This is a genomic window from Kitasatospora sp. NPDC001095, assembly GCF_053598615.1.
In genome coordinates this window covers 1-107,264 of record NZ_JBSFKQ010000016.1, presented here as the reverse complement: position 1 = coordinate 107,264, position 107,264 = coordinate 1, and the positions used below count along the sequence as shown (strand labels likewise).

General features: G+C 73.1%; 113 protein-coding genes and 3 pseudogenes (1 of these 116 running past the window's edge). 53 read left to right on the top strand and 63 right to left on the bottom strand.

What is annotated here, in order from left to right; all coding sequences use genetic code 11:
* On the top strand, window positions 1-1,189 hold the 3' portion of the coding sequence (locus ACWDBB_RS16965) for an FG-GAP-like repeat-containing protein (RefSeq protein WP_449790327.1). Its footprint begins 422 nt before the window's first position; 1,189 of the gene's 1,611 nt are visible here — the last part of the coding sequence; its start codon lies off the left edge, out of view; the stop codon is at window positions 1,187-1,189.
* A 265-nt stretch (window positions 1,190-1,454) separates the two neighbouring features.
* Here the strand turns inward: ACWDBB_RS16965 and ACWDBB_RS16960 are convergent, their stop codons facing one another.
* On the bottom strand, window positions 1,455-2,198 hold the full coding sequence (locus ACWDBB_RS16960; RefSeq protein WP_449790326.1) for an aspartate/glutamate racemase family protein: 744 nt from the start codon (window positions 2,196-2,198) through the stop codon (window positions 1,455-1,457).
* A 218-nt stretch (window positions 2,199-2,416) separates the two neighbouring features.
* A complete protein-coding gene (locus ACWDBB_RS16955) occupies window positions 2,417-3,229 on the bottom strand; it encodes a maleylpyruvate isomerase family mycothiol-dependent enzyme (protein ID WP_449790325.1) in 813 nt (270 codons plus the stop codon).
* A 267-nt stretch (window positions 3,230-3,496) separates the two neighbouring features.
* On the opposite strand from ACWDBB_RS16955, the gene ACWDBB_RS16950 reads away from it, so the two are divergent.
* Both ACWDBB_RS16950 and ACWDBB_RS16945 read left to right on the top strand, forming a co-directional pair.
* Window positions 3,497-4,021 (top strand): SigE family RNA polymerase sigma factor, encoded by a 525-nt coding sequence (locus ACWDBB_RS16950; RefSeq protein ID WP_449790324.1) that lies wholly within the window; start codon window positions 3,497-3,499, stop codon window positions 4,019-4,021.
* A complete protein-coding gene (locus ACWDBB_RS16945; RefSeq protein ID WP_449790323.1) occupies window positions 4,008-4,853 on the top strand; it encodes a hypothetical protein in 846 nt (281 codons plus the stop codon). Before ACWDBB_RS16950 ends, ACWDBB_RS16945 begins: the two co-directional genes overlap by 14 nt.
* 206 nt (window positions 4,854-5,059) lie before the next feature.
* On the opposite strand, the gene ACWDBB_RS16940 is transcribed toward ACWDBB_RS16945, so the two are convergent.
* Window positions 5,060-7,078 (bottom strand): M4 family metallopeptidase, encoded by a 2,019-nt coding sequence (locus ACWDBB_RS16940; protein ID WP_449790344.1) that lies wholly within the window; start codon window positions 7,076-7,078, stop codon window positions 5,060-5,062.
* A gap of 570 nt (window positions 7,079-7,648) precedes the next feature.
* On the opposite strand from ACWDBB_RS16940, the gene ACWDBB_RS16935 reads away from it, so the two are divergent.
* The gene (locus ACWDBB_RS16935; protein WP_449790322.1) at window positions 7,649-8,062 is read left to right on the top strand and encodes a helix-turn-helix domain-containing protein; all 414 of its coding nucleotides are present in this window, start codon (window positions 7,649-7,651) and stop codon (window positions 8,060-8,062) included.
* Window positions 8,063-8,095: 33 nt separating this feature from the next.
* Here ACWDBB_RS16935 and ACWDBB_RS16930 read toward each other — a convergent pair whose 3' ends face one another.
* The 3 genes from ACWDBB_RS16930 to ACWDBB_RS16920 all read right to left on the bottom strand — a co-directional run bounded on the left by ACWDBB_RS16930 (window position 8,096) and on the right by ACWDBB_RS16920 (window position 10,273).
* Window positions 8,096-8,698 carry a ClpP family protease gene (locus ACWDBB_RS16930; RefSeq protein ID WP_449790321.1) on the bottom strand — a complete coding sequence of 201 codons (603 nt, stop codon included), beginning with the start codon at window positions 8,696-8,698 and terminating at the stop codon, window positions 8,096-8,098.
* Between the two features lie 2 nt (window positions 8,699-8,700).
* Window positions 8,701-9,339 (bottom strand): ATP-dependent Clp protease proteolytic subunit, encoded by a 639-nt coding sequence (locus tag ACWDBB_RS16925; RefSeq protein ID WP_449790320.1) that lies wholly within the window; start codon window positions 9,337-9,339, stop codon window positions 8,701-8,703.
* A gap of 121 nt (window positions 9,340-9,460) precedes the next feature.
* Window positions 9,461-10,273 (bottom strand): arylamine N-acetyltransferase family protein, encoded by an 813-nt coding sequence (locus ACWDBB_RS16920; RefSeq protein WP_449790319.1) that lies wholly within the window; start codon window positions 10,271-10,273, stop codon window positions 9,461-9,463.
* Window positions 10,274-10,528: 255 nt separating this feature from the next.
* On the opposite strand from ACWDBB_RS16920, the gene ACWDBB_RS16915 reads away from it, so the two are divergent.
* Both ACWDBB_RS16915 and ACWDBB_RS16910 read left to right on the top strand, forming a co-directional pair.
* Window positions 10,529-11,500 (top strand): hypothetical protein, encoded by a 972-nt coding sequence (locus ACWDBB_RS16915; protein ID WP_449790318.1) that lies wholly within the window; start codon window positions 10,529-10,531, stop codon window positions 11,498-11,500.
* Window positions 11,501-11,556: 56 nt separating this feature from the next.
* Window positions 11,557-14,334, top strand: a complete 2,778-nt coding sequence (locus tag ACWDBB_RS16910; protein ID WP_449790317.1) for a WD40 repeat domain-containing protein — start codon at window positions 11,557-11,559, stop codon at window positions 14,332-14,334.
* Between the two features lie 63 nt (window positions 14,335-14,397).
* On the opposite strand, the gene ligA is transcribed toward ACWDBB_RS16910, so the two are convergent.
* Window positions 14,398-16,434 carry an NAD-dependent DNA ligase LigA gene (ligA, locus tag ACWDBB_RS16905; protein ID WP_449790316.1) on the bottom strand — a complete coding sequence of 679 codons (2,037 nt, stop codon included), beginning with the start codon at window positions 16,432-16,434 and terminating at the stop codon, window positions 14,398-14,400.
* A 9-nt stretch (window positions 16,435-16,443) separates the two neighbouring features.
* Here ligA and ACWDBB_RS16900 point away from each other — a divergent pair, with 9 nt between their 5' ends.
* The gene (locus tag ACWDBB_RS16900) at window positions 16,444-16,710 is read left to right on the top strand and encodes a hypothetical protein (RefSeq protein WP_449790315.1); all 267 of its coding nucleotides are present in this window, start codon (window positions 16,444-16,446) and stop codon (window positions 16,708-16,710) included.
* 5 nt (window positions 16,711-16,715) lie between these two features.
* On the opposite strand, the gene ACWDBB_RS16895 is transcribed toward ACWDBB_RS16900, so the two are convergent.
* The 3 genes from ACWDBB_RS16895 to ACWDBB_RS16885 form a co-directional block, all read right to left on the bottom strand.
* Window positions 16,716-17,573, bottom strand: a complete 858-nt coding sequence (locus tag ACWDBB_RS16895; protein WP_449790343.1) for a hypothetical protein — start codon at window positions 17,571-17,573, stop codon at window positions 16,716-16,718.
* A 154-nt stretch (window positions 17,574-17,727) separates the two neighbouring features.
* Entirely contained in the window at window positions 17,728-18,291 is a 564-nt protein-coding gene (gene cyaB, locus ACWDBB_RS16890) for a class IV adenylate cyclase (protein ID WP_449790314.1), read from the bottom strand.
* 19 nt (window positions 18,292-18,310) lie between these two features.
* Window positions 18,311-18,976 carry an XRE family transcriptional regulator gene (locus tag ACWDBB_RS16885; RefSeq protein ID WP_449790342.1) on the bottom strand — a complete coding sequence of 222 codons (666 nt, stop codon included), beginning with the start codon at window positions 18,974-18,976 and terminating at the stop codon, window positions 18,311-18,313.
* A 1,330-nt stretch (window positions 18,977-20,306) separates the two neighbouring features.
* Here ACWDBB_RS16885 and ACWDBB_RS16880 point away from each other — a divergent pair.
* The 3 genes and pseudogenes from ACWDBB_RS16880 to ACWDBB_RS16870 all read left to right on the top strand — a co-directional run.
* Complete coding sequence (locus tag ACWDBB_RS16880; protein WP_449790313.1) at window positions 20,307-20,720, top strand: ATP-binding protein; 414 nt, start codon at window positions 20,307-20,309, stop codon at window positions 20,718-20,720.
* Between the two features lie 12 nt (window positions 20,721-20,732).
* Window positions 20,733-21,284: a hypothetical protein gene (locus ACWDBB_RS16875; RefSeq protein WP_449790312.1), complete on the top strand. Its 552-nt coding sequence runs from the start codon at window positions 20,733-20,735 to the stop codon at window positions 21,282-21,284.
* A gap of 485 nt (window positions 21,285-21,769) precedes the next feature.
* Window positions 21,770-22,105 (top strand): annotated as a pseudogene (locus tag ACWDBB_RS16870) (transposase); the annotation flags it as partial.
* A 48-nt stretch (window positions 22,106-22,153) separates the two neighbouring features.
* Here ACWDBB_RS16870 and ACWDBB_RS16865 read toward each other — a convergent pair.
* The 3 genes from ACWDBB_RS16865 to ACWDBB_RS16855 form a co-directional block, all read right to left on the bottom strand.
* Window positions 22,154-22,624, bottom strand: a complete 471-nt coding sequence (locus ACWDBB_RS16865; RefSeq protein ID WP_449790311.1) for a hypothetical protein — start codon at window positions 22,622-22,624, stop codon at window positions 22,154-22,156.
* Window positions 22,625-22,745: 121 nt separating this feature from the next.
* Window positions 22,746-23,213, bottom strand: a complete 468-nt coding sequence (locus ACWDBB_RS16860) for an NUDIX hydrolase (protein ID WP_449790310.1) — start codon at window positions 23,211-23,213, stop codon at window positions 22,746-22,748.
* Window positions 23,200-23,931, bottom strand: a complete 732-nt coding sequence (locus ACWDBB_RS16855) for an XRE family transcriptional regulator (RefSeq protein WP_449790309.1) — start codon at window positions 23,929-23,931, stop codon at window positions 23,200-23,202. The genes ACWDBB_RS16860 and ACWDBB_RS16855 overlap by 14 nt, the downstream gene beginning before the upstream one ends.
* 152 nt (window positions 23,932-24,083) lie before the next feature.
* Here ACWDBB_RS16855 and ACWDBB_RS16850 point away from each other — a divergent pair, with 152 nt between their 5' ends.
* From ACWDBB_RS16850 to ACWDBB_RS16840, 3 genes are all read left to right on the top strand, one after another.
* Window positions 24,084-24,680, top strand: a complete 597-nt coding sequence (locus ACWDBB_RS16850; RefSeq protein WP_449790308.1) for an ATP-binding protein — start codon at window positions 24,084-24,086, stop codon at window positions 24,678-24,680.
* Between the two features lie 15 nt (window positions 24,681-24,695).
* The gene (locus ACWDBB_RS16845) at window positions 24,696-25,247 is read left to right on the top strand and encodes a hypothetical protein (RefSeq protein WP_449790307.1); all 552 of its coding nucleotides are present in this window, start codon (window positions 24,696-24,698) and stop codon (window positions 25,245-25,247) included.
* Between the two features lie 149 nt (window positions 25,248-25,396).
* Entirely contained in the window at window positions 25,397-25,675 is a 279-nt protein-coding gene (locus tag ACWDBB_RS16840; protein ID WP_449790306.1) for a hypothetical protein, read from the top strand.
* Here the strand turns inward: ACWDBB_RS16840 and ACWDBB_RS16835 are convergent.
* From ACWDBB_RS16835 to ACWDBB_RS16820, 4 genes and pseudogenes are all read right to left on the bottom strand, one after another.
* Window positions 25,672-26,213: pseudogene (locus ACWDBB_RS16835) on the bottom strand (IS5 family transposase); the annotation flags it as partial. The gene ACWDBB_RS16840 and the pseudogene ACWDBB_RS16835 overlap by 4 nt on opposite strands.
* Before the next feature lie 70 nt (window positions 26,214-26,283).
* Window positions 26,284-27,330 (bottom strand): hypothetical protein, encoded by a 1,047-nt coding sequence (locus ACWDBB_RS16830; protein WP_449790305.1) that lies wholly within the window; start codon window positions 27,328-27,330, stop codon window positions 26,284-26,286.
* Window positions 27,331-28,818, bottom strand: a complete 1,488-nt coding sequence (locus ACWDBB_RS16825) for a phenylacetate--CoA ligase family protein (protein WP_449790304.1) — start codon at window positions 28,816-28,818, stop codon at window positions 27,331-27,333.
* Between the two features lie 120 nt (window positions 28,819-28,938).
* The gene (locus tag ACWDBB_RS16820) at window positions 28,939-29,112 is read right to left on the bottom strand and encodes a hypothetical protein (RefSeq protein ID WP_402403917.1); all 174 of its coding nucleotides are present in this window, start codon (window positions 29,110-29,112) and stop codon (window positions 28,939-28,941) included.
* 340 nt (window positions 29,113-29,452) lie between these two features.
* Here ACWDBB_RS16820 and ACWDBB_RS16815 point away from each other — a divergent pair, with 340 nt between their 5' ends.
* Window positions 29,453-29,896: an SRPBCC family protein gene (locus ACWDBB_RS16815; protein WP_449790303.1), complete on the top strand. Its 444-nt coding sequence runs from the start codon at window positions 29,453-29,455 to the stop codon at window positions 29,894-29,896.
* Window positions 29,897-29,974: 78 nt separating this feature from the next.
* On the opposite strand, the gene ACWDBB_RS16810 is transcribed toward ACWDBB_RS16815, so the two are convergent.
* A complete protein-coding gene (locus ACWDBB_RS16810; RefSeq protein WP_449790302.1) occupies window positions 29,975-30,394 on the bottom strand; it encodes an SRPBCC family protein in 420 nt (139 codons plus the stop codon).
* A gap of 50 nt (window positions 30,395-30,444) precedes the next feature.
* Window positions 30,445-31,455: an aldo/keto reductase gene (locus ACWDBB_RS16805; RefSeq protein ID WP_449790301.1), complete on the bottom strand. Its 1,011-nt coding sequence runs from the start codon at window positions 31,453-31,455 to the stop codon at window positions 30,445-30,447.
* Between the two features lie 227 nt (window positions 31,456-31,682).
* On the opposite strand from ACWDBB_RS16805, the gene ACWDBB_RS16800 reads away from it, so the two are divergent.
* The 5 genes from ACWDBB_RS16800 (at window position 31,683) to ACWDBB_RS16780 (ending at window position 35,577) form a co-directional block, all read left to right on the top strand.
* A complete protein-coding gene (locus ACWDBB_RS16800; protein ID WP_449790300.1) occupies window positions 31,683-32,048 on the top strand; it encodes a GntR family transcriptional regulator in 366 nt (121 codons plus the stop codon).
* Window positions 32,049-32,169: 121 nt separating this feature from the next.
* On the top strand, window positions 32,170-33,189 hold the full coding sequence (locus tag ACWDBB_RS16795) for an AraC-like ligand-binding domain-containing protein (protein WP_449790299.1): 1,020 nt from the start codon (window positions 32,170-32,172) through the stop codon (window positions 33,187-33,189).
* Window positions 33,190-33,353: 164 nt separating this feature from the next.
* On the top strand, window positions 33,354-34,109 hold the full coding sequence (locus tag ACWDBB_RS16790) for an alpha/beta fold hydrolase (protein WP_449790298.1): 756 nt from the start codon (window positions 33,354-33,356) through the stop codon (window positions 34,107-34,109).
* Window positions 34,102-34,560, top strand: a complete 459-nt coding sequence (locus ACWDBB_RS16785; RefSeq protein WP_449790297.1) for a MarR family winged helix-turn-helix transcriptional regulator — start codon at window positions 34,102-34,104, stop codon at window positions 34,558-34,560. The genes ACWDBB_RS16790 and ACWDBB_RS16785 overlap by 8 nt, the downstream gene beginning before the upstream one ends.
* Before the next feature lie 351 nt (window positions 34,561-34,911).
* Window positions 34,912-35,577: a hypothetical protein gene (locus ACWDBB_RS16780; RefSeq protein ID WP_449790296.1), complete on the top strand. Its 666-nt coding sequence runs from the start codon at window positions 34,912-34,914 to the stop codon at window positions 35,575-35,577.
* Between the two features lie 49 nt (window positions 35,578-35,626).
* On the opposite strand, the gene ACWDBB_RS16775 is transcribed toward ACWDBB_RS16780, so the two are convergent.
* A complete protein-coding gene (locus ACWDBB_RS16775) occupies window positions 35,627-36,631 on the bottom strand; it encodes a DUF4232 domain-containing protein (RefSeq protein WP_449790295.1) in 1,005 nt (334 codons plus the stop codon).
* A 110-nt stretch (window positions 36,632-36,741) separates the two neighbouring features.
* Complete coding sequence (locus ACWDBB_RS16770; RefSeq protein ID WP_449790294.1) at window positions 36,742-37,623, bottom strand: helix-turn-helix domain-containing protein; 882 nt, start codon at window positions 37,621-37,623, stop codon at window positions 36,742-36,744.
* 192 nt (window positions 37,624-37,815) lie between these two features.
* Here ACWDBB_RS16770 and ACWDBB_RS16765 point away from each other — a divergent pair, with 192 nt between their 5' ends.
* Window positions 37,816-38,775 carry an alpha/beta hydrolase gene (locus ACWDBB_RS16765; RefSeq protein WP_449790293.1) on the top strand — a complete coding sequence of 320 codons (960 nt, stop codon included), beginning with the start codon at window positions 37,816-37,818 and terminating at the stop codon, window positions 38,773-38,775.
* Window positions 38,776-38,864: 89 nt separating this feature from the next.
* Window positions 38,865-39,071 carry a hypothetical protein gene (locus ACWDBB_RS16760; protein WP_449790292.1) on the top strand — a complete coding sequence of 69 codons (207 nt, stop codon included), beginning with the start codon at window positions 38,865-38,867 and terminating at the stop codon, window positions 39,069-39,071.
* Window positions 39,072-39,222: 151 nt separating this feature from the next.
* On the opposite strand, the gene tgmC (ACWDBB_RS16755) is transcribed toward ACWDBB_RS16760, so the two are convergent.
* The 8 genes and pseudogenes from tgmC (ACWDBB_RS16755) to ACWDBB_RS16720 all read right to left on the bottom strand — a co-directional run bounded on the left by tgmC (ACWDBB_RS16755) (window position 39,223) and on the right by ACWDBB_RS16720 (window position 44,267).
* Window positions 39,223-40,374, bottom strand: a complete 1,152-nt coding sequence (gene tgmC / locus ACWDBB_RS16755) for an ATP-grasp peptide maturase system methyltransferase (protein WP_449790291.1) — start codon at window positions 40,372-40,374, stop codon at window positions 39,223-39,225.
* Window positions 40,358-41,338, bottom strand: coding sequence for an ATP-grasp ribosomal peptide maturase (tgmB, locus tag ACWDBB_RS16750; protein ID WP_449790290.1), 981 nt, complete (start codon window positions 41,336-41,338; stop codon window positions 40,358-40,360). Before tgmB (ACWDBB_RS16750) ends, tgmC (ACWDBB_RS16755) begins: the two co-directional genes overlap by 17 nt.
* Window positions 41,338-41,598, bottom strand: a complete 261-nt coding sequence (tgmA, locus tag ACWDBB_RS16745) for a putative ATP-grasp-modified RiPP (protein ID WP_449790289.1) — start codon at window positions 41,596-41,598, stop codon at window positions 41,338-41,340. Before tgmA (ACWDBB_RS16745) ends, tgmB (ACWDBB_RS16750) begins: the two co-directional genes overlap by 1 nt.
* A 173-nt stretch (window positions 41,599-41,771) precedes the next feature.
* Window positions 41,772-42,620, bottom strand: coding sequence for a helix-turn-helix domain-containing protein (locus ACWDBB_RS16740; protein WP_449790288.1), 849 nt, complete (start codon window positions 42,618-42,620; stop codon window positions 41,772-41,774).
* A gap of 13 nt (window positions 42,621-42,633) precedes the next feature.
* The gene (locus ACWDBB_RS16735) at window positions 42,634-43,152 is read right to left on the bottom strand and encodes a DUF6879 family protein (protein ID WP_449790287.1); all 519 of its coding nucleotides are present in this window, start codon (window positions 43,150-43,152) and stop codon (window positions 42,634-42,636) included.
* Window positions 43,133-43,401 (bottom strand): annotated as a pseudogene (locus ACWDBB_RS16730) (hypothetical protein). Before ACWDBB_RS16730 ends, ACWDBB_RS16735 begins: the two are co-directional and overlap by 20 nt.
* A 240-nt stretch (window positions 43,402-43,641) precedes the next feature.
* Complete coding sequence (locus ACWDBB_RS16725; RefSeq protein ID WP_392925319.1) at window positions 43,642-43,902, bottom strand: alpha-amylase family protein; 261 nt, start codon at window positions 43,900-43,902, stop codon at window positions 43,642-43,644.
* Window positions 43,902-44,267, bottom strand: coding sequence for an ATP-binding protein (locus ACWDBB_RS16720; RefSeq protein WP_449790286.1), 366 nt, complete (start codon window positions 44,265-44,267; stop codon window positions 43,902-43,904). Before ACWDBB_RS16720 ends, ACWDBB_RS16725 begins: the two co-directional genes overlap by 1 nt.
* Window positions 44,268-44,504: 237 nt before the next feature.
* Here ACWDBB_RS16720 and ACWDBB_RS16715 point away from each other — a divergent pair, with 237 nt between their 5' ends.
* Both ACWDBB_RS16715 and ACWDBB_RS16710 read left to right on the top strand, forming a co-directional pair.
* Entirely contained in the window at window positions 44,505-45,368 is an 864-nt protein-coding gene (locus tag ACWDBB_RS16715; RefSeq protein WP_449790285.1) for a helix-turn-helix domain-containing protein, read from the top strand.
* Window positions 45,361-45,552, top strand: coding sequence for a DUF397 domain-containing protein (locus tag ACWDBB_RS16710; RefSeq protein WP_449790284.1), 192 nt, complete (start codon window positions 45,361-45,363; stop codon window positions 45,550-45,552). Before ACWDBB_RS16715 ends, ACWDBB_RS16710 begins: the two co-directional genes overlap by 8 nt.
* 135 nt (window positions 45,553-45,687) lie before the next feature.
* Here the strand turns inward: ACWDBB_RS16710 and ACWDBB_RS16705 are convergent, their stop codons facing one another.
* Window positions 45,688-46,269 (bottom strand): HD domain-containing protein, encoded by a 582-nt coding sequence (locus ACWDBB_RS16705; RefSeq protein ID WP_449790283.1) that lies wholly within the window; start codon window positions 46,267-46,269, stop codon window positions 45,688-45,690.
* Window positions 46,270-46,282: 13 nt separating this feature from the next.
* Window positions 46,283-47,392 (bottom strand): helix-turn-helix domain-containing protein, encoded by a 1,110-nt coding sequence (locus ACWDBB_RS16700; protein ID WP_449790282.1) that lies wholly within the window; start codon window positions 47,390-47,392, stop codon window positions 46,283-46,285.
* A 234-nt stretch (window positions 47,393-47,626) separates the two neighbouring features.
* Here ACWDBB_RS16700 and tgmA (ACWDBB_RS16695) point away from each other — a divergent pair, with 234 nt between their 5' ends.
* Genes tgmA (ACWDBB_RS16695) through ACWDBB_RS16680 form a run of 4 tightly spaced genes read left to right on the top strand, consistent with a single transcriptional unit; the run spans window position 47,627 to window position 50,328 of the window.
* Window positions 47,627-47,881: a putative ATP-grasp-modified RiPP gene (gene tgmA, locus ACWDBB_RS16695; protein WP_449790281.1), complete on the top strand. Its 255-nt coding sequence runs from the start codon at window positions 47,627-47,629 to the stop codon at window positions 47,879-47,881.
* Complete coding sequence (gene tgmB, locus ACWDBB_RS16690) at window positions 47,878-48,852, top strand: ATP-grasp ribosomal peptide maturase (RefSeq protein ID WP_449790280.1); 975 nt, start codon at window positions 47,878-47,880, stop codon at window positions 48,850-48,852. The genes tgmA (ACWDBB_RS16695) and tgmB (ACWDBB_RS16690) overlap by 4 nt, the downstream gene beginning before the upstream one ends.
* Window positions 48,849-49,994 (top strand): ATP-grasp peptide maturase system methyltransferase, encoded by a 1,146-nt coding sequence (gene tgmC / locus ACWDBB_RS16685; protein ID WP_449790279.1) that lies wholly within the window; start codon window positions 48,849-48,851, stop codon window positions 49,992-49,994. Before tgmB (ACWDBB_RS16690) ends, tgmC (ACWDBB_RS16685) begins: the two co-directional genes overlap by 4 nt.
* Window positions 49,995-50,034: 40 nt before the next feature.
* Complete coding sequence (locus ACWDBB_RS16680) at window positions 50,035-50,328, top strand: DUF6087 family protein (RefSeq protein ID WP_449790278.1); 294 nt, start codon at window positions 50,035-50,037, stop codon at window positions 50,326-50,328.
* A gap of 296 nt (window positions 50,329-50,624) precedes the next feature.
* Here the strand turns inward: ACWDBB_RS16680 and ACWDBB_RS16675 are convergent, their stop codons facing one another.
* Entirely contained in the window at window positions 50,625-51,167 is a 543-nt protein-coding gene (locus ACWDBB_RS16675) for an NUDIX hydrolase (RefSeq protein WP_449790277.1), read from the bottom strand.
* Between the two features lie 163 nt (window positions 51,168-51,330).
* Here ACWDBB_RS16675 and ACWDBB_RS16670 point away from each other — a divergent pair, with 163 nt between their 5' ends.
* Window positions 51,331-51,582 (top strand): hypothetical protein, encoded by a 252-nt coding sequence (locus ACWDBB_RS16670; RefSeq protein WP_449790276.1) that lies wholly within the window; start codon window positions 51,331-51,333, stop codon window positions 51,580-51,582.
* A 390-nt stretch (window positions 51,583-51,972) separates the two neighbouring features.
* On the opposite strand, the gene ACWDBB_RS16665 is transcribed toward ACWDBB_RS16670, so the two are convergent.
* From ACWDBB_RS16665 to ACWDBB_RS16655, 3 genes are all read right to left on the bottom strand, one after another.
* Entirely contained in the window at window positions 51,973-52,350 is a 378-nt protein-coding gene (locus ACWDBB_RS16665) for an SH3 domain-containing protein (protein WP_449790275.1), read from the bottom strand.
* 130 nt (window positions 52,351-52,480) lie between these two features.
* Window positions 52,481-53,470: a helix-turn-helix domain-containing protein gene (locus tag ACWDBB_RS16660; RefSeq protein WP_449790274.1), complete on the bottom strand. Its 990-nt coding sequence runs from the start codon at window positions 53,468-53,470 to the stop codon at window positions 52,481-52,483.
* Window positions 53,471-53,700: 230 nt separating this feature from the next.
* Window positions 53,701-54,243: an NUDIX hydrolase gene (locus ACWDBB_RS16655; protein ID WP_449790273.1), complete on the bottom strand. Its 543-nt coding sequence runs from the start codon at window positions 54,241-54,243 to the stop codon at window positions 53,701-53,703.
* 644 nt (window positions 54,244-54,887) lie between these two features.
* Between ACWDBB_RS16655 and ACWDBB_RS16650 the strand changes: the two genes are divergently transcribed.
* The gene (locus ACWDBB_RS16650; protein WP_449790272.1) at window positions 54,888-55,397 is read left to right on the top strand and encodes a hypothetical protein; all 510 of its coding nucleotides are present in this window, start codon (window positions 54,888-54,890) and stop codon (window positions 55,395-55,397) included.
* An 84-nt stretch (window positions 55,398-55,481) separates the two neighbouring features.
* On the opposite strand, the gene ACWDBB_RS16645 is transcribed toward ACWDBB_RS16650, so the two are convergent.
* The 3 genes from ACWDBB_RS16645 to ACWDBB_RS16635 all read right to left on the bottom strand — a co-directional run bounded on the left by ACWDBB_RS16645 (window position 55,482) and on the right by ACWDBB_RS16635 (window position 57,622).
* A complete protein-coding gene (locus tag ACWDBB_RS16645; RefSeq protein ID WP_449790271.1) occupies window positions 55,482-55,835 on the bottom strand; it encodes a winged helix-turn-helix domain-containing protein in 354 nt (117 codons plus the stop codon).
* Complete coding sequence (locus tag ACWDBB_RS16640; RefSeq protein WP_449790270.1) at window positions 55,832-56,494, bottom strand: hypothetical protein; 663 nt, start codon at window positions 56,492-56,494, stop codon at window positions 55,832-55,834. The genes ACWDBB_RS16645 and ACWDBB_RS16640 overlap by 4 nt, the downstream gene beginning before the upstream one ends.
* A 147-nt stretch (window positions 56,495-56,641) precedes the next feature.
* Window positions 56,642-57,622 carry an ArsR/SmtB family transcription factor gene (locus ACWDBB_RS16635; RefSeq protein ID WP_449790269.1) on the bottom strand — a complete coding sequence of 327 codons (981 nt, stop codon included), beginning with the start codon at window positions 57,620-57,622 and terminating at the stop codon, window positions 56,642-56,644.
* A gap of 115 nt (window positions 57,623-57,737) precedes the next feature.
* On the opposite strand from ACWDBB_RS16635, the gene ACWDBB_RS16630 reads away from it, so the two are divergent.
* The 4 genes from ACWDBB_RS16630 (at window position 57,738) to ACWDBB_RS16615 (ending at window position 63,019) form a co-directional block, all read left to right on the top strand.
* On the top strand, window positions 57,738-58,352 hold the full coding sequence (locus ACWDBB_RS16630; protein ID WP_449790268.1) for a ricin-type beta-trefoil lectin domain protein: 615 nt from the start codon (window positions 57,738-57,740) through the stop codon (window positions 58,350-58,352).
* An 84-nt stretch (window positions 58,353-58,436) separates the two neighbouring features.
* Complete coding sequence (locus ACWDBB_RS16625) at window positions 58,437-59,030, top strand: RICIN domain-containing protein (protein ID WP_449790267.1); 594 nt, start codon at window positions 58,437-58,439, stop codon at window positions 59,028-59,030.
* Between the two features lie 496 nt (window positions 59,031-59,526).
* Entirely contained in the window at window positions 59,527-59,922 is a 396-nt protein-coding gene (locus tag ACWDBB_RS16620; RefSeq protein WP_449790266.1) for a recombinase family protein, read from the top strand.
* Window positions 59,923-60,130: 208 nt separating this feature from the next.
* Complete coding sequence (locus ACWDBB_RS16615) at window positions 60,131-63,019, top strand: ATP-binding protein (protein ID WP_449790265.1); 2,889 nt, start codon at window positions 60,131-60,133, stop codon at window positions 63,017-63,019.
* A 79-nt stretch (window positions 63,020-63,098) separates the two neighbouring features.
* On the opposite strand, the gene ACWDBB_RS16610 is transcribed toward ACWDBB_RS16615, so the two are convergent.
* The 3 genes from ACWDBB_RS16610 to ACWDBB_RS16600 form a co-directional block, all read right to left on the bottom strand.
* Entirely contained in the window at window positions 63,099-63,269 is a 171-nt protein-coding gene (locus ACWDBB_RS16610) for a hypothetical protein (RefSeq protein ID WP_392883381.1), read from the bottom strand.
* Window positions 63,270-63,601: 332 nt separating this feature from the next.
* Complete coding sequence (locus ACWDBB_RS16605; RefSeq protein WP_449790264.1) at window positions 63,602-64,699, bottom strand: baeRF3 domain-containing protein; 1,098 nt, start codon at window positions 64,697-64,699, stop codon at window positions 63,602-63,604.
* A 223-nt stretch (window positions 64,700-64,922) separates the two neighbouring features.
* Window positions 64,923-65,513 (bottom strand): lytic polysaccharide monooxygenase auxiliary activity family 9 protein, encoded by a 591-nt coding sequence (locus ACWDBB_RS16600; RefSeq protein ID WP_449790263.1) that lies wholly within the window; start codon window positions 65,511-65,513, stop codon window positions 64,923-64,925.
* 358 nt (window positions 65,514-65,871) lie between these two features.
* Here ACWDBB_RS16600 and ACWDBB_RS16595 point away from each other — a divergent pair, with 358 nt between their 5' ends.
* The gene (locus ACWDBB_RS16595) at window positions 65,872-66,339 is read left to right on the top strand and encodes a MarR family winged helix-turn-helix transcriptional regulator (protein WP_449790262.1); all 468 of its coding nucleotides are present in this window, start codon (window positions 65,872-65,874) and stop codon (window positions 66,337-66,339) included.
* Here the strand turns inward: ACWDBB_RS16595 and ACWDBB_RS16590 are convergent.
* Window positions 66,336-67,289, bottom strand: coding sequence for an IS481 family transposase (locus ACWDBB_RS16590; RefSeq protein ID WP_449790261.1), 954 nt, complete (start codon window positions 67,287-67,289; stop codon window positions 66,336-66,338). The genes ACWDBB_RS16595 and ACWDBB_RS16590 overlap by 4 nt on opposite strands.
* Before the next feature lie 302 nt (window positions 67,290-67,591).
* On the opposite strand from ACWDBB_RS16590, the gene ACWDBB_RS16585 reads away from it, so the two are divergent.
* Genes ACWDBB_RS16585 through ACWDBB_RS16570 form a run of 4 tightly spaced genes read left to right on the top strand, consistent with a single transcriptional unit; the run spans window position 67,592 to window position 70,234 of the window.
* Window positions 67,592-68,794 (top strand): MFS transporter, encoded by a 1,203-nt coding sequence (locus ACWDBB_RS16585; RefSeq protein ID WP_449790260.1) that lies wholly within the window; start codon window positions 67,592-67,594, stop codon window positions 68,792-68,794.
* Window positions 68,795-68,841: 47 nt separating this feature from the next.
* A complete protein-coding gene (locus ACWDBB_RS16580) occupies window positions 68,842-69,267 on the top strand; it encodes a GlcG/HbpS family heme-binding protein (protein WP_449790259.1) in 426 nt (141 codons plus the stop codon).
* Complete coding sequence (locus ACWDBB_RS16575) at window positions 69,264-69,404, top strand: hypothetical protein (protein ID WP_449790258.1); 141 nt, start codon at window positions 69,264-69,266, stop codon at window positions 69,402-69,404. Before ACWDBB_RS16580 ends, ACWDBB_RS16575 begins: the two co-directional genes overlap by 4 nt.
* Complete coding sequence (locus ACWDBB_RS16570; protein WP_449790257.1) at window positions 69,401-70,234, top strand: aldo/keto reductase; 834 nt, start codon at window positions 69,401-69,403, stop codon at window positions 70,232-70,234. The genes ACWDBB_RS16575 and ACWDBB_RS16570 overlap by 4 nt, the downstream gene beginning before the upstream one ends.
* Before the next feature lie 203 nt (window positions 70,235-70,437).
* On the opposite strand, the gene ACWDBB_RS16565 is transcribed toward ACWDBB_RS16570, so the two are convergent.
* Window positions 70,438-70,869, bottom strand: a complete 432-nt coding sequence (locus ACWDBB_RS16565) for an ASCH domain-containing protein (RefSeq protein ID WP_449790256.1) — start codon at window positions 70,867-70,869, stop codon at window positions 70,438-70,440.
* 78 nt (window positions 70,870-70,947) lie between these two features.
* A complete protein-coding gene (locus ACWDBB_RS16560) occupies window positions 70,948-72,276 on the bottom strand; it encodes a M14 family zinc carboxypeptidase (protein ID WP_449790255.1) in 1,329 nt (442 codons plus the stop codon).
* A gap of 353 nt (window positions 72,277-72,629) precedes the next feature.
* On the opposite strand from ACWDBB_RS16560, the gene ACWDBB_RS16555 reads away from it, so the two are divergent.
* The gene (locus tag ACWDBB_RS16555) at window positions 72,630-73,736 is read left to right on the top strand and encodes a carboxylate-amine ligase (protein ID WP_449790254.1); all 1,107 of its coding nucleotides are present in this window, start codon (window positions 72,630-72,632) and stop codon (window positions 73,734-73,736) included.
* Window positions 73,737-73,946: 210 nt separating this feature from the next.
* A complete protein-coding gene (locus tag ACWDBB_RS16550) occupies window positions 73,947-74,996 on the top strand; it encodes a YihY/virulence factor BrkB family protein (protein ID WP_449790253.1) in 1,050 nt (349 codons plus the stop codon).
* Window positions 74,997-75,084: 88 nt separating this feature from the next.
* On the opposite strand, the gene ACWDBB_RS16545 is transcribed toward ACWDBB_RS16550, so the two are convergent.
* Entirely contained in the window at window positions 75,085-76,197 is a 1,113-nt protein-coding gene (locus ACWDBB_RS16545; RefSeq protein ID WP_449790252.1) for a mechanosensitive ion channel family protein, read from the bottom strand.
* A 208-nt stretch (window positions 76,198-76,405) separates the two neighbouring features.
* On the opposite strand from ACWDBB_RS16545, the gene ACWDBB_RS16540 reads away from it, so the two are divergent.
* Window positions 76,406-76,774, top strand: coding sequence for a PRC-barrel domain containing protein (locus ACWDBB_RS16540; RefSeq protein WP_449790251.1), 369 nt, complete (start codon window positions 76,406-76,408; stop codon window positions 76,772-76,774).
* A gap of 105 nt (window positions 76,775-76,879) precedes the next feature.
* Here the strand turns inward: ACWDBB_RS16540 and ACWDBB_RS16535 are convergent, their stop codons facing one another.
* The 6 genes from ACWDBB_RS16535 to ACWDBB_RS16510 form a co-directional block, all read right to left on the bottom strand.
* The gene (locus ACWDBB_RS16535) at window positions 76,880-77,359 is read right to left on the bottom strand and encodes an ATP-binding protein (RefSeq protein WP_449790250.1); all 480 of its coding nucleotides are present in this window, start codon (window positions 77,357-77,359) and stop codon (window positions 76,880-76,882) included.
* Window positions 77,360-77,501: 142 nt separating this feature from the next.
* The gene (locus ACWDBB_RS16530; protein WP_449790249.1) at window positions 77,502-77,897 is read right to left on the bottom strand and encodes an STAS domain-containing protein; all 396 of its coding nucleotides are present in this window, start codon (window positions 77,895-77,897) and stop codon (window positions 77,502-77,504) included.
* An 84-nt stretch (window positions 77,898-77,981) separates the two neighbouring features.
* Window positions 77,982-78,884: a SigB/SigF/SigG family RNA polymerase sigma factor gene (locus tag ACWDBB_RS16525; RefSeq protein WP_449790248.1), complete on the bottom strand. Its 903-nt coding sequence runs from the start codon at window positions 78,882-78,884 to the stop codon at window positions 77,982-77,984.
* A gap of 193 nt (window positions 78,885-79,077) precedes the next feature.
* Window positions 79,078-79,380, bottom strand: coding sequence for a DUF7701 domain-containing protein (locus ACWDBB_RS16520; protein ID WP_449790247.1), 303 nt, complete (start codon window positions 79,378-79,380; stop codon window positions 79,078-79,080).
* Complete coding sequence (locus ACWDBB_RS16515) at window positions 79,377-79,862, bottom strand: RipA family octameric membrane protein (protein ID WP_449790246.1); 486 nt, start codon at window positions 79,860-79,862, stop codon at window positions 79,377-79,379. Before ACWDBB_RS16515 ends, ACWDBB_RS16520 begins: the two co-directional genes overlap by 4 nt.
* Before the next feature lie 91 nt (window positions 79,863-79,953).
* Complete coding sequence (locus ACWDBB_RS16510) at window positions 79,954-82,740, bottom strand: BTAD domain-containing putative transcriptional regulator (protein WP_449790245.1); 2,787 nt, start codon at window positions 82,738-82,740, stop codon at window positions 79,954-79,956.
* Between the two features lie 636 nt (window positions 82,741-83,376).
* Here ACWDBB_RS16510 and ACWDBB_RS16505 point away from each other — a divergent pair.
* Together ACWDBB_RS16505 and ACWDBB_RS16500 are read left to right on the top strand one after the other, a co-directional pair.
* Window positions 83,377-84,765 carry a uracil-xanthine permease family protein gene (locus tag ACWDBB_RS16505; protein ID WP_449790244.1) on the top strand — a complete coding sequence of 463 codons (1,389 nt, stop codon included), beginning with the start codon at window positions 83,377-83,379 and terminating at the stop codon, window positions 84,763-84,765.
* Between the two features lie 143 nt (window positions 84,766-84,908).
* Window positions 84,909-85,631, top strand: coding sequence for a heparin lyase I family protein (locus ACWDBB_RS16500; protein WP_449790243.1), 723 nt, complete (start codon window positions 84,909-84,911; stop codon window positions 85,629-85,631).
* A 222-nt stretch (window positions 85,632-85,853) separates the two neighbouring features.
* Here the strand turns inward: ACWDBB_RS16500 and ACWDBB_RS16495 are convergent, their stop codons facing one another.
* The 4 genes from ACWDBB_RS16495 to ACWDBB_RS16480 all read right to left on the bottom strand — a co-directional run bounded on the left by ACWDBB_RS16495 (window position 85,854) and on the right by ACWDBB_RS16480 (window position 87,817).
* On the bottom strand, window positions 85,854-86,285 hold the full coding sequence (locus ACWDBB_RS16495) for a peptidase inhibitor family I36 protein (protein ID WP_449790242.1): 432 nt from the start codon (window positions 86,283-86,285) through the stop codon (window positions 85,854-85,856).
* Window positions 86,286-86,324: 39 nt separating this feature from the next.
* Window positions 86,325-86,762 carry a peptidase inhibitor family I36 protein gene (locus ACWDBB_RS16490; RefSeq protein ID WP_449790241.1) on the bottom strand — a complete coding sequence of 146 codons (438 nt, stop codon included), beginning with the start codon at window positions 86,760-86,762 and terminating at the stop codon, window positions 86,325-86,327.
* A gap of 44 nt (window positions 86,763-86,806) precedes the next feature.
* Complete coding sequence (locus tag ACWDBB_RS16485; protein ID WP_449790240.1) at window positions 86,807-87,250, bottom strand: peptidase inhibitor family I36 protein; 444 nt, start codon at window positions 87,248-87,250, stop codon at window positions 86,807-86,809.
* Between the two features lie 195 nt (window positions 87,251-87,445).
* The gene (locus ACWDBB_RS16480; RefSeq protein ID WP_449790239.1) at window positions 87,446-87,817 is read right to left on the bottom strand and encodes a winged helix-turn-helix transcriptional regulator; all 372 of its coding nucleotides are present in this window, start codon (window positions 87,815-87,817) and stop codon (window positions 87,446-87,448) included.
* Window positions 87,818-87,895: 78 nt separating this feature from the next.
* Between ACWDBB_RS16480 and ACWDBB_RS16475 the strand changes: the two genes are divergently transcribed.
* Window positions 87,896-88,543 (top strand): NADPH-dependent F420 reductase, encoded by a 648-nt coding sequence (locus ACWDBB_RS16475; protein WP_449790238.1) that lies wholly within the window; start codon window positions 87,896-87,898, stop codon window positions 88,541-88,543.
* A 175-nt stretch (window positions 88,544-88,718) separates the two neighbouring features.
* Here the strand turns inward: ACWDBB_RS16475 and ACWDBB_RS16470 are convergent, their stop codons facing one another.
* The gene (locus ACWDBB_RS16470) at window positions 88,719-88,931 is read right to left on the bottom strand and encodes a DUF397 domain-containing protein (RefSeq protein ID WP_449790237.1); all 213 of its coding nucleotides are present in this window, start codon (window positions 88,929-88,931) and stop codon (window positions 88,719-88,721) included.
* Window positions 88,928-89,758, bottom strand: a complete 831-nt coding sequence (locus ACWDBB_RS16465) for a helix-turn-helix domain-containing protein (RefSeq protein WP_449790236.1) — start codon at window positions 89,756-89,758, stop codon at window positions 88,928-88,930. Before ACWDBB_RS16465 ends, ACWDBB_RS16470 begins: the two co-directional genes overlap by 4 nt.
* A 158-nt stretch (window positions 89,759-89,916) precedes the next feature.
* On the opposite strand from ACWDBB_RS16465, the gene ACWDBB_RS16460 reads away from it, so the two are divergent.
* Both ACWDBB_RS16460 and ACWDBB_RS16455 read left to right on the top strand, forming a co-directional pair.
* Window positions 89,917-90,336: an ATP-binding protein gene (locus ACWDBB_RS16460; protein ID WP_449790235.1), complete on the top strand. Its 420-nt coding sequence runs from the start codon at window positions 89,917-89,919 to the stop codon at window positions 90,334-90,336.
* Window positions 90,337-90,351: 15 nt separating this feature from the next.
* Window positions 90,352-90,903 (top strand): hypothetical protein, encoded by a 552-nt coding sequence (locus ACWDBB_RS16455; RefSeq protein WP_449790234.1) that lies wholly within the window; start codon window positions 90,352-90,354, stop codon window positions 90,901-90,903.
* Window positions 90,904-91,019: 116 nt separating this feature from the next.
* Here the strand turns inward: ACWDBB_RS16455 and ACWDBB_RS16450 are convergent, their stop codons facing one another.
* The 3 genes from ACWDBB_RS16450 to ACWDBB_RS16440 all read right to left on the bottom strand — a co-directional run bounded on the left by ACWDBB_RS16450 (window position 91,020) and on the right by ACWDBB_RS16440 (window position 93,571).
* A complete protein-coding gene (locus tag ACWDBB_RS16450) occupies window positions 91,020-91,508 on the bottom strand; it encodes an RICIN domain-containing protein (RefSeq protein ID WP_449790233.1) in 489 nt (162 codons plus the stop codon).
* A gap of 313 nt (window positions 91,509-91,821) precedes the next feature.
* On the bottom strand, window positions 91,822-92,832 hold the full coding sequence (locus ACWDBB_RS16445; protein WP_449790232.1) for a hypothetical protein: 1,011 nt from the start codon (window positions 92,830-92,832) through the stop codon (window positions 91,822-91,824).
* 433 nt (window positions 92,833-93,265) lie between these two features.
* Window positions 93,266-93,571, bottom strand: a complete 306-nt coding sequence (locus ACWDBB_RS16440) for a hypothetical protein (RefSeq protein ID WP_449790231.1) — start codon at window positions 93,569-93,571, stop codon at window positions 93,266-93,268.
* A 157-nt stretch (window positions 93,572-93,728) separates the two neighbouring features.
* Between ACWDBB_RS16440 and ACWDBB_RS16435 the strand changes: the two genes are divergently transcribed.
* Window positions 93,729-94,589 carry an alpha/beta fold hydrolase gene (locus ACWDBB_RS16435; RefSeq protein WP_449790230.1) on the top strand — a complete coding sequence of 287 codons (861 nt, stop codon included), beginning with the start codon at window positions 93,729-93,731 and terminating at the stop codon, window positions 94,587-94,589.
* A gap of 111 nt (window positions 94,590-94,700) precedes the next feature.
* On the opposite strand, the gene ACWDBB_RS16430 is transcribed toward ACWDBB_RS16435, so the two are convergent.
* Entirely contained in the window at window positions 94,701-95,204 is a 504-nt protein-coding gene (locus ACWDBB_RS16430; RefSeq protein ID WP_449790229.1) for a hypothetical protein, read from the bottom strand.
* Between the two features lie 201 nt (window positions 95,205-95,405).
* Between ACWDBB_RS16430 and ACWDBB_RS16425 the strand changes: the two genes are divergently transcribed.
* Entirely contained in the window at window positions 95,406-98,393 is a 2,988-nt protein-coding gene (locus ACWDBB_RS16425) for an AfsR/SARP family transcriptional regulator (RefSeq protein ID WP_449790228.1), read from the top strand.
* Between the two features lie 50 nt (window positions 98,394-98,443).
* On the opposite strand, the gene ACWDBB_RS16420 is transcribed toward ACWDBB_RS16425, so the two are convergent.
* Window positions 98,444-100,309, bottom strand: a complete 1,866-nt coding sequence (locus tag ACWDBB_RS16420; protein ID WP_449790227.1) for a protein kinase domain-containing protein — start codon at window positions 100,307-100,309, stop codon at window positions 98,444-98,446.
* Between the two features lie 423 nt (window positions 100,310-100,732).
* Here ACWDBB_RS16420 and ACWDBB_RS16415 point away from each other — a divergent pair, with 423 nt between their 5' ends.
* From ACWDBB_RS16415 to ACWDBB_RS16400, 4 genes are all read left to right on the top strand, one after another.
* A complete protein-coding gene (locus ACWDBB_RS16415; protein ID WP_449790226.1) occupies window positions 100,733-101,581 on the top strand; it encodes a MerR family transcriptional regulator in 849 nt (282 codons plus the stop codon).
* A gap of 106 nt (window positions 101,582-101,687) precedes the next feature.
* Complete coding sequence (locus ACWDBB_RS16410) at window positions 101,688-102,650, top strand: quinone oxidoreductase family protein (RefSeq protein ID WP_449790225.1); 963 nt, start codon at window positions 101,688-101,690, stop codon at window positions 102,648-102,650.
* Window positions 102,647-103,270, top strand: coding sequence for a TetR/AcrR family transcriptional regulator (locus ACWDBB_RS16405; RefSeq protein WP_449790224.1), 624 nt, complete (start codon window positions 102,647-102,649; stop codon window positions 103,268-103,270). Before ACWDBB_RS16410 ends, ACWDBB_RS16405 begins: the two co-directional genes overlap by 4 nt.
* Window positions 103,271-103,698: 428 nt before the next feature.
* On the top strand, window positions 103,699-105,111 hold the full coding sequence (locus tag ACWDBB_RS16400; RefSeq protein WP_449790223.1) for an MFS transporter: 1,413 nt from the start codon (window positions 103,699-103,701) through the stop codon (window positions 105,109-105,111).
* Between the two features lie 174 nt (window positions 105,112-105,285).
* On the opposite strand, the gene ACWDBB_RS16395 is transcribed toward ACWDBB_RS16400, so the two are convergent.
* Window positions 105,286-105,720: an NUDIX hydrolase gene (locus ACWDBB_RS16395; RefSeq protein WP_449790222.1), complete on the bottom strand. Its 435-nt coding sequence runs from the start codon at window positions 105,718-105,720 to the stop codon at window positions 105,286-105,288.
* 149 nt (window positions 105,721-105,869) lie between these two features.
* Between ACWDBB_RS16395 and ACWDBB_RS16390 the strand changes: the two genes are divergently transcribed.
* Entirely contained in the window at window positions 105,870-106,973 is a 1,104-nt protein-coding gene (locus tag ACWDBB_RS16390) for an NADH:flavin oxidoreductase/NADH oxidase (RefSeq protein WP_449790221.1), read from the top strand.
* Window positions 106,974-107,264 lie beyond the last annotated feature (291 nt).

The following is a 107,264-nucleotide window of genomic DNA, read 5'->3' as shown; positions in this document are numbered from 1 at the left end:
CGCGAACGCCGACCCGGTGCAGGCCGCCCAGCGGCTGTCCGACCTGGTCGACCGCATCTTCGCCGACAAGCCGGGCGTGACCGTCGTCGTGCAGGGCCTGCTGACCGCCACCCCCGGTCTGGAGCAGAAGACCGCCGTGTTCAACCGCGAGTTCGCCGCGCTCCAGGACCGGGGCCAGAGCCCGGCCGGCGGGGCCGCCGGCCGGCACTTCCGGTACGTGGACCCGGCGGACCTCGACGCCGCGACCGACCTCCCGGACCGGCTGCACCCCAACGACGGCGGCTACCGCAAGATGGCCGAGGTCTTCCACCGGGCGCTGGACCGGGCCGTCGCCGACGGCTGGGCGTCCCGCCCCGCGGCCCCCCGGGCCGGCAACGAGGTGGGCGGCAGCGGGCGCGTGCGGTGGGCGGACTTCGACGGCGACGGCAAGCCCGACTACGTGACGGTCGAGGACAGCGGCGCCGTCAAGGTCTGGCTGAACCGCGGCGGCGACCCGGCCGGCGCGGGCGGCTGGCAGGGCATCGGCCAGGTCGCCACCGGCGTCACCACCGACCGCAGCCGGGTGCGGCTCGCCGACTTCAACGGCGACGGCAAGGCCGACTACATCGTCGTCAACCCCGACGGCTCCGTGAACGTCTGGCTCAACCACGGCGGCGACCAGGTCGCCCCCTGGGAACCCCTCGGACGGGTCGCCACCGGTGTCACCAACCGCCAGGACCAGGTCCGCTTCGCCGACTTCGACGGCGACGGCCGCACCGACTACCTGGTCATCGAGGACAGCGGCGCCGTCAAGGCCTGGCTGAACCGCGGCGGCGACCCGGCCGGCGCGGGCGGCTGGTACGGCATCGGCCAGGTCGCCACCGGCGTCACCACCGACCGCTCCCGGGTGCGGCTCGCCGACCTCGACGGCGACGGCAAGGCCGACTACCTCCTGATCAACCCCGACGGCTCCGTGAACGTCTGGCTCAACCACGGCGGCGACCGCCACGGCGGCTGGCTGCCCACCGGCCGGATCGCCACCGGCGTCACCGACCGCCAGGAGCAGGTCGCCCTCGTCGACTTCGACGGCGACACCCACGCCGACTACCTCCTGACGGACGCCGGCGGCGCCGTCACCGCCTACGCCTACCGCGGGGGCGACGGCGCCGGCGGCTGGGCCGACCTCGGCCGGATCGCCGGCGGCGCGTAGCGGCGCTCCGCCACGCCGTTCGCCGCCCGGGGCCCGGGTCCGGGCCCCGGGCGGCGCGAAGGGCGGGCGGCGGCGCCCGGTGCGGTGTCAACCGACGAGTCGGCGCCAGGTGTCCGGGCCGATGACGCCGTCGGGCTTGAGGCTCACGACGGCGCTCAGGCCGAGGTCAGCGGGACCGGGAAGCCGTACGTCACCCGGCTCCGCTCGGGCCGGAACGCGGAGCCGTTCGACTTCACCTACCGCGACTACGGGAAGGCGCTCGCCTTCACCCCTCCCCGGCCGACGCGGTCGTCGACGTCGCGACCGCGCTGCCGGCCTCCGCCGAGCGGACCGCCGGCTGACCCGGCCGGCGGCGTGACGCGGCGGCAGCGGCAGCGGCGCGCAGGCCCGGGGCCGGGCTCGACAGGACCGGTGTGGCGGTCGTGGTCCGCTGCGCGGCCGCCGCCATGGACGCCTGGGCGAGGACGATGACGTCCGCCCCGTCGACGGCGTCGACGGCGGCGGCGATCGCGGACAGGTAGCCGGCGTGGTCACCGCTCTCGAACCGGTCCCAGGCGCCCTCGACCACCGTGGCCGTCACCGTGACCGGCCGGCCGGACCGGGCGGCCTCCTCCTCGACGAGGGCCACCGTCGGGCCCACGGTGCCGGCCAGGGCGGCGATCACCGCGACGCGCGTCGTGGTCCTGCCCCCGCCGGGCGCGGCGGCGACGGCCACCGCCGCCATCGGACGGTCGACGCGCAGCACGGGAACCCCCAGCGCCTCGGCCCGGGCCTCCGCGACCCCGCCGATCGTCGAGCAGGTGCACAACACCGCCGCCGCCCCCTCGGCGACCGCCGAGGCGAGCACCCGGTCGATGTCCCCCGCCACGGACTCGGGCCCGCCGGCCCGGGCCCCGGCCAGCAGCTCCTCGGACACGACGTGCCGCAGAGACAACCCGGGGTGGTCGCGGTCGCGCAGCGCGTCGAAGACCGGGACGTGGACGGACGAGGTGTGGAGCAGCGCCAGCATGCGCGCGATGCTAACGGCCACGGTCGAACGCCCGACCGGCCGGGTGAGGTGGTGTGCGGGTGCGGGCTGCGCACCCGCGGCACGGCCCTCGCCCCACCGCTCCCCCGCTTCCGGCCGGCCCCACTGGAGCACCTGCGGGCGGTGCCGCGAGGACGGCCCGGGGACGTACGGGAAGAGCGGGGGCAGGGAGCAGCCCGGGACGCCGTGGGGGCGGCGGCTCAGGGGGCGGTGAAGAGGCCGGGGAAGGACGGGGCCAGCCAGGGCCGGCGGCCCCAGGCGAGCACCTTGCCGCGGGCGATGGCGCCGGTGGTGGAGCAGCGGCCCAGGGCGAGCAGGAAGAACGCCACCGGTTCGATGAGGATCGTGCAGTCCGGGCGGCGCGGCGGTTCCTGGCCCACCACGACGGTGCCGTCGGTGAAGGTCACCGTGAACCCGCCCTGGCCGCGCAGCCGCAGCCGGTAGCAGGCGCTGTGGCCGGCGGCGGTGCGGGCGTCCGTCACCAGGGGCATGGCCGTGCGCAGGAACGGCATCGTCAGGGCGACGCGCCGCCGGTCGATCGGGTGTGGCCGGCCGAGGGCGACGGCGATGTCGTAGAGGTGGGCCAGCATGTGGGTCAGCAGGTAGGCGCCGAGGGTGTCCAGGTCCATCGGGCCGAGTGGGGTGAGCATCGGTTCGGTGCCGGTGCGCGGGCCGGCCGCCGCGGCGAACTCCCCTGCCTGCCGGGCGATCTGCTCCGCGAGTACGGCGGGGTCGCGTTCGGTTCGCTCGGCCAGTGAGGCGGCGTTCGCCGCGGCCAGCGCGCCCGGGGTGCCGTCGCCGTACGGCCGTTCCTCGCCGGCGGCCAGGGCGGCCATCAGTTCGTTGGCCATCGCCAGGTGGGCGGCCGCCTCGGCGACCGTCCACTGGGCGCCGGGGATCCGGGTGTCGCCGCGGCAGCCGGCGAGCAGGGGGACGGCCTCGTCGCCGACCGCGGTGACCGCCTCGAGCAGCGTGGTGCGCACGGCACCGGGAGAGTGCTGGGGGAACGTCATGGTGGTGAAGACTGGTCGAGTTGCGCACCGGTGTCCAGTGAAGTTGACAGGGCCTGGAGGACATGCGTTCCGGCGGCTCCTGCCCGGGCGGGGAGCGGGCGGTTGCGGGGCGGAGGGCCGGGCCGGTTCGCGAGTCCGCGTCCGCAGGCAACCCGAACGGCCTCCCATCGCGTCGAGCTGCCGTGAGAGGAAGAACGACACTGCGGCCGGACCGGCCGCCACGGCAGACGGGGACGGCACGGGCACCATGGCGGGGACGACGGCAGGATGACGAACGCGATACCTCCGGACTTCGAGGAGTTCGTCGCCGCCTGCGGGCCGAAGCTGCTGCGGACGGCCTGGTTGCTGACCGGCGACCCGCACCAGGCCGAGGACCTGCTGCAGACGGCGCTCGCCAAGGTGTGGCCCAAGTGGGCGCGCATCGCGCCCGACCGGCCCGAGGCGTATCTGCGGAAGGTCCTGGTGAACTGTCACGTCTCCTGGTGGCGGCGTCGCTGGACCGGGGAGCTGCCGCACGGGGAGATGCCCGAGCCGCAGCCGGAGGAGGACCCGTTCGAGGGGGTGGTGCTCGGCCAGGTGGTGGCCGAGGCGGTACGGTCGCTGCCGCCGCGCCAGCGGGCCGTGGTGGTGCTCCGTTTCTTCGAGGACCTGAGCGTCGAGGAGACCGCCGAGGTGCTGCGCTGCAGCACGGGCACCGTCAAGAGCCAGACGCACCGGGCGCTCGCCGCCCTGCGCGGACGGCTGCCGGCCCGGGAGCTCCTGCTGGACGGGGGACCTCGTGACCGGAACTGAGCTGCTCGACCCGTTCGGGCCGGGCGACGACGGGCACGACGAGGAGGAGCTGCGGGTCATGCTCCACCGGGCCGTCCCGGCCCTGGCCTCTCCGCAGGACCGGGTGGAGCGTGTCCTCGCCCGGGTCGAGCGGTCCAGGCGCCGCCGGCGGGCGGCCGGGCTCGCTGCCGGGCTCACCGTCGGCCTGGCCGCGGCCGTCCTGGCCGCGGCGCCCGCGCTCGCGCCGGGCCCGGTGCGGGGGGTGGGGCTGGGGCCCGCGGGCTCCGTGTCCGCCCCGGCGCCCGCGGTGCCGCCCGTCCAGGCGCCGACGGGGACTCCGTCCGTCCTTCCCGAGCCGACGTTCTACTTCCCGCGGTTGCCGGAGATGGTCGTCGCCCTGCCGGTGAACTGGCACGTCCTGGCCCTGACGGCCGCCGCGCCGCAGGACAAGTTCGGCTACCTCGGCACCCAGCCGCTGGGGCCGTCGTGCACCCCGGGCGCCGTCTACTGTCCGATCTCCGGGCTGCTGCCCGTGGATGGCGCGGTCGTCGGGTTCCGGCTGAGGGAGGACGGTCGGGGGCTGGCCGAGAAGCTCGGCCCGAGCCCGTCCGGGTTCAACGAGTCGGGCTACCTCGAGCAGGAGTGCGCCGCGCTCGGCGGCAACCGCGAGCTGGGCGGCCTGCGCGCCGTCGACCGCGCCGGCTCCCCGGTCGTGGTCGAGGTGACGGCCTGTCTGCGGCAGCCGTCCGAGTCGACGCTGCGGCAGGTGCGGCAGGTGTTCGACACCATCCGGTCCGCTCCGGCCGGCCGGCCCCCGACCACCACCGCCGTGAGCCCGGCGCCGACACCGTAGGGGACGGACCCGGGGAAGGGCGGCCCGGCCCCTCGCGCACCGGACGCGGGGCGCCGGGCCGGCCCGACAACCGCCGGTGGGGGCCGGTGCGGGCGCGCTGTGCCCGTCCCGGGCCCCGGTGGGCACAGCGGGCATGGCTGCGCCGCGGCCCGTCCCCCTCGACGGGCCGCGGCGCAGCGGCTTCACCGGGTGTCAGCGGGTGCCGGTCACACGGCCTGCCACAGGGCCGGGACGTTCGGTGGCTCCCAGCCGACCTGGGCGGTGTGGCCCTGGAGGCAGCGGTAGCCGACGCCGTTGTAGGTCACGACGTCGCCGGCCTGGTAGGTGGTGCCGGCGGCCCAGGTCCCGCCGGGGTCGGGGGTGCCCCCGCCGCCGACGGTGAGGGTGTACTGGGCGGTGTGGGTGGTGGTGCCGGCGGTGCCGGTGACGGTGATCTGGTAGGTCCCGCTCGCCGCGGTCGCGGAGGCGGAGAGGGTCAGCGTCGAGGACGAACCGGCTTGCACGGACGAGGGGTTGAAGCTCGCGGTGACGCCGGCGGGCAGGCCGGAGGCGGTCAGGGTGACGCTCTGGGCGGTGCCGGAGGTGACGGCGGTGGCGACGGTCGAGGTGGTGGTGGCGCCGGGCTGGACGGAGCCGGAGGCCGGGCCGAGGGTGAGCGAGAAGTCGTTGCCGCCGTTGCTGCTGCACGTCGGGTCGCCGGCCTGGGCGGGGACGCTGACGGCGTCCCAGGCGGCCTTGGTCCGGTTGAAGAAGGTACAGGTGGGGTCGAGGTTCTTGGCGGCGGTCAGGGTGGTGGTGCGGTAGCGCTTGTAGGTCATGCCGCTGGTCTTGAGCAGCATGCCGCCGTAGAAGACCTGGCCGGCCTGCTTGACGCCGATGCCGGTGACGGTGGAGTTGTTGCAGGTGGGGCTGGTGGGCTTGCCGCCGCCGGGGTTGGAGCCGTTGGACAGCAGGTAGAACCAGTGGTTGAGCGGGCCGGCCGCGGCGTGCACCTCGGTGCCGGGGATGGCGGAGGAGTAGCAGTTCGGGTCGTTGTTGACCAGGGACGGCTGGTAGAGGTTGCGGATCGGGCCCTGGCCGACCAGGTTGATCATGCGGCCGACCTGGTAGTCGGGGTAGTCGTAGGGCGCGGGCTCGTTGTTGTACTCCTTGGTGAGCGCGCCGAAGATGTCGCCGGTGCCCTCGCCGAGGCCGTTCTCGTTGTTGGCGCCGCCGGGGGTGTACTGGTCGATGCCGTGGCCGAACTCGTGGCCGACGACGTCCTGGGCGGCGATCCACTCGCCGCTCTGGCTGTGGCCGATGGAGACGGAGCTGCCGTCCCAGTAGGCGTTGACGTCGTTGAGGCCGACCTTGATCGGCCAGCTGCCGCCGTTGCCGTCGTGGCCGTTGCGGCCGAGCCAGTCGCGGAGCATGTCCCATTCCTTCTGGGCCGCCCACATGGCGTCGCCGCAGCCGGTCTCCTTGGTGGAGGGGCTGCCGTTGCCCCAGGAGTCGCTGGACTTGGAGAAGACCTGGCCGGTGCTGTAGTCGGAGCAGCTGAGGCCGGGTCGGTTGGGGTCGCGCAGCGAGTAGGAGCCGCCGGAGTTGGTGGTGCTGATGGTCAGCGGGCCGGGGCCGTTCCACTTGCTGTTGACGGTGCCGGCGCGGGCGTCGTCGTAGCTGTCGACGACTTCGCCGGTGATGGCGTCGACGAAGACGTGCAGTGTGCTGGGCGCGGATTCGGTGCGGCCCTTGAGGACGGTCTCCCAGGCGAGGCGGCTGCTGCCGTCCTTGACCCGGACGACCAGGCGGCGGGTGTCGACCGTGTCCACGGCGGCGAGCTTGGTGCGGGCGGTCTTCTCGGCGTGTTCGGCGCTGACCTGCGGGGTGGTCGGGGCGCCGAGGGGGCCGGTGGTGGCGGACTGCTGGGCGCGGACCTTGCCCTGGGCGTCGGCGAGGACGACCGCGTCGCCGCCGACCACGGGCAGGCCGTGGTAGGTGCGTTCGTAGGACACGGAGTAGAGGCCGCCGAGCCAGGGGGTGACGGTCTTGCGCTGGTAGGTCTCGTCGGGGCCCTTGGCCAGGGCGTCGAGGCCGGCGCTCGCGGCCGCGTCGGCGGCGTTGACGGCGTTGACGGCGGCGGCCGGAGCGCTCGGTGCCGGGGTGGGGGCGGGTGCGGCGGTGGCCGGCCCCGCGGTGGCGGCGATCATGCCGGCCAGCACGGTCAGGGTGGTCGCGGTGGTCAGCAACCGGCCTGCGGTGACTCTGTGTTGCATCGAGGCTCCTCGCGTGTGGGGGTCCTCGACCGCGGACTGCACAGGGGCTGGTGGCGCGCCGCGGGGCCGTGTGCGGGGACGGCCGTGCGGGCCGTCCGCGCTCGGGTGCCCGAACACTCACACGACGTCATGCCCGGGTCAATGCCTGGTGCGGGTGGGGCGCGGGGCTGGCGAATTCCGTCAAGCCGGCGGGTCCGGTTTTGCGCCAAGCTGCGGTTTTCCTCCAGTGGTTGATACCACATCAGGTGTCGGGCGGCGGCGCGGCGGGGCGGAGGGCGCCGCCCGCCGCCCGAAGGCCCGGCGGTGACAGGCTGCGACGACTGGGAGTGCGGTCCCCCGGCTCGTCCACGAAAAGGCGGGCACCAGGGTGCTCGATTCTTCTTCGAGGTCGAGGACGTCCACGCCCACCTGCGCTGCTACGCGAAGCGGGTGCGGGCCGACCCGCGGTGACGTGCCGTCAGCCTTCCCGCCGCCGCGGGATTCACCCAGGGCAGAACGCCGTGCTCTTCCCCCGGGGCCCGGGGTGCCTAGGCTGGAGGGGTGAGCACTCATGCGTCGAACGAAGCCCGCGTCATCCCCCTGCGTCCGCAGGCCTCGCCGCCCGCGTCCGGCGAGCGGCCCCGCGCCCGGCGGGATCCGCTGTGGCGCGACGTCGTCGGCGACGTGCTGCGGCGTGAGCGGCTCGCCCAGGAGCGCACGCTGAAGGATGTCGCCGAGGCGGCCCGGATCTCGATGCCGTACCTGTCGGAGCTGGAGCGCGGGCGCAAGGAGGCCTCCTCCGAGGTCCTCGCGGCCGCGGCCCGGGCGCTGGGGCTGGGCCTCGGGGACCTGCTCTCGCTCGCCCAGGACGAACTGACCCGGTACGCCCCGGGCCCGGCGGGCCGGGTGGGCCAGGCGGGGCGGGGCCGCACCTCGCCCCCCGGGCGCTACGACGGCCTCGCCCTGGCCGCCTGACCGGCCCCGGCCGGACCGGCGGCCACCCGAGGGTCAGGCGGGTGCGTGCCGCCGGTTCAGCACCTGGTCGGCGATGCCGTACGCGACGGCCTCCTCGGCGGTGAGCACCTTGTCCCGGTCCATGTCCGCGCGCAGCGTCGCCGCGTCGTGGCGGGTGTGCCGGGCGAGGACGTCCTCCACCTGCGCGCGGATGCGGACCATCTCCTTGGCCGCGAGGCTGAGGTCGGAGACCGTGCCCTGCCGGCCGCCGCTGGCGGGCTGGCCGAGCAGGACCCGGGCGTGCCGGAGCACGAAGCGCCGCCCCGGGTCCCCGCCGGCCAGCAGGACCGCCGCCGTGGAGGCCGCCTGGCCGACGCAGAAGGTGGAGATCGGCGCCTGCACGAAGGTCATGGTGTCGTAGATCGCCATCAGCGAAGTGAACGATCCGCCGGGCGAGTTGAGGTAGATCGAGATCTCGCGTTCCGGGTTCTCCGACTCCAGGTGCAGGAGTTGGGCGATGACCACGTTGGCGACGCCGTCGTCGATCTCGGTGCCGAGGAAGATGATCCGTTCGTTCAGCAGCCGGCTGAAGACGTCGTAGGTGCGCTCGCCCTGCGCGGTGCGCTCGATGACGTAGGGAACCGTGTACGAGCCCATGTCTACAGTCCGATCCGTCGGCGGGCGGCGGCCGGGCGGATGTCGGCGACCGACTCCACCACCTTGTCCACGAGCCCGTACTCCCTGGCCTGTTCGGCGGTGAACCAGCGGTCCCGGTCGCCGTCGCGCGCGATGGTCTGCTCGCTCTGCCCGGTGTGCTCGGCGGTGATCCGCTCGATGACCCGCTTGGTGTACTGGAGGTTCTCCGCCTGGATCTCGATGTCCGCGGTGGTGCCGCCGATGCCCGCCGAGGGCTGGTGCATCATGATCCGGGCGTTCGGCAGCGCGAACCGCTTGCCGGGCGCACCCGCGGTGAGCAGGAACTGGCCCATGCTGGCGGCGAAGCCCATCGCCAGCGTCGAGACGTCGTTCGGGACGAGCCGCATGGTGTCGTAGACGGCCAGCCCCGCGCTGACCGACCCGCCTGGGCTGTTGATGTACAGGCAGATGTCGGTGCGCGGGTCCTCGGCCGACAGCAGCAGCAGCTGCGCGCACACCCGGTTCGCCGACACGTCGTCGACCTGGGTGCCGAGCAGCACGATCCGCTGGGCGAGCAGCTGCGCCGCGAGGTGGTCGTCGAAGGCGCTGGGCGGGGTGTCGCCGTCCGCCGCGCGGGGCGGGGGCGTGGTGGGTGGAGTCATCTGACCTCTCCTCGTCGGAACGGGGTTGCCGTCGACTCCACTGTCGGCCCGGGAGGGCGCCCGGGGGCGGTTCCTCTGCCCGCAGCGGATTCGCCACGGGCAGACGGCGGCCGGTGGGCGCTCAGGCCGGGAGGGCCGGGAGGCGGTCCAGTGTGATCCCGAAGCGGGTGCGGTAGGCGCTGAGGGCCTCGTCGTCGGTGAGGGCCCGCTCGGTGCGCCCGCCGGCCGGGGTGGTGGTGATCAGGCGGCTGCCGCTGATGGTCACCCGGCCGCCGTCCGCGGTGGGCAGCGAGCAGGTCGTCGAGCGGGTGAAGTGGGAGTGCGGCGAGGTGGTCTGCCACCAGCAGGTCGGGGCGAAGTCGGCGAGCTCGTACGGGCGCGGGCCCAGGCGGTACTGCGGTGCGCCGTCCCGCAGGACGTCCAGGTCGCCGTGCCCGCCGGTCGGGAGGAGGGTGAACGCGCCCTCGGGATCGGCCTGTTCGCCGCGTTCGTCCAGGCGCAGCGGGTGGCGGCTGAAGCGGCCGAAGCCGACGTCGACCAGCCACGGCTCGTCGAGGTCGACCCGCAGGGCGAGGTGGTCGAAGGGCGGGCCGAGCCGTTCGCCGTCGAAGACGCGGGCGGCCAGCAGGCTCACCCGGTAGCCGAGTGAGGTGAGCAACCGGGCGAAGGCTCCGTTGAGTTCGTAGCAGAAGCCGCCCCGGCGGCGGGCGACGACCTTCTCCTGCAGGGCGGCGGGGTCGAGGTCGACGCGTTCGCCGAGGTGGATGCTCAGGTTCTCGAACGGGACGGTGCGCAGGTGCGCGAGCTGGAGCCGGGCGAGGGCCTGCGGGGAGGGTGTTCCGGGGTCGGGCAGGGCGATGCGGTCGAGGTAGGCGGAGCGCTGGGTGGCGGTGAGGCCGGTCGGCGGCTGCTCGGGGTGCGGTGCGTGGTTCATCCGGCCATTCCACCCGGGGTGCGGGGCGGGTGGCCATCGGCTGTTGGTCCTACGCCCCGCCGGGCGGGGGGCCATCGGCTGTTGGTCCTACGCCCCGCCGGGCGGGGGGCCATCGGCTGTTGGTCCTACGCCCCTCGGGGCGGGCCGCCGGTGGGGCGCCGACCGGTGCCCGGGGCCTGCCCTTTCGGCCCTCGCGGGGGCCGTGCCGGGGGCGTAGGGTCGGCGTGCCGGGCGGTGACGGAGGAGGCCGGGAGCGTGCGAGAGACCGTGAGGGGCTCGGCGGCGCCGACGCCCGGGGCCGCGCCGAGGAGGCGTGCGGCCCGGGGCCAGGACCCGGCGCCCGCCGCGCCCGGGCGGGCCCCGCACCCCGCCGAACTCGCCGCCCTCCAGCGGACGGTGGGCAACGCGGCCGTGACGCGCCGGCTGCAGCGCCTGGAGGATCCCGGGGTCAGGGAGCAGGCGCGGCGCGACGCCGCCGACCCCGTCTCGCACGGCGAGTGGGGCACGTTCCGCGAGGACATGGCCCGGGCGGGCTTCTCCCGGGACGTCACGGAGATCGCCTGGCAGCTCGTCCTCGGCGGCATCGCCGAACAGGGGCAGCTCAACGACGAGGCCATGGCGCGGTTCAGCGAGCGCCAGGCCCAGCGCGACCACCGCGCGTCGAACAGCTGGTACCAGGAGCTGGTGAAGGTCGTCGGCGACTACCTGGAGATCGACACGCCGACGCTGGCCCTGTGGTCGGGCGGCCGGGAACTCAGCGACTACGCCCGCGGCAAGGGCCACACCCCGCTGGAGGCCACCGCCTTCGGCGCGGTGGTCGACAGGCTGACCCTGACCCCGGACTGGATGCTCAAGACGCCGATGTGGAACGTCCTGTCCAAGGCCTTCGTGAGCCGCGCCCGCGGCCCCGTCCACATCTTCCTGCGGGCGTACGACCCGGAGAGCGTCCTGATCGCGCAGGAGGTGCCGCAGCTGCGCGTGGTCATGGCGCTCGACCCCGCGGTGCGGCTCGTCTGGCATCCGGTGTACGCCACGGACGACGGGAGCCTGATGGAGATCACCGGGCGCCTCGGCCTGGCCCCCGACGCGCCCTGCGCCGGCCGGGACGAGTGCGTGCGGATCCTCTACGACTACCTGCGCCTCGTCCACGACCCGGCCAACGACCACTCCCGGCGCGCCCACGCGGAGATGAGCGCCCGCCTCGCCGCCAACGGCACTCCGCAGTAAGGCCCGTGGGCAGGTCGGTAGGGTAGGTCGGATTCGGTACGGGAGTGGGGAGAGTGATGACCGACTCGAGGGAACATCGCGGCTGGATAGGCCGGTTGCTCGGCGGCCGCCGTGCGCGCGCGGGGCAGGACGCGCCGCCCGTGCGGCCCGTCGACGAGGACCCCAGGGCGTGGGCGCGCCCCGGGGAGCTGGTGGACCTGTCCTCCCTGCCCCCGCGGGTGGCCGAGGCCCTGGTCGAGGTCGCGGCGGCGATCGACGCGGCCGACCGGGCGCGCTTCGACGGCGACCGGGCCGAGGCCCACCGGCTGCTGCGCGGCGCCGTCACCACGGAGATCGAGCCCTACCGCCAACTCGCCGAGGAACGGCTCGGGGTGATGGTGAGCGAGGACGGCGACGTCGGGGAGGCCGTGGAGCTGTGGCTGCGCGCCGCCCGGGGCCCGGATCCCGAGCTGCGCCGTTCCGTCGCGGTCTACCTGGGCTCCATCCCGTTCGCCGACGGCGCGTTCCTGGTGAACGCCGATCCCGCGACCGTGCTGGCCCTGCTCCCCGAGGCGTGGGGCTTCGGGCGGGTGGGCGCCGCGGTGTACGAGGCCTCCTCCCACCGCCACCGGGAGGCCGGCCCCGCGGTGCGCCGCCAGCTGCTGGCACTCGATGCCCTCCGGTACGGGGACGGCAAGCTGGCCGCGCGGATCGAGGCCGTCCCGGTGGCGGACGAGCGCTTCCCTCGCCGGCGCGCCGAGTGGGCCAGCGGCGCCCAACTGGGCGGCTGCCGCTGGAGCGTGGTCGGCCACCGGGACGGGGTGTCGGCGCTCGCCGCGGTCCCGGTGCCGGTGGACGGCCGCGAGGTCGTGGTCACCGGCGGGGACGACGGCACCGTGCGTCTGTGGGACCTGGCCACCGGCGAGGCGGTCGGCGAGCCGATGGCCGACCACACCGGGCAGGTGCGCGCCGTGGCCGCGGCCGAGCTGGACGGCCGGGCGGTGGCGGTGTCGGTCGGGACCGACGAGGTCGTACGGGTCTGGGACCTGACGACGCGCCGGCTGCTGTACTTTCCGCTGGCCGGGCACTTCGACTGGGTGACCGCCGTGGACACGGCGGTGGTGCGTGGCCGTCCCGTGGCCGTCACCTGCGGCGACGACCTGAGCGTGCGGGTCTGGGACCTGGCCACCGGCCAGCCGGTCGGCAAGCCGATGCGCGACCCTTCCGGCCCCGCCGACCGCCGGACGGGCCGGCCGACGGCGCTGGTGACGACGGTGGTGCTGCGCCGGCCGGTGGCGGTGACCGGCGACTTCCAGGGGGTCGTCCGGGTGTGGGACCTCGCGAAGGGGCGTCAGTTCCTGCCGCCGGTGAAGACCGGGGGCGGCGCGGTGCAGGCGCTGGCCGTGGTGGACGTCAACGGCCGCCCGACCGTGGCCGTCGGCGCCTGGGACGGCACGACCAGCCTGTGGGACCTGGCGACGGCGCGCCCGGTGGGCGAGCGCCTCGTCGCCGCGCACGAGTGGCCGCAGGAGGTCGCGGCGGTGGCCACCGGGGCCGGGGCGGCGGTCGCCGTCAGCGACGACTCCGGCATGGTGCGGCTGTGGGACCCGGTCGGCGGGCGGCAGTTCGCCCAGGCCTTCGCCGGTCCCCGCGGCCGGACCCGGGCGCTGGCCTCGACCGTGACGCCGGACGGGCGGCCGGTGGTGCTCGTCGGTACCGACGACGGCCGGGTGCACCGCTGGGACCCGGCCGTCGACAGCGGCTCCGTGGGCAACCCGCGGCCCGGGCACGGCGACGAGGTGACCGCCGCGGCGACGGTCGAAGTCGACGGCAGGGCGCTGGTGGTCAGCACCGCCCAGGACGGCTCGGTGCGCCTGTGGGACCTGGCCACCGGCGCCGAGGCGGACACGCCCTTCGCCGAGTCCGGAGAGCCGGTGGAGGCGGTGGCGACGGCGGTGGTCGGGGGCCGGCCCGTGGTGCTCACCGTCGAGCCGTACGACAAGGCGGTCCGGCGGTGGGATCCGGCCACCGGAGAGTCGGCGGGCTCGCCGCTGGCCCACGACGACACCGTGGGCGCCGTGGCGACGGCGGTGCTGGACGGCCGGCCGCTCGCCGTCACCGGGAGCGCCGACGGCCTCGTCCGGGTCTGGGACCTCACCGCCGGGGAGGTCCTCCACGGGCCGCTGGCCGGGCACGAGTCCGAGGTGACCGCGGTGGCCACGGCGGTGCTGGACGGCCGGCCGGTCGCCGTCACCGCGGACGAGGTGACGCTGCGGGTGTGGGAGCTCGCCACCGGCACCGCGCTCGGCGAGCCGATCGACCTCCCGGGCGCCTCGCCGCGCGGCGGGGACGAGGCGGATGACGAGGACGACGAGGAGGACTGGGACGAGGCGTCGGCCCCGGACGAGGCGGATGAGGCGGACGGCGAGGAGGACTGGGACGACGACGAGGACGAGGACGAGGGCGACGGATCGGTCGTCGAGGCGCTGGCCACGGCGGTGGTCGACGGCCGCCCGGTCGTGGCGGCGGCCTGCGACGACGGCCTGGTGCACGTCTGGGACCTGGCCACCCGCGCCCTGCTCGGCCCGCCCCTGCGCGCCTCCGAGGACGACACCCCCGCGCTGACCACCGCCCGGGTCGCGGACCGCCCGGTCCTCGTCACCGGCGGCGACGACGGCACCGTCCGGACCTGGGACCTGGCCACCCTCGCCCCGGTCGGCCCCGACCTGGTGCTGCCGCTGCCGGTCGGCGCGCTGGCCACGGCCGCGGCGGACCGGCTGGTGGTCGGGTTCGGCTGGGAGGTCGGGGTGTTCCGCCTCGTGGAGTCCGCCGAGTCGGCCGAGTCCGCGGAGTGAGCCCGGGGGTCCGGCCCCGCGGGGCCGGACCCCCGGGTGGGGCGGGAAGCGCCGGCCGGGGCGTCAGGCGGGGAGGTGGGAGGCCACCAGGGCGGCGAACTCCTCGGGGGTGAGAATGCGGATGCCGAGTTCCTCGGCCTTGGCGCGCTTGGAGCCGGCCTTCTCGCCGGCGACCAGGAGGGTGGTGCGCTTGGAGACGGAGGAGGAGGCCTTGCCGCCAGCGCGTTCGATCAGTTCGTTCATCTGGTTGCGGGAGAGGTCGGCGAGGGCGCCGGTCATGCTGCCGGTGACGACGACGGCCTCGCCGGCCAGCGGGCCCGCCTCGGTGGTGCCGCTCTCCCCCGCCGCCGCGGGGGCCGTCGGGGTGGTGACGGCGGTGCCCACGCCGAGGGCGGCGAGGCGGTCCAGCAGCGGGGCGAGGTCGGCGAGTTCGGCGGCGACGACGCGGGCCTTCTCGGTGCCGATGCCGTCGACGCCGGCCAGGGTCTCGGCGTCGGCGGCCCGGATCGCCGTCATGCTGCCGAAGTGCGCGGCGATCCGGCGGGACATGGTCCGTCCGGTGCCGCGGATGCCGAGGGCGCAGAAGACCCGGTTGAGCGGCTGGGTGCGGGCGGTGGCGATCGCGGCGAGCAGGTTGTCGGCGCTGGTCTCCCCCATCCGGTCCAGGGTGAGCAGCTGCTCGCGGGTGAGGGTGAACAGGTCGGCGAGGTCGGCGACGAGTCCTGCTTCGACGAGTTGGACGGCGCGGGTGCCGCCGAGGCCCTCGATGTCGAGCTGGTCGCGGCCGGCCGCGTAGAGGACGGAGGCGACGGCCTGGCAGTTGCGGCCGCGTATGCAGCGCCAGCGCTGTTCGGTGGTGTCGATGGCGTCGCCGCAGCGCGGGCACGCCTCGGGGAAGGCGATGGGCTGCTCGTCGCCGGTGCGGGCGTCGAGGACGGGGGCCTCGACCCGGGGGATGACGTCGCCGGCGCGGTAGACGAAGACCTGGTCGCCGATCATCAGCCCGCGTCGTTCGATGTCGGCGGGGTTGTGCAGGGTGGCGAAGGTGACGGTGACGCCGTCGATGACGACCGGTTCGAGGACGGCGCGCGGGGCGATGATGCCGGTGCGGCCGACGTTCCACTCGACCTCGAGCAGCCGGGTGACCTTGTGCTGGGCGGCCAGTTTGCGGGCCACCGCCCAGCGTGGCGCGCGCGAGCCGGAGCCGGCCTCGGCGCGGTCGGCGGCCAGGTCGGCCTTGACGACGACGCCGTCGATCCCGAAGGGCAGTTCGGCGCGCAGGGCGGCGATCTCGTCGATCCGCCGCTGGACGTCGGCGATGTCCGCGCAGTGCCGCGGCGCGGCCGCGGTGGCGGCGGCGGTGTGGGCGCCGAGGGCGGCGAGGTGCTCCAGCAGGGCACTGTGGGCGAGGTCGCCGGGGCCGACGGCGTCGTAGGCGAAGAAGGTCAGCTCGATCCGGTAGGGGCGGTCCTTGGCGCGCAGGGTGCCGGCGGCGCCGCTGCGGGGGTGGGCGAAGGGGGTGGCGCCGTGGTCGGCGCGCACCCGGTTGGCGTGCTCGAACTGGCTCTGGGTGAGCAGGACTTCGCCGCGCAGTTCGATGTCGGCGGGCTCGGTCAGTTCGGCGGGCAGGCCGAGGATGGCGTCGGCGGCGTGGGTGACGTCCTCGCCGGCCAGGCCGTCGCCGCGGGTGATCACCTGCTGCAGACGCCCGGCGCGGTAGCGGGCGGCGACGGCGAGGCCGTCGAGCTTGGGCTCCACGCACCAGGCGGCGACGGGCCGGCCCAGGCGCCGCTCCAGGCCGGCGGCCCAGGACTCCAACTCCTCGGCGGAGAACACGTTGTCCAGGGAGAGCATCGGCACGCTGTGCGGGACGTCGCCGGTGGCGGCGCCGCCGGCCACCTTGCCGGTCGGCGACTCGGGCAGCACCTCGCCGGGGTGGGCGCTCTCGTACGCGGCGATGTCGCGCAGCAGGGCGTCGTACTCGTCGTCCCCGAGCGGGGTGGAGCCGTCGGCGTAGTACGCGGCGGCGGCCTGCACGGCGGCGGTGACGGCGTCGGCGTACGCGGACGGCGAGGTGAGCGGGGCGGCGGTCTCGGTCATGGGGGAATCATGGCGGCCGGCACTGACAGTCCGGCGGCGGGTGGGCGGGGTCAGGCCTGCCGGGCGGTGGTGGGGGTGTCGGCGCCGTGGCGGCGGGCGTCGCGGTCGCGCGGACGGGTCCGGGTTCAGTGGATCTTCGACCGCGCCGACTACACCTTCCTCGGCGAGCACACCGTCGCCCTCACCGACGGCACGACCGCCAAGAAGGGCGACGTCACCGGCCAGACGGCCGTCCTCCGCCGAGCCCTCGTCAACGCACTTGGCACCCGCCCGTAACGGCCTCAGGCCGGCTGAAGCCGCCCACGCAGCGCAGCGCGGGCCCGGGCGACGCCCCCGGGGGTGGCCCGCGCCCCGCTGCCGACCGCGATGCCCCTCGTGCCGAGGCCCGCACAGGCGCGGCAGATGCCGGGCCGGGGCACCGGATCGTGGCAGCGGCCGCACTCGGCGTAGGAGGCGGGCGGGGCTTCGGGGCGTTCCGGCGGCAGCTTGCGCCGCAGCCGGTCGCGGAGGACCGCCGCCGGGGAGTGCATCGGCTGCGGCAGCCCGGGGATCAGGGCCTGGGCCAACTCGGCCTCGCCGCAGCCTCGTTCCAGCCACGGCGCGACGAGCGGCGCCAGTGTCTGCGCCTCGGCCTCGCCGAGGCGCAGGCGCGGTTCGGGCCTGATCACCCGGAACAGGGTCGCCACAGCCGCCCGCGTCCGTTCATCCGGGAGGGTGGGTTCTTGTCCCGGGTCCTTTACGGGAGGGGTGACAGTGCCGCCGGTCCCTCGCCCACCGGAAGCCGGGCGGGGGACAGTCGGTTCGGGGTGCGGGGTGTCGAAGACGTGGGCCTCGGACCGGACCGTTCCGTCGGCCAGCCGGACCGTGTCGACCCGGTAGTACCCGGCGTCCTTCAGTTCCTTGAGCGCCCGCCGGACGGCGCCCCGCCCCTGCGGACTGCTGTCCGCCATCTGCCGCCCGTCCTCCCGCCACCCGTCGGGGCGGGAAAGGAGGTCGGCGAGCAGGCCACGAGCGGTGTAACTGAGCCGACGATCCTGCAACAGGCCGTTCGGAAGAACGGTGAACGCGCGCGCGTGCGCGCTACGATGAATCTGCATCTGGAGTTCCAGCTCCTGGTGCCCGACCCCGGGGTGTTCCATCACCGCCGGGGTCTCCTATGTTCTGTTGATGATGCGGAAAGTAGCATACCGGCTACACGGAGTGCGAACGTTGGGTATGGCGGCCCCAGCCGGTAGGGCGGCGTACGACAGCCCGCAGGCGTGACACGCACTGGCCGCCCGCGCTCCCCCGGGATCAGGTACGAGCGGCGGCCACCGCGTCCGTGTAAAGCTCCGTTGTCAGGTCGTCCTCGCTGATCCCGAGGTCCGCCAGCACGGCCCGCACGGCGTCCAGCGCTGCTTCGAGGCCGTCCTGGGCTGACGTAGCGGTCTCGACCTCGATGAATGTCGCGTCGAGTTCCGGCACGCGGACGAGCGTGGCGAGGAAGTGCCGATCGCTGCGTTCGAAGTCGTAGTTGCGGCACCGCTTCTCGAACCGGATGCGTGGGGTGAAGCCGAGGCCCCGGATGATCTCGTCGGCCGCCTCGGCGTCCTCCACCCGGGTCTCGGCCTCCCATTTCGACCCGGACGCCTCGTCCACCCGCGCGCCCTTGTACGTGAGCACGGTGCGAGTGTCGTCGGGCCCGTGAACGGAGCGGATCCGCAGCTCGCGGTCGGCTCCCATCAGGCTGCCGTCCAGGGCGTCGTAGTACGTGTCGCGGTACACCTCGGCGCGCCCGGCGCCGTACGACTTCTCCAATCGTGCGAGGACGAGTTCGGGGTCGCGTACGACGGCCTTGAGCTCCGCCTCGATCGCCATGCCGGTTCCTCCTGGGGTGCTACGCCTCCGGCGGCACGCTGTAGCGGCCCAGGACGTCGTCAGCCGTGGACCTGTCCAGCAGGCGCAGCTCCCAGGGCCCGGAGTTGACGTCGAACTCCTTGCCGAAGCCGACCCACTTGCCGGCCATTCGGCGCCCGGTCGGATCGACCAGCAGCTGAATGGCGCCGTGGTACCTGGCCCCCTGGTAGTAGCCGTCCTGCGCGGTCTGTTCCACCCACGAGCCCGTCACGACGTTCCGGTCGACAGTGAGGTCGAACGACAGCGGTGAATCGGGATTGGACGACGCGCCGGGGAGGGACCGGCCGGTGATCCGGTTCCCGCGCTGGGACAGGACGACGTGGTGCAGGCCGGTGAACGTGTTCTCCCGGCTGCTGCTGAAGAACTCGTAGTGGCTGATCCAGACCCCCGAGTAGTCCTCACCCGTGGGAGCAGGTGCGGCCTGCACGGGCGCGCTCGGTTCATCGCTGGTCATGCCATGGCCTCCCGTACCGTTCGCGTTGACCCTTGGCGGCCCGCCATGGGGCGGGCGCGCTCGAGGAGCCCGCGTACATGGGGGTTGCGGCGGTGCGGCCTGGTCGCGGAGAGCATCGAGCGGAAGCGGTCGTCGGCTCGGCCGGACTGGACGTGTGGGTAGTCGTCGAGGGCCCGGTGCCAGTCCGCGCAGGCTTCTTCGAGCCGGCCGGCCTGCAACTTCCACTCTGCGAGCATGCCGGTCATCCGCACCCGGTTGCGCACGTACACGGAGTACCGCAAGCGGTCGGATGCCTCCATCGCGGTGATCGCACCGGCTTTGTCCCCGAGCTCCCAGCGGACCTTGGCCTCGTGGTACGCGAGGGAGGACGGATCGTAGGAGCCGAATGCCTTTGCCTTGGACTCGGCCTGCTCCATCGCGACTTCCGCTATCCGCAGGTGGTACAGGGCTCCGGCCTTGTCCCCGGTCTGGGCGGTGGCATGCGCCTGCTGGCCGGCGAGGAAGGCCCTCATGCGGGGGCCGGCCTGTGGCGAAGCGGCCGAGGCGGCGTCCGCGAACCGCAGGGCGGTACTGCCGTGGCCGAGATCGACGGCCTGGACGCTCATGCCCCGCAGGGTGGTGCAGTACGTGAGGTGGTCGCCCGCGTGCCCGGCCAGCTCCAGAGCCTTCAGGTAGTAGCGCTGGGCCAGGGAGTCGTGGCGTTCATCCATGGCCATGTAGCCGGTCAGGTAGCAGTGGTCGGCGGCAGCCGACAGCATCGCCCTGCGGACGTCCTCGCTTGCGTCCGCCCGCAGGTACGGGACGATCGTGTTCACCAGGAACGAGGCGGCCATCGGGCGGGCCAATCGGCCGCCGAACTGGTCGTCCAGGTCGCTGATGCGCTCGGTCATCGCCGTGACGGTCTGGACCTCCGCCATGCCGATCCGTAGGTGCGGGTCGGTCCGCAGCCTCTCGAAGCGGCCCACCAGGTCGGGCCAGTCCGGAATGGTCAGGGCCGCCGAGTAGAGGCTGGCCGTGAGTACTCCGCGCCGGGATGGGTCCATGTCGAGGCTCCCCAGGTCAATCAGTCCTGACACCGTATCCGGCGACTGGTCAACAGGCGTAGGCATCTCGCGGAATCCGGCCTCGAAGGCGGTGATCGGCCGCCGGAGCCTCCGCGCCAGCGTCTCCAGCACCACCGGCAGGGCCTTCACCGAAGGCGAGGTGCCGCCGAGCCAGTGGGAGACGGCCGAAGCGTCGTACTTCAGCCGCTGCCCGGTCTCGGTGCCGGTCCGGTTGACGGCCCGTGCCAACTCGCCGTTTCCCCATGCTGCTTCGGTCATCAACGAGGCGAGCTTGTGGTTCGGCGCACGGTGGGTTCGCACGAAAGTTCCCCTTGCAGGCGGATTTCAAGGGTTTCAACGCCCTGGCTCGGCTCGACCATAGCCGATCACAGGGCAGGTCGGTTGACTGTTCGTCATCGCTCAATCACCAGCAGTGGTGCGACTGCTTCCCTCTCCCGCCCCCTTCGAGGTGTTCCCTCATGCTCACGTCTCGCCGTCCCCGCATGTTCGTCGCGCGCCTCGACTCGCGGACCGAATCCACGCCCCTGGCACGCTACTTGCTCCGGGCCTATCTCTCCGGGCTGCCCTCCGGGGATCGCTATCGCGACACCGCCGAACTCCTCCTCGGCGAACTCTTCACCAACGCGGTTCAGCACTCCGACGCGCCCGACGACCGGCGCATCGAAATCCGCTTCGCCCTCGTCAGCTCCCGCCTGCGGCTCGAAGTCCACGATGCCGGCACCAACCACCCCACTCTCCGTGCCGCCGCCCCCGACGACGAGCACGGGCTCGGGCTGTTCCTCGTCAGCGAACTGGCCGAACGCTGGGGCTGCGCTTCCCGCCCCTGTGGCATCGGCAAGTTCGTCTGGGCCCTCATCGCCCCCGCCGTCTGAAGGACCATCGCCGTGAACCTCGCCACCCTCGCCCGTCACACCCTCTCCCGTGGCGCCACCCCCGCCGCCACCTACGCCCTCCTCGCCCGCCTCGGCCACCGGCCCCTGCCCGTCGCCCGAGCCGTCTGCCTCGCCCTCGACATCCCCCACGCCGAGACCACCCGCCGCCTGGCCGACTGCTACGACGCCCTCCTCGCCGAGCACCACCCGGACTCCGCGAGCGACACCGGCGAACTCCTCGAAGCCCTCGGCGTCTTCGACGTCCCCAAATCCCTCACCGACACCGAACTCGCCGTCGTCGAACACTTCCTGGTCGCCATGGACGCCATGGGCGGCATCCGCCCCGGCCACCACCACGGCCTCCAACGCTGGTTCACCACCGGCAACCTCACCACCGCCTACCTCTCCCTCACCGCCACCCACCCCCTCCCCCGCACCGGCAACCCCGCCCTCTACTGGACCACCCTCGTCACCGCCGGCGAACTCCTCGCCACCACCCTCCCCTCCGACCGCCGCATCACCTACGCCCTCACCCACTGCCGCGCCCGCGCAACCCGCCCATGAGCGCAGGAAGTCGGCCCCGCCGACTTCCTGCACAGCAGACGGTTGGGTCTGTGCTCGGCGGCCCCGGCCATGAGTGGCCGGGGCCGCCGAAGCTCTCTTTCGGGCGGGCTCGTGTGCTCGCACACGAGCCCGCCCGCCCTATGGACCGGCCTCCGAACCTGTTGCCGCCATTCCGACTCGCTGTTCTTGCGGGCGGCCCGGCCGGGAACTGCGGGCCGCCCGCGCCTTGTTGTCTTTGCCGGAGGGATGGGTGGGAGGGCACTCGGTGTTTGGGGCGGGCCCGCGTGCTCGCCCTGGAAGATTTCACTTCCGGTGATTCCTCATATTCGCAAAGCCTGCCGCCTCGATCTCAGGTGGTCGTTTGGGGCGGGGCCGCCTTTTCAGCTCGGCCCCGCCCTGGCCTGGGCGTAGCTCGTCCGCTGTCTGCACAGGAAGTCGGCCTGGCCGACTCGCCGAGGGCAGCGGCGGGTTCGGCGGGGTGGCGGCCGGGAGCGGGAGCCGGTGGCCCTCGCGCCACTCGGCGGTGGTCCGCTCTCGATGACAAGGGATACAGCTCCAAGGCGATCCGCGCATGGCTGCGCGAACGCCGCATCATGGCCGTCATCCCGGAGAAGCGAGACCAGGCTGCCAACCGGAGGAAGAAGGGAAGCAGGGGCGGGCGGCCCGTTAGCCACGACGCCGGCCTCTACAAGCACCGCAACGTCGTCGAACGGTGCTTCAATCGTCTGAAGCAGTGGCGGGGTATTGCCACCAGATACGACAAGACCGCGAAGTCCTACGGGGCGGCTGTCACCCTTGCCGCGCTCCTCATGTGGACGTGACCCTTGACCACATCGCCTTGGGGGAGACGGGGCAGCCGATGTCCGCGATCAACGCGTGCCGAAGCCCAGGCGCCTCGGGACATTGCCCATCGTGCACATCTCAGCGACCTGCTCAGCCAAGTGGTCCAGGGCATCTTTGAGGGAGCTCTGATTGCTCCGCTCAAGGTGAAGAGTGTGGAGCCCGGCAGCGAACTCACCCCGGGGTTGATCAAGGTCAACGTCCACCCGGGCTTCGACGACCCAGCCAGCCGATGTGACCGTCGCGCCTGCAGAGAAACGCAACTCACTGACGTCGGGATCGCCCTCCGCATAGAAGGTGAAGCAGTGGTGAAGCAGCAACTCTGGCCCTGCGGGGTGCTGCTCAATCCGGATGGATGGCACCAGCCCAGACTCATCCCCAAAGGCGAAGGCGATGTAGAGCTGGGTGGTGAAGTCGTTCAGATTCTTGTGCAGGCGATCCATCGTCGTCAGCAAGAGGGCCACACCCTGTACATCACTCACGTCTGCGGTGTTCAACATGGCTAGATCGTCGCGCAGGAGCAATAGCGCCCGAACCCAGGTACAGCAGCACGCGGCTGCCGTACCTCGCGCCACACTCCTTGGACCTCAGCGGTTCCTCGAACCGGTATGAAGACAAGCCCTAGCGCACCACGGGAATCGCCCCGGAGCGCCAGTCAGCCAGCCGCTTGCGGATGCTCGATACCATCGGCAGCCCGTCCGTTTCGGCCGGGGTGAACCATGCCACCTCGTGGGACTCGTCGGACACTCGTAGCTCTCCTCCGAGCGGGCGTGCAAGGAGGCAGATGGAGAACTCCTGGCGGACCTCGCCGTCGTCGTAGGCGAAGACGTGCCGCGGGTCGGTGTAGGTGCCGACGATCCCGGTGATCTCGACCTCGATGCCGGTCTCCTCGCGCGTCTCGCGGACACCGCACCTGGCGAGCGACTCGCCGATCTCCATCTTGCCGCCGGGGAGCGCCCACATCCCGTTGTCGGTACGCCGCTGGAGCAGGACGCGGCCCGCGTCATCGACGACGACCACGGACGCGGCCGGGACCAACGAGTTCGCCGCGGGAGCGTTCGGGTCGTCCACGTAGTCACGCCTGGGCATGATCCATCACCTCCGCTGCCGGGGCCGTCCACACGTCACGCCCGTTCACCCACAAGTCCTCGACGTGACCGGCGAATCGATCGAACACGCCGTCGTCCTGGGCTCGCCTGAAGTGCATCATCGGGGCGTCGTGGCCGATCCTACCGGGCAGCAGTGGCGTGACGATCATGTCGTCGTCGAAGCGGAAGACGCTGAGTGAGACGTGTGCGGTCTCATATCGCGCCTCGATCGACGTGTCCCGCAGCTTTGCCAGTTCGGACAGGGTGACCTCGATCCGGGTCGAGAGACTCAGCGGGACGTCCTCCTCCAGCTCGCGTTGACGGGTGGCCGGGTGTCCGGGCTCACCCAGGATGAAGCGGATCCGAACGCCGGCCGCCGCTTTCTGCCGGAGCAGACTGCCGAAGTTCGCGTGCTCCAGCCACAGGAAGTAGTTGGTGTACCCGGCGAACGTCAGTTCCCGGGTTGCCCCCTTTACCAGCTGACGCCACAACGCGGCCGGCGCCGCCGACCGGTATGGGTACATCTGCACCAGCTCCCGGTCCGGGCCCGACTTCACGAGCTGTTGTACGGATGGCCAGAGCGCGGCTTCCTCCTCGCCTAGGGCCCGGCTGGCCGCTGAGCGGTGTCGGGCATGGGGCTCGCGAGAGGGATTCGCGAGCCATCGGTCGACGGTCTTGGGATCGACACCGCACACACGCGCGAGCTTGGACGAGGTCATGTTGGCACGGGCCATTGCGTCACGGAGTGGGCTGTTCACCGCTGGCCTTTCACGTTAGGGACGTTTCAAGGTCTACCAGTCGGACGTCCCAAACGTCCTGATAACGCGGTATGACGTCCCGTCGGACTGCCCGACGATTTCGAGCGTGACAGATGCCGCGCCGCTCATCCGCAGCCAGCGTCAAGACATTGGCGGGGGCCTCGTTCGATCCGGCGATCTCAATACGGGTGATCAAGCTTCAATTTCAATCACCGGATGGCGCCGCAACAGACGCGCGCAGCGTGATGCCGCGTCTTCGTAGCTTCCTGCCCTCCCCCTTCGAGGACCCCATGCTCACTGTCCGTCGGCCCCGCACGTTCGTTGGGCGCCTCGACTCCCGTATCGAATCCACTCCTTTGGCGCGGTACTTGCTACGGGCGTACCTCTCCGGGCTTCCCTCCGGGGACCGCTACCGCGACACCGCCGAGCTGCTGCTGTGCGAACTCTTCGCCAACGCCGTCCAGCACTCGGACGCGCCCGACGACCGGCACATCGAGATCCGCTTCACCCTCGTCAACTCCCGCCTCCGGCTGGAAGTCCACGACGCCAGCTCCGGGCAGCCGTCCCTCCGCACCGCTTCCCCCGACGACGAGCACGGGCGCGGACTCTTCCTCGTCAACGAGCTCGCCGAACGCTGGGGCAGCGCCACCCGCCCCTGCGGCATCGGCAAGTTCGTCTGGGTCCTGATCGCACCCGCCACCACTGCCTGAAAGCCCGAACCCTCCATGAACCTCTCAACCCTCGCCCGTCACACCCTCTCCCGCGGCGCCACCCCCGCCGCCACCTACGCCCTCCTCGCCCGCCTCGGCCACCGCCCCCTGCCCGTCGCCCGAGCCGTCTGCCTCGCCCTCGACATCCCCCACACCGAAACCACCCGCCGCCTCGCCGACTGCCACGACGCCCTCCTCACCGACCACCACCCCAACTCCGAGAACGACACCGGCGAACTCCTCGAAGCCCTCGGCGTCTTCGACGTCCCCAAGTCCCTCACCGACACCGAACTCGCGGTCGTCGAACACTTCCTGGTCGCCATGGACGCCATGGGCGGCATCCGCCCCGGCCACCGCCACGGCCTCCAGCGCTGGTTCACCACCGGCAACCTCACCACCGCCTACCTCTCCCTCGCAGCCGCCCACCCCCTCCCCCGCACCGGAAACCCCGCCCTCTACTGGGCCACCCTCACCACCGCCGGCGAACTCCTCACCACCACCCTCCCCTCCGACCGCCGCATCACCTACGCCCTCACCCACTGCCGCACCCGCGCAACCCGCCCGTAAGACGTCATCTCATTTGGTGAGTCGGCGATAGCAGATGAGGGCTGCGGCGATGCCGGCGAAGGCAGCGAAGTGCTCGGCCTTCCGCCGGCGCAGGCAGGAGCGGATGAACTCGGCAGGGTCGCCTCTCCCTGCAACGTATAGTGCGTCCCATGTCCAGCGAGCGGAGAGAGCCGGAAGCTCTCAAGAGCACGAAGCCAGCGACCTACGAGAACGTGTGTGCCGCGATCCTGGTCTCGCTCGACTACGCCAACCTGGACATGGACTTCCCCCGCATCGTGCACTGGCTGAGGCAGCTGCCCGCGGGAGACCGCGATCGCCTCCTGGGCGAACTGGAAGCAATCGCCACGACTGATGCGGTCCGCCGGGACGACGCGAGGTACCTGCTGGAGGGCCTCGGGCTGCGCCGCATCCACTGGGAGCAGCCCTAGAAGTCACCTCCCTTGGCGATCTGGCGGTAGCAGATGAGGGCTGCGGCGATGCTGGCGTAGGCGGCGAAGTGCTCGGCCTTGCGTTCGTAGCGGCGGTGGAGCCGGCGGAAGCCGCCCAACCAGGCCATCGTCCTCTCGATCACCCAGCGGTGCCGGCCAAGGCGCGTGGAGGACTCGATGCCGCGCCGGGCGGTGCGGGCGATGATCTGACGTCGCCGCAGGTAGGACCGGATGAAGCGATGGTCGTAGGCCTTGTCACCGTGCGGTTTGCCGGGCCTGCGTCGTCTGGGGCCGCGTCGCGAGCGGATCGGCGGGATGACTTCGGTGAGCGGGATCAGGGCCTGGCTGTCGTGGACGTTAGCGCCTGAGATCGTGATCGAAAGGGGCAGGCCGGTACGTTCGGTGAGCAAGTGGATCTTCGAATCGTACTTGCCCCGATCGACAGGATTCGGACCCGTCAGCTCCCCCTTTTCAGGACGCGCATGTTGACCTAGTCGACCGCGCAACGGGACCAGTCCAGCTCGCCGCGGCTGCCGAGGGGTGGGTGGGAGGGCACTCGGTGTTGGGCGGGCCCGTGTGCTCGCACGCGGACCCGCCCTGGAAGGTTTTCACTTCCGGTGATTCCGCGTATTCGAAAAGCCTGCCGCCTCGATCTCAGGTGGTCGTTTGGGGCGGGGCCGCGTTTTCAGCTCGGCCCCGCCCTGGGGCCTGGATGTAGCTCCTCCACTGTCTGCACAGGAAGTCGGCCTGGCCGACTCGGCGAGCACCGCAGCGGGTTCGGCGTGGGTGGCGGCCGGGAGCAGGAGCGGGTGGCCGTCGCGCCACTGGGCGGTGGTGCGCTCGCCGCCGAAGCGGCGCCGCCAGTACAGGTGCTGGGCGACGATCAGCGGGCCCAGCGCAGTGAGCAGCGGGAAGCCGGTGGTGAGCCAGCCGGCGGCGAAGCAGGCGCTGACGGCGCTGGTGGTGAGCAGGCCGGTGAGGGCGGCGGCCAGGGCGGCGGTGCGGCCGTGGGCCTTGGCGGCGACCAGCGGGTACAGGACGAGCAGCAGGAGGTCGCCGAGGCCGACGGCGACGGGGGCCGGGCCGCCGGTGAGGGCGAGCATCGGGGCGAAGGGGCGGTCCTGGACCTGTGCGAAGAAGCGGGTGGTGGTGTCGGTGAGGGTGGTGGCGGCCAGGTCGTAGCCGGTGAGGACGGCGGCGAGGGCGGCGGTGTGGGTGGAGCGCATGCCGCTCTGGGTCCAGAGGTTGGCGACGCCGATGACGGCGGTGGCGATGATCAGGTCGCTGCCGGCCCGGGCGGCGCCGGGGTGGCCGGTGAGGGCGGCGAGTGCGGTGGCGGCGGTGGCGGCCAGGGCGGCGGCCCAGGACCAGGGGGTGGCGCGCAGCCGGGTGGTGGCGAGCAGCGGGGCGAGGGTGAACTGGACGGCCAGGCAGCCGACGAGGCCGAAGAGGGCGGAGACGGCGGTGCCGGGCAGGGCGGTGTAGAGCAGTGGGGCGAGGACGACGCCGGCGCACAGGACGGCGACGTCGGCGCCGGTGAAGACGCCGACCGGGGGGCGGGGCATCCGGATGCGGGCGAGGTAGCGGGCGGCCAGGGTGATCTCGGCGGCGACGGCGGCGCTGAGGGCGGCCAGGGCGGTGGGGCTGACGTCCATTCAGTGCCTCCCCCGGCTGGGGTCGTCGAGGGTGTGGTGGCTGTCGGGGGTGTCGAAGGTGTGCTCGCGCAGGTCGGCGCGGACGGGCGCGGTGGGCGGCATGGCGGTGCGGTCGTCGTGGAGCACGATGTCGCACAGGCGCAGTCCGGCGGCGCGGGCGCGGTCTTCCAGGCGGCCGTGCAGGGCGGTGGCGGGCAGGCGGTCGACGAGCAGGTGCAGGCGGGCGGGTCCGTCGGGTCCGTCGGGGCCTTCGGTGAGGGCGTGGCGGGCGGGCAGCGGGACCTCGGGTTCGGCCTCGACGAGGTCGAGGACGTCGCGGGTGGTGACGGTGCGGCTGAGCGGGCCGTTCCAGCGGCCGAGGATCTCGGAGGTGGCGGGCAGGTGGGCGAGTTCGCAGGTGGGCGGCTCGGCAGGCAGGCGCACGAGGTCGCCGGTGGCGTAGCGCAGCAGGAGGGTGCAGTCGCGGTAGGGCACGTAGGGGGTGTGGACGACGGTGCCGGTGGCGCCGGGGGCGGTGGGTTCCCAGGTGAGCGGGTCGAGGACTTCGAGGTGTCCGAACTCGGTGGTGTGGTGGAGGTGGCCCTGGGTGCAGGGGGTGGCACCGGAGGGGAGGATCTCGGTCATCAGGTAGGCGGAGGTGAGGGTGGCGCCGAAGGCCGCCTCGGCGCGGCGGCGCAGTGGTGTGGAGAGCACCTCGCCGCCGACGCTGATCGACCGCAGGCCGAAGTCGCTGCTCCGCCACTTGTGGTGTTCGGCTTCCTGGACCAGGGCTGCCAGGTAGGAGGCGGAGGTGGTCAGGTGGGTGATCCGGGGGTCCTTGCCGGGCAGGCCGAGCGGGGCGGCGAGGCGGTCGAGGGCGACGGCAGGGCTGACGGTGCCGAACTGGACGAAGCCGGCGCCGGCGCGGGTGGCCGACTCCTCGGCGTTGACCAGTGGCATGGTGGCGCGGGAGCAGCCGGCGTAGGCGACGGTGTGGCGGGGACGCAGGCCGAGGCCGAGGACGGCGGAGATGGTGCTGAAGGCGACGGCGCACTCGAGTTCGGCGCGGGAGAACCAGACGGCGGTGGGGGTGCCGCTGGTGCCGGTGGTGAGTGCCATCAGGACGGGGGTGGCGGCGTCGGAGACGAAGGCGGCGGGCAGGGCGCGTAGCGCCTGCTTGGGGGTGACGGGGACGCGTGACCAGTCCTCGGGCTCCAACGTGGCCGGGTCGAGGTCGAGTTCGGCGAACAGTCGGCGGTAGTGGGCGGTGTGGCGGGCGGCGGTGCGGGCGGTGGCGCGCAGGCTGCGCCGGGCCACCTCGTGCCGCACCTTCGGGTCGACGGGTCCGGTCCGGCCGGGCAGCAGGGCGGAGTCCTCGCCGGGTTCGCCGAACTCGGCGATGGTGGCGACGAGGTCGCGGGCGAGGCGTTCCAGGTCCTTCGGCCGTATCCGGCGGTTCGTCAGGATGGCTGCGCCGTAGCGCAGTTGGCTCAGCGCGGTCGCGAACATGCGGGCTCCCCGGGCCAGGGTCGGACGGTGTGGCCACCCGGCCCCGGCCGGGGTCGACCGGGCCGGACCCGCGATCGGATCAGGCCATCGGTCGGGTCGTCGGTCGGATCCTCGGTCGGGTCAGACCATGTGGAGGAACATCGCGGCGGTGAGGGTGCTGAAGGCGTACTTGAGGTAGTGCTTGACCATGATCGGTTCTCCCTCGTACGGGCCGGCCGGGCGGCCCGGCCGGGCGCGGCAGCGGATGCCCGTGGCCGGTTCCGGTCGTCGGGCAACGGCAGTATAGGGACGCACCGGCCGCCCGCAACAGCCTGTGTGCAAGGCCAACCTTCTGATTGTTCACGTCAGTTCATGAAGGCCGCCTGGCGCCCTGGGGGTCGTCGTCGGCCGTCCGCTGCTCCCCCGGTCCGGTCCGGCGCCCCGTCAGGCCATACAGCGCCGCAGAGCCCTGACCAGCACCGACACCGGCGCCCTCGCCGCGGGGCGGAAGCGGCGGGTTCCCGTCGTGCGCGGGCGGCGTGTTCGGCCGTTCGGTGCATACCGGTCCGCGCAGGGGGAAGCCGCGCCCCGGAGGACGTTCCGTGGGCCACCGCCGCCCGCCGGGACGGATGGTGACGAGAAGTCAGGAGGAGCGATGCATCGGATCGAGGAGTCCGTCGAGGTTGCGGCGCCGCTCGGCACGGTCTACGGCAGCTGGGTGCGGTGCGAGGAGTTCCCGCGGTTCATGCGGGGGGTGGTCAGCGTCGACCGGTCGGACGGCGGATCCAGCTGGGTGGTGCGGACCGCCGCCGGGCCGAGGGAGTTCGAGGCCGTGACCACCGAGCTGGTGGAGCGGGAGCGGGTGGCGTGGACCAGCGGCCCCGGGCCGGTTCGGCACCGGGGCGTGGTCACCTTCCACCCCGTGGACGAGCGGACCACCCGGGTGATGCTCCAGCTGGAGATCGAGCCGCACGGGCTCTGGGAGCACCTCGCCGAGGCGCTGGGCTTCGTCGACCGCCGGGTGATCGACGACCTGGAGGACTTCAGGCAGCACGTCGAGCGGGACGGCGGGACGGCCGCCCGCACCGCGGGTGCGTAGCGGACGCGGCGGTCCGGACAGCCGATCCCCCGGGTGTCCGGACCGCCGCGGCGCCGGCAGGGTGGGGCCCTGCGGGGTTCAGCCCGCGAGGGTCTTGTTCAGGGCGTCGAGTCCGTCGGCGTAGATGCCGTGGAAGAGGTCGACGACCTCCTGCTCGGTGGCGCCCTTGGGGTTGAAGCGTCCGGACCACTGGACCTCGGCGACGTCGTCGCGGCCGGGGACGGCGTGGACGCGGAGGGTGGAGACGTACCCGTCGACCGGGAAGGGGGCCTGGAGGATGGCGTAGCTGTAGTGCCGCTCGGTCTCGTTGAAGTCGACGAGGCGCTCGACGATGACCTCGCCCTCGGGGTTCTTCAGGCTGCGGACGCGGCCGCCCTCGGAGGCGACGCTCTCGGGGATGTAGGGCAGCCAGTCGGGCAGGGCGTCGAAGCCGCCGATGAGGGCCCAGACCTTCTCGGGGGTGGCGGGGACGATGCGGCTGACGGAGGTGGAGGCCATGGTCGTTTCTCCTGTGCTGCGACGAGGGGAGCGTGGGGGTGTGGGGGTGCTCAGGCGTTGTTGGGCAGCGGGGCGGCGGGGCTGACGAGGCCGGCGGCGCGCAGGTCGGTCCAGAACGCGGTGGGGACGGTCTCGTTGAGGGCGGCGAGGTCCTCGGCGATGCGGCTGGGCTTGGTGGCGCCGGGGATGACGGCCTCGGTGACGGGGTGGGCGAGGGAGAACTGGAGGGCGGCGGCCTTGATGGACACGCCGTGCTTCGCGGTGAGGTCCTTGAGGCGGGCGACCTTCTCGATGATCGCCGGCGGGGCGGCCTGGTACTCGAAGTGGGTGCCGCCGGCGAGGATGCCGGAGCTGTAGGGGCCGCCGACGACCATGTCGACGCCCTGCTCCTGGGCCCTGGGCAGCAGGCGCTGGAGGGCGTGGTCGTGGTCGAGGAGGGTGTAGCGGCCGGCGAGGAGGAAGCCGTCGGGGCGCGGCTCGTCGAGGGCGAGGGTGAGCTCGATGGGCTCGGTCTTGTTGACGCCCAGGCCCCAGGCCTTGATGACGCCCTCGTCGCGCAGGCGGGACAGGACGCGGAAGGCGCCGGTGCGGGCCTCCTCGAACTTGGCCAGCCACTGGTCGCCGTGGAAGTCCTGGGCGATGTCGTGGACCCAGACGATGTCCAGGCGGTCGGTGCCCAGGCGCTTGAGGCTGTCCTCGATGGAGCGCTCGGTGGCCTCGGCGGTCCACACGTGGAGCATCTTGTTCGGGTTGCCGTGTTCGAACAGGCCGCCCTTCTCGCCGAGGTCGCGGTCGCCCTCCTCCAGCTCGTCGAGGATGACGCGGCCGACCTTGGTCGACAGCACGTACTCGTCGCGCGGCTTGGTGGAGAGCACCTCGCCCAGGCGCTGCTCGGACAGGCCGGCGCCGTAGAACGGGGCGGTGTCGTAGTAGCGGACGCCCTGCTCCCAGGCCGCCTCGACGGTGGCCAGGGCCTCGACGTCGGGGATCGCGCGGAACATGTTGCCGAGCGGAGCGGTGCCGAAGCCGAGCTTGCCGGGAAGGATCTTCTTCAGGGACATGCCATTTCCTCGTGGAGCGGGCGGGCGCTCGCGGGGAGGGGGTGCCCGCCAGGTGTCGCGCCCATGCCGAGCAATCAGTGCAGACGCGCCTTACATGCAGAAACAATAGTTGCATACGCGGGCCAATGCAAGGGATGCCCGGACGGGGGCGGGGAAGGCGCACGGGCGGCGGGATGGCAGCGGGCGGGGAAGGGGCCCGGCCGCCCCTCCCCCGCCCGTGCGGCCGGATGCCCAAGAACTACCTGGTCAAGGCCCGCCTGGAGGAGCTGATCGCCGAGCTGGGCCCGGGCGGGCGGCTGCCCACCGAGGCCGATCTGGCGCAGCGTCACGGCGTCGCCCGGGCCACCGTGCGCCAGGCGCTGCGCGAGCTGCTGCTGGAGGGGCGGCTGCGCCGGCAGGGCCGGGGCACGGTGGTGGCCGGGCCGAAGATCGAGCTACCGCGGCGACCGGTTCGGCTTCACCCTCGCCCTCGGCGCGCCGGAGGCCGACTGACCGGGGCGCGGCCGTACCCGGACCGACCAGGCGTGGACAGACCCGGACCGACCGGAGCGCCGCGGGACCCGGGGGCGCGGCCGTACCCGGACCCGGACTGACCTCCTCCGGCCCGACCTTGTAGGTTTCGGTGTCACCTGCTGCGAGGTGCCGGTGACACCGGGTGGGGAGGGAGGGCCCCGGCCGGGCAGGGGGACGGGCCCCGGAAGGGAAGGGCGGACGGTGGCCACGAACACGGAGAGCGTGTTCCGCAGCGAGGGCGTACCCGTGAAGGACCGGTTCGACTGCTGGCGGGAGCTGGTCAGCCGCACCCGGGACAGCGAGGTGACCAGCGACCACTGCGACGACTTCCGGGCGGAGATGCGGCGCCTGGAGCTGGGCCCGGTGACCCTGCTGCGCACTTCCTTCCCGCCGACCCGCTTCCACCGCACCGCGCGCCGGGTGCGGCACTCGGACCCGGGGGCCTTCCACATCACCCTGCTGCTCGACGGCGGCTTCGCCCTGACCCGCGACACCGGGCGCACCGAGACCTTCGGGCCGGGCAACCTGCACATGCTCGACAGCTCCCACCCCTTCGACCTGCGGTCCTTCGGCACCCGCGCCGCCAAGGCCCCCGGGGCCCCGCGCATCGAGGCCGTCGGCGTCGACTTCCCCCTCGCCCTGCTGCCACTGGCGCCGCACCGGCTGGAGGACCTGCTGGGCTGCGGCTTCTCCTCCCGGGAGGGATCCGGCGCGCTGGTCTCGGACTTCCTCCTGAGCCTCGACCGGCAGGCCGCCGCCCTGGGCCCGGCCGAGAGCCCCCGCCTGGGCGGCATCGTGGTCGACCTGGTGACCGCCTGGCTCGCCCGGGAGCTGGACGCCGAGGCCGCCGTACCGGACGACACCCGGCAGCGGGCCCTGGTCGAGAGCGTCCGGGCCTTCGTCGGACGCAACCTGCACGACCCCGGGCTGACGCCCACCGCGATCGCGGCCGCCCACCACATCTCCGTCAGCTACCTGCACCGCCTGTTCACCCGGCACTCCGGCGGCGAGACCGTCGCCGCCTTCATCCGCCGCCGCCGGCTCGAGCGGGCCCGCCGCGACCTGGCCGACCCCGCGCTGCGCGACCTGCCCGTCCACGCCGTCGCCGCCCGCTGCGGCCTGCCCCGCGCCGCCGAGTTCAGCCGCGCCTTCAAGGCCGCGTACGGCCTCTCCCCCCGCGATCACCGCCTTCACGCCCTGACCGGGACCGCCGGCAGGTAGCCGCACGGGCGGCGCGGGGCGGCCCCGCGCCCAGCCCCCGGCCCCGGGCCCGGGCCAGCCCCGCCCCCGGTTTCCCAGCCCCCGACCCGGACCCCGATCCCGACCCCGAACCCGATCCCGGGCCAACATATGTCACGACACATATGTCGTGTAACCTGTCCGATATGAGTACTACGGAGAAGATTCCGACCCTCGTCTTCGTCCCCTGCTTCTCCGGCGCCCCGTGGAGCGCCGAGCAGCTCGCCCCCTACGGCGACGCGCCCAAGCGGACGCTGCGCCTGCCCGAGGGCGTCGACGACATCGAGCGCTACGCCGACCACGTCGAGGAGGCGGTCGCGGACCTGGACGACTACGTGCTGGTCGGCGACTCGTTCGGCGCGAACATCGCGCTGGCGCTCGCCACCCGCCGCCCCGAGGGCCTGCGCGCCCTGGTCCTGTCCGGCGGATTCGCGGCCAACCCGGTCGACTCCAAGCCGTGGAAGGCCCTGATGCGGGTGATCGGCAGGGCCCGCGGCCCGTTCTACACCCAGCTGACGCTGCGGGCCCACGCCCACCGCCTCGCCTCCCCGTTCGACGGCGAGGGACAGGTGCCCTGGAGCGAGGCGCGCAGCCGGGAGCTGTTCCTTGCCAACACCCCGGCCGCGTCCTTCGGCGCGCGCGTGCGGGCCGGTCTCACCGCCGACTACGTCGACGCGCTGGGCCGGATCGAGGTCCCGACCCTGCTCCTGACCCCCTCGCACGACGTGCTGATCGGCGAGGACGCCTCCAAGATCATGCTCGCGGGCATCCCCGACGCCCGGGAGGTCGTGCTGCCGCGCACCGGCCACATGTTCCGCTTCTCCCACCCGGTAACCTACGCCGCCGCGGTCGAGGACTTCCTCGCCTCCCAGCCGACCCCCCGGAAGGACATCGATGCGTAAGGCCGAGCACCTGCGGTTCGCGATCCTGGCAGCCCAGCGCGAGGGCAACCGGCTGCTGATCCAGGCCCTCAAGCCCCACGGCATCACCCCGTCCCAGGCCGAGGTGCTGCGCCTGCTCCAGCAGCACGGCACCCTGAGCCTGAGCGGGCTCGGACAGCTCCTGGTGTGCGAGAGCGGCACCAACCCCAGCCGGCTGGTCGAACGCGTCGTCGCGGCCGGGCTGGTCGAGCGCCGCACCGACGACGCGGACCGCCGCTACCTCCAGCTCAGCCTCACGCCCGAGGGCGAGCGCCTGGCCACCGAGGTCGCCGGGATCGAGGAGTTCCTCTACGGCGCGATGGACGCCGCCTGCGAGGGCCTGGACACCGACGCGATGCTCGCGTTCCTGCACCGGTTCATCGACCCCCTCCCCTCGGGCGAGGCCCTCAACAAGCGCCTCTCCCTCGACTGACGCCACGGCCGGCACCACGACCGCGAACGCGAAAACCCCGCACCATGAGCACCCGATGCGCACGAGCGGACGGGAATCGCGGATCAGTGCACGCAATGCCAAGAACAGTCCACTCGGTGCCAACACGGCGGAGGTACCTGCCTGGCATGCTCATCCAGGAACACCGCGCAGCGGAATCTCAGGTTCCGTTTCCATGCCGACGGCCCGGCACGCCACGGGGGAGCGTGCCGGGCCGCCGGATTCCGGCGCGGCCCGTGCCGGAATCCGGCGCGGCCTGTCATGGGGCGCACTCGTACGCGCCTATCGCGGCCGCGTGGGCAGCGGCCCGCAGCAACGGAGTCTGGAGCCCTCGTGGAACCGATCGAAGCCGGCCTGGAGACCGATCCGGAGACGGCGCACATCCGGGACCTGGTGACCGAATCCGTCACCGGGTACGAACCCGTCGGATTCGCCGACCACTGCTGGGTCCTCCACGCACTCCGGGAGCTCGACGACGCGGGCCGCGAGATCCGCCGCACGCGCTGGGCGCAACCGTTGGCGGGCGCGGGGCGGCACCTGGGGAGCTGGGGCTCCACCCTCTCCACCCGGGTCTTCGGCGGCATCCCGCTGCAGGGGCTCGCCGTGCCCGACTCGGGAGCGCCGGACCGCGGCAGTCTGCGCGCCCTGGTGGAGGTGCTCGCCCGGTTCAGCCCCGACGGGCCGGACACCGAGTGCTACTGGGCGCAGCCCCCGCTGGAGAACATCGGCGAACCGGTGAAGCTGCGGCGCGGCCGGCTCCGCGAGGCGCTCGCGCTGTGGGACGGGCTCGGCTCCCCCGGCTTCCCGAACGCGTTCCCGGTCAACTGGTGGCCGGTCGACCGGTCGTGGTTCGTGTACTCGGACAACGACCTGTCCGCCACCGAGGTCTTCGGGTCGGCGGAGCTGGTCGCGGCGGTGCTCGCCACCGCGTCGCTCGACGCGGTCCGGCACCCGCTGGTCGCTGAGGTCCTCGACTCGCGTCCGGGCTGGCTCGTCTGAGCCGCGCGGCGGGCCGTCGCGCGGTCGTCCCGGGGTCATCCCGCGGTCCTCACGGGGTCGGGGCGGGCTTGTCGTTGGCGTCCTCCCTCGCCCAGGCGCCGGCGCCGAGGCGTCCGGTGGTGCCGAGGTCGAGTTCCGGGGTGACCATGACGGGGGCCGCGTCGGGGGTGGCGCGCACCCGGACGTAGGGGGCGTTGAGCGGTTCGCCGGCGCCGGCCTCGGTGGTGTTGCGCCACACCAGGGTGGTGCGGGCGCCCTCCCCCGGGCGCAGGTCGATCCGCCGGGGCGGGTCGTCGGCGCCGGTGCCGGTGGCGATCTCGGCGCCGCCGCGCAGGACGCGCACCCCGTCGAGGGCCCTGTGGTCGAGGTCGAGCGGCTGCACCTGCGGGTAGCCGTCGAGGGTGACGGTGGCGGTGCCGCAGTTGCGCAGGTGCAGGCCGACCACGCGCAGGCCCATCGCGGCGTCGCCCTCGTCGGCGTACAGCCGCAGGCCGGAGGGTGGGCAGGGACCGCCGGCGTTGGGCGCCTCGGCGGTGGGCACGCTGCGGACCTTGAGGAGTTCGGGCTTCGGCGCACGGGCCTCGGGCGGTGTCAGGGTGGGCGGCGGGCCTGTCCGCGGTGCCCGGCCGGGCGTGGTCAGGTCGATCCGCCCCTTCTCGGTGGCGCCCGGGGCGAGCCCGGCGACGGTCCGGGTCAGGTTCCCCACCCTTCCCCCGGGGCCGCCGAACACCGCCGCCCCCTGGCCCGGGTCGGGGCCGTTGAACACCACGGTGAAGTCGTACGGTTCGCTGTTCGGGTTGGTCACCTCGTACTCGAAGCAGGTGGGCCCGGCGGCGGTGATCCGCGCCCCGCCCTGGGCGACCTTGGTGGGCTGCGGCACGCCGGGCGCGCTCGGCGGCGGGGTGCCGCACGGCGCGGAGCTGCCGGAGGCCTCCGGGCCGCCGCCGGAGCCGGCGGTCGTCGCGGTGCCGCAGCCGGCGAGCAGCAGCGCGGCTGCGACCGAACTGAGTTGACGTATCGTCAGCTGGCGGCGGGGCGTGGAGGACTGGTGCATCGAGCGAGTCGATCACGCCGCGCGCCGGACGGCTGTGAGCTGCACCACTCGGTGTGCAACAGCCCTGCCACGATCAGCGCCGTCGGCGCGGTGGCGCGGTGGCGCGGTTCTCATCGCGTGGGGTCCTGTGCCCGGTCGGCGTCCGGCTGCCGGCCGGTGGTCCACGAGGCGAGGATGCGCAGGGCGTCGTGGGAGGGGCTGCCCGGTTCGGCGGTCAGGACCATGAGGCGCTGTCCGGAGCCGTCGGGGCTGGTCCAGGTGTCGCAGTCGAGGGTGAGGTCCCCCACCAGGTGGTGGCGGTAGTGCTTGGTGCCGTAACCGGCGCTGTTGACGCGGTGTTCGGCCCACCAGGTGCGGAAGTCGGCGTCCTGGAGGGACAGTTCGCCGACGAGTCGGGCGAGGTCGGGGTCGTCGGAGTCGGCCGCGGCTTCCATGCGCAGCGCGGCGACGGCTTCCCGGGCGTCGTGGGACCAGTTCCGGTGCAGGTGCCGGACGACCGGGTCGGTGAACAGCAGCCGCAGGTAGTTGCGGTGGTGGGGCGCGACGGTCGCGAAGTCGGTGTAGAGGGCGGTGGCGGCGGGGTTCCAGGCCAGAACGTCCAGGCGTTTGCCGAGGACGAGCGCGGGGGTGTCGGTGAGCTGGTCGAGCAGCCGCCCCATGGCGGGGCGCAGGCGTCGGTCGGGGCGGCGGGGGCGGGGGCGGGCGTCGGTCCGGCCGGCGAGTCCGTAGAGGTACGTCTGCTGGTCGTCGTCGAGGCGCAGGGCGCGGGCCAAGGTGGTGAGCACGGGTTCGGACGCCCGGACCCGGCCCTGTTCCAGCCGGGTGTAGTAGTCCACGCTGATGGCGGCGAGCCGGGCGACCTCCTCGCGGCGCAGCCCGGCGACCCTGCGGGCGGTGTCCGTCTCGGGGAGGCCGCACTCCTGCGGGGACAGCTGGGCCCGGCGGGCCTTGAGGAAGGCGCCCAGCGCCCGGGAGTCGGAGTCTGCGGTCATGCCTCCAGTGTCGGTGTGCCGGGGCGGGTGGGGCACGTGTTCCGGGGGGGGCAGGTTCTTTCCCGGGCACAGGCCTGACTCTCCCGCGCGGGCGGCGGGTGACGGAACGTGGAGGCGTGCCCGGCAGGGCGGGGCCCCGCGTCCCGGTGTCGGCGCGTCACGTCCCGTCACCGTCCCAGTGGAGATCGCCTCATGGCCCCCATGGCCCGCACCGCCGCCCGTACCGCCCATGACGTCCGTACCGTGCGTTTCGACAGCGCCGGCATCACGCTCGTCGGCCACCTCCACACCCCGCAGGCGCCGGCGCCCGGTCCGCGGCCGGCCCTCGTGGTCGGCCACCCGGGCACCGGCGTGAAGGAGCAGGCCTCCGGCACCTACGCGCGGCTGATGGCCGAACGCGGCTTCGTCACGCTCGCCTTCGACGCCGCCCACCAGGGCGAGTCGGGCGGTCTGCCGCGGGGCCTGGAGGACCCCGCCCAGCGGGTGGAGGACTTCAAGGCCGCGGTGTCCTACCTCTCGGCCCTCAGCGAGGTCGACGCCGGGCGGATCGGCCTGCTGGGCATCTGCGCCTCGGGCAGCTACGCGCTGGCCGCGACCGGCACGGACCGCCGGGTCAGGGCGGTGGCCGCCGTGTCCACCGCCGAACCCGCCCGCCAGTTCCGCCTCGGCGCCGACGGCACCCAGGACCCGGCTGTCTTCGAGGCCCTGCTGGACGCGGCCGCGGCGGCCCGCGGCGCCGCCGCGCGCGGCGAGGACCCGGGGGCGCTGCCCGTGTTCCCGGAGACCGCCGAGCAGGCCCACGCGCTGGGCGGCCGGCACGGCGCCGAGGGCTTCGCGTACTACTGCACCGCGCGCGGCGGGCACGAGCGCTCCGCGAAGACCCTCGCCTGGGAGAGCGTCGACCGGATGGCGCTTCACGACGCCTTCCTGGCGGTCCCGCTGATCGGCCCCCGCCCCGTCCTCCAGATCATCGGCGAACACGCCGTCACCGCCTGGATGGCCGTCGAGGCCCACCAGCGCGCCACGGGCCCCAAGGAGATCCACTGGATCGAGGGCGCCGGCCACGTCGACCTGTACGACAGGGAGGAGTACGTCGCCCGGGCCGTCGACAAGCTCACCGAGTTCTACACCGCCCACCTCGCCGCCCGCTGACGGCCGGAGTCGGACGCTCCTACCGAGATCCGTATGACAGGATCGAGAGGCCTGACGCCGTCCACGCGAATAGCCGGAGGACCCAAGACATGTCGACATCACCGGAGTTCCGCGGCTTCGACCTGGTGCGGCGCGGCTACGATCGCCCCGAAGTCGACGACTACCTCAGGGCCCTGTCCGGAGCCGGTGCGCCGCCGCCCGTGCCGGCGTTCCGGATCATGTGGCGGGGCTACGACCGCGAGCAGGTCGACGCGCGCATCGCGGAGCTCCTGCGCCGCAGGGGTGGCGGCGCGTAACCCCCGCGTAGGACGCGGCCGGTGCCGTGAAGGCGCGCCTCATGGCCGCCGGTGGCCCGGAGAAGCAGCATGTCGGCCGAGCGGGCCGGGACCACCGCGATCAACCGGTCAGTGCGAGTCGTTGCCGGGGCGGCAGGGGCGGCCCGGCTCATCAGATGGGCAGGTTCCAGCCCGGTCCGTCCTCGGTGCCGAGCCAGACGCGCTGTCCGGCCGCCGACACGGTGATCCCGAAGGCGTCCTGGTGCGGCGCACCGGCCGCCCGCCAGCTCCGCACCGCGTGCTCGACCCGGTCCCACAGGCGGACGGGCCCGCGCTGCGTCACGGTCCATCCGCCGCCGGGGCCGGGTGCCGTCCGGGCCTGCGATCCGGTGGACAGGTCCCAGAGGATCTGCTGGGCCCCGAATCCCGTGCGGATGGCTGCGGGCGCGGCGAGTTGGGCCACCCAGCTGCCCGTCCAGTCATCGAGTGTGGCCGGGTCGATGCGGGTCGGTGACTCGTCGCCGGGCAGCAGGTCCAGCGTCGGGCGGGGCGGCCGGTCGTGCGGGCGGGCGATCATGAAGCTGGTCTGGTCGGCCAGGAACCGTCCGGTGGCCTCGCCGGGGCCGGTCACGTCGAGCAGGGCGAGGGCGTTCGCGTAGCCCCACCCGGAGAGGGTGACCAGGATCCGGCCGCCGGGCTTGACCTGGTGAAGCCACGGGAGCGGGACGTACCGGACCGAGCAGGTGGCGATGAGCCGGTCGTACCGGCCGCCGTCCGGATCGCCGCGCAGCCCGTCACCGACGATCAACCGAGGGGCGAACCCGGCCGCCTTGAGCGCCGCAGCGGCCGCCGCGCCGACGGCGGGGTCGTACTCGACGCTGGTGAGGTCGGCGTCCCCGAGGCGGTGGGCGCCGAGGGCGGTCGAGTACCCGGTCCCGGTGCCGATCTCCAGCACGCGGTGTCCGGCCCTGGTGTCGAGCTGCTGCCACATGCGCAGCACCACGGACGGGAGGGTGGAGGACGAGGACGGGATGCCCGTCACGGTTTCCCCGGCCGTGTCCTCGGGCCCGACGTGGCCGGTGCGGCCGTCGAGTTGGGTGACCAGCGTCCGGTCGTCGTAGATCCCCTCCAGCCATCCGGGCTCGCCCTCGCGGACGGTCCGGTAGCCGGTCGGAACGCTGCCGGGGACCGGGGCGAAGTAGCTTCCGACGAAGAGCTCCCGCGGAACGGCCCTCACGGCGCTCTCCCACCCGTGTTCGGTCAGCACGCCGTTGTCGGTGAGCCTGTCGGCCAGAGCGGTGCGGAGTTCAGCCGGTGTGCTCATGTGCGATGGAACCTTTCTGAAGCTGGTCGGCGAGGGCGCGGGCAATGGCGTCGGTGGTCTCGGACGGCTGCCATGCCCACTGGCCGTTCGGGTTGCATTCAAGGAAGTACCAGGCGCCCGAGGCGGTCACCGCGAAGTCGAAGGCGCCGTAGACCAGACGAAGCTGTCCGAGGTAGGCGGCGACCGCACGAGCGACCGGCTCGGGTACGTCGATCGGCGTGCACGCCATCCGGTCCTGGCGGCGCCGCCAGTCGAGGTCGGGGCTGTCGATCCGGACGCCGAACAGGCGGTCACCGACGGCCGTCACCCGTACGTCGAACACCTTCGGCACCTTCGCCTGGAAGAGGTGTGGGCAGGCGGACACGGCATCGGTGATGTCGGCTGGATCGACTTCGCACACCCACACGGCGTGAGGCTGCCCGTCGACCGTGTATGGGGTGTTCCACAGCGGCTTGTACACCGCGCCGTCGGCTTGGGCCGCCACGAACGACCGGGCCTGCTCTGCGCTGTTCGTGATCACCGTGTCGGGAACCATGAAACCGAAGCGCTGCGCTGCCGCCAGCTGTGCCGGCTTGTGCTCGGCGGCGCGGTTGGCCCAGGGGTGGTTCACGTAGTGCGCGGCGGGAAGCGACGCGAGGATGCCTCCCGCACCCCACAGGGCTTGCGACGCGGCGAACCGACGGTCCTGTCCGTCCAGTTCGGACGGGCCCTCGTAGGGCGAGGCCCGGCGCACCCAGACGGACCGGACCGCGGAGAGCTCGACGTTCCGGCCGGCCGTGCGCAGGGTGCCCCGCTGATCGCCCGTGCGGTACGTGGCGGTCAGGGAGGCACCCGTGTGCAGGTCGGTGCCGGGGTCGAGACGGACCACCGGTACCCGGCGCTCGGCGAGCACCCGCAGTACCGCATCCGCGGTCACGTCAAGGGGATTGGTCAGTACCAGCACCGACCCGCTTCGGCCGTCCATCAGCCGTTGCTCTGGTCCTGGTCGTAGGACTCGGTGGTGTCGGCGTCGGTCGGGCTGCCCGGGTTCCCGGCGGGCGTGGTCTGCGTGGGCGTCAAGCCACTGGTGCTGGTGCCGTGACCGCCCATCTCGACCGTTCGGCCGTGCTCGTCCACGAACACCGCGACCTGCGTCTCCGGGTCGATGACGGGCGTGTACTGCGGGACCGGGACGGTAGCCGTGAACGGCTGCATGCGGCTGGTACCCCAGGGTGCGGTTGTCATCTGTCCTGCGCCTCCATTTCGTGGCGGTGCTGGTGGGATCAACAGCTCGGCTGGATGGCCGGGTTGTGCGATCCCGTTCCGCGCTCCGGCGTCGATACTCTTGGCAGGAAGGTACGAAGTGGGCGGCGAACGCCGCCATGAAGTTCTACACGATTCCACACCGACTGCTGGGATCACCCGAGCAGCGCAGCGGCAGACGTGATCAGTTCACGAGCGGCCGACCCGTAGACGGCCAACTGGGCCAGCTCACCGAACGTTTCGGCGTACATCGTGATCTCGCTCGGTTGGGTGATGGTCAGATATCCAGAGATCAGTTCCACGTTCACCTGCGCGCTGTCGAAGATCCAGAAGCCTTCAACCGGCCAGCGCGTCCGATCAGGCCGCATCGGAACAACTCCCAAGCTCACGTTGGGAAGCGATCCGACTGTCGTCAGGTGGCGCAGCTGGTCGCGCATGACGCCGACGCCACCGATCCCGCAGCGCAGCACGGACTCCTCAATCAGGAAGGCGAACCGCCGGTCGCCCGCATACAGCACCCGTTGGCGCTGCATACGGGCGGCTACCGCAGCCGGAACGTCGTCAACGAGCCCTCGGCGCTGCTGGATGGCCTGGAGAGCGGCAGTCGTGTACCCAGGCGTCTGAATCAGGCCGGGCACCAACCATGATGAATAGGAACGGAATCGATGTGTCCGCTCGTACAGTGGAAGTCGGGCTTCCTGAGCCGCCTTGAGGCCGGCGCGCTCCATGCGTCGCCACTCGATGAACATGCCTTCGACGGCTCGCAGAGAGGCGATCATGTCCGGCGCGCGGTCCTCGGCCCCGCAGGCCCGACACCACTTCCGGATGTCGTCCTCGGACGGCGGTGTGTGGGCGTTCAGCAGACGCGAGACCTTGGAGGGGTACCAGCCGCATGCCGCGGCCAGGTCACGTCCTGACAGCCCGGCATCCCGCTGGATCTCGCCGAGCCGGTCGGCGAGATTCTGGCGGGCGCGCTGGACACTTGAAGATGCCGGGACAGCCATGGACGGTTATCGATCAGGCGAGACGGTACTCCGCGTGCGGTGTCGCCCGCTTCCATGCGACCTCGTAGGCCGCCAGGTACCGCTTGGCGAACTCCGGATCGTTCCGGACCTCCATGCCGGCCTCGGCCCACTGCCCGTCCCCGGTGAAGTGGTGCAGGATCACCACCTCGTCGTCCATCACCCAGCCGTCCAGGCCGGGCAGGAACAGATCACCGGCGCGGGAGCGCGGCAACCACCGCACGTCCTCTCCCGCCGCAATGTTCGGAAACGTCACGTCGTACTCGTACCGGATGTAGTCGGTCACCGGCTCGGAGACAACCCGTAGACGGCGCATGGCGACTCCACGGCCGGTCGCCTCGGCCACCGCGTCCAGCCACGACCGCCACCACGACTCGCGGTCCATCGGATCAAGCCGCTTGCCCTGCTGCCAGGCGATGAACTCGGGGTCGTCCAGCATGTAGCTGTCCCGCATCTCCAAATGCACCGCCGAGCGCTGCGCCTTGGCCAGCTGCTCACGAACCGCTGTTGCCACCGTCGTTGACCTCACTGTCCGGCCGGGGGATGAACTGGATCATGTTGGCGGGCAGCCGGAACACGCCCTCGTGATCCGGGATGTCCGTGGAGTGGCCCGGGATGGAACCGACCTCCTGGGCTTCCCTGATGGTGGCCTCGTCGGCCTTCCAGGACTGGATCACCAGGTCACCGGTCGCCTCGTCCAGCCAGATGGTCGGCGAGCCGTCATCGGGGTGTTCGGGTAGATCCCCAGAAACTTTAGCGTCATGACTACCTCCCGTACCGAGTGGATTCCATACAGTTCCACGACCTTGGCCCCACCGGCGAAAGGCCGTCAAGGGCGCGAGTGGAGCAGTGCCGCAGCCCCCGACGCGCGGGCGGGGGCGGCGGGCGGCGGCGGGGAGTCAGGCGTCCTCGTCGGGCGTCGGGGCCGCGCGGAGGGCGGTGACGACGCCCAGGGCGACGGTCGCGAAGGCCAGGGCGAGGAGGACGGCGAAGGCCGTCCCGATCAGGTATCGCACGAGGTCCTGCGTTCGGCGTCGAGGAGCAGGGTGAGGAGGTTCAACAGCGTCGAGGCCGGCGCGGTGTTGAAGCGGACGAGGACGCGGCCGTCCATGGTCCTGTCGGTGTCGATCGAGGGGAAGATGAGGCCGAACTCACGCCCCCGCTCCCGGACTTCGTCCAGCAGGGCGCGGATGTGGTCCTCGGTGTAGTACCGGATCCGGGGGTCGGTCGGCAGCATCGGGTGACGGCCGGGGCGGTAGACCATCAGGCGGCGTCCTTCAGCAGCTCGAACCAGACGGACTTGGCACGCTCGTGGGGGTCGACGCCCCAGCGGTGGGTGAGGGCCTCGACGAGCTGGAGGCCCCGGCCGGACTCGGCGAGCAGGGACAGCGGCGGGGCCGAGGGCAGGACCGGGCTCTCGTCCGTGACGGAGACGCGGAGGGAGTCGCCGACGGAGATGATCTCGACCAGCGGCGCGGGGGTGTCGGTGTGGCGCCAGGCGTTGACGAGGAGCTCGCAGAGGGCGAGCTGCGCGTCGGAGATGAGGGAGGGGGACCAGCCGACGCGGGTCATGGTGTTGTGGAGGGTGTGGCGGGCGATGGCGATGGTGGGCGTGTTGATGTGACGCATGGGAGTTCTCCCGAGGCGTGAGTGAGGGGGAACCGGCGGAACAGGTGTCGCCGTGAGCCAGGCCAGCGGAGATGGGCGCGGCTGCTCTGCGGTGCTTGCTAGCAGGCGTTACTGACGATCCGTCGGATCAATGTGAGATCGACCATAGCGCAGTCGGGCTCAATTTTGAGCCGATGATGGGGAGGTTCCCCCGAACGTGGCACCTCCACCGCCTCGACCTGCGGCAGACTGGTCATCATGGCGCTACGACCGAACCCAACCCTTCGCCAGCGGCGGATCGGGACCGAACTGCGGAGGATGCGGGAGCAGGCCGGCCTCGGCGGCAGTCAGCTGGCACGCGAACTCGGCATCCAACCCGCACAGATCACACAAATGGAGAGCGGGAAGGGCGGGATCAGCGCGGAGCGGCTGCGGACCATCGCGTCCGTCTGCATGTGTGACAACCAACCCTTGGTCGACGCGTTGGCTGCCATGACCTCGGAGCGGGTGAAAGGCTGGTGGGAGGAGTATCGAGGGATCCTGTCCACTGACTTTCTTGAGATTGCCGAGCTTGAGGCGAACGCGCAGAGCATCTCGACCTGGGCCACGACATACCTCCCCGGACTACAACAGACCGAGGCCTATGCGGCAGCGGTGTTCTCCCGCTTCGCTCCCTTCATTCCCAGCCACGACCTCGACGCCAGGACCGCCTTCCGCATGCAGCGAAAGGACACTGTCCGCCAGAACGGGGTTCCCTACTTCTCATTCATCCATGAAGCGGCGCTGCGAATGCAGTTCGGCGGCCCTCGGGTCCTCGCCGATCAGCTCGACCACCTCATCGATGACTCGCTGACCAGGCGAGTCTCAGTACGCGTAGTACCGTTCGACCTCGACACGTTCCCGGGCTGCGGCGAGAACATCATGTTCATCGAAGGACCGGTACCCGAGCTCGCCACACTCCAGATGGATACTGTGGCCGGATGCATGTTCTTCGACGCCCAGGCAGGCCTGGGTCGCCACCGGAGCGTCTTCGAGCATCTGAACTCCGTTGCCCTCTCCGAGGCCGAATCGCGCGAGTTCATTCGATCCATCGGGGATGAAATGCGAGGCAAGTATGCGTGACTCCAAGTGGCAGAAGTCCAGTTACAGCGGGGCTTCGAGCGAGTGCGTGGAGGTCCGCACGGTCAGCGGCGTGGTCGAACTCCGCGAGTCCGACGAAGGCCACACCATCCTCCGCACCACCCCCACCACCCTCGCCGCCCTCCTCCACGGCATCAAGGCCGGCGAGTTCGACCACCACGCCTGAACCCTTGCAGCCCCCTTGCGCAGGAAGTCGGCCTGCCCGACTTCCTGCGCAACCGCCTCGTCTCCACCGCCCCTCGCGCATGCTTGCGTGAGGGGCCGACAGCTCCCCCAAGGCGCTCGACCGGCGTCCGGCAGCTCAGCTCGGCTGCTCGCCGAGGGCAGTGCGGAGCCAGTCAAGCGAGTCGGTCGCCAGAATGGTGTCCGCGAGCGCGTTGGCGGTCTTCGTGGTCAGCCGCCCACGGCTGTTGTCGATCCACCGCTGGGCGTTCGCGTAGCCCTGAGCCCGGTACTCGAGGCCCTGGATCAGGCACTCCAGCTTGTCGGCGTCCCGCGCGCAGATCGCTTCCGGCGACTCCTTCGCCTCGTACTCGGCGATGAGCTCCTGTACGGCCGACGCCAGAACCTCGGGCATGCCGGCGACCTGGTCGGCCGTCACCGCCTCTGGGTCGGCGCTGCTCGCGTACTTCTTTCCCAGGTAGTTGACGTCTCCCGTACGCGTCTCCGCGATGTCGTGCCAGGTGGCGAGGAACGCCGCCTGCGCGGGGTCGGCGCCTTCGAGCTTGGCGATGAGCGAGGCGAGGAGCGAGGTCCGCCAGGAGTGTTCGGCCACCGACTCGGGGTCGCGGACGCCGGCCATCCACCAGCCCGTGCGCTTGGTCTGCTTGAGCGTCCCGGCTTCGAACAGGAAGCGCGCCACCGAGGACAGGTCGTCGGGCACCGTCGGACTCCCCTCACGCCTCAGCGAGGCGGATTGCGTAACGGATGTTCTCAAGTTCGCGCCGCCCGCGCGACGAGAGCTCAGCGCTATCCAACATCATGGGAAGCCGTTCTCGTAGAGCGCTTGCCGCCGTTCCGGAGCGCAGCAGGTTCGGCCGGATCTGGAGCAGCGACCACACGCTGTGGATGTTCAGGTCGAGGTAGCCATGACGGGGGTCGATGCCATCGGCGAGGTGAGCGAACAGCTTGTGTCCGGGCCAGGAGCCCGATGCCCGGGATGCGATGAAGTCGTCGGAGAGTTCGAGTGGGATCTCGCCGATCCAGTACGCCCAGTAGTTGAGGTTCGCGGCTGCGCCGACGTCGTCGGCAAGGGCGGTTTCGATGAAGTGGGACATGCGGTCCGGGTCGCCGTGCCGAGCCGAGACCATCGCGACGGAGCGGAGGTTGAGCCAATCGCTCAGCCAGTCGCTCGGCCGCGCGGTTCGCTGTTGGTGGGCGAGCCACGCCCGCGTGTCGTCCTGGTCGTCAAGTCCGGCGAGGTAGAGCGCCTGGCGCCGGAGGAGGAACTGGTCGCTCCCCCGGGCCTCCTCCGCTGTGCGCCGCATGTTGGCGAAGAACCGGTCGCGGTCGCCCGTGGTGAGCTCCGGGCCGGTCGGTACAGGCCCCCGCCGGGAGCGGGCTGGTGTCGGCAGCTCACGGAAACGCCGGGGCGTCCCGCCGCCGAGCGGCCATGCCAGGATCTCGATGAGGTCGCGCTGTATCACCATCGACCCGAGAGGGCCGACGCCGGACAGTGCGCTCTCTCCGAGGACGCCGGCGAGGAGCACATCGGCCTCAAGGGCATGCTCAAGGGCTTGGAGGAGGGTGGGCGGGGAACCCATCCGCATCAGCCGGTGTCGGTACGCGAGTACCTGTCCGACGGGCACCGCGGTGAGTGAGCGTCGGCCGCTCTCCCACCCCGCGATCGTGTCCGCCGAGACCGCGAGACGTTCGGCGAACTCCTCCTGGGTGTGGTCCTGTTGCTCTCGGATCACCCGCAGGACGTACCCGGAGATGATGCCCGAGCGAGGGCGAGCGGCCCGGCCCTGACTGGCGGTCGGGGTTTGGCGTGAGCTTGATCGCAATGAAGTCCCCGTTTTCGGGAGTCCGCTCCGATTTACCCGTACTGGTGGTCACTGCATGGTCCGATCGGAGACTCCTACTGTGGTTGCCGTCCCCGGTCGAGGCTAACCGGAAGCCCTCCTGGCAAGCCTCCCCCTCCCCCGAACCGGTGACAGGAACCATCGAAACCATGGAGGTTACCGATGTTCGCTTACACGGATCGGATCCCGACCGGGAGCCCGCTTCCGCAGGGGCACGTGACCCCGACCCCGTTCGTCGTCGGGAAGATCGCCCCGTACCCGCCGTTCGATGCCGGCACCACCGCTCGCCGGATCGAGCTGGACCCGGCGAGCCAGACCGCGAAGTACTTCGACCCGGACGGATTCCCGATGATGATGCCTGGCCACGGCACGTCGTCCGGTACGAACCCGCCGACCGGCACCACCGGGCAGGGCGACACTCAGGGCGGGGACGCCGCGGACAGCGACACAGGGAACGACACCGACCAGTGACGTCGACTGACACGGGACCGGTCGCGGTCGTCACCAACCTGCAAGACCCGACCGCTGACCTGGTGATCGCCGAGCTGCACGACCGGGGTGTCCCGGTCGTGCGGTTCGACGCCGGTGACTTCCCCGCCACCCTGTCGTGCTCCGCTCGGATCGGCGGCAGCGCGCAGAAGTGGGAGGGGAGCGTGCGCACTCCCACGCGGCTCGCCGGTCTGGGCTCGGTCCGGTCCTTGTACTACCGGCGGCCGTCCGCGTTCGCGTTCCCCCACCTCAACCCGCAGGACGCCCGGGTCGCCGCCGCGCAGGCCCGCTACGGCCTCGGCGGCGTCCTCGTCTCCCTCCCCGGGTGCCTGTACGTCAACCACCCGAACCGGATCGGCGACGCCGAGTACAAACCCGCCGGCCTGGCCGCCGCTGCGGCCTGCGGCTTCCAGGTCCCACCAACCCTGCTCACCAACGAGCCTGACGCGGCACGCCAGTTCATCAGGACCCACGGGCAGGTGATCCACAAGCCGATCAGCATGCCGACGTACCTGATCGACGGCGTGGCCCAGACCGTCCCCGTCACCGAGGTCACCACCGTGGAGATCGGCGACTCGGTGGCCGGAACGATGCACCTCTTCCAACAGCGCGTCAACAAGGTCGCCGACGTGCGGGTCACGGTCATCGGTGAGCGGGTGTTCGCCGTCCGGATCGACTGTGACCTCCTGGACTGGCGCGTCGACTACTCCGCTCACACCTACACGGCGATCCCGGTCCCGGAGCGGGTCGAGCGCGCCGTGTTCGCCTACCTCGCGCACTTCGGGCTGGTCTTCGGCGCATTCGACTTCGCCCTCACCGGGCCGGAGCACGCCGATGACAGCTGGATGTGGATCGAGTGCAACCCCTCCGGGCAGTGGGCTTGGATGGAGCCTCCGACCGGGCTGCCGATGACCGCCGCTCTGGCAGATCTTCTCCAACGAGGAGCAGCATGACCGACACCGCACGGCTTCGGCGACAGCTTGCCGACAGCATCACCGGGCGCGATCTCACCGAACCGGCCTGGCGCAAGGCGATCGAGGAGGTCCCGCGCGAGGTGTTCCTCTCCGACGCCGTCTTCCGCCAGGGTCAGGACGCGCGGGGCGTGACGGTCTATCGGCCGTTGAGCCGCCACGAGGTCCCCGAGGCCGAATGGCTGGCGATGGCATACAGCAACGAGACCTGGGTGACCCAGGTCGATGGCATCGACGCCGGCGACGCGACCGGCCCGGTGCACGGACTACCGACCTCGTCGTCGACGCTGCCCTCGCTCGTCGTCCGGATGCTGGAGGCTGCCGGTATCGGGGCCGGCGACCGGGTGCGGGAGATCGGCACCGGAACCGGGTACTCCACCGCGGTCCTGTGTCACCGGCTCGGCGACGACCTGATCACCTCGGTCGAGGTCGACCCGGCGGCCGGTGCCCGCGCACGCGAGGCGCTGCATCGCCTCGGCTACGCCCCGACCCTGGTCGTCGGCGACGGCCTGGACGAACGGCAGGCCGGTGTCGAGTTCGACAGGATCGTGGCGACCTGCTCGGTGCGCAGCATCCCGTACCCGTGGCTCTGGCAGCTGAGGCCCGGCGGCACGATCACGACGTGCCTCGGCGGGTGGATGCAGGCCTCCGGGCTGGTGCACATCACCGTGCAGGAGGACGGCAGCGCAACGGGCCGGTTCACCGGCGAGGAGACAGCGTTCATGCTCGCCCGGCCGCACCAGCCGCCGCCTCGTCCCACGTTCACCATGCACTCGGGTGTCGCCCGCTCGACCGGCCTCGACCCGTCCCGCCTGTGGTCGTGGACCGGCAGATTCCTCGCCCAGCTCGCCGCGCCCTCGGCCGAACTGCTGGGCGCCGGTGCCCAGGTGATTCTGCTGGACACCGCGACCGGCTCCCAGGCATGGACGGAGGTGGACGGGGCCGGCTGGACGGTTCATCAGCGCGGGCCGCTGCTGCTGTGGGATGCGGTGGAACGCACCTTCGAACGGTGGGAGGAGGCCGGTGCCCCGGAGCAGGAGCAGTTCGGTCTGACGGTAGCCGGCGAGGACCAGCGGGTGTGGATCGGCGGTCCGAGCGGCCCGAGTTGGCTCCTGCCCTCCTGAGCGCCGATAGGCTGGGTGCCCCGTCTCGAAGGAGGACCAGGTGGACGAGGACGAGCCGCTGGAGCGGTGGGCGGCCCGCCGGGACGCACAGCGCCGTTCGGTCGGCACGCTCAAGGCCGTTATCCTCGGCTTCGAGGACGCTCCGTCCCACCTGCACCAGGGCGAACCGCGACTGATCTCCCGCTGGGACGGCTACCAATGGGTGCCCGAGACCATCGCGCCGGACTACGCCGCCGCACAACGACTCGTCCACGGCATCGAGGGCGACGGCGTGATCCCGATGGTGTCGGCCCGCCCGGCGAAGAAGCCGGCGGGCAAGCACCGTAAGCCCTGACCGTTGACCCAGCGCCTGGCCCTGGCAGGGGCCAGGCGCCTTCGCGTCATGCGGGGCCTGACCACTCCGCCCCGCCGAGTTGTTGCTCGGCGGGGCGGAGTCGTGTGCGGTGGATCGTGCCCGGCTTCGACCGGTTCGGGCTCACCGTCACGCCCGACGGGCAGACCGTGTGGCTGGACAGCCCGGACGACCCCGTACCGGCGCCGCACTGATCGGAGTGGGAAGTCGGCCGGGCCGACTTCCCACTCCGCACCAAGCGCCTTACTGCTTTGGCTGGCTCGCCCGCTGCTCCCCTGTTACAGGAGCCGCAGGTGATCGAGGGCGAGGTAGGCCGCGGCGGTGTCGGTCATCTCCCCCGCGCGGAGCACCCGGGTGCGGAACTCCGCCAGGTCGAGGGTGACCACGTCGATGAACTCGGTGCGCTCCGGCCGCGGTTCGCAGATCTTGACGCAGTCGGTGGCGACGAAGGCGTGGCGGCGGGTGTCAGCGTACGCGTCGAGCCAGTACGACCCGACCTCGCGCACGTCGCCCTGGTAGCCGGTCTCCTCCAGCAGCTCACGGACGATGGCGCCCGCCGCGGACTCCCCGGGTTCGACGTAGCCGCCCGGGAGTTCGTGCAGCACGCGGTCGGGGCCCGGACGGTACTGGCGGACGAGAATGACCTGCCGGCCGGAGGTGAGGGCGAGCACGGCGCCGGCCGGGCGCTCGCGCTTGAGGTAGAACTCCTCCTTCCTGCCGTCGGGCATCTCGTAGTCGACGCGGTCCACGGCCCGGCCGAACTTGCTGAACACGGTGGTGCGTTCGAGCTCGCGCCACGACGCGGCGGTGGTGTCGGTCATGGCCAGGACTGTGCGACTCGCCTCGTCGAGGAGGGAGCCGCTTCCACTGGGATGGCGGGCGCGGCACGTCCGGGAGACCACCGGATCGGGTGATGTGGCAGGGCACATCGGTGGGCAGTCCACGGCCACCCCGGTACGCTGATCCGCCCGCCTGGAGGGGAAGTTGGAAGGCCCTCAACGCGCCTGGTCCACCATCCTGACCGGCTCCCGGCTGACCATCCGACGTCCCGGCGACCTGACCTGGTTCGACAGCGAGATCGCCGCCACCCGCGAGTGGCGCCATCGCGTCCACGACCACGGCACCCTGCTACTGATCACCGGCCCGTTCACCAACGCCTTCGACTTCCGACCCGCCGCCCCAACAGGCCGGCTCTTCCTCCTCAACACACCGGTCCGACCCGCAAACGACACCTGACCGGGGCCATCCTCGAAGCCGTCGGACAGCAAGCCGCGGGGGCAGGACGCAGCAGGGCGGCCGGGGACGCGGCGCGGCGGGCCGCGCAGGCGCTGACCGAGGTCTGCGGGCAGATGGGCTGGGTTGTACCGGCGGCTCGGGCCGCCGGATCCGGTGCTGGCGGCCAACGTGCGGTGGCTGGCGGGATACTGGCACCCGCGAAACCTGGGCCGGGCCGGGCCGTGCTCAGGCACAGCGTCGAGTCCATCCTGCGCGCCACGTCGGCCGTCCGGACGGCGGGGCCCCCGTCCGACCGGGCCGGCGTGTAGCTCCCGGGCGGCGTCATGGACGCCGGACCGGCGGCGCGGGTGTGGCCGCGCCACCGGTCCGACGCCGGGTGAGGGCGGTCGGTCAGCAGGGGACCTTGCTGCCGTTGTCGGTGAGGAGGTCGTCGCGGATCCAGCCCTTGACCCCGGTGGCGTCGTTGCGGGCGTAGGTCCACGTCCCGTCACTGGCCGAGACGTAGCAGTGGTAGTCGATCAGCTGGGTCGAGTAGGACATCCCCAGCACCGCACAGCCGGTGCTCGGGCCGCTGCGCATGTTGACGCCGTTCCCGGAGCTCTTGTGCCAGGTGCTGCTGTCCTTGTCGCTGTAGGACACGCCGCAGGCGGCAAGTGCGGGTGTGTCCGTGGGCGCGGCACCGGCGGGGACGGCGGCAGCCAGCGGCACGATCAGGGTGCCGGCGGCCAGCAGGAAAGCCGCGGCGGTGCGCTTGGCGGAACGGTGCATCCAGATCCTCCGTGAGTGTGGCGGGACCGCTTCAGTCCCGCGACCGGGAGGCGCACTCCGGATCGACGGCCGACGTGCGCTCCGATACGACCGTTCCACCACCGTCGGTGCGGTTCGATGGCGAGGCGTGTCAGCCGGTTGGCAATGCGTGCCGTTCCAGGTTCCCCTCGCGCTCGCGCCACTCGCTGGGTGTCAGACCGTAGGCGGTGCGGAAGGCGCGGGTGAACTCGGCGGGCCGCAGAAAGCCCCAGCGCGCGGCGACAGCGTGGATGGTGAGCTGCCACAGGCGCGGGTCGGCCAGGTCGAGGCGACAGCGTTCGAGCCGGCGGTGGCGGATATGCGCGGCTGGCGTCGTGTCCTGCTTCTGGAAGATCCGGTAAAGGGTGCGCAGCGAGATCCGGTGGGCGTCGGCGACGGCCTGGGGGTCGAGCCACTCGGCGGGGAGGTGGTCGTCGATGAAGGAGAGGATCTGCAGGTAGAGGACGCGTTCCCGGGAGTCGCCGGGCACGGCGGCGAGCCGGTCGAGGTGGTGGGCCAGGAAGGTCTCGGTCAGGTCGGTGAGCACCCTGCCCAGCCGGGCCGCCTGGCCGGCGTTCTCCGGGCAGTCGCCGGTCAGCGCGGTCATGAAGCCGGACAGCAGCAGGCCTGTGCCCCGGGTACCGTCTAGCGGCGTTGCGAGCAGGGAGGTGATCTCCCGGTGCGGCAGGTGCAGGAGGCGTTTGGGGATCTGGATCATCAGGCACTGGGCGCGGCTCTGCCCGGGTCCGACGAAGGACTCGAACGGGCACGCGCTGTCGTGGACGACGAGGTCGCCTGGGCCGAGGAGAGCGCTCCGGTCGGCCAGTTCGATGCCTGGATGGCCGCGGCGGATGAACAGAACCTGGTAGTGCTCGGGGTCGAACTGCCGGACCAGCCGCGGTGTGCGCCGCAACGCCAGGGGCGAGTAGTTCATGGCGGCCAGCCGGCAGTCCCCCAGTTGCGCGGCGCTCAGTTTGGCCGCGAAGCGGTCCGGGTCGAGCGATCTCATCTGCACGGTGACCGTCCCCCGGACGGCAACCTCCCGCCACGCTCCGATCCAGTCGGTCTCCGGCACCCGGTCACTGTCGTAGAGCGTTTCCACCCAACCCCCAACCTGACATGGCCGCGCCACGTATGCCCACTATACGTCCGTGGGCGAAGGGGCGCGAGACGAGGAGCCGTCAGGGCACGGACGTGGGGCGCGCTCGGCGGCGGCATCGAGGGCGCCGTCACCAAGCCCGTCGACCACAAGGCGGCCGTCAGCAACGAGCCTGGCGATGGCCTTCTTCACACTGGCCGGACCGCGGTGTACCGAGTAAGGACCGCCCCCGGCTACAGGAGCCGGAGCTGATCGAGGGCGAGGTAGGCCGCGGCGGTGTCGGTCATCTCCCCCGCGCGGAGCACGCGGGTGCGGAACTCCGCCAGGTCGAGGGTGACCACGTCGATGAACTCGGTGCGCTCCGGCCGCGGTTCGCGGATCTTGACGCAGTCGGTGGCGACGAAGGCGTGGCGGCGGGTGTCGGCGTACGCGTCGAGCCAGTACGACCCGACCTCGCGCACGTCGCCCTGGTAGCCGGTCTCCTCCAGCAGCTCGCGCGCGATGGCATCCGCCGCGCACTCCCCCGGTTCGACGTAGCCGCCGGGGAGTTCGTGCAGCACGCGGCCGGGGCCCGGGCGGTACTGGCGGGCGAGGATGACGCGCTGGTCGGAGGTGAGGGCGAGCACGGCGCCGGCCGGGCGCTCGCGCTTGAGGTAGAACTCCTCCTTCCTGCCGTCGGGCATCTCGTAGTCGACGCGGTCCACGGCCCGGCCGAACTTGCTGAACACGGTGGTGCGTTCGAGCTCGCGCCACGACGCGGCGGTGGTGTCGGTCATGGCCAGGACTGTACGACTCGCCCCGTCGCGAGCGAGCCACGTCCGCGCGGATGACGGGTGCGGCAACCCCGGAAGACCACCGGATCGGGTGACGTGGCAGGGCACAGCCATGGCCGGCACCCGCCTCGCCACCGTGCTCCACCGGCGGGGGGACCGCTCCGGAGCCGATCACCACGCTGCTCAGGCCTCGGCACCCGCCGCCTCCATCGGCTCCGCGCGCCCGACCTCGGCCCTCGCTGACAGACGGGCCACTGACGGCCGGTGAGCTCGACCACCACGCCTGAAACCTCCCGGCCCCCTTTGCGCAGGAAGTCGGCCTGCCCGACTTCCTGCGCAACCACCTCACCGAACCGCACCGACACCCTTGCCCCTCGCGCCGGCCCCGGCGCGAGGCTCCACTCTTCGTCGCCCGGCGGGCCCTTGCGCTCCGCAAGGGGCCGCCGGGCGAGGGACCCACGCCGACGCCCCCGTATGGCTGCCCAGCTCCGCCGAGGGCGGCCGTGGCATGCATCTGGTCAGCGAACACGCCCACCGTCGGAGCACTCGTCCCACCCGCGTGCACGGCTTTCGCCGCCCGGCGGCGCCCGGCCCCACCGCGTGATATCCGCTGGCCTGCAGTCGGCGACGCGCGGCAGTATGCCGCCATGACGACGAACGGAGCCCCCCGAACGGCGGGCGAGGCGGTGCAGGAGTTGCGGGGGCTCGCCCACTGGTGGGTCGACGGCCGGTACGCCGACCCGGATCGTCTGGTCCAGGCCGCTCTCCGCGCCCTGGTCGTCGGCGTCGACACACCGTCACTGCCGATCCTCGCCGGGCTCCTGCGCAGCGAGAAGGACCAAGCCCCGGAACTTTTCGGCCAGGTGATGGACGAGCTCGGTTGTGGCTTCCACCCGCCCGAGGACTACTGGGAAGGCCGACTGGCGCTCGCCCGCTGGTACGCCGCCGAGATCGTCGGCGGATGGCTCGACCCCGTCGAGGGCGCCGAACTCATCATCGAGAACGTTGCCGAGGCCTACGGCGAGTCCGCGGAGTTGGCACCCATGGTCGACGCGGTGAAGGCGCTCCAGAACTACGGCGAGCCGACATACCCGGACGACATCCCCGCACACCTGACCCGGGCCGCCCACGAACTCCTGGCCCGTATCCCCTCCTGACAGCACGACCGCGCCGACACCGGCCGCGACGCGTCTGCGGCAAGGCCGGGCGCAGTCGCGTGCGGTGGAATACGGTCGGGAGGCTCAGCCCGGGGCGGGGGCGGCCGCGGGGCCGGGGGCGGCGGCGCCGCCCGTCCCTTCGAGCTGCTGGATCAGGGCCTTGAGCGCCGCGATCTCCTCGCTGAGGGCCTTCTTGCCCGCCTTGGTGAGCTGGATCCAGGTGCGGGCCCGCTTGCCTTCGTAGCCCTTGTCGATCGTGACCAGGCCCGCCTTCTCCAGGACTCCGAGGTGCTGGGAGAGGTTCCCGGCGGTGAGCCCGAGCGTGCTGCGGAGGAACGTGAACTCCACCTGCCGGGCCTCCTTGGTCACCGCGAGGATGCCCAGGCGGACGCGCTGGTGCACGACGTCGTCGAGGCCGTTGGTGGGATGTTCGCTCATGCGGCCGACCGCCCCTTGCGCCCCTGCAGCAGGGCGAGGCCGAGGCCGCCGAGCAGCAGCACTCCCCCCTCCAGCAGGATGTGCGGGAGGCCGCCCCACGGCGAGGGGTCGGGAAGGTCGCCGGTGCTGATCATGGAGCCAAGGTACCCGCAGGCGATGGCGAGGAGCAGCCAGCTGCGCTCGATCCGGGCGAGCAGCAGCAGCGCCAGGCCGATCGTGCCGGCCGGGCTCACCACCGAGTTGTCGAGGATCGGGGCGAAGGGCGACGGCCCGCGGAGGTCGGCGAGGAACCCGGGGTCCAGTGCCGTCCACGCCACGTAGCCGGTGATGAGCACGACCAGGGTGATGCCCAGCGCCAGGTACGGTCCGACCCGGGTGCCCAGGCCGAGCCTGGCCGAGCGCCGCACGTAGAACCAGCTGATCGCGGCGTAGGCGAGGAGTAACGCCACCGGCCAGTACCACATGGCCGGCGGCAGGCCGCCGTTGTGGTCGCCTTGGCCGTAGCGGACCACCGGGGCGGCGCCGAGGCGCACCGCGGCGAAGACGAGGAGGGCGAACCAGGCGCCGCGCTGCTCACGGTGGATGTGCCGGGTCAGGGCCTGCTTCATCGTCAGGAGGTCGCGGGGGTTGTTCGAGGAGGGGGCGGAGTGAGTCGTCACGCCCACAAGGTTTGCATGACAAACCGATTGCGTCCAGAGACCTGTTGTCGATCCGGCGAAAGTGGGCGCGCCGAAGAAGCCCTCCACATCGGTGTCATGACGCTTCGTCAAGGAGATCGGCCGTGGCCGTCCAGGATGGGACGTCTGCTACGTCGCTCCGCCGAGCCGCTGGTAGAGCACGTGCCGGGAGCGTCGGGTGCGGGTGACGAGGCCGGCGCGGTGGAGGATCTGCAGGTGGTACGAGGCGGTGGCCGGGCTCAGGTAGAGCCGTTGGGCGAGTTCCGTCGTGGAGCGCGGTTGGCTCAGCTCGGCCAGGAGTTTGCGCCGCATCGCGCCGATCAGCGGGTGGTCCTGCGCGGGCGGCAGGCAGTCCGCCTGCGCGGCGGGGTAGACGATCAGCGGGGTGCGCGGGGCCGGCGCGCCGGGTGGCTCCCCGGCGCAGAACAGGGCCCAGTCGACGAAGACGCTCGGCGTCAGGATCACCGCGTCCGCGTCCAGCGCCAGCTGGTGGATGCTGTCCGTACGCATGTGCACGAGCAGTTCGCCGTCGCGCCACTCCAGGTTCGGGGCCAGCCGGTTGAGGGCCTCGGCGAGCCCGGACCGGGCGATCTCGGAGGCCCGGGCGGTGACGTCGGCCTCCAGGCGGGCCCGGATCGCCGGCCACGAGAGCGCCAGCGCCGCGTGCCAGAACCGCGCCATCTCGTCGGCGAGGCGGTGCGCGAAGTGGTCCTCCCCGCGGTCGAGGGCCCGCAGGAGCTGCCGGGGCGGCGGGTGGCCGGAACCGGGATCCCAGGCGTGGCCGTTGACGGCCCCGGCCAGCTCGTAGCGGATCCGTTCCTGCGGGGTCGTCGCGATCTGGTGCAGCGCCGTGTCGATGTCGGTCAGGAAGGCCGGGGGCTCCGGCCGGATGAAGTCCGGGGCGTACCCGAGGGGGCCGCCTGCGCCGACGACGGCGAGCAGCCCGAGCCGGTGGCGGGACAGCGCGTCCGTGGCCCTGGTCCGCCACTGCGGGGTCAGGGTGGCGGGGCTGAAGCCGACGAGGCGGAGCAGGTCCTTGGCCGCGCCCACCGGTGAGACCGCGAACCTGACGCCTCCCAGCCCCCGGGCCCCCAGGCGGATCCGGATCACAGACGCTCCCCCTTCGCCAGCCTCTTCGAAAACCATCGAATCATTCGACCGGCCGATCGGCGTGGCGTTTGCTGGATTCACCGAACCGCCCAGCCCTGAGAGGAATTTGGGACCCGTGATCGCTCACAAGAAGCCGGCCGCCGTCGTGGCCGCCGCGGCAGCCCTCGTCGTCGGCGCCACCGGCGCGGCGTCCGCCCAGGCCGCGCAGTCCGCCCGGACCGCCGAGGCCGCCGGCCAGGCCGGTCACGTGGCCTGGAGCCAGGGACAGGCGCCCGGCACCCGGGCGGGCGCCCTCACCGCGGGCCTCTACGTCCGGATCTACAGCCTGTACCAGGGGACCCCGGGCCAGTGCCTGGACGCCGACGCCACCGCCGGCGGCAACGGCACCCGGGTCCAGGTGTGGGGGTGCAACGGCACCACCCAGCAGGAGTGGTTCCTGTCCACCGACGGCAGCCTGCAGAACGTGCGGTTCCCGGGCATGTGCCTGGACGCCGACACCAACGGCGGCGGCGCCAACGGCACCCGGGTGCAGCTGTGGCAGTGCAACGGCACCACCCAGCAGAAGTGGTACCACCCCTCCGGGGACCTGGCCATCTACAACTACCGCTACAACAACGGCAACAACACCGTGCTGGACCGCGACATCAACGTGGCCGGCGACGGCGCCCGCACCCAGCTGTGGGGCAAGAACTTCCAGTCCCAGCAGTGGTGGGACATCCGCACCGCGTGACGCCTCCGGCGCGGACGGCCGGTGACCACGCCGTCCGCGCCGGCACCCGGTGGCCATGACGTCTCGACACGGAGGGAATACCCCATGGGAATCGCCCACCACGGAACGGCGGCACGCACCCGGACGGGGCTCGGCACGGCGGCCGTCGGGCTCGCCGCCGCGCTCGCGTTCGCCGCAGGAATGACGCCGGCCTCGGCGTCGAGCACGGCGCAGCAGGGCAGCGGAACCTCCTCCCCCTCGGTCAGGGACGGGGAGATCGTGGAGCTCTGGAACCTCAACAGCCAGCACTGCCTGTCGGTCGGGGCCGGGAGCACGGCGGGCGGGGCGGGGATCATCCAGTGGTCCTGCTACGGCGGCGCCGAGCAGTACTGGGGCCTCTACCCGATGCCGAACTCCGGCGGCGGCTACGAGATCGTGAACAAGAACAGCGGCAAGTGCCTGGCCGATCCGGCGAGTTCGCCGAACGCGGGCGTCCAGCTGATCCAGTACGGCTGCGACAAGGGGCCGGAGCAGACCTGGTACTTCGGCTCGAACCCGGACACGGGCTTCGCGCAGATCAGGAACCGGGCGAGCAACCTGTGCGCCGCGGTCGGCGGTTCGAGCACGACGCCGGGCGCCCCGGTCATCCAGTGGCCCTGCACGGGCGGTTCCGAGCAGCGGTGGACGGCCTCCGGGTGACCGCCGGACGCGTCACCGCCGGCCGGCGGCGCGTCGAGGAGGCCGGCGCGGACCTGGGCCAGGCGGGCGAAGCCCGTCCGGGCCGCGGGGACGGGGGCACCGGAGGAGGCACCGGCCGGCGCGGGGGTACCGGCCGGTGCCGCCCCGGCGGTCTGGGGCAGGGCGGCCAGGGACAGCGCGGTGGTGCCCGCGCCGAGTCCGACGGCCCTGGTGAAGGTGCGCCTGTCGATCACGCCGTTTCCTCCGTCGTACGAATGTGCCCTTCGGGCCGGTGGGTTGACACCGCGTCAACGTCCCGCGCCGCCGACACGTGCCGCAGGGGGCGCCCGGGAACACAGGGGCGCCCGGGGCCGGTGGGGCGCGCCGCAGCCTGCCCGGCGCTCGCACGATTGGGTGGCGACCGCCATTGATTCCGCACCGTTCACCGAGGCCTGCTGGAGTGGACGGGCTCCCCCAGGCCCGTCGCACTCCTCACCGAACAGGTCAGGTGAACGACATGCTCGACCACTCCGTCCGCCCGTCCCGTCCCGCGCTGTACCTGCGCTGCTACCCCGCCGACGCGGCGGGTCTGGAGTACCAGCGCGCCGCGTTGGAGCGCCTGGCCCGCCAGCGCGGCCTGCCGGTGCCCGCCGCGTTCCTGGACGACGGGGTGCGCTCCGGCGACCGGTGCCCCGCCCTGGAGCGGCTGCTGGAGCGGGCCGGGCAGGGCTGGGTGAACGTGGTGCTGGTGCCCGGCCCGTTCGTCTTCTCCCTGGACGACCGCAGTGCCCGGGCGACCGTGCGCCGGCTGGAGGCGCTGGGCTGCACGGTGCTCGAACTGCCCGACCGCGCCGCCCGGCCGCACCGGCGGCCGGCCCCCGCCTGCACCGCCCGAACGAGAGCACCCGCATGAAACCGCCCGAACAAGATCACCCGAACGAAACCGCCTGAACACGCCACCCGCACACACCGTCCGGACACACCATCCGCACACCCCCGCACCGCCCGTACCGCGACGGCGCCCCGGCGGCCACGACCGGGAGCCGTCACGGCATGATGGGCCCCATGGCCTTCGCAACCCTCCTCGGCGAGCGCCGCGCACCCGGACCGACCGGACGGCCGTGAGCCGGCCCGTCGAGCCGGGATCGCCCGGTGCCGGATTCGCGTTCGTCGGGCGCCGCCCCGAACTGGAGCGCCTCACCCGGGCGATGCTCCACCCGCCCGCCGTCGTCCTGGTCGAGGGCGAGGCCGGTCTCGGCAAGTCCCGGCTGGTGGCCGAGGCCGCCGCCGACGCCGCCGCGGCGGGCCGCCGGGTGCTGACCGGCTTCTGCCACCCGCTGCGCGAGCCGCTGGCCTTCGGCCCGGTGGTGGACGCGCTGCGCGGCGTCGGCCCGTTCCTGCCGCCCGCCGACCGCATCCCGGCCAGTGCCGGGGCGCTGCGTCCGCTGCTGCCCGACCTCGCCGACCGGCTGCCGCCGCTGCCCGCAGCCGCCGGTGACGGGACGCCGGGGCTGCGGCTGCTCGTGCAGGCCGTACGGGCGCTGCTGGGCGCGCTCGGCGAGACGGTGCTGGTCGTCGAGGACCTGCACTGGGTGGACGACGCCACCCGGGAGCTGCTCCTGCTGCTGGCGCGGGACGTGCCGGCGGGGCTGGCCCTGGTGCTCACCTACCGGGCCGAGGACCTGCCGCCGGACACCCCGGTGCTCGGCGCCGCCTACCGGCGTCCGGCCGGGGTGGGCGGCGCGCTGGTGCGCCTGGCCCCGCTCGCCGAGGCCGAGGTCGACGAGCTGGCGCGGGCGGCGCTCGGCCCGCGCGCGACGCCGGCGCTCGCCCGGGTGCTGTTCGACCGCAGCGAGGGCCTGCCGCTGGTCGCCGAGGAGGACCTGATCACGCTGTGCGAGCGGCGCGGCGCCGGGGCGCTGACCAACGCCGCGGACCTGGCCGCCGATCTGGAGCAGTCCGAGGTGCCGCGCGGCCTGCACGACGCCGTCACCGAGCGGCTGGCGGCGCTGTCCCCGGACGCCGCCGCGATCGCGTCCGCGGCCGCGGTGCTCGGCGTGCCGGCCGGGGAGGACCTGCTGGCCGCGGTGGCCGGCCTGGAGGCGCAGGCCGCGGCGGACGGCCTGACCGAGGCACTGCGGGCGGCGGTGCTCCACGAGCGGCCGCTGGCCCACTACGGCTTCCGGCACGTGCTGGCGCAGCAGGTGGCGTACCGTCGGCTGCCCGGGCCGCGGCGCACCGCGCTGCACCGGCGGGCGGTGGCGGCGCTGGGCGCGCGCGAGCCGAGGCCGCTGGTGCAGATCGCCCACCACACCCTGGCGCTGGGCGACCGGGCGGCGTGGCAGGAGGTGGCCGAGGCGGCCGCGGACCAGGCGGTCGCGCTCGGGGACAGCGGCAGCGCGGGGGCGCTGCTGCGGCGGCTGTTGGACGAGCCCGACCTCGATCCGCACCGGCGGGGGCGGGCGGCGCTGGCGCTGGCGCGGATCGCCGCGGACGGCGTGGACTCGGTGGCCAGTGCGGCGGTGCTGACGGCGATCATCGCCGACCCGCGGCTGCCGGTGCCGGACCGCGGCGAGATCCGGCTCTCGCTGGGCTTCCTGATGGCCGTGCACGGCGGGGACCGGGCCGGTTTCGACCGGATGGAGGAGTCCCTGGAGGAGTTGGAGGAGCGTCCGGGCCGGGCGGCCAGGGCGATGGTGGCGCTGGCCATGAACGAGCGCGACGGCGCCGGGGAGCGCGCCTGGCAGTGGCTGGAGCGGGCCGAGCGGACGCTGGCCGCGCACCCGGACGAGGAGGTCGCGGCGGCCGTGCGGGCGACCCGGCTGACGTTCCTGGCGCGCGAGGGCGACCCGTCGGTGTGGGAGCTGCTGGAGGAGCTGCCGCGCAGTTCGCGGCGGCCGGAGATCGTCCGGCAGACCACCCGCGCGCTGTACAACGCGGGTGAGATCGCCGTCGAGCTGGGCCACGACCGGCGGGCGGCGCGGCTGTTGGAGGAGAGCCGGCGGCTGGCCCGGCAGGCGGCGATCCCGTATCTGGAGTGCTACAGCCGGATCGCGCTGGTGCGGTTGGACGGCCTGGCCGGGCAGTGGGAGGGGCTGGAGGAGCGGCTGGCCGCGCTGGGCGCGGAGTTCCCCGACCTCGCGATGGCCGGGGTCGAGCAGGCGCTGCTGCTGGGCCGGCTGGCGGCGGCGCGCGGCCGGCTCGCGGTGGCGCACGCCCACTTCGCGGAGGCGGGCCCGTACGGGGAGCGGGAGTCCCAGGTGACCGGGGCGCTGCGGGCGGCGGCGGGGCTGGCGGCGCTGCAGTTGGCGGAGGGTGACGTGGCGCGGGCGGCGGCCACGCTGGAGCCGGCGCTGGCGGCGCTGCGGCTGGCCGGGGCGTGGCCGCGGGCGGCGGAGTTGCTGCCGGTGGCGGTGGAGGTGCTGCTGGCGGACGGCGACCGGGCGGGGGCCGGGGAGTTGGCCGGGCAGGCGGGGGCGCACCTGGAGGGGCGGGACGCGCCGGCCGCGCTGGCGGCGCTGGCCTTCGCCCGTGGTCTGCTGCTGGCGGACGGGGATCCGGCGGGCGCGGGCGCGCAGTTCGTCCGCTCGGGCGGGCTCTGGCAGGAGATCGGGCGCCCGTACGAGGCGGCGCGGGCCGGGGAGCGGGCGGCGACCGTGGTGGCGGGGGTGGACCGGGCGGCGGCCGGGGAGCGGATCGCCGCCGCGGAGCGGGCGTACCTGGCGCTGGGGGCGGCCTCGGACGCGGCCCGCTGCCAGCGGCTGCGGCGGGAGTTGGGCCTGGGCCGGGCGGCCTCGCCGGGGCGGCGCGGCTACGGCGAGCGGCTGTCGCCGCGTGAGCGGCAGGTGGCGGCGCTGGCCGCGCAGGGGGCGGCGAACCAGGACATCGCGCGGGCGCTGTTCCTGTCGACCCGTACGGTCGAGCACCATGTGGCCGGTGCGCTGCGCAAGCTCGGGGTGGGGCGGGCGGGGCTGGGTGAGGCGCTGGCGGCCGAGGACGACGCCACCTGACGCCATCCGACACCACCTGACGCCACCTGGGAAAATGGGTCCCGCCCCGCTCCCTCAAGGGGGCGGGACCCGGTCCGGGTCAGCCGTGCTGGTGGTGCCCGGAGCGTTCGACCAGCCGGGAGAGCCGGGCCAGTCGGGCCAGGCCCGGGCGGCGCAGGCCGCTGCTGCGGCGGGCAGGCAGGACCAGCCCGGGGTCGGGGGCGGTGAAGTGCTCGTCGGCGTAGAGGCGAAGGCGCTCGCGGCGGGTCATGGGCGACCTCCTGGGGGGTGAGGGTCGTCGGCTGGGGCGGGTTCCAGGAAACCGGCCGGGCCGGGGTGGGATCAATGCGTACCGCTACCCAATCCCGTACCGAACGCTGGGTACCCGCCGTCCTGGGTACCCGCCGTTTCCGCTCCCCCGCGGCGCGCCGCGGCCCCGTACCGCCCGGGGACGGTACGGGGCCGCGGGGTGTCCGCCGGGGGTGGGTCAGGCGTCCGGGGCGCGGGCCTCGGTGGCGATCAGGGCGGCCCGGTCGGCGGGGACGGTGCGGCCGCCCACCGGGGAGGGGGCGGCGCGGGCGGGTTGAGGGCTGGTCAGCGGGGTCAGTAGCGCAGGACGGCGGCGATCCGGCCGGAGTCGGCGAGGGTGCCGTCGGGGACGAAGCCGATCTCGCCGCCGGTGTCCAGGGTGCGCTCGACCACCTCGTCGACGATGTCCTCGCGGGCGCCTTCCTGGTCGGCCTCGGCGGGCACCAGGTGCTCGCCGTCGTCGCGCACGGTGGCGCGGTAGTTCTCCTCGACCACCAGGCGGGCGATCCGGCCCTCGCCGACGGTCTGCCAGACCTCGTCCAGGCCGGCCGCGAACTGCTGGGCGCCGCGGGCCTTGTCGAGCTGGGCGAGGTGTTCGGCGACCTCGCGCTCGGCCTGGGCGCGCACGGCGGGCTCGACGACCTTGCGGACGGTCTCGGCGTCGGCCTGGGCCAGGCCGCCGTGCGGGAGCTGGGCGGTGGACTCCTTGGCGATCGGGCCGACGGCGTCCAGCAGGGCGAGCGCGGCGGCCTCGCCGACCACGTACAGCGGGCGGGGGGCGGCGGCCAGCAGCTTGCCGACCTCGGTGTCGGCCTGGCGCAGGAAGGTCTTGGTCGCCTCGTCGCGGAAGGTGCTGGGGGTGTCGCCGATCTGCTCCTGCCGTTCGGGGTCGGGGTTGTCGAAGACGCGCACCAGGGGGAAGCCGTTGCCCTTGTGCTCGGCGACCCGCTCCTCGGTGCCGCCCCACAGCACCACCTTGTCGGCGGCGACCGCGAGCACCCAGAACGGGCGCTCGGCGGCGTGCGCGGCGACCAGGTTGCGGGTGAGGTAGGTGTCGGACAGGACCACCCGGGCGGGGGCGGTGCGACCGAGTGACCAGACCTGGTGCTCGCCGGGCGCGGCGAAGATGGCCAGGCCGTCCTCGGCGTGCACCAGGTCGACCTCCGCGAGGGCCCGGTCGAGCTGCTCCAGCACGTCGATCCGCTCGGCGCGGGAGACCTTCGGGTCGGCCTGGACGCGCTCCTTCGCCTCGGCCAGCAGGTTGCGCAGCCGGACCGGGTCCTGGGCGTTGTCCGGCTCCCGGCGGTGGGTGGGCATCAGGATCGACACCGCCGGATAGGGCCGCGGCCGGCGCAGCTCGGCGAGGACGGCGGGGCTGAGGTCGGGGCGCATGGAGACCCTTTCCGAAGGCGGTCGGCCTTCTTTCGTGGACGCGCGAAGCCTGGGCACTGGGCGCTGGGCACTGCTGCCAAATGTCGTCAATGTACCCATTCACGGCTTCTGCGGCGCGCACGACCTGGGCCGGGCACCCCGGGACCTGCGGCTGCGGGCGGCGGCCCGCCGGCGCCGTCCGGGGTCGGGCGGCGGCGTCGGCGGGACGCGACGGTCGGGACCGTCAGAACTGGACGTCGGTGCAGGAGTAGAAGGCGTTGGCGGTGTCGGCGATCTCCCAGACGGCGACGATCACCTGGTGGCCGGTGCGGCCGGTGGGCAGGGTCGCGGTGTGGGTGGTGGTGGCGGCGGGCTGGCGGCCGTTGTAGGGGACGGTCAGGAACGGGGTCAGGTCCAGGGCGGAGCGGGTGATCGGCTGGCTCGCGTCATAGCCCGGCTTGGTCAGGTAGTACTTGAAGTTCGTGGTGGAGTGCCGGGCCTCGATCTCCCAGGTGAAGGTGAGCTGCTGGCCCGCCGTCACCCTGGTGGTCGGCCAGGCGCCGCCCCGGGGGTTGTCCAGCGGGGCCCAGCGGGCGTCGCCGCCGGCGCAGATGGTGCCGTCCGCCGGGCCGCGGCTCGGGAAGCCCTTGGGGCCCTCGACGCTCTGCGGCTCCCACTGGATGTCGCCGCAGTCCCACGGGACGGCGTTGGCGCCGCAGAGCGCGGAACGGCTCGGCGGCAGGTTGATGAAGCCGTGCGACTGGGCCGGCAGGGCCGCCGCGATCGGCAGGGTGATCGCGGCCGCGGCGGCGGCGATCAGGTGGCGCTTGCGCATGGTGCTCCTCCGTGGGGGTGGATGGAGTGTGCGCCCGGCGCGGGGCGTGCGCGTGGGGGTGCGCACGGCGGCCTGCCGAGATATGGCATGCCCGCGCCAGACCGGTTGCCCGACACCGTAGGAGCTGCCTTCCCCGCGCGTCAATGGTCTGAACCATTTGCGCCAAAGCCCCGTGGATACCGGGCGCGGACCGGCATCCCGCACTCGGCACCCGACCCGGACCGGTACGCCTCCGGCGGGTCCGACACGGGTCCGGCGCGGGGGAGATTGCTTGCACAAGCGTTATACAGGCTCTAGCCGATATTTCAAATCATGGCTTATCCTGTACCCAGCCACATCTGGAAGGAGGCCGGGCCCCATGACCGCCACGGACCCCGCGCTCACCGCCCTCGCCAACGGCTGGGGCGCCCTGTCCCTCCTGCACGGCAGGATCGAGTCGCACATCGAACGCGCCCTGCAGGCCGAGCACGACCTGAGCGTGCGGGAGTACTCGCTGCTCGACGTCCTCAGCCGCCAGCACGACGGCGTGGGCGGGCACCTGCAGATGAAGCAGGTCGCCGACGCGGTCGTCCTCAGCCAGAGCGCCACCACCCGCCTGGTCACCCGACTGGAGGACCGCGGCCTGCTGTCGCGCTACCTGTGCCCGACCGACCGCCGAGGCATCTACACCAACGTGAGCGAGGACGGCCTGAAGCTCCTGGAGCGGGCCCGGCCGACCAACGACGCCGCCCTGCGCGAGGCGCTCGACGAGGCCGCCCGCAACCCCGAGCTGACCTCGCTGGTCAGGGCGGTCGAGGCCGTGGACGCCGCCTCGCCGGCCCGCTAGGTGTTCTGTCCCGTGAGGTTGGGGACGCGGCTGGCGGGTGGCTTGCCTGCGAGCGCGGTGTGTCCGCGGTGGTGATTGTAGGTGTGGAGCCAGTCGGGGTAGGCGTCGCGGCGTTCCTGTTCGGTGCGGTAGGGCCTGGCGTAGGCCCATTCGTCGAGCAGGGTGCGGTTGAAGCGTTCGACCTTGCCATTGGTCTGCGGCCGGTAGGGCCGGGTTCGCTTGTGCGCGATGCCCTCGGCGGCGAGGGCATCGCGCCAGGCGTGTGACTTGTAGCAGGAGCCGTTGTCGGTCAGCACGCGCTGGACGGTGATGCCGGCCCGGGCGAAGAACGCGTTCGCCCGGGCCCAGAACGCCGTGGCGGTCTCCTTGCGCTCGTCGGGCAGGATCTCGCTGTAGGCCAGGCGGGAGTGATCGTCCACGGCGTTGTGGAGGTAGCTGTAGCCCACCCCGGAGCGGTTCTTGCGCCCGGCCTCGCGACCCAGGGTCTTGTGGCCTCCGCCGTCCGGGATGTTGCCGAGCTTCTTGATGTCCACATGAACCAACTCGCCCGGTGCGGCGCGCTCGTAGCGGCGAACGGCTCGGCCGGTCGCGCGGTCGAGGTGCGTCAGGCGGGCGAGTCGGTATCGGGTGAGGACGCGGTGGACGGTGGCCGGGTTGAGTCGCAGGAGGTAGGCGATGCGGGCCGGTCCCCAGCGGCGCAGGACGCGGACCTTGATGATCCGCCGCTCGGTGCGAGTCGGGGTGCGGCGCGGGCTGTGGTGCGGGCGGCTGGAGAGGTCGCTCATGCCCGCCTCGCCGAGCGCGCGATAGCGGTCCGCCCAGCGCTTGGCCGTGGTGGGCGAGACCTGGAAGCGCTCGGCGGCCCGCCGCAGCGGCCAGCCGTCCTTGACCACGCAGCGGGCCAGGCGCAGGCGTCCGGTCTCGGTCAGCGGTGCGTTACGGTGTGGCATGAGGGCCTTTCTGGGTGCCGGTGCAGATGTCGCAATCCACACCGAGCCAGAAGGCCCTCACTCATTTCAAGATCGCCAGGCCGTGAACCGTGTCACCAACCTCCGTGGTCAGTACAGCTAGGGCCTCCGCCGACAGCGCCGCTCCCCCGGGCCCGGCCGCGTTTCCACCCCCTTCGGCCCCTCCACCCCCTTCGACCTCATGGCGCATGCCCACTGTCAGCGTTTGCACTTATCGCGCGTCTGCAACTATTGTTTAAGCACGCAAGGCGCTAGCTCAAGCAATCACAGAAGGGTTCGGGCCCATGCCTCTCGCTCTCATCGCCCTGGCCATCGGCGCATTCGGGATCGGGACCACCGAGTTCGTGATCATGGGTCTCCTGCCCCAGATCGCCGGCGACTACGGCGTCTCCATCCCCGACGCGGGCCTGCTGGTCACCGGCTACGCCCTCGGCGTGGTCATCGGCGCCCCGCTGATGACCGCCCTCGGCACCCGGATCAGCCGCAAGACCATGCTCATGCTGCTGATGGGCCTGTTCGTCGCCGGGAACCTGCTCTCGGCATCCGCCCCGTCCTTCCCCGTGATGCTGGCCGGTCGCATCGTGACCTCGCTGGCCCACGGCGCCTTCTTCGGCATCGGCTCCGTCGTCGCCGCCGACCTGGTCGCCCCGCAGAAGAAGGCCGGCGCCATCGCCACCATGTTCACCGGGCTGACCGTCGCCAACATCGTCGGTGTGCCGCTGGGCACCTTCATCGGCCAGGCGGTCGGCTGGCGCACCACCTTCGCCGGCGTCGCCGCGCTCGGCGTGATCGGCCTGCTCGGCATCGCCAAGCTCGTACCCGCCATGCCCCGCCCCGAGGGCGCCCACCTGCGCCGGGAGCTCACCGCGTTCCGCAACCCCCAGGTGCTGCTCGCCATGGCGATGACCGTGCTCGGCTTCGGCGGGGTCTTCGCCGCGATCACCTACATCGCCCCGATGATGACCGACGTCGCCGGCTACGCCGACGGCTCCGTCACCTGGCTGCTGGTGCTGTTCGGCGTCGGCATGTTCCTCGGCAACCTGCTGGGCGGGCGCTACGCCGACCGCAAGCTGATGCCCATGCTCTACACCACCCTCGGCGGCCTCGCCGTGGTGCTGGCGCTGTTCACCCTCACCGCCCACAACAAGATCCTCGCCGCCGTCACCGTCCTGCTCGTCGGAGCCCTCGGCTTCGCCACCGTCCCCCCGCTCCAGAAGCGGGTCCTGGACCAGGCCCACGGCGCCCCCACCCTGGCCTCCGCCGTCAACATCGGCGCCTTCAACCTCGGCAACGCGCTGGCCGCCTGGCTCGGCGGCATGGTGATCGCCGCCGGCCTCGGCTACACCGCCCCGAACTGGGTCGGCGCCGTCCTCGCCGCCACGGCCCTGCTGCTGGCCTTCTGGTCCGCCGCCCTGGAGCGCCGCGACCGCACCCGTGAGGCCGTCACCACGAGCGCGGCTCCCCGCCACGCCGCCCTGCGCCACTGACCATCGATCCGACCGGAACCCACCCCACCACCGGGAGAAGCACCACCATGAGCACCACCACCGCCGTCGCCCCGCTGACCACCGCCGACGCCGAGCTCCTCGTCGAGACCGCCCGCAGCGCCGCCGAGGCCGCGGGCGTGCCGGTCAGCGTCACCGTCCTGGACGCAGGCGGCCACCTGCTCGCCTTCCGCCGCGACGACCGCGCCGTGCTGATCTCCGGCGAGACCAGCACCCGCAAGGCCTACACCGCCCTGCAGCTGAACGCCCCGACCGCCGACCTGGTCGACCTGGTCAAGCCCGACGGGCCGTTCCACTCCCTGCCCACCGCCCTGGACCGCCCGCTGCTGTTCATCGCCGGCGGCATCCCGGTCCACCGCGACGGCCGGCTGATCGGCGCCATCGGCGTCGGCGGCGGCGCCCCGGAGCAGGACCACTCCTTCGCCACCGCCGCCCTCGACCGGCTCGCCCGGTGAGCACCGCCCCCCGCACCCCCCGGGAGGTCTTCGCCGACCACGGCGAACGCCCGGGCACCGGCGGCCTCGACCTGATCAGCGCCCGGACCGTCCCCCACACCCTCACCGACCGCACCGTCCGAAGGAGACGAGCATGACCCCCAACGTCCCCGCCGTGAAGCTGAACAACGGCGTCGAGATCCCCCAGCTCGGCTTCGGCGTCTTCCAGGTCCCCGACGAGCAGACCACCGCCGCCGTCGCCTCCGCCCTGGAGGCCGGCTACCGCAGCATCGACACCGCCGCCGTCTACGGCAACGAGACCGGTGTCGGCCGCGCCCTGGCCGCCTCCGGCGTGGCCCGCGATGACCTGTTCGTCACCACCAAGCTGTGGAACGCCGACCAGGGCTACGACGCCACCCTGCGCGCCTTCGACGCCAGCCTCGACAAGCTCGGCCTGGACCACGTCGACCTCTACCTGATCCACTGGCCCACCCCGGCCCGCGACCTCTACCTCGACTCCTGGCGCGCCATCGAGCGCCTCACCGAGGAGGGCCGCATCCGCGCCGCCGGCGTGTCCAACTTCCAGCCCGCCCACCTCCAGCGCCTGCTGGACAACAGCTCGCTGGTGCCCGCCGTCAACCAGGTCGAGCTGCACCCCGGCCTCCAGCAGGCCGAGCTGCGCGCCTTCCACGCCCGGCACGGCATCGCCACCGAGGCCTGGAGCCCGCTCGCCCAGGGCGCCGTCCTGGACGACCCGGCGATCACCGCCATCGCCGAGCGCACCGGCAGGTCCGCCGCCCAGGTCGTGCTGCGCTGGCACCTGCAGCTCGGCAACATCGTCATCCCCAAGTCGGTCACCCCGGCCCGCATCCGGCAGAACCTCGACGTCTTCGGCTTCGAGCTGACCGAGCAGGACATGACGGCGATCGCCGCCACCGACCGCGGCCTGCGCACCGGCCCGCACCCGGACCAGTTCAACGCGAGCTGACCTGCCCCACCACTCCCGTCCCGGGCGGTCGCACCGCCGCCCGGGGCGGGTTTTTGCAAGGATGCGGCGCGGTGGCCCAGGTGGCCCGTGGGACCGCGTCTATGACTTGTTCCGCAGGGACGAGCGGCTATGACCAGCAGCTGTCCCGACACCCACAGGGCCTCCGGTTGATCCCCCCGGATTCTCATCGAGTCGGACCCGAGTCACGGACCACCCGAGGCGTCGGGCTCGACCACTCGGAAGCGTTCCGCAACGACAAGAGTGTCGTCATCGATGACCGGGGTGCGGCCCAGGAACTCGCTCACGCCATCGCTCCGGAAGAACTCCTCGTGGGCTGCCCTCCACTCGGCCACGTTGGAGTAGCCGCGCCCCTCGGCTCGCGCGAAGTCGTCGTCGATCTCCTTCATGGGAACGACGCGCACGTCGGCGAGCTCGATCGTGACGGCCGGACGACCTTCGGAATCAAGCACCGAGAATCGCTGACCGGTCGTCGGTACTGCCTCTCCGGCGTGCTCGTAGATCTCCAGGAGCCCCGTGAGCGCGGTCTTCTGGCCGCTCAGGATTGCCGCCACACCACGGTCACGTTCCGGACCGGGGAAGGCGAGTTCAAGGGTCGGAAGGTCGTCATGTCCCATCGAGCGAGGGTACGAAGCCCGGTCGCGTTGATCAAGGGCCACCGCTCCGCTCACTCCCGGCACCCACATCAAGCACTTTCACCACACGCCCTGGTACTCCGGGTGGCGCAGGGCGACGGCGGCGCGGACGGTGTCGGCCTGGTGGGCGGCCTGGCGGGCGACGGGCAGCCAGACGGGCTGGAAGCGCTGCTGGTACTGGGCGCACCAGTCCCGCAGGAGGTGGTCGAGGCGGGCGGCCTCGCGGGCGGCGGCGGCGCCGGCCGGACGGACGGCGCGGCGCAGCAGGGCGGCGGCGCGCACGGGGATGCGGTGGGCCCACAGATCGATGCCGGCGAGGCGGGCGCGGGTGAGCGGGGTGTGCGGGAGGTCGTGCCCGTGGGCGTCGGGGTCCCATTGGTCGGCGAGTTGGTGCAGGGCGGTGAGCGGGGTGCGGGCGGCGCGCAGCAGCGGGGTGTCGGGGTGGCGCAGGTGGGGCGTGGCGGCGTCGAGCAGTGCGGTGAGGAGCGTGCCGCGGTGGCGCAGGCGGTCGGCGTGGGTGCGCAGGTGCCGGCGGACGGCGTCGGCGGGGCGGGTGTCGCCGAGGTGGGCGCTGGTGAAGGCGGGGACTTCGACGAGGACGGTCTGGCCGCCGTGGCGCTGGGGGGCGAACCAGGTGCCGGCCTGGCCGCCGCCGGTGTCCTGGTGGGGGGTGAGCATGCCGGTGGCGGTCTCCTGGTGGTCGATGTGGTGGGGGGTCATCAGGTAGACGCCGGGGCCTGATTCGTGCAGGTGGAAGGTGTCGAAGTTGCCGGTCTCGACGGGGATGCCGTGGGTGGCGGCGGAGCGGGCGAAGGGGCGGGCCAGGGGGGCGGGGTCGATGGTGGCCTGGAGGAAGGTGCCGCCGACGTCGGTGCTGTGGAGGGAGAACTGGAGGGTGGGGCGCAGTTCGTCGATGAGGTCGAGGAGGGCGCGACTCTCGGGGAGGTCGGCGCCGATGGCGGGGGCCCATTCGGGCTGGTCCTCGGCGGCGGGGCGGTAGTAGTGGGCGAAGTAGGCGGGCAGGGTGCGGGCGGTGCGGCTGCCGTCGGCGAGGTGGGCGCCGTCGGGGTCGAGGCAGAGCAGGAAGTGCCAGGCGAGGTCGGGGCGTCGGGTGGTCAGGGCGTGGTGGGCGAGGTCGGTGACGGCGGCGCGGGAGGCGAACTCGTCGGCGTGGGCGCCGGCGACGACGAGGAGGTTGTGGGGGGCGTCGCGGCCGACGGTGAGCAGGGTGAGGGGGCGTCCGGCGCGGGAGGTGCCGACGGTGCGCACCCGGCACAGGTCGGGCCACTGGGCGGCCAACCGGTGGGCGGTGGCGGTGAGTTCGTCGAGGCTGGGGTAGTGGTCGTGGAGGCGGGCGGCCCGGTCGGCGGGTGTCGTCGTGTCGGTCATCTTCGGTGTCCTCCCCTGGTGGTCGTGGCAGTAGTTGTACCTGCTGCGGGAGGGTCCCGGGCCCGCCCGGGCGCGGAGGCTCGGACGGGCCCGGGACCCGTTGTGTGTACGAGACCGGGGTGGACGCGGCCGTGGTGTCCGATGGCGGGTCGATGACCGGCCAGCGACTCCGAGCTGTACAGACAGCTTGACGCCAGTCGATCAAGATGTCGACGCATCGACGAGGACGGCCCTGCGGGTGGGGCCCGCCCCGGCGGGCCCCCGCACCGCGCCGGCGGGCACCCCTGGCGAACAGCGCGGTCACACCGCCCGCCGCCCGCGTGCGAACGGCGCTGCGGGGTAGCCGAACCGGCATGCTGACACTCGGAGTCGAGGAAGAGTACCTCCTGGTCGACCCGCGCGACGGCGCACCGCTCCCCCGCGCCGCCGAGGTCCTGAGCACCGCCTCGCTGGCGCCCGCGCTGCGCCCGGCGGAGGCGCAGCACGAGCTGCTCCAGGTCCAGGTGGAGAGCGCGACCCCGGTCTGCGAGGACCTCGCCGAGGTGGGCCGCCACCTCGCGCGGGTACGGGCCGCGCTGAACGCGGCCGCGGCCCAGCACGGCTGCCGGGTCGTCCCGGTGGGCTCCGCCCCGTTCGGGCCGCCCGGCTCGGCGGTGCCGGTCACCGACGACGCGCGTTACCGACGGGCCCGGCGCCAGGCGCCCGTGCTGGTCGACGACCTGATGCTGAACGGCATGCACGTCCACGTCGGCGTGCCCGACGAGGAGGAGCGCCTGGGCGCCCTGGTACGGCTGCGGCCCTGGCTGCCCGTGCTGATAGCGCTGAGCGCCAACTCGCCCTACTGGCGGGGTCGCGACACCCGGTTCGCCAGCTGGCGCACGGTCCACTTCGACCAGTGGGCCGTCAGCGGCCCGCCACCCGCCTTCCGCGACGGTGCCGACTACCGGCGGCGGGTGGCGGCGCTGCGCACCGCCGAGGTCATCGCCGACGAGGGGCAGCTGTACTGGCACGCCCGGCTGTCCGGGCGCTATCCGACGGTGGAGGTGCGGGCGATGGACGTCCAGCTGACGGTCGCCGACGCCGAGCTGTTCGCCGGCCTCGCCCGGGGCCTGGTCGCCACCGCCGTCCTGGAGGAGCGGTCCGGGCATCCGCGCCCGGACGTCCCCGAGGAGCTGCTGCGCGCCGCCACCTGGCACGCCGCCCGCACCGGTACCCACGGCCGGCTGGTCTCCCCCGTCGACGGTGTCGCCCGCCCGGCCGAGGCCGTGGTCGAGGAGCTGCGCGCCCACGCCGCGCCCGGCCTGGAGGCGGCCGGCGACGCCGGGCGGGTGGCCGGACTGTGGTGGGGCTTCGATCGCCGGGGCAGCGGCGCGCAACGCCAGCGCCGCTGGTTCCGCGAGCACGGCCGGCCGGGCCTGACCGAGCACCTGATGGGTTCCACCGTCACGCGCACGCCGTAACCGGGCGCCCGGCCCCTGACGCGTCCGGCTGCCCGGACGCGTCAGGGGTCAGCCGTCGCCGTCCCCGTCGCCGCTTCCGTCCCCGCCGCCGTCCCCGCCGCCGTCCCCGGTGCGCTCGTCGGGGCCTGCTCACTCGCCTCGCTGGTGCCCGCGGCGGACCGGCCCGATCCACCTGGTGTCGCGCCGCGAGCCCCGGGGCAGACGCGCGGCGTGAATCCCATCGAGCGGGGCCTGCGGGCCGTGGACCGCTTCCAGCAGCGCCACCGGGCCCCCGGCCTGGTGATCGGCGTCGTGCGCAAGTACGGCGACGACCGGGGCGGGCTGCTGTCCGCCCTGATCACCTACTACGGCTTCGTCGCCCTGATCCCGCTGCTGCTTCTGCTCAGCACCGTCCTCGGCTTCGTCCTGCACGGCCACCCCGGGGCGCAGCGCGCCGTGTTGGACTCGGCGCTCGCCGACTTCCCAATCATCGGCGACCAGCTGCGCCAGAACGTCCACTCGCTGCAGGGCAGCGTCCTGGCGGTGCTGATCGGCGTGCTCGGGCTGCTGTACGGCGCGCTGGGCATCGCGCAGGTGCTGCAGCACGCCATGGCCGAGGTGTGGAACGTGCCGGGGGTGAAGCGGCCCGGTTACTGGCCGCGGCTGGCGCGCAGCCTGCTGCTGTTCGCGGTCCTGGGCAGCGGGCTGGTGCTGGGCACCGCCACGGCCTCGCTGGTCGGCGGCACGCTGGCCGGGTCGGCCGCCCGGGTCGGGGGGCTGGTCGTCTCGGCGCTGGTGAACGCCGCGCTGTGCCTGGCCTGCTTCCGGGTGCTCACTCCGCGCGAGGTGCCGCTGCGGTCGCTGTGGCCGGGCTGCGCGCTCGCCGGGCCGCTGTTCACCGTCCTGCAGGCGACCGGCTCGCTGCTGGTCGCCCACGAGCTGCGGCACGCGGGCCAGGTCTACGGGTTCTTCGCGACGGTGATCGGGCTGCTGTTCTGGCTCTACCTGGCCGCGCAGGTCACGGTGTACGCGGCCGAGACCAACGTGGTGCTGGTGCGGCGGCTGTGGCCGCGCAGCCTGCTGCAGCCGCCGCTGACGAAGGCCGACGTGGCGGTGCTGTCCTCGGTCGCCCGGCAGGAGGAGCGCCGGCCCGAGCAGCGGGTCGACGTCTCCTTCCACCACGGGCCGGGGCCGCAGGACGCCGACCGGGACGGCGAGGGGGGCGCCGGGGGTGGCGCGGACGACGGCCCCGACGACGGCGTTCGCTCCGGTTCGTCCTGATCCGCCTGCGCTGCTGCGCGCCGACCGGTGGTGTCCGCGTGGTCGAGGGCCGGCGGAGCGGCCGGCGGGGGAACCGGGACGGCCCTGGTCAGGCGCCGGGCGGACCGGGCCGGCCGGGCGGTTCCGGCGCGGACGGCGGCACGTCGGCGACGGCCCCGGAGTCCGGGCGGGACCCGGGGGCCGGGGCCACGGGCAGCCGGGGCAGGGCGTACGGATGGTGGTCGCGCAGGTAGCCGATGAGGTGCTCGCGCAGCTGGCAGCGGAGCTCGAACGCGTCGGCGCCGTCCGCCGCCGTGGCCAGCACCCGGACCACCATGGTGGTGGGGGTGGTGTCGACCACCTGGAGGGCGCTGCCCTCACCGTCCCACAGCTCGTTCCCGGCCAGGAAGGAGTCGAACTCCTTGCGCAGCAGCGCGACCGGGGCGTGGTGGTCGAGGTGGAGCAGCGCGGTGCCGGTGATCCGGCTGGAGCGGCGGGACCAGTTCTCGAACGGGCGGCCGACGAAGTACGACATGGGCATCACCAGGCGCCGCTGGTCCCAGGTGGCGATCACCACGGCGGTCAGGGTGATCTCCTCCACCGTGCCCCACTCGCCGCCCACCACGACCACGTCCCCGATCCGGGCGAGGTCGCCGAAGGCCATCTGGACGCCGGCGAAGACGTTGGCCAGGGTGCTCTGGGCCGCGACGCCCGCCACCACGCCGACCAGCCCGGCGGAGGCGAGCAGGCTGGTGCCGATGCCGCGCACGGCCGGGAAGGTCATCAGGACCGCGCCCAGCGTCACCACGGCGACGATCGCCTGGCCGATCCGGCCGAGCAGGTCGGCCTGGGTGCGGGCGCGCCCGGCCCAGACCGGGTCGCGGCGGTGCACGGCGAGGCGCAGGGTGCTGTCCACGACCAGCGCCACCACCCGGGCGCACAGCCAGCCTCCGGCGGCGATGGCGAGGATCACCATCAGGTGGCGCAGCCCCTCGCGGGTGTCCGGCGGCGCGGCTATCCAGGGCAGCGAGCCGAGCAGGAGCAGGCCGGCTGTCAGCGCCAGCAGCGGGAGCCGGCAGCGGCGTACCAGCAGGGGTATGCCGGCGGTGCCCGAGCGGACGGCCAGGTACCGGACCGCGAGCTGGGCGGTCCGGTCCAGGCCGTACGCGAAGAGCACCGCCGTGGCGCTCGCGAGCACCAGGCGTAGCAGGCTCCACCACATCTGCCGTTCTTCCCTTCTCCCGGGTGCTGCCGGTGGCGCCGGGTGCGGGCGCCGCCGGTCGAGTGCTCGCTTTTCCCGGCGGGGCGAGGCCATTCCTGGCCGGTGGCCGGCGGGGCGGCATGGATGCGGCGGTCCGGGGCAGCCGGTCAGCGCGCGTCCGCGCCGGGCCGGGCACCTCGCCGGCCCGTACCACGGAAGGGAGAAGCGTATGAGCGGCGACGACGGCGTCTGGGAGTTCCGGGACGCCTGCGGCCACAGCGCCGGGACCGACCTGGTCGGGTTCCACGTGGAGGCGCAGGACGGTCCCATCGGCAGGGTGGACAAGCTGTCCGAGGAGGTGGGGGCGCAGTACCTGGTCGTCGACACCGGCCCCTGGATCTTCGGGAAGCGGGTGCTGCTGCCGGCCGTCACCGTCACCCGCATCGAGCTCGCGGAGCGGAAGGTGTACGTGGACCGGACCAAGCAGGAGATCAAGGACGGCCCCGGTCTCGGCGCCGACGTGCCGGAGGCGGAGCCCGGGTTCCGGGACCGGTACGCGCTGTACTACGGCCCGTACTACAGCGGCCGCATTCTCTGAGCGTCCGCGCCGGCCTGCCGCCGTCCCGTCCGGGGCGGCGGCAGGCCGGCGTGAGGGGGCGGCGTGAGGGCGCGGGGCGGCGTGAGGGCGCGGGGCGGCCGCGGTTCAGCCGCGGGCCAGCCGGTGGGCGTCGAACTCGGCCCAGATCGCCTTGCCCTGGCCGTGCGGCTCGGCGCCCCAGCGGTCGGCGGTGCGCTCCACGATGAACAGGCCGTGGCCGCCGGGCAGGGCCGGCTCGTGCGGCAGGCGCAGCACGGGCAGGGCGGGGCTGCGGTCGCTGACCTCCACCCGCAGGCGCTGCCCGGTGGCGTCCAGGACCAGCTCCAGCGGGCCGCCGCCGTGCAGCATGGCGTTGGCCACCAGCTCGGCGACCAGCAGCACGACGTCCGCGCCGACGCCGTCGTGGGTGCCGGGCGCGCCGGCGGGGGCGTACCAGTCGCCGACGGCCTCGGCGGTGAAGGCGCGGGCCCGGGCGACGGGCTTGGGGAGCCCGGCCAGGGGCAGCCGCCTGCGCTGGCCGCCGGGCGGCAGCGCCGGGCGGGACCGGGGCGCGTCGCCGTCCAGGGTTCCCCGGCTCATCGTCATGTGAGGGCGCCCTTTCGGATCGACGGCGGTTCGCATGGTCGGTTTCCCGGCGCTTTCGGGATTATGCCTGCGCCGGCACCGGGTGCGCGGCCCCCGCGGTGCGGCGTGCCGGGGTGCCGTCTCCTGCGGAGCGTGGACCGGTTCAGGCCGCCAGGGCCTCCTCGGCGGATGCGTGGATGGAGAACACCGCGCGGGTGCCGGTCAGTTCGAGGACCCGCATGACGGTGGGCGGCACCGCAGCCAGGTGCAGGTCCACGCCCTCCTCCGCCGCCGCGAGGCGGGTCTTGAGCAGGAGGTTGAGGCCGGAGGAGTCGCAGAAGCCGACCTCGGCGAGGTCGATCACCACGGCGCCGGGCCGCTGCGCGACCAGGGCGGTGAGGGTGTCGGCGGCGGGGGCGAGCGTCTCGATGTCGAGGTCGCCAGCCAGGGCGCAGACCACCGCGCCGAAGGCCGCGGGGCGGGTGCGTACCGCCAGTTCCGCACGGTGCGGGGAGGCCGCCGGCGCGAGGTCCCGCCGTTCGTCGTCGGATGGCATCATCGTCGTCCCCTCCATGTCCGTGCCCTCCGACCTTACGTAGGCGGCCTCCCGCGGCCAAGCGGGGGGCGGCCCCGGTGCGATGGCTCAGTCCTCCTCCAGCCCTTCGCGCAGGCGCCGCAGGGTGCGGGCGAGGAGGCGGGAGACGTGCATCTGGGACAGCCCGAGGCGGGCGCCGATCTGCGACTGCGTCAGGTCCTCGCAGAAGCGCATCGACAGGATCAGCCGCTCGCGTTCGGACAGGGCGCCGACCAGTGGCTTGAGCGCGACGAGGTCCTCGACCCGGGAGAGGTCCGGGTCCTCCTCGCCGATGCGCTCGCCCAGGCTGCCGGGGCGGTCGTCGTCCTCGGCGCCGGTGTCCAGGGAGCCGGCGGTGTGCCCGTTCGCGGCGGTCAGGCCCTCGATCACCTCGTCCTCGGCGAGCTGGAGGTGGGCGGCGAGTTCGGCCACCGTGGGGGCCCGGTCCAGCTCCTGCGCCAGGCGCTCCTGGGCCTTGGCCAGGACGATCCGCAGCTCCTGGAGGCGGCGGGGCACGTGGACGGCCCAGGTGGTGTCGCGGAAGTACCGGCGGATCTCGCCGAGCACGGTGGGCAGGGCGAAGGTGGTGAACTCGACGCCGAGTTCGGCGTCGAAGCGGTCGATGGCCTTGATCAGGCCGACGGCGCCGACCTGCAGCAGGTCCTCCTGCGGCTCGCGGTGGGCGTTGAAGCGGCGGATCGCGAACCGGACCAGGGACAGGTTCATCTCCACCAGGGTGGCCCGCACGTACGAGTACTCCCGGGTGCCCTCCTCCAGGACGGCGAGGCGGCGCAGCAGCACCCGGGTGAGTTCGCGGGCGTCGGCCGGCGGGACCTCCCGCGGGTCCTCGGCCGCGGCGAGTTCGGGTGGCAGCAGGTCGCGCAGCGCCGACGCGGCGGGGGCGGCCGTGCGGGAGGGGTCCTTCGTCGGCGAAGCGGCGGAGGCGGTCAGTTCACCAGTGGTCGTGACCATCGGAGTCCTTCCTCGTGTCGGCACGGTCGAACGCCCCGGATACCCCGCCTCGGCCGATCGATGCAGTGGCCGCGCGTGGAGGTTTCGTGAACCCGGGCGGGTGTCCGGGCCGCGGCCGTCCGCCGGCGCGGGGACGGCCGCGGCCCGGCTCGGCCGGGTCGGGGGCGCGGGTGCCGCTTCGCAGGGTCAACTCCTAAGGGGCCGTGGGGCGGTGGAGCCGGCGGGCGGCGGTGCGGATGGCGAGGGTGTACGGGGCGTCGAGGGCGCGGGTGGGGGCGTCGAGGTCGTCGAAGGGCACCAGGGCGCGGTGGGTGTCGTCGGTGGTCTGGGTCCAGGCCGTCCAGGCGTTGTGGACGTCCTCGTCGGTGACCTGCTCGCCCTTGGCCTGGAGCAGCACGGCGTAGATGCGGAAGAGGTCGTCGGAGCCCTCGGGAGGTCTGGCCTCCGTGGGCAGGCAGGAGCGGATCAGGTCGGCGATGGGGTCGAGGTGGCTCATACGGCCAGTGTGCCGGTGACGAGCGTGCCGGTGAGCAGGATCAGGTGGGCCAGCGCGAATATCACGGGCACGAGCCGTTCGGTGGTGCCGAGTTCGGTGTAGTGCCGGTGGCGCCGGCCGGTCGCGGCGCTGTTCCTGAGGACGTCCCACTCCTCGGTGTAGATCCGCGCGGGCAGCTTCTCCTCCAGGCTGTTGATGACCCGGAACTTGGCGCCGTTGAGGTCCCGGTAGCTGCGCAGCTGCATCCACCAGGCGCCGGAGAGGGTGATGCCGGCCAGCGCGACGGCCGTCGCCACCCACCACGGGGACTCCGACAACTTCGGTATGCCGAAGCCGATCAGGGTGACCAGCGCGGTCTGCACGGACAGGAAGAAGGTGTTGGCGCTGCCCCGGCGGGCGGAGATCCGGTCGGCCATCTCCACGGCGAGCAGGTACAGTTCCAGCGTTTCGGACCGGCCGTTCGGCTCCTGCGGCTTGGTCATCGCGCGGCCCCCCTCGGGCGGGTGGTGTGCCGGCTTCGCCCGCTGCCCGGGCTCGGCCCGATGTGTCCATCCTTCCCTGCGGGCCGGCCCGTCAGTGCTGCGCGCCGACGGCGGCGGCCACCGCGACCGGGGTGGCCGCGGTGGCGGTGCCGGTCGGCAGGGCGCGCAGGGCCGCCTCTGCCTGTGCCTCGCCCTCCCCGTACTGGTGGGCGCGGGCCTCGCGCAGCGCGGCGCCGAGGTGGCGGGCGGCCTGTTCCGGGCGGCCGGTGGCGGCCAGGGCGCGGCCGTAGAGGGTCTGCAGGACCACCCGGCGGGTGACCGGGAAGGGCGGTTCGGCGACGGCCAGGCCGCGGGCGGCGTGGTGGGCGGCCTCCTCGGCGGCCCCGTTGGCCAGGCACTCGTGGGCGAGGTGCTGGCGGGCGAGGGCCACCAGGTCGGCGCGGTCGGCCCGTTCGGCCAGGGACAGGGCCTTCAGCAGCAGGCTGCCGACCCGGGCGCGGCCGGCCCGGTCGCCGTGGCGGGCGAGGGCGACGGCGAGGTTGACCAGGGCGACGGCCCTGGCGGTGCCGTCGCCGGCCCGGTCGGCGAGGTCGGGGGCGCGTTCCAGGTGGACGAGGGCCTCCCCGGGGCGGTCCTCCTCCAGCAGCACCCAGCCCAGCAGGGCCCGGGCGCGGGACTGGGCGCCGGGGTCGCGGTCGGCCTCGGCGGCGGCCAGGCCGTGTTCGAGCAACGGCACCCAGCCGTCCCTGACCTGCCAGACGATCAGCGGCCACTGGAGCAGCACCAGGCGCCAGGCCCGGTCGTGCAGTCCGGCGGCGACCGCCGCCTCGACCGCGCCGCGCAGGGTGTCGCGTTCGGCGGCGTACCAGGCGAGCGCGCTCGCCCGGTCGGGGAAGGGGCGGACCTCGGCGGGGCGGCGGGTGCCGGGCGGCAGGGTGCAGCACGGCTCGCTGCCTGGTTCGGCGGCGGCGCAGGCGGTGAGCAGGGTGTTGAGCAGGTGGTCGAGCAGGCGGGGCAGCACCTGGGTGTCGGTGTCGCCGGGCAGGCTGCGGGCGTAGAGGCGGACGAGGTCGTGCAGGGTGTAGGCGTCCCGGCCGATCTGGACGATCAGGTGGGCGGTGGCCAGTTGGGCCAGGGCGTCGGCGGCCTCCTCGGGGCGGCAGCCGGCCAGGGCGGCGGCGGTGCGGCTGTCGAGGGTGGTGCCGGTGTGGGCGCCCAGGCGGCGGAACGTCCGGCGGGCGGGGTCGCTCAGGTGCTGGACGGTCAGGGCGAGGGCGGCGGCGACGCTGGTGTCCTCGACGTCCAGGAGGTCCAGGCGGCCCTGCTCGTCGGCGAGTTCGTCGGCGAGGGCGGCGAGTGTGCGGGCCGGGCCGGTGGCGAGGCGGGCGGCGGCCAGCCGCAGGGCCAGCGGCAGGCCGTCGCACAGGCCGGCCAGCCGGGCGGCGGCCTCGGGTTCGGCGGCGACCGGGTCGGGGCCGAGGGTGGCGGCGAGCAGGGAGACGGCCTGCGGGGAGGACAGTTCGGCCAGCGGCACCGGGCGGGCGGCGTCGGAGGCGACCAGGCCGCCGAGCCGGTCGCGGCTGGTGACCAGGGTGACGCAGTCGTCGCCGTCGGGCAGCAGCGGGCGGACCTGCTCGGAGCGGCGGGCGTTGTCCAGGACGATGAGCATCCGGCGGGTGGCCGTCAGTTCCCGGTAGCGGGCGGCCATCGCCTCGGGGGTGGCGGGCATCCGCTCGGCGGGCAGGCCGAGGGCGAGCAGCAGTTCGCGCAGGACGGCGGCGGTGTCGCGTTCCGGCAGCGTGCTGTGGCCGCACAGGTCGACGAAGAGTCGGCCGTCGGGGAAGTCCCGGTGGCGGTGGTGCGCCCAGTACAGGGCGAGGGCGGTCTTGCCGACGCCGGCGCCGCCGGTGAGCACGGCGACGGCGCCGGGGGCGGCGGTGGCCCGGTCGACGGCGGCCAGTTCGTCCTCCCGGCCGGCGAAGCCGCGCGGGCGGCGGGGGAAGGGCCAGGGCGCCGGGGCGGGCGTGGGCTCGGGCACGGGGATGAGGACGGGGACCGGGACCTGGACGGCGACGGGGGCGGGGGCGGCTTCGGGGGCCGGGTCGGGGGCCGGTACGGGCGGGCTCGGCGGGGCGTCGGTGCGCAGCAGCCGGTCGTAGGCGTCGGTGAGTACGGGCCCGGGGTCCATGCCGAGTTCCTCGGCCAGGGCGCGGCGGGTGCGGTGGAACCAGGCCTGGGCCTCCGAGCGGCGCCCCGCGCGGCCGAGCGCGTGCATGAGTTCGGCGACCAGCGGTTCGCGCAGCGGGTTGGCGGTGGCCTCGGTGCGCAGCAGGTGCGCGGCGGCGCCGTGGTCGCCGAGCCGGCCGTGGGCGCGGGCCAGTTCCTCGACGGCGGCCAGCCGCAGGTCCTCCAGGGCCTGGGCGGCGCACTGCAGTGGCAGGCCGGGGGTGGTGCCGGAGAGGGCGGGGCCCCGCCACAGGGCGAGGGCCTCGCGCAGGTCGGCGGCGGCGCGGCCGGCGTCGTCCAGGGTGCGGGCGCGGGCCACCAGTTGTTCGAACCGTACGGTGTCCACCGCGTGGTCGGGTGCCCGCAGCAGGTAGGCGCCGTTGTCGGTGACGAGTTCGATGCCGGCGGCGGGGGCGTCGTGGGCGGTGAGCAGGGCGCGCAGTCCGGAGACGTGGTTGTGGATGACGGTGCGTGAGTGCCGGGGCGGCGCCTCGTCCGCCCAGAGGGCCTCGGTGAGCCGTTCGACGGTGACCGGTGCTCCGGGGTTCAGCAGCAGCATGGCCAGCAGGCTGCGGCGTTTGGCCGATCCGGCCGGAAGCTCCCGGCCGTCCTCGGCCACCACGGCCACCGAGCCCAGCAGTCGGAACTCCACGCACCACCCCTTAGATGTATATGACAATCATATGACGGCAGGCGATCTGTCGATCGCGGAGCGTCGCCCCCTGGTCCACGTGCGGCGGGGCGGCGGGCTCCCGGGCGGCGGGACCGGAGCCGGGCCCGCCGCGTTGGGGAACTACCGGGTGACGGCGTCGTCCATGGACTGCTGCCAGTACGTGACCTTGAGCGGGTCGTCGATGTGGAGACCCTTGGCGGGCAGCGCGGGGTTGCTTCCCGCGCCGACGCTTGACCGGAGCTTGCGCGGTGATCCGTCCCGGGCGCCACGGTCTGCGGCCGATCAGGGACGCTGGGACACCGGGACGGGCTCTGAGCTGGGGGAATGCCGGAGCCCTGGAACGCGTGGATGAGACGTTGGGAGCGGGCGGCGGTGAACACGGGCCGAGCCGGGCGGTGGAAGGGGCGTCCGGGGTCGGGCCCGACCGGTACTCGGCCCCGGCCGGATCCATCGCGCGGGGCCGGTGGCCGTAAGATCCCCGACAGCACCGGGCCCGTCAGGCCTCAGCACACGTCTCCGCAGCTCACGCGGGTGCGTGTGATCGCCGGGGCACCCGGCGGCCAGGACAATGGTGCGGACAGTTCCCCGGAAGTACAGAGAAAGCGAAACCTCACCATGGATCTCGGCGTGCGCTGGAAGCTGCACGGTGACGGGCGCACGCCCGCACCGGGGGCGGTGGTCCGTCCCGACGAACGGCTCTCCTGGCCCCGCACGGTAGGGCTCGGCGCCCAGCACGTGGTGGCGATGTTCGGGGCGAGCTTCGTGGCGCCCGTGCTGATGGGGCTCGACCCGAACCTCGCGATCATGATGTCCGGCGTGGCGACCGTGATCTTCCTGCTGGCCACCAAGGGCCGGGTGCCCAGCTACCTGGGCTGCTCGCTGTCCTTCGTGGGCGTGGCCGCGGTGATCCGGGCGCAGGGCGGCACCAGCGCGACGGTGACCGGCGCGGTGTTCGTGGTGGGCGTGGTGCTGTTCCTGGTGGGGGTGGCGGTCCAGAAGTTCGGGGCGCGCATCATCCACGCCGCGATGCCGCCGATCGTCACCGGCGCGGTGGTCATGCTGATCGGCTTCAACCTCGCCCCGGTGACCGCCTCGGTGTACTGGCCGCAGGACCAGTGGACGGCGCTGCTGGTGATGCTGTTCACCGGTCTGGCCGTGGTGTGCCTGCGCGGCTTCTGGTCTCGGGTGGCGATCTTCCTGGGGCTGCTGTTCGGCTACGGGATCTCCTGGCTGTTCGACCAGGTCTTCGGGAAGATCCACTCGGTGGACGGCGCCGGGCACCTGACCGACCACTGGCGCCTGGACCTGTCGGGCGTCGGCAAGGCGGACTGGATCGGCCTGCCGACCTTCCACGGCCCGTCGTTCCAGTGGTCGGCGATCCTGGTGGCGCTGCCCGTGGTGATCGCGCTGGTCGCGGAGAACGCCGGGCACGTCAAGGCGGTCGGCGAGATGACCGGCACGAACCTGGACGACAAGCTGGGCACCGCGATCTCCGCGGACGGCATCGGCTCCATGCTCTCCACCGCGGTCGGCGGCCCGCCGAACACCACGTACTCGGAGAACATCGGCGTCATGGCCGCCACCCGGGTCTACTCCACCGCCGCGTACTGGTGCGCGGCCGGCTTCGCGCTGCTGTTCGGCCTGTGCCCGAAGTTCGGTGCCATCGTGGCCGCGATCCCCGGCGGGGTCCTCGGCGGCATCACCGTCATCCTGTACGGCATGATCGGCCTGCTCGGCGCGCAGATCTGGACCAGGGCCCAGGTGGACCTGCGCAACCCGCTGAACCTGGTGCCGGCCGCGGCGGGCATCATCATCGGCATCGGCAACGTGACGCTGAAGTTCACCGACACCTTCAGCCTCAGCGGCATCGCGCTCGGCACGCTGGTCGTCATCACCGGCTACCACGTGCTGCGGGCGCTGGCCCCGGCGCACCTCAAGACGCAGGAGCCGCTGCTGGACGAGGGCACCTCCTCGTACGACGAGCAGAGCCGGCCCGACGTGTAACCGGGAGCAGGGAGCACGGCGCGACGGCCGGCGGAAGTGTCCGAAAAGGATCTTCCGCCGGCCGTTCCGTCTGGCCGGACGGGCCGGTGCGGTGGTCGAATCACTGCCCGTCCGCACCGGCCACTCATCCACCTTGGAGAGGCATGTCCCCTCTGTCCCACCGCCGCAAGGCCGCCACCGCGGCCGTCGCCCTCGGCACCCTCGCGATCACCTGCGCCGGGGTGACGCCCTCCAGCGCGGCCGGCCAGGTCCTGTGGACGCCGAGCACCAGCACCGGCCCGTCCTCCTTCAAGGCCGTCCAGTGCGCGGCCGGCAACTTCGGCGTCGTCAAGGACTCCGTCAAGGGCAGCGTGTGGCGGGCCTTCCAGGCCGCCGGGGAGGAGCGCTGCGAGACGCTCAGCCCCGACCTGAAGGAGGGCGACACCTTCTACCTGGGCTGGTCGTCCAAGGTGGACGTCAAGGACACCGAGAGCCGGTACGTCTTCCAGCTGAAGTGCTCGCCGAGCACCGACACGGCCAACCACCCGATCGAGATCGACATCGTCAACGGCCGCGTCCGCCTCCAGGAGTGGGACACCGCCCACGTGGCGCACTCGCTGTGGACCGCGCAGACGGCCAACAACACCTGGCACTCGTACGCGCTGAAGATCCACCTGGGCCGCACGGACGGCACCATCGACTTCTGGTTCGACGGGGTCAAGCAGACCTTCACGACCGGCTCCGGCACCTTCAAGGGCACCACCTGGGACGGCGACCGCAACTACCTCAAGTGGGGCTCCTACCACCCCGCCACGGGCGACGCCACGAACACCTTCACCAGCCCGGTGATGGCGACGACCCTGGAGGCGGCCACCGCCGGCTCCTGACCCCCGCCGAGTCCACCCCCAGGCCCGGACCACCCCAACGCGCGGTCCGGGCCTCTCGGTTCATCCGCGCACCGGGCGGCCGGGCACGGACGGCGGTAACCGGACAGCCTGCGGCGGACCGGCGGGCCGCGTCGTCGAAAGACCGCAGGCCCGGACCGCGGGGGGTGCGGTCCGGGCCTGCGCTTCAGGTGGCTGAGGTGGCCGGTCGGGGCCTGCGACGGGTCAGCAGTACTTGAAGGAACTGATCTTGTCGTTGATCCACGACGGCAGGGACGGCCACTGCTCCCGGGGGCCGATCCTGAACTCCAGGCCCCCGTAGTTGTTGTGCTCGTAGAAGCAGATGCTGCTCCCGGTGTTGTTCACCACGGACGAGGTGATGTCCTGCATCCCCTGCCAGAAGGCGCCCTCCGGCTTCAGCTTGCCCATGTCGCTGATGTTCTGGTCCGAGGCGAACGACCCGAACTTCTGGTAGGGCTCGCCGCGGACGAACCCGCCCTCGGACCACAGACAGACGTAGTTGGCGGGGCACGCTCCGGCGCCGTGACCGATGGTGAGGATCGTGTTGGCGCCGGCGGATCCCGCCACGGTCACGACCAGCCCGACGGCGGTGGCGGCGGCCAGGCCCAGCCTGGTCAGGTTCTTGGAGAGCTTCATGACGATCTGTTCCGTTCGGGAATCAGGTGGAGGTCGGGGTCAGCAGTACTTGAAGGAGCTGATCTTGTCGTTGATCCATGACGGCAGGTACGGCCAGTGCTCCCCGGGACCGATCTTGAACTCCAGGCCCCCGTAGTTGTTGTGCTCGTAGAAGCAGACGTGGCTCCCGGTGTTGTTCAGCACCGACGAGGTGACGTCCTGCATGCCCTTGTCCGTGCTGGCGACCTTCTGCAGCTTGCCCATGTCGCCGATGTTCTGGTTCGAGGCGAAGGCACCGAACTTGGCGTCGTTGTAGAACGTGCCCTCGATGAAGTTGGCCTCCGACCACAGGCAGATGTAACCGCTGGGGCACGATCCGGCCCCGTGGCCGATGTTGTAGATGTTGGTGGCGCTCGCGGAGGTCGCGGTGGTCACGATCAGACCGGCAGCGGCGGCGGCGATCAGGCCGAGCTTGGACAGGTTCCTGGAAAGCTTCATGACGATCGGTTCCGTTCGGGTTCAGGTGGAGGGGAAGGGCAGGTTCAGCAGAACTTGAAGGAGCTGATCCTGTCGTTGATCCACGAGGGGACCGAGGCCCACTGCTCCCGGGGGCCGATCCTGAACTCCAGGCCGCCGTAGTTGTTGTGCTCGTAGAAGCAGATGCTGCTCCCGGTGTTGTTCACGACCGAGGAGGCCTCGTCCTGCATGCCCTTCCAGCGGGTTTCCTGGGCCACGAACTTGATGACCCCCATGTCCGGGATGTTCTGGTTCGCGCCGATGGCCCCGTAGTCGGTGCCGCCCTTCGGGTTCCCCACGATGAAGTTGTTCTCGCTCCACAGGCACACCCAGTTGGCGGGGCACTTGCCGGCGCCGGTCTGGATCGTGGTGAGGACATCGGCGCTCGCGGTCGTCGTCGTGGCGGCGAGCACCCCGGCCACCGTGGCGGCACCCACCGCGAGCCTCGTCGCCGTTCGCCGCAGGTTCATCCTGATCTCCTCTGTATCTCTGCATGCCCAGGGGGGTGCTCCGACACATCGCTTGCGGAGCGACACCACTGTGACGGCCAGGGCACTGAGGAGACATCAGTCATCCGACTGCATGTGAATCCGACGCCTGACGGCCTCATACTCCCGTGCGACTTCGCGATCCCGTCCGAGGACCGCATGCCGCTCGCCTCGGCGTCAACCGCGATCGTGTCCGGACTCCTCAGCCTGCTCCCGGGCTGCCATCACGTCTTCGCTGTGCTCGAAGGCCCAGGCGCCGAATGCCTCGATCGGCCCCAGCAGCGTTCGCCCCAACTCAGTGAGGGTGTACTCCACGCGCGGCGGCGACCCGGCGAAAGCGCGGCGCTTCACCAACCCGTTGAACTGGAGCCGACGCAGCGTCTCCGTAAGGACTTTGGGACTGATCCCGCCGATCCGTTCGCGCAGTTCACCGGGTCTCGCGGGACCATCGCGCAGCGTCCACACCACCACTGCGTTCCAGGTGTTGGCCAGCAGGTCGAACGCGAGGCGGGCGCGGCAGTCGGCTACGAAGTCCTGATCAGTGGTCACTTACCAGATGGTGCCCGAGCGGCTTCCTAGTGTCGTCCCGAATCCGACTTACGGGATCACCACGAGGAGGCTGAACTGATGAGGATCGGGATTGCCGGTACGGGCAACATGGCGCGGGCGCTGGGTACACGGTGGTCGCGGGCCGGGCACGACGTGCTGGTGGGCGGGCGGGACGCCGGCCGCGCCGCGACCCTGGCCGACCGGATCGGCGCTCGGGCGGGGACTCTGCGGGACGCGGCCCGACACGGCCGGGACGCGGTACTGCTGGCCGTGCCGTACTCGGCGGCGATCAGCGTGGTGTCCGGCCTGGCCGACACCCTGCGAGGCCGGACGCTGATCGACTGCACCAACCCGCTGGCGTCGGGTTTCGTCCTTGAGACCCGGGGCGGGCCCTCGGCGGCCGAGCGCGTCGCGGCTGCGGCGCCCGGTGCGTCCGTGGTCAAGGCATTCAATCTCTGTCACGAGAGCGTGTGGGGCTTGACGCCGCCGGTCTTCGGCGGACGCCCTCTCGCGGTGCCGCTCTGCGGTGACGATGCACCGGCTCTCGAAACGGCACGGCTCCTTGTCCGCGACATCGGCTGCGTGCCGGTCAACGGCGGGGGGCTCGACCGGGCGGGCCTGCTGGAGGCGACGGCCGCGCTCCTGATCGGCCTGTGGGTGGGTGAAGGTGCGGATGCTCAGGCGATCGCGCCGCCGCTGGAGTACGCGGGGGTCGATCCCTCCTGACCCGCGCTCCTGTGTCGGATCGGCGCGGGAACGGGCACGGCCACTGCGTGATCACCGGGGGTGCGCCACACGGCCCGGCCGGATCAGGTTCCAGAGCACTCATGGCCCTTGCCTGCCCTCCCCCGCTCACGCAAAACGCCCGGCCGGGAACCCCCAGCCGGGCATCAGGCCGACTTCAGACCTCGCCGAACTCGCCACCGCGGACAGCAGCGACGAAGGACGCCCAGGCCTCGAACGGGAAGACGAGAGCCGGACCCTCGGGGTCCTTCGAGTCGCGGACAGGCGCCAGGCCGGGGAAGCCGGGAGCCACCTCGACGCACGACCCGCCGTTGTTGCTGTAACTGCTCTTGAACCATGCGGCGCCGGACAGGTCTACAGGGCGAATCATGACGTTCCTCTCATGCCTTGCTTGTGGATCTTCTCCAGTGACGCAGCCTTCGACAGCGCTTCCACCTGGAGCTGATGGTAGTCCCGCTCCCAGGCCTGGGCAGTGTCAGCGTCTCGCTCGAGGAAGCCGCGCAGCTGGCACTCCGAGTATGCCAGGAGTGACCGATCCGCCATGGTCAGCAGCGTGACCATCATGGTGAACGGAAGCTCCTCCGCGAGTGAGAACGGCGCCACCTGGATGGTGATGTTCGGGCGGCTTGCGAGGTCTTCAAGGTGTGCCAGCTGCCGCGCCATGACCTTGGCCCCTCCCACCCTTCGCAGGAGGGCGCCTTCATCCAGGACAAAGTGCAGGCGTGGCGCCGACCGCTGGTCAAGCAGCTTCTGGCGTGTGGCAAGGAAGTCGAGTCGGTCCGCAGCCTGCTCCTCGGTGATGCTGCCCCGCCGTACGGCTGCGGACGCGAAAGCGCTGGCATACTCCATCGTTTGCGTCAGGCCAGGAATGATGCCCAGCTCGAAGTGGGAGATGCGCTGGGCTTTCGCCTCTTGCGCCGCATACTCGGGAAACCCTTCCAGCAACGACGATCGACTGAGACTCCAGTACGTCAGTTCCAATGCTCCACCGGCATCGACTGCCTTGTCAGCCTTTCGAACCCAGTCAAGTGTGGGATTGCGTGTCCCTCGTTCGAGGTTCGAAATCTGACTATCACTCAGGTGGGTAAGCTCACCAAGCTGGGTCTGCGTCAAGCCCGCCGCCTTGCGCAACCTGCGCAGTTGAGCACCAAACGCCCTGAGGGGCGAAGCCGATGGATCCAGCTGAGACTCACGCATCGTCAGACCTCCACTGCTGCGCGAATTCCACACGGGGAAGATGTCAAGTGGGGAAGCCTTCCGATCGTAGCGGGCAAGACGCCACCATGGCTACACCTGGTGATCCGCCGGGTGCACAGCGCAATCTTTCGCACGCAATCCCCTTGAGGTCCTTCGCCATGCTCACTGCCCGGCGCCCCCGCACCTTCGTCGCGCGCCTTGACTCCTGCGCCGAATCCACGCCCCTGGCCCGCTACTTGCTACGGGCGTACCTCTCCGGTCTCCCCTCCGGGGACCGCTACCGCGACACCGCCGAGCTCCTCCTCGGCGAGCTCTTCGCCAACGCCGTGCAGCACTCGGACGCGCCCGACGACCGGCACATCGAGATCCGCTTCACCCTCGTCAACTCCCGCCTCCGACTCGAAGTCCACGACGCCAGCTCCGGGCAGCCGTCCCTCCGCACCGCTTCCCCCGACGACGAGCACGGGCGCGGACTGTTCCTCGTCAACGAGCTCGCCGAACGCTGGGGCTGCGCCCCCCGCCCCTGTGGCATCGGCAAGTTCGTCTGGGTCCTGATCGCTCCCGTCACCACCGTCTGAAAGCCCGAGCCCCCCGTGAACCTCTCAACCCTCGCCCGTCACACCCTCTCCCGCGGCGCCACCCCCGCCGCCACCTACGCCCTCCTCGCCCGCCTCGGCCACCAGCCCCTGCCCGTCGCCCGAGCCGTGTGCCTCGCCCTCGACATCCCCCACGCCGAGACCACCCGCCGCCTCGCCGACTGCCACGACGCCCTCCTCGCCGACCCCCGCCCCAACTCCGAAGCCGACACCGGCGAACTCCTCGAAGCCCTCGGCGTCTTCGACATCCCCGTCGCCCTCGACGCCACCGGCCGCGCCGTCGTCGACCTCTTCCTCACCGCGATCGACGCCCTGGGCGGCATCCGCCCCGGCCACCAGCACGGCCTCACCCGCTGGTTCACCACCGGCAACCTCACCGCCGCCTACCTCTCCCTCGCCGCGACCCACCCCCTGCCCCGCACCGGCGACCCCACCACCTACTGGACCACCCTCACCACCGCCGGCGAACTCCTCACCACCACCCCCAACCCCGACCCCCGCATCCGCTACGCCCTCACCCACTGCCGCACCCAAACCACCCGCACCTGAACCCCCGCGCACGAGAAGTCGACCCCGCCGACTTCCTGCGCGGCGCGGCCGTCGCCGGAAACGGGAACGAGCCCGCCGGGTGTGCAGGCTCGTTCACCGCGGGCGGGCCGCTTCCCTTACCGGCCGTAGACCTTCCACTGCTGGGCGATGTCGCCGCTCAGGTGTTCCAGGGTGACCTTCTCGCCGAGGCCGTGCGGTTCGGGGACCTCGCCGGGGCGGTCCGCGGACTCGATGAGGACGGGCTCGGTCTGGCCCGGCTTCGCGGGCTGCAGCTTCCAGGTCTGGTGGCCGAACGCGGAGCCGCAGTCGCCCAGCTTCACAACATCCCCTTCGCCGAAGGAGGTGACGCATGGGAAGCCCGGCCGGTTGGCCGCCCGGATCTCGTACGTACCGGGGTCCACCTCCCGGAAGATCCACTCGTTGGAGTCGCCGAGGGTCACGTTGTCGCCGGGGCCCGGGTGCAGGAAGTTCCCGTACTTCTCCGACGACACCAGCGCGTTGAACTCCGTGGGCTGGGCGGAGGCCGCGGGCGCGGTGGCGGTGAGGGCGCCGGTGAACAGGCCCGCCGCGGCGACGGCCAGTGCGATCTTGCCGGTCTTCGTCATGTCGTCTTCTCTTTCACTCGATCGGTCGCAGGCGATTCCTGGGACGTCCACGAACATCCTGGACACCGCCGGCGCCGCCGGACCGGGCGAGGCCGGGGCCCCTTGCCCTTCGCGGGTGAAAGACCGCACCGGGCGTATCACCCCGGGGCCAGCCGAACGGGCGCGGTCGCACGCGGCCCACCTGCGGCAACTCGCCGTCGGAGCGAGGGTGTTGACGCAGAGTGACCAGCCGGGTGGCGGCCACTCCCCCCCGGTCGCCCCTACGGTGTGTCGTCCTGCCCGGATTCCGGGCCGGTCAGGAACTCCGGGCCGGTCACGAACCGCTTTCGGCCGCGACGAAGGTGTACGCGCCGAGTTCGAGGAACAGGGCGTCGTGGAGCCCGGGCACGCCGGTGAGCGGGACGGCGAGTCGCCGTTCGAGCGGCCCGGCGTTGCCGGTCACCGGGTTGTAGGCGCGCAGCACGATCCGGGCGTCGCACGGGAGGGGCGTGTCGAACCGCACCACGACGGTGACCGTGCCGGAGTAGTTGGCGGGCAGCAGGATCGAGCGCGTGTACCCCTCGTCGTCGCCGGGTGGGTAGATCTGCGCCGCCAGGCTGAACGGGGCCTGCTGGTCGGTGTTGGAGAAGGTCGCGGTGCCGGCGGGCAGGTCGGTGCCGGAGATCCCGAAGACGAATCGCGTCCGGGTGTTGTTGAGGTTGCAGATGGCGAGGTTGGAGAGGACGTAGTTGGTCTGCCGGCAGGGGATGACGTCGATGTTGCGCCAGCCGACGTTGGGGTTGTACCTGACCCAGTTCAGGTAGTCGACGAGCGAGCTGAAGGTGGGCAGCGTCGCGGGCATGGGGTGGGCGGGGGTGTCGACGGTGGTGATCGTGCAGTAGTGGCCGGGCGGGTTCTGGCTCGGCCAGAGGAAGGCGGACCTGCTGACGCAGATCTGCCCGGGAGGGATCTCCCTGCTGCCGCCGCGGACGGTGAACGGCACGGTGGTGCCGCCGCCCTCGGCGTTGAGCGGGGTCCATGCCCGCGGGTCCAGGAGCAGTCCGCCGGGGGCGTAGTAGAGCCTGACATCGCCGGAGGTGGGGCATCCGGTCCTCAGGTTCTTCCCGCGGACGTAGATGCGGTTGAGCCGCCCCTGCACGATGGGGTGGCTGATGCCGAGGTCGGGGCCGCCGTAGCTGGACTCCAGCAGGCCGAAGTCGAGAATGTCGCTGCCGAACGGGATGATGTCCGGGGATTCCCAGACGGGGTCGGACGTGGGGGTCTGTCCCGTGTCCTGGAAGTTGTCCCGGACCAGGATGTCGTTCCAGTTGGCGGCGGCGTTCATGGTTCCTCCCCGAGTGAACGGTGGGTGCCGGACGGCGGGACGGGCCCGGTGCGGGTTCTTCGGCGGTGGTCCCGCCGGACGCGGGTCTTCGGGCCGAGCGCCGTACGCCGGAGGCCGTACGCCGTGCGTCGGCTCACGCGCCGTCGGACGGGCGGGCCGTCCTCGTCGGCGGCCGGTGTCCGTGGCCGCCGGAGGTGTCGGTGGGTCGGTCCTGTCGGGTCGGGACGGCGGGTGCGCCCGTTCCGAAAGGTCGCGGGTGACGGCGCAGCGAAGGCGAATCGCCACCTGGTGCGGGTTCGTGGGGAAACGTCCCGGTACAGGAAATGTATCGGGCTCGAACCACCTTGCCCAATACGCCGGAAGAGTGAATGCGCGGCACGTACGGAAATCGGCCCCCGCCGGGCGGTGGGGGCCGATTTCCTTGCGCGGCGGGTCAGTTGTCGTTGTTGACCTTGGTGTACGCCGCGCTGTAGCCGGTCGGGCAGTACAGGGTGTCGCTGCCGTTGCCCATGTGCCAGGACCCGATGACCGTCGTCTGGTTGCCCTTGACGTTGTCGTTGTTGCAGACCAGCACCAGCTGCCAGTGGTTCTTCGTGGCGGTGGTCTGGCAGCTCACCGATCCCCAGTTCGCGCCCTGGGTGGTGCTGCAGTACGAGGTCGCCGACGCCCCCGGAGCCGCCATCACCCCGGCTGCCACCAGCAGTGCCGCACCGGTCCCCAGAGCCGCAATCCGTCGCATGGCCTTCTCCTTCGTCGCGTCTCGGACAACGTTGCGGTCAGCATGCCGGGTTCGTGATCGGTTGTATCCACCGGCGACACGAATGGCCGAGACGGGCCCCTGCGGACAGTGCGATGATCTTTCACTGAACACGGGTCAGAAAGTGAGCAAAAAAGACATGCAACCGACGTTCGTACTGGTCCACGGAGCTTTCGCGAGCTCCTTCTCCTTCGCGCCGCTCCAGGCCGAACTCGGCCTCCTGGGGCACCGTTCCGTCGCCGTCGACCTGCCCGGGCACGGGTTCGCCGCGACGTACCCGCGCGCCTACCAGGCGCCGCAGGACCTCGAGGGGCTCGCCGCCGCGCCGGGGGCCATCAAGGGCGTGACGCTCGCCGACAACGTCGCGCACCTGGTCGGGATACTGGAGCGGGCCAAGCGCAACGGGCCCGTCGTCCTGGTCTCCCACAGCCGCGGCGGCCTGACGGCCACCGTCGCGGCCAACCGGCGGCCCGACCTGATCGACCGCATCGTCTACGTGTCCGCCTGGGCCCCCGTCGACCTCGATGTCGGCGCCTACTACGCCGAGCCCGAGATGGCCGCGGTCGACGCCGCGGGAATGGCGGCGGCGATGGTCGGGAACCCTGCCGAACTGGGGCTGCTGCGCTCCAACTTCCGCACCGCCGACCCCTCCGTCCTCGCGGCGTTCAAGGCGGCCTTCCTCGCCGACGGGACGGACGACGAGTTCCTGGTCCTCCTCAACACCTTCCAGCCCGACGAGAACCTCGACGCCGGCACGCCCGAGGACCGGGCGCAGGCCGACACCTGGGGACGGATCCCCCGGACGTACGTGCGGCTGACCGAGGACGCCGGCATACCGCTCGCCATGCAGGACCGGATGATCCGCGAGGGCGACGAGCTGACGCCGGAGAACCGGTACGACGTCCGCACGCTCACCGGCAGCCACCTGAAGTGGCTGGTCGACCCGGCGCCGGCGGCCCGCGTCCTGGCGGAGGTCGCCGCGCTGCTGCCCGCCGGATGACCTCACGGCGCTTGACCTGACGGCTGCCGAACACGCGCGGGCGCCCGGCCGGGGGAGGAAGTCCCGGCCGGGCGCCCGTCGGTCAGGCCCGTCAGTCAGGGGTCGGGGCGATCAGAGGCCCCTGATCGTCCAGTACACGGCGGCGTTGTTGCCGCTGCCCCCGCTCTGCGCGAACCCGAACATCGGGTCGGAACCCGCGGTGTCGTAGCCGTTGCTGCCGACGTACGGGTTGTTCCAGTGGAGCTGGACGCGCTTGCCGTTGAGCCCCGGGTTCCCGCAGTTCGCCGCGTCGTAGATGACGTGGCCCTCGGTGCCGGTCATGAAGCCGTTGCTCTCGGACTGCCAGCGTCCGGTCTTTCCGTCGCTGATGATGGGGTCCGGAGCCGTCGTCCAGATGCCGTGGTCCAGCCAGTTGTTCTGCAGGCGCAGTTCGCAGCCCGTCCAGTTGACCACCAGGACCTCCGTGCTGCGCGCCGCGCTCAGCAGCTGCGTCTGCTCCTGGGCGGGCTGCTGCTGAGCGGTGGCCGCGCCGGCCGGGGCCGCCGCCGTGAACAGCGCGGCGGCGACGCCGGCCGCGGCCAGGGTCGCTCGGACCAGGGACTTCCGCTGTGCCATCGGGTGTTCCTCTCGCTCTGGGACCGCGTCGGTGCGGTCTCCTGCTCGAAGCCTCGGGCGCACCCGTCGACAGATGGTCGACAGCCTGTTGACAGGTGATGGACAAGCGGTCGGTGGGGCCCGGATGAGCCGCCCTGACCAGGGGCGATGCGGCCGGTAAAATGCCCCGGGGGATTTTTCGCGGGTGGAGGGGGACGGCCGGTGGGTGGTTTACGGTTCGCGGTGCTGGGGCCGCTGCGGGGGTGGCGGGACGGCGGTGAGCTGGCGCTCGGCTCGCCGCAGCAGCGGAGCCTGCTGCTCGCGCTGCTGCTGAGGGCCAACCACCCCGTGTCGGCCGGCCAGCTCGTCGACGACCTGTGGGGCGAGGAGCCGCCCGCCAAGCCGTCCGCCGTGATCCGCACCTACGTCCACCGCCTGCGCCGCGTCCTGGGGCCCGACGCGCCGAGCACGCTCAGCGGCGGCTACCTGCTCACCGTGGACGCCGGGGCGCTGGACACCCACCGCCTCGAGGAGCTCGTCGGCGAGGCGAAGGCGCTGCGCGCCGCCGGGGAGCACGCCCGCGCCGCCGCCGCGCTCCGCTCGGCGCTGGCCCTGTGGCAGGGCGAGCCGATGGCCGCGCTGCCCGGCCCGTACGCGGAGCGGCAGCGCGGGGAGTGGGCCGAACGCCGGGTGACCGTCCTGGAGTCGTGTCTGGCGGCCGAGGTCGAGGCCGGGCCGTCCGGCGAGGTCGTCGCCGAACTGACCGCGGTCACGGCCGAACACCCGCTGCGGGAACGGTTCTGCGAACTGCTGATGCTCGCCCTCTACCGCACCGGCCGGCAGGCCGAGGCCCTGGGCGCGTACCGCGCCACGGACCGGCGGCTGCGCGAGCAGCTCGGCGTCAGCGCCGGGCCCGGTCTGCGCGAGCTGCAGCGCCGGATCCTGGCGGCCGACGCCGCCCTCCTGGCGCCCGCGCCGCCCCGGCCCGCCGCCACCACCGGCGCCACCGCGGCCGCCACCGGTGCCACCACCGCGCCCCGCCCGCCGTACCGGGCGCCGGTGCGGCCGACCCAGGTCCCCGCCGACCTCGCCGACTTCACCGGCCGCGAGACGCAGACCGAGGCGCTGCGGGCCGTCCTGCTCGCCCCCCGCACCGTGCCCGTGGCGGTCGTGGCGGGCCTGGGCGGCGTGGGCAAGACGGCGCTGGCCGTGCACGTCGCGCACGGGCTGGCCGCCGACTTCCCCGACGGCCAGCTCTACCTCGACCTGCACGGGGCCGACGGCCGCCCGACCCGGCCCGAGGAGGTGCTGGGCGTCTTCCTGCGCTCCCTCGGCGTGCCGGCCGACGGGCTGGCCTCCGGGCTCGCCGAACGCTCCGCCCAGTTCCGCTCGCTGCTCTCCGAGCGGCGCGTGCTCGTCGTCCTCGACAACGCCCGGGACGCCGAGCAGATCAGGCCGCTGCTGCCCGGGCGGCCCGGCTGCGCCGTCCTCGTCACCAGCCGGGCCCGGCTCGGTTCGCTGCCCAACGCGCAGGTCGTCGAGCTGACCGCGTTCGCCCCTCGGGAGGCCCTCGGCCTGCTCGGCCAGGTGATCGGCGAGCAGCGGCTGCGGGCCGAGCAGGACACGGCGGCGGAACTCGTCCGGCTCTGCGGCCACCTCCCGCTGGCCGTGCGCATCCTCGCCGCGCGCCTGGCCTGCCGGCCCGGCTGGGCCATGGAGCGGCTGCTCGACAAGCTGTCCGGGAACCTCCGCCGGCTGGACGTGCTGCGCGCCGGGGACCTCGCCGTCGAGCCGGCGTTCCGCTTCGGCTACGACCAGCTGACGCCCGAACAGGCCCGTGCCTTCCGGCTGTTGGCGGTGCCGGAGGTGCCCGACCTGTCGCCGGGCGCGGTCGCGGCGGTGCTCAACGTACCCGAGCACGAGGCCGAGGAGCTGGCCGAGTCGCTGGTCGACTGCTCGATGCTGGAGACGGCGCCGCCGGACCGCTACCGGTACCACGACCTGCTGCGCTCCTTCGCCCAGCGGCTCGCCCCGGAGGCGGAGGCGGACGGGCAGGTGCGGGGCGAGGAGGACCGCCCGGCGGCCGTGCTCACCCGCCTGGTGGCCCGTCAGCACGCGGAGACCGTCGCGGCGCTCGGCCCGTCCGCGGCCCGCGCCGCCCTGCCCGAGGCGGGGGCCGGCGCCGGCCCCCGCACGGTGGCGCCGCCCGGCGGCGTCGACTACCGGGGCGTCGGCGCGCTGGTCGGCCAGTACGCCGGGCTCCCCGAACCGCCCCGGCTCGACCTGGCGGCCGAACTGCTGCTCGGCTGCAGCCTGTTGTGCGAGACCGGGCAGGCCACCCGGCCGCTCGGGCACGCGGCCAAGATCCTGCTCCAGGCCGCCGTCCGGGCGGGCGACCGGACGGCCGAGGTCAGGGCCAGGCTGGTGCTCGGACGGCTGCTGACCGAGGTCGGCTCCGAGCCCGCCGCCCTCGCCGAGCTGCTCAGGACCCGCGACCTGTGCGCCGCCGACGGCCTGCCGGGGCCGCTGCTCGCCCTGGCCCACGCCGCGCTGGGCGCCCTGTTCGTCCAGGTCGGCCGGCCGGGCGACGCGCTCGGCGGCTTCACGGCGGCGATCTCGGTCTGGGAGCGGCTCGGCGACCAGCGCTCGGTGGCGGCCGAACTGCTCAACCTGGCGGGCGCGTTCACCGAACTCGGCCGGTACGACGCGGCGGTGCGCGTGGTCGACCAGTCCCTGCTGATCTGCCACCGGCTCGCCGACTACGAGCTGCAGGCGCTCGCCCTGGACTCGCTGGGGACGATCGCCCACGACCGCGGCGAGTTCGAGCAGGCCCTGCGCCACCACCGCAACGCCCTGTCCCTGCTGCGGCCGGACGACCGGCGCCGTACGGGCCGCACCCTGCTGCGGCTCACCGAGTCGCTGCGCGCCGTGGGCCGCGGCGCGGAGGCGGTGGCGGCGGCCGGGCGGGCGGTGGAGGTGCTGACCCTCGACGGCGACCGCCGGGGGCGGGGGCTGGCGCTGGCGGCGCTCGGCGACGCGCTCGCCGAGAGCGGCACCGCACCGGACGAGGCCCTGGCGCGCCGGTCGGAGGCCTACGACATCCTGGCCTCCATCGGCTCCCCCGAGGCCAACCGGCTGCGCGCCCTGATCAGCCCCGGCGGGCCCGTCGTGCGGCCGCGCCGGCAGTGGCCGTCCTGGCTTCCGGCGTGACCCGTCGGCCGGCCCGGCCGGCGGTCGGCGGTCGCCGGCTCAGCGGCGGCTCAGCTGATCGTCCACAGCTGGTTCTGGGCGCCGGTGCAGTCCGCCCCGTGGGTGCCCACGCCGATGCCCTCGGACGTCAGGCACAGCCGGGTGCCGACGTTGTAGATCCGGTAGCCGCCCGGGACCGGCTCGATGTCCCAGACCTGGTTCCAGACGGCCGGCGGGCTCGACCAGATCTGCACCTGCCTGCTCGTGCGGTCCTGGTCCAGCACCTTGGTGAAGTTGCTGGAGGCGTTGCGCAGGTAGTACATCCCCTCCGCGACCTTGTCCAGCCGCCACAGCTGCGCCGAGGTGCCGTTGACGACGTAGGTGCCGACCATGTTGCCGTCCACGTCCGCGGACTGGTAGTTGTCCAACGCGCCGTTGGCACCGGCGATCTGCGCCAGGGCGGGCAGCTGCGGCCTCGGCTGCGCCGTGGGCGGCACGGACGGCGGCGGCGTCCCGGTCGCGGTCGCGGTGGGCGGGGCCGGTTCGCCGGTGGCGGGCCGGTCCGGGGCGGAGGGGCTCGGCGCGGGCGGAACGGGGTTCTGACCAGCGGCGGGTGCGGCCGGGGGCGGGGCGGGGCTCCGGCCGGGTACGGCGGGAGCCGGGGCGGCGGGCAGGGCGGCGAGCGGGACGGTGGGCGGGGCGGCGAGGGGCGATCCGGTGGGCGTTTCGGGCCCGGCGGCGGGTGCGGGGCTCTGGCCCTCTCCGGCCGACGGTGCGGGGGCCGCCGCCTGCTGGGCGCTCGGGCGGGCCGCCTCCACCAGCGCGACCGGCTCCGGCACCGGGGGCTGGGCGACGGCGCCGTGCGGCGCCCGGCCGGGCCGCACCACCGTGGCCCCGGCGGCCCCGGCCACGCACAGCAGGGTCAGCGCCGTCAGCCCGGCCAGCGTCCGCAGGCGGCGTCCGGCCCGCGGCGGGCGTACGGCGGCAGGCCGGGTCCGGGCCTGGGCCTGGGCCTGGGTCCGGGTCTGGGTCCGGGTCCGGTCCGGAACCGGCGAGGGCGTCCCCTCGACCGCCCCCTCGACCGCCGCGAGGGCGCGCCGCACCGCCGTGGCCATCGTCGCCGCGTCCGGCCAGCGCTCGCCTGGCTCCTTGGCCATCGCCCGCTCGACCAGCGCCCACACCGGCTCGGGCACGTCCCCGGGCAGCGGCGGCACGGGCTCCGTCAGGTGCTTGAGGATCACTTCGAGGGCGGTCTCCCCCTCGTACGGGAGGTGGCCGGCCAGGCACTCGTAGAGGACCACGCCGAGCGCGTAGAGGTCGGCGGAGGCGGTGACCGTCCCGGTGGAGGCCTGTTCCGGCGCCTGGTAGGCGGCGGTGCCCAGCACCATCCCCGGGACGGTGAGCCGGGCGTCGCAGGCGGGCCGGGCGATGCCGAAGTCCGCGATCACCGTCCGGTCGCCGCGGACCATCAGGTTGGCCGGTTTGATGTCCCGGTGGACCACCCCGGACTCGTGCGCGGCCTCCAGCGCCTCCAGCACCTGCAGGGCCATCCGCAGGGCCTGCGCCGCCGGCAGGGCGCCGCCGTGTTCCAGGACGGCGCTCAGCGGCTGGCCGTCGATCAGTTCCATGACCAGGTAGCCGACCGGGCGCCGCCCGGCCGTGCCCGAGTACCCCTCGCCGTGCCCGCCGTCCTGCCCGCCGTCGTGCCCGTAGTCGTACACGCCGACGATGCCCGGGTGCCGCAGCTGCGCCATGACGCGGGCCTCGGCGTGGAAGCGCTCGGCGAAGCCGGGTTCGTCCAGCAGCGCGGGCTTCACCACCTTGACCGCCACCCGGCGGCCGAGGACCTCGTCCTCGGCGAGCCACACGTCGCCCATCGACCCGCCGCCCAGCCAGTCCACCAGCCGGTAGCGGTCGGCGAGCACGGTGCCGCGCATGCTTCTCCCTGAATCGATGAACCGAGGAACCGATGCCGAGGACCGGAGCGGATCCGGGGGCGGGCCCCGTCCCCCGGGCGCGCCCTGAGCCGGTGGCACACTCCGAGGATCATGGCACCGGCATAACGAATTACTGACTGTCCATCATAGGAATCACGCTCAACTCCGGCCATCGGTGGCCGGCAGGCCCGGACCGTGGACGGTCGGGGCCTGCGGTCGTTGCCGATGGTTCGTCACAGTTCGGCGCACTGGCCGACCTTCGGGGCCGCCGATGGTGTTGGCGAGGCCGCCGTCGACCGGGGCCGGGGTGTTGCCGGAGCATGGGGTTCGCCCCTGCCCGCTTGCGGCCTGCCCGTTCGCCCCCGCCCGCTTGCGGCCTGCCCGCTTGCCCCTGCCCCTGGGGCAGGGGGCACAGTGGCGGGCGTGCAGGAGGACATGATCACCATCGGCGAACTCGCCGCCAGGACCAGGCTCAGCCTCAAGGCCCTGCGGCTCTACGGCGCGCGGGGGCTGTTGCCGCCCGCCCTGGTCGACCCGCTCACCGGGGTGCGCCGCTACGGCCCGGCGCAGGTCGAGCGGGCCCGGCGCATCGCGCTGCTGCGCGCCGCCGGGCTGCCGCTGGCGCGGATCCCGTCGGTACTGGACGTCGACGGCGACGCCGACGAGGGCCCGGGCGAGGGCGCGGGCGCGGGCGAGCGGGCGCTGCTGGCGTACTGGCGGGAGCGGGAGTCCGAGCACGCGGCCCGCCGGGAAGCGGTGGGCTACGCCCGAGAGGTCCTGACCGGAAGGAGCACCACCATGTTCGAGATCGCCGAGCGCGACGTGCCCGAGCAGCACGTCCTGTTCGTCCGGCGGCACGTGGACGCCGCCGCGCTGCCCGGCTTCCTCGCCGAGGCCGGCGAGTCGCTGCTCGGGCGGCTGCGGGAGGTGGACGCGTGCCTGTCCGGGCCGCTGTTCGCGGTGTTCCACGGCCTGGTGGGCGAGGACTGCGACGCCCTGGTCGAGGTCTGCGCCCCCACCCCGAACGCCGTCGGCCCGCACGGCCCGTTCGGGGTGCGCATCGAGCCCGCGCACCGCGAGGCGTACACCGCCCTGCCCCGGCGGGGCTTCGCCGCGATGGCCGCCGCCCACGACGCGGTGGGCGCCTGGGTCGCCGCCCGCGGGTACCGGCGGGGCGGGCCGAACCGGGAGGTGTACTACCCGAACTGGGCGACCGCCGGGCCGGAGGAGCACGTCGCGGACGTCGCCGTGCCGCTGGCGGCGGGCCGGTAGACACCCGACCACCGTACGGATTTCTGGACTTGTGGGTCCATTTTCGGCTGCCTACCGTGCTGTGCACCCCCTCCCGAACGAGCCCCGTACAGAAAGGTGTCAGCCCATGCACGCGATCCGGATCGAGGAGCACGGCGGCCCCGAGGTCATGCGCTGGACCGAGCTGCCGGACCCGGTCCCCGGCCCCGGCGAGGCGCTGGTGCGCCTGGGCGCGGCCGGCGTCAACTACATGGACGTCGGCGCCCGCGCCGAGGGCGGCCCGGGCTGGGCGGCGCCGGCGGTGCTCGGCGCCGAGGGCATGGGCCACGTCACCGCCCTCGGCGCGGGGGTGGACGGCCTGGCCGTCGGCGACCGGGTGGCCTGGTTCTACCACCCGGGCAGCTACGCCGAGTTGCTCGCCGTCCCGGCCGCCTCGCTGGTCAAGGTGCCCGACGGGGTGCCGGACGAGGTCGCGGGCGGCCTGCTGATGCAGGGCCTGACCGCGAGCCACCTGAGCACCGAGACCTACCCGATCGCCCCGGGCGACACCGCGGTGGTGCACGCGGCGGCGGGCGGCGTCGGGCGGCTGCTCACCCAGCTGGTCAAGGCCCGCGGCGGCGACGTCATCGGCCTGGTCTCCCGCGAGGAGAAGGCCGCCGTCGCGAAGGAGGCCGGCGCCGACCACGTGCTGGTCCACTCCGGCGGCGGCTTCGAGGACCGGATCAGGGAGCTGACCGGCGGGCGCGGGGCCGACGTCGTCTACGACGGCGGCGGCGCCGACACCTTCCGCTCCTCCCAGCTGGCCCTGCGCCCGCACGGGGTGCACGCCTACTACGGCCCCTTCATGGGCGTGCCCGAGCTGCGGCCCACCGACCTGCCGAACAGCATCCTGCTCACGTACCCGGTGGTGCACCACCACGTCCCCACCCGCGAGGCGCTGGTACGGCGCGCCGGCGAGCTGTTCGACCTCGTCCTGGCGGGCCGGCTCACCGCGCAGGTCACCGGCCGCTACCCGCTGGCCGAGGCCGCCCGGGCGCACGCGGACCTGGAGTCCCGGCGCACCACCGGCAAGCTGGTCCTGCTGCCGTGAGTGCCCTCGCGAGCACGGTGAAGGAGCACGTTCCGCCGACCCGCAAGGGCGCCGCGACCAGGCGGCGCATCATCGAGGGCGCCGCGCGGGAGATCCGCGCGGAGGGCGTGTTCGCGCTGCGCCTGGAGGACGTGATGGCCCGCACCGCCACCAGCAAGAGCCAGCTGTTCCACTACTTCCCCGGCGGGAAGGACGAGCTGCTGCTGGCCGTGGCCCGCTTCGAGGCGGCCCGGGTCCTCGACGACCAGCAGCCGGAACTGGGCTCCCTCACCTCCCGGGAGGCCTGGCGGCAGTGGCGCGACAAGGTCCTCGCCCGCTACCGCGCCCAGGGCGTCGGCTGCCCGCTGCACGTGGCCCTGTCCCAGCTGGGCACCGCCACCGGCGCGGGCCGCACGGTGGCCGCCGAACTGCTGGGGCAGTGGCAGCGCCAGCTCGCCGCGGGCATCCGGCACCTGCAGGCCGGCGGGGTGGCCGCCGCCGACCTGGACGCCGAGCGGGAGGCGGCGGCGCTGCTGGCCGGGGTCCAGGGCGGAGTGCTGATCCTGATGACCACCGGCTCCACCGACCACCTGGAGGCGGCGCTGGACTCGGGCCTCGCCCGGCTCGGGCTCACGTCCTGACGGGAAGCTGACCGGGAGCTGACGGCGGGGCGCGCGTGAGCGCTCCGGAGGTGACGCAGCGGGGTCGTCTCCGTACGGACGGGCACCGCCCGGATGTGTAATGGGCCACATTCCCAGGCCTGTTGGGGCTTCGAGTGACGAGGGTCACGCCCGGCGCGCGTTCGATGCCCGCGACGGCGCCTCGTCCCGGCAGGACTGGGCGGGCGGCGATCCGGCACGGGCGAAGGGCCTGTCCGCTTCGGGACCTTGGTCGTGAATCCCCTCGACCTTCGGCCCGGTGGCGGCCCCGCGGGGGCCGGGCAACCGTGGACGGTCGCCCGTTGTGACCGGGCGATGGCGCCGTCCGACGTGGGCGGCGTCTTCCCCTGCCGTCTACCCGGCGCACGGTGCGCGGTCGCGCGCCGTACGCTCCGGAGGACCCCAAGCACATGTCCCAGACCATCGACAACGCCCCGTATACCGCGTTCCACCGCAGGCTGGCCCTCGCCTGCTCAGGCGGCCCCCTGCTCGACGGCTACATCCTGAGCATCGTCGGCGTCGCCCTGATCGGGATGCGCCCGGACCTCGGACTGTCCACCGCCGAGGTCAGCCTGATCGGCGCCGCCGCCCTGGTCGGAATGTTCGTCGGCGGCGCGCTCTTCGGCGTGCTGACCGACAAGATCGGCCGGGAGGTGATGTACACCGCCGACCTGCTCGTGATGGTCGCCTGCTCGGTGCTCTCCTTCTGGGTGGACGCGGTGTGGGCGATCGCCGTGCTGCGCTTCGTGCTCGGCCTGGCCGTGGCCGCCGACTACCCCATCGCCACCTCGCTGCTCGCCGAGTGGCTGCCCACCAAGCACCGCGGCCGGCTGCTCGGCAAGCAGATCATCGCCTGGTACGCCGGCTCCGTGCTCGCCTACGTGGTGGGCTACCTCTTCCTGGAGCTGGCCGGGCCGGGCAGCTGGCGGTGGATGCTGGCGAGCTCCACGGTGCTGTGCGTGGTGTTCCTGGTGATCCGGCGCGGCTCCCCGGAGTCGCCGCGCTGGCTGGCCGCCAACGGACGGGTCGGCGACGCGGTGCGCGTGGTCGAGAAGCACCTGGGCGTGCGCGTGGACGGCCGGGAACTGATGCCCGACCCGGCCGAGCGCGGCCGCCCCGCCGGACTGCGCCTGCTGATGACCCAGCCCTACCGGCGCCGCACCCTGTTCTGCGGCCTGTTCTTCCTGTGCCAGGTCGGCCCGCTGTTCGCGATGCTCACCTTCGGCCCACAGATCCTCTCCTCCTTCGGCATGCCCGGCGGCACCGTGATGGAGACCCTGGGCACCGGCCTGATCAGCATGGTCTTCCTGCTCGGCTGCTACCCGGCGCTGCGCCTGATCGACACCCGCGGGCGCCGGCCCGTCATCATCTGGTCCTTCGCGCTGATGACCGTCCCGCTGGCGCTGCTGGGCGTGTGGCCCACCGCCCCGGCCGCCGTCGCGCTGCTGGCGCTGTGCGCGTACGCCTTCCTGTGCGGCGGGCCGAACGTGCTCGACTGGACGTACCCCAACGAGCTGTTCCCGACCGAGATCCGGGCCACCGCGGTGGGCGTCGCCACCTCGGTCAGCCGGATCGGCGCGGCCGTCGGCACCTACCTGCTGCCGCTGTCGCTGACCGGTCTGGGCACCGGCCCGACCATGCTGATCGCGGCCGGGACCACGGCGGTCGGGCTGCTGGTCTGCGTCATGTGGGCCGAGGAGACCCGGGGCACCGCCCTCGGCGCCTCCCCCGCCACCGTCGGCGCGGCCGCGGGTGCCGCGGGTGCGCCGCGCGCCGCCCGGGGCGCCGTCCCGAGCCAGCGCGTCCCGCAGACGGCGCGCTGACGGCCGGCTGACTGCTCGTACGGCATCGACGGCGCCGCCCGGGGAACCGGGCGGCGCCGTCCGGCGTCCCGGGGCGCCGACTCCCGCCCCGCCCCGGGGCCCTCCGGAGAGCGCGCCAATGGCAGCGCCACCCGACGCCACCGGGCGCGCGCCGACTCCCGCACCCCACAAACGTCAGGCCAGGTCGCCGCGTTCGCGCAGCAGTGGCAGGAGGTGGTCGCGGACGGCGGGGGCCAGGCGCAGGGTGTCGTCGCGGCCGTCGGTCCAGCGCAGGTCGGCGAGTTCGGCGGCGGGGACGGGCTCGCGGTCCAGGGTGGCGGTGAAGACGGTCATCAGCATGGGCACGCCTTCGAGGGCGGCGGTGGCGCGGATGTCGGTGAGGTGGCGGGGATCGACCGGGGCCGCGCCGAGTTCCTCGCCCAGTTCGCGGGCGAGTGCCTGGAGGGCGTCCTCGCCGGGGTCGGGCTTGCCGCCGGGCAGGTAGAAGACCTCGGGGGCGGCCTGCTTGCTGACGACCAGGAGCCGGCCTTCCTGGACGATCGCGGCGGCGGCGACGGTGAGCGGGGCGGTCGGGGCGTCCGGGGTGCTGGTGGCTGCGGAGTCGATCACGGGATTGATTCTCGCAGGTGGGAGGTGGTGCCGACGGAGCACCCTTGCAGGTCCCTGCGCGCGCAATTATTGTCTGCGATTGTAAGTGCAGCTGCAAAAGTTGCATGCTCTCCCCTTCGCATTGGCGCCGACCCCATCGGGAGTCCGACATGAGCACCTCCCTCTTCGCCCCGTTCACCCTGCGGTCCCTGACCGTCCCCAACCGGATCTGGATGCCGGCGATGTGCCAGTACAGCGCCGTCCCGGACGGGGACGCGGCCGGTGTCCCGACCGACTGGCACTTCGCCCACCTCGCGGCCCGCGCCGCCGGCGGCACCGGGCTGATCATCACCGAGGCCACCGCGGTCAGCCCCGATGGGCGCATCACCCCGTACGACCTCGGCATCTGGAGCGACGAGCAGGTCGCGGCCTTCCGCCGGATCACCTCCTTCCTGAAGAGCCAGGGCACCGTCCCAGCGATCCAGCTCGCCCACGCCGGCCGCAAGGGGTCCACCGAGCGCACCTGGGTCGACCGCGGGCGTCCCGTCAGCCCGGACGAGGAGCACGGCTGGACCCCGGTCGGCCCCAGCGCCGAGGCCTTCTCCCCCGCCCACACCACGCCGGACGAGCTGACCGAGGAACAGATCGGCGAGATCGTCCGGCAGTTCGCCGACGCCGCCCGGCGCGCGCTCGACGCCGGCTTCCAGGTCGCCGAGGTCCACGGCGCCCACGGCTACCTGGTCCACCAGTTCCTCTCCCCCGCGGCCAACCACCGCACCGACGGCTACGGCGGCTCCTTCGAGGGGCGCATCCGCTTCGCGCTGGAGGTCGTCGACGCCGTCCGCTCGGTGTGGCCCGAGGACCTGCCGGTCTTCTTCCGCGTCTCCGCGACCGACTGGATCACCGAGAACCCGCAGGACGGCCGGGAGGGATGGACCTCGCAGGACACCGTCCGCCTCGCCAAGGAGCTCCAGGCCCACGGCGTCGACCTGCTCGACGTCTCCACCGGCGGCATCGTCCCCGACGCACGCATCGAGGCCGGGCCCGGCTTCCAGGTGCCCTTCGCCGAGGCCGTGCGCCGCGGGACCGACCTGCCGGTCGCCACCGTCGGCCTGATCACCGACCCCGCCCAGGCCCAGGCCATCCTCACCGAAGGCCGCGCCGACGCCGTCCTGATCGGCCGCGAACTGCTCCGCAACCCCTACTGGGCCCGCCACGCCGCCACCACCCTCGACGTCGAGGTCCCCACCCCCGCCCCGTACCACCTCGCCTGACCCCCGCGAGCCCCCGGCGCAGGAGGCCGACCACCTCGGCCTCCTGCGCCGCGATGGCCACGCCCGTACCGCCTGCTGCCAGGGCCAGCAGGCCCGCCACTGGCAGCCGGGCTTGTCCGCATCGCAGGCCACGCCCGGCCAGTTCGGCGCGCACCTCCTCCCGAGCCCGTCGTACAGCCGGAGCGGCAGCAGCATCCAATGCCACGAAGTTAAGGACTGGGCGGCGGTGTCAAGGGTGCGCGAGATAAGGGAAGTGCCTCTGCTATTCAGGGGATCGACCAAGATCTTCCT

What these genes read in the sequence shown, in the direction of transcription:
- ACWDBB_RS16650 (WP_449790272.1), top strand. Translation starts at nt 54,888, where the DNA reads ATGACGACGAACGGAGCCCCCCGAACGGCGGGCGAGGCGGTGCAGGAG.
- ACWDBB_RS16505 (WP_449790244.1), top strand. Translation starts at nt 83,377, where the DNA reads ATGGATCTCGGCGTGCGCTGGAAGCTGCACGGTGACGGGCGCACGCCC.
- ACWDBB_RS16925 (WP_449790320.1), bottom strand. Translation starts at nt 9,339, where the DNA reads ATGACTCCACCCACCACGCCCCCGCCCCGCGCGGCGGACGGCGACACC.
- ACWDBB_RS16725 (WP_392925319.1), bottom strand. Translation starts at nt 43,902, where the DNA reads ATGGTCTACCGCCCCGGCCGTCACCCGATGCTGCCGACCGACCCCCGG.
- ACWDBB_RS16410 (WP_449790225.1), top strand. Translation starts at nt 101,688, where the DNA reads ATGCACGCGATCCGGATCGAGGAGCACGGCGGCCCCGAGGTCATGCGC.
- ACWDBB_RS16515 (WP_449790246.1), bottom strand. Translation starts at nt 79,862, where the DNA reads ATGACCAAGCCGCAGGAGCCGAACGGCCGGTCCGAAACGCTGGAACTG.
- ACWDBB_RS16720 (WP_449790286.1), bottom strand. Translation starts at nt 44,267, where the DNA reads ATGCGTCACATCAACACGCCCACCATCGCCATCGCCCGCCACACCCTC.
- ACWDBB_RS16500 (WP_449790243.1), top strand. Translation starts at nt 84,909, where the DNA reads ATGTCCCCTCTGTCCCACCGCCGCAAGGCCGCCACCGCGGCCGTCGCC.
- ACWDBB_RS16950 (WP_449790324.1), top strand. Translation starts at nt 3,497, where the DNA reads ATGACGAACGCGATACCTCCGGACTTCGAGGAGTTCGTCGCCGCCTGC.
- ACWDBB_RS16390 (WP_449790221.1), top strand. Translation starts at nt 105,870, where the DNA reads ATGAGCACCTCCCTCTTCGCCCCGTTCACCCTGCGGTCCCTGACCGTC.
- ACWDBB_RS16840 (WP_449790306.1), top strand. Translation starts at nt 25,397, where the DNA reads ATGTCCAGCGAGCGGAGAGAGCCGGAAGCTCTCAAGAGCACGAAGCCA.
- ACWDBB_RS16490 (WP_449790241.1), bottom strand. Translation starts at nt 86,762, where the DNA reads ATGAAGCTTTCCAGGAACCTGTCCAAGCTCGGCCTGATCGCCGCCGCC.
- tgmC (WP_449790279.1), top strand. Translation starts at nt 48,849, where the DNA reads ATGACCGACACCGCACGGCTTCGGCGACAGCTTGCCGACAGCATCACC.
- ACWDBB_RS16960 (WP_449790326.1), bottom strand. Translation starts at nt 2,198, where the DNA reads ATGCTGGCGCTGCTCCACACCTCGTCCGTCCACGTCCCGGTCTTCGAC.
- ACWDBB_RS16910 (WP_449790317.1), top strand. Translation starts at nt 11,557, where the DNA reads ATGACCGACTCGAGGGAACATCGCGGCTGGATAGGCCGGTTGCTCGGC.
- ACWDBB_RS16900 (WP_449790315.1), top strand. Translation starts at nt 16,444, where the DNA reads ATGGCGGCCGGCACTGACAGTCCGGCGGCGGGTGGGCGGGGTCAGGCC.
- ACWDBB_RS16785 (WP_449790297.1), top strand. Translation starts at nt 34,102, where the DNA reads ATGCGTAAGGCCGAGCACCTGCGGTTCGCGATCCTGGCAGCCCAGCGC.
- ACWDBB_RS16855 (WP_449790309.1), bottom strand. Translation starts at nt 23,931, where the DNA reads ATGACCTCGTCCAAGCTCGCGCGTGTGTGCGGTGTCGATCCCAAGACC.
- ACWDBB_RS16860 (WP_449790310.1), bottom strand. Translation starts at nt 23,213, where the DNA reads ATGCCCAGGCGTGACTACGTGGACGACCCGAACGCTCCCGCGGCGAAC.
- ACWDBB_RS16710 (WP_449790284.1), top strand. Translation starts at nt 45,361, where the DNA reads ATGCGTGACTCCAAGTGGCAGAAGTCCAGTTACAGCGGGGCTTCGAGC.
- ACWDBB_RS16495 (WP_449790242.1), bottom strand. Translation starts at nt 86,285, where the DNA reads ATGAAGCTCTCCAAGAACCTGACCAGGCTGGGCCTGGCCGCCGCCACC.
- ACWDBB_RS16665 (WP_449790275.1), bottom strand. Translation starts at nt 52,350, where the DNA reads ATGCACCGTTCCGCCAAGCGCACCGCCGCGGCTTTCCTGCTGGCCGCC.
- ACWDBB_RS16545 (WP_449790252.1), bottom strand. Translation starts at nt 76,197, where the DNA reads ATGTGGTGGAGCCTGCTACGCCTGGTGCTCGCGAGCGCCACGGCGGTG.
- ACWDBB_RS16655 (WP_449790273.1), bottom strand. Translation starts at nt 54,243, where the DNA reads ATGACCGACACCACCGCCGCGTCGTGGCGCGAGCTCGAACGCACCACC.
- ACWDBB_RS16800 (WP_449790300.1), top strand. Translation starts at nt 31,683, where the DNA reads ATGCCCAAGAACTACCTGGTCAAGGCCCGCCTGGAGGAGCTGATCGCC.
- tgmA (WP_449790289.1), bottom strand. Translation starts at nt 41,598, where the DNA reads ATGACAACCGCACCCTGGGGTACCAGCCGCATGCAGCCGTTCACGGCT.
- ACWDBB_RS16450 (WP_449790233.1), bottom strand. Translation starts at nt 91,508, where the DNA reads ATGACGAAGACCGGCAAGATCGCACTGGCCGTCGCCGCGGCGGGCCTG.
- ACWDBB_RS16540 (WP_449790251.1), top strand. Translation starts at nt 76,406, where the DNA reads ATGAGCGGCGACGACGGCGTCTGGGAGTTCCGGGACGCCTGCGGCCAC.
- ACWDBB_RS16625 (WP_449790267.1), top strand. Translation starts at nt 58,437, where the DNA reads ATGGGAATCGCCCACCACGGAACGGCGGCACGCACCCGGACGGGGCTC.
- ACWDBB_RS16535 (WP_449790250.1), bottom strand. Translation starts at nt 77,359, where the DNA reads ATGACGATGAGCCGGGGAACCCTGGACGGCGACGCGCCCCGGTCCCGC.
- ACWDBB_RS16645 (WP_449790271.1), bottom strand. Translation starts at nt 55,835, where the DNA reads ATGAGCGAACATCCCACCAACGGCCTCGACGACGTCGTGCACCAGCGC.
- ACWDBB_RS16585 (WP_449790260.1), top strand. Translation starts at nt 67,592, where the DNA reads ATGCCTCTCGCTCTCATCGCCCTGGCCATCGGCGCATTCGGGATCGGG.
- ACWDBB_RS16465 (WP_449790236.1), bottom strand. Translation starts at nt 89,758, where the DNA reads ATGCGTGAGTCTCAGCTGGATCCATCGGCTTCGCCCCTCAGGGCGTTT.
- ACWDBB_RS16620 (WP_449790266.1), top strand. Translation starts at nt 59,527, where the DNA reads ATGCTCGACCACTCCGTCCGCCCGTCCCGTCCCGCGCTGTACCTGCGC.
- ACWDBB_RS16400 (WP_449790223.1), top strand. Translation starts at nt 103,699, where the DNA reads ATGTCCCAGACCATCGACAACGCCCCGTATACCGCGTTCCACCGCAGG.
- ACWDBB_RS16715 (WP_449790285.1), top strand. Translation starts at nt 44,505, where the DNA reads ATGGCGCTACGACCGAACCCAACCCTTCGCCAGCGGCGGATCGGGACC.
- ACWDBB_RS16520 (WP_449790247.1), bottom strand. Translation starts at nt 79,380, where the DNA reads ATGAGCCACCTCGACCCCATCGCCGACCTGATCCGCTCCTGCCTGCCC.
- ACWDBB_RS16580 (WP_449790259.1), top strand. Translation starts at nt 68,842, where the DNA reads ATGAGCACCACCACCGCCGTCGCCCCGCTGACCACCGCCGACGCCGAG.
- ACWDBB_RS16485 (WP_449790240.1), bottom strand. Translation starts at nt 87,250, where the DNA reads ATGAACCTGCGGCGAACGGCGACGAGGCTCGCGGTGGGTGCCGCCACG.
- ACWDBB_RS16790 (WP_449790298.1), top strand. Translation starts at nt 33,354, where the DNA reads ATGAGTACTACGGAGAAGATTCCGACCCTCGTCTTCGTCCCCTGCTTC.
- ACWDBB_RS16955 (WP_449790325.1), bottom strand. Translation starts at nt 3,229, where the DNA reads ATGACGTTCCCCCAGCACTCTCCCGGTGCCGTGCGCACCACGCTGCTC.
- ACWDBB_RS16440 (WP_449790231.1), bottom strand. Translation starts at nt 93,571, where the DNA reads ATGCGACGGATTGCGGCTCTGGGGACCGGTGCGGCACTGCTGGTGGCA.
- ACWDBB_RS16815 (WP_449790303.1), top strand. Translation starts at nt 29,453, where the DNA reads ATGCATCGGATCGAGGAGTCCGTCGAGGTTGCGGCGCCGCTCGGCACG.
- ACWDBB_RS16865 (WP_449790311.1), bottom strand. Translation starts at nt 22,624, where the DNA reads ATGTTGAACACCGCAGACGTGAGTGATGTACAGGGTGTGGCCCTCTTG.
- ACWDBB_RS16810 (WP_449790302.1), bottom strand. Translation starts at nt 30,394, where the DNA reads ATGGCCTCCACCTCCGTCAGCCGCATCGTCCCCGCCACCCCCGAGAAG.
- ACWDBB_RS16460 (WP_449790235.1), top strand. Translation starts at nt 89,917, where the DNA reads ATGCTCACTGCCCGGCGCCCCCGCACCTTCGTCGCGCGCCTTGACTCC.
- ACWDBB_RS16605 (WP_449790264.1), bottom strand. Translation starts at nt 64,699, where the DNA reads ATGCGCCCCGACCTCAGCCCCGCCGTCCTCGCCGAGCTGCGCCGGCCG.
- ACWDBB_RS16560 (WP_449790255.1), bottom strand. Translation starts at nt 72,276, where the DNA reads ATGACCGACACGACGACACCCGCCGACCGGGCCGCCCGCCTCCACGAC.
- ACWDBB_RS16570 (WP_449790257.1), top strand. Translation starts at nt 69,401, where the DNA reads ATGACCCCCAACGTCCCCGCCGTGAAGCTGAACAACGGCGTCGAGATC.
- ACWDBB_RS16830 (WP_449790305.1), bottom strand. Translation starts at nt 27,330, where the DNA reads ATGGACGTCAGCCCCACCGCCCTGGCCGCCCTCAGCGCCGCCGTCGCC.
- ACWDBB_RS16775 (WP_449790295.1), bottom strand. Translation starts at nt 36,631, where the DNA reads ATGCACCAGTCCTCCACGCCCCGCCGCCAGCTGACGATACGTCAACTC.
- ACWDBB_RS16530 (WP_449790249.1), bottom strand. Translation starts at nt 77,897, where the DNA reads ATGATGCCATCCGACGACGAACGGCGGGACCTCGCGCCGGCGGCCTCC.
- ACWDBB_RS16930 (WP_449790321.1), bottom strand. Translation starts at nt 8,698, where the DNA reads ATGGGCTCGTACACGGTTCCCTACGTCATCGAGCGCACCGCGCAGGGC.
- ACWDBB_RS16590 (WP_449790261.1), bottom strand. Translation starts at nt 67,289, where the DNA reads ATGCCACACCGTAACGCACCGCTGACCGAGACCGGACGCCTGCGCCTG.
- ACWDBB_RS16770 (WP_449790294.1), bottom strand. Translation starts at nt 37,623, where the DNA reads ATGACCGCAGACTCCGACTCCCGGGCGCTGGGCGCCTTCCTCAAGGCC.
- ACWDBB_RS16420 (WP_449790227.1), bottom strand. Translation starts at nt 100,309, where the DNA reads ATGCGCGGCACCGTGCTCGCCGACCGCTACCGGCTGGTGGACTGGCTG.
- ACWDBB_RS16845 (WP_449790307.1), top strand. Translation starts at nt 24,696, where the DNA reads ATGAACCTCTCAACCCTCGCCCGTCACACCCTCTCCCGCGGCGCCACC.
- ACWDBB_RS16760 (WP_449790292.1), top strand. Translation starts at nt 38,865, where the DNA reads ATGTCGACATCACCGGAGTTCCGCGGCTTCGACCTGGTGCGGCGCGGC.
- ACWDBB_RS16880 (WP_449790313.1), top strand. Translation starts at nt 20,307, where the DNA reads ATGCTCACGTCTCGCCGTCCCCGCATGTTCGTCGCGCGCCTCGACTCG.
- ACWDBB_RS16435 (WP_449790230.1), top strand. Translation starts at nt 93,729, where the DNA reads ATGCAACCGACGTTCGTACTGGTCCACGGAGCTTTCGCGAGCTCCTTC.
- ACWDBB_RS16525 (WP_449790248.1), bottom strand. Translation starts at nt 78,884, where the DNA reads ATGGTCACGACCACTGGTGAACTGACCGCCTCCGCCGCTTCGCCGACG.
- ACWDBB_RS16445 (WP_449790232.1), bottom strand. Translation starts at nt 92,832, where the DNA reads ATGAACGCCGCCGCCAACTGGAACGACATCCTGGTCCGGGACAACTTC.
- ACWDBB_RS16470 (WP_449790237.1), bottom strand. Translation starts at nt 88,931, where the DNA reads ATGATTCGCCCTGTAGACCTGTCCGGCGCCGCATGGTTCAAGAGCAGT.
- ligA (WP_449790316.1), bottom strand. Translation starts at nt 16,434, where the DNA reads ATGACCGAGACCGCCGCCCCGCTCACCTCGCCGTCCGCGTACGCCGAC.
- ACWDBB_RS16600 (WP_449790263.1), bottom strand. Translation starts at nt 65,513, where the DNA reads ATGCGCAAGCGCCACCTGATCGCCGCCGCCGCGGCCGCGATCACCCTG.
- ACWDBB_RS16555 (WP_449790254.1), top strand. Translation starts at nt 72,630, where the DNA reads ATGCTGACACTCGGAGTCGAGGAAGAGTACCTCCTGGTCGACCCGCGC.
- ACWDBB_RS16595 (WP_449790262.1), top strand. Translation starts at nt 65,872, where the DNA reads ATGACCGCCACGGACCCCGCGCTCACCGCCCTCGCCAACGGCTGGGGC.
- ACWDBB_RS16895 (WP_449790343.1), bottom strand. Translation starts at nt 17,573, where the DNA reads ATGGAACACCCCGGGGTCGGGCACCAGGAGCTGGAACTCCAGATGCAG.
- ACWDBB_RS16825 (WP_449790304.1), bottom strand. Translation starts at nt 28,818, where the DNA reads ATGTTCGCGACCGCGCTGAGCCAACTGCGCTACGGCGCAGCCATCCTG.
- tgmC (WP_449790291.1), bottom strand. Translation starts at nt 40,374, where the DNA reads ATGAGCACACCGGCTGAACTCCGCACCGCTCTGGCCGACAGGCTCACC.
- ACWDBB_RS16675 (WP_449790277.1), bottom strand. Translation starts at nt 51,167, where the DNA reads ATGACCGACACCACCGCCGCGTCGTGGCGCGAGCTCGAACGCACCACC.
- ACWDBB_RS16740 (WP_449790288.1), bottom strand. Translation starts at nt 42,620, where the DNA reads ATGGCTGTCCCGGCATCTTCAAGTGTCCAGCGCGCCCGCCAGAATCTC.
- ACWDBB_RS16920 (WP_449790319.1), bottom strand. Translation starts at nt 10,273, where the DNA reads ATGAACCACGCACCGCACCCCGAGCAGCCGCCGACCGGCCTCACCGCC.
- ACWDBB_RS16610 (WP_392883381.1), bottom strand. Translation starts at nt 63,269, where the DNA reads ATGACCCGCCGCGAGCGCCTTCGCCTCTACGCCGACGAGCACTTCACC.
- tgmB (WP_449790290.1), bottom strand. Translation starts at nt 41,338, where the DNA reads ATGGACGGCCGAAGCGGGTCGGTGCTGGTACTGACCAATCCCCTTGAC.
- ACWDBB_RS16565 (WP_449790256.1), bottom strand. Translation starts at nt 70,869, where the DNA reads ATGGGACATGACGACCTTCCGACCCTTGAACTCGCCTTCCCCGGTCCG.
- ACWDBB_RS16765 (WP_449790293.1), top strand. Translation starts at nt 37,816, where the DNA reads ATGGCCCCCATGGCCCGCACCGCCGCCCGTACCGCCCATGACGTCCGT.
- ACWDBB_RS16805 (WP_449790301.1), bottom strand. Translation starts at nt 31,455, where the DNA reads ATGTCCCTGAAGAAGATCCTTCCCGGCAAGCTCGGCTTCGGCACCGCT.
- ACWDBB_RS16430 (WP_449790229.1), bottom strand. Translation starts at nt 95,204, where the DNA reads ATGGCACAGCGGAAGTCCCTGGTCCGAGCGACCCTGGCCGCGGCCGGC.
- ACWDBB_RS16850 (WP_449790308.1), top strand. Translation starts at nt 24,084, where the DNA reads ATGCCGCGCCGCTCATCCGCAGCCAGCGTCAAGACATTGGCGGGGGCC.
- cyaB (WP_449790314.1), bottom strand. Translation starts at nt 18,291, where the DNA reads ATGGCGATCGAGGCGGAGCTCAAGGCCGTCGTACGCGACCCCGAACTC.
- ACWDBB_RS16475 (WP_449790238.1), top strand. Translation starts at nt 87,896, where the DNA reads ATGAGGATCGGGATTGCCGGTACGGGCAACATGGCGCGGGCGCTGGGT.